The following is a 90229-nucleotide window of genomic DNA, read 5'->3' as shown; positions in this document are numbered from 1 at the left end:
AGGCAATCTGGAATGAATTTTGGCTACGTTACTGTGAACGGAGTGAACAGTAACGATTATCGGATTCCAAGGATATCTTTTACTGCCTTTGGCATATCCGGCGCATCTACCACCCGGTTATGAAGCACTGGTGCTGTGCGGATCGTCTCAACTGCCTGTGGAAGTTTCACTCCGGAAAGCGCACTCAGTTCATCAGCCAGTGCAAAATCATCCTTACCGTCTGTATCTGCTCCAAGTGCTTCCATTACACTTCTTGTAAATTTATATGGGCTTGCTGTGGATGCAATGACAGTTGGTGTGGTATCATTGGTATCTTTTACATATTTGTCATAAACACCTGCTGCAACTGCAGTATGGGTATCTATCACATAATGACTGTCTTTGAAGATTTCTGCGATTGTTTTTGCTGTTTCGTCTTCTGTACAGTAATTGCCATAGAAGTCTGCAAGCTGTGCCTTCATGTCTTCTGTGATGGTATACTCGCCGCCAGCAGTAAGAGACTGCATCAGCTCTGCACATTTTTTTGCATCACCGCCTGCGATACGGTAGATCAGACGTTCCAGATTGCTGGAGATCAGAATATCCATGGATGGTGAGGTTGTAAGGATAAAGTCACGCTTTCTGTCATAAGTTCCTGTGCGGAAGAAATCATACAGAACCTTGTTATCATTGGAGGCACAGATAAGTTTGTGAACCGGAAGTCCCATCTGTTTTGCATAATAAGCAGCCAGGATATTTCCAAAGTTTCCGGTAGGTACTACCACATTGATCTCCTGACCGTCTTTGATCTTGCCCTGACGTACAAGTGATGCATATGCATATACATAATAAACGATCTGCGGTACCAGACGTCCGATATTGATAGAGTTCGCAGATGAGAACTGATATCCTGCAGCATCAAGTTCTGCTTCCAGTTCCTTATCATTGAACATTTTCTTTACGGCAGTCTGTGCATCGTCAAAGTTTCCGGTAATTCCCACAACATATGTATTGTTGCCTTTCTGAGTTACCATCTGTTTCTCCTGGATAGGACTTACACCATGTTTCGGATAGAAAACGATGATCTTGGTTCCCGGAACATCTGCAAATCCGGCCATTGCCGCTTTACCTGTATCTCCGGAAGTAGCGGTAAGAATAACAATCTCATTCTTTACCTGATTCTTCTTAGCAGCTGTAGTCATAAGATGTGGAAGAATTGATAATGCCATATCCTTAAACGCAATGGTCGCACCATGATACAGCTCAAGGAAATAAGCTCCGTCTGCTTCATGAAGCGGTGCAATCTCTTTTGTATCAAATTTTTCATCATAGGCATTGTTGATGCAGTTCTTTAATTCTTCTTCTGTAAAATCAGTAAGGAAACATTTCATTACTTCATATGCTGTCTCCTGATAGCTCATCTTTGCCAGCTCATCCATTGGGACATCCAGCTTCGGAATCTCTGTCGGCACAAATAAGCCGCCATCCTCAGAAAGCCCCTTTAAAATAGCCATAGAAGCTGTTACGGTTTCTTCTTTTCCTCTTGTGCTTTTGTATAATACCTGCATGATATTTCCTGCCTTTCCAAAGTTATTCGTAACTGTTCAGTATATTGGCAGTAATAATAAACCGCTGAACAGTTACAGTTATTCATTTCGCCAATTGAGCACATTATAGCATATACTTTAGCAAAATACTATCCTAAATTATTTCTCTTTTTTCTGTCTTTTTATGATTGATTACTATAAATCAAAAATATGGACATATTCTTTTGTTCCCGAAGAATATGTCCATATTTTGAGCAGTATTACCGCACTCCTGTTAAATGAGTTATATGAAGAGTATCGTTTATTACGATCCTGTGGAACTTTCTGCTGAATCCGGATAGGTATAAAATTCATGTACGCCGTATTTAAACAGCCTTTTCAGATCTTTCTCAAACCAGGAGACATTCTGGCTTTCAGCTTCAGATTTCTGGATAAAAAACAGTGCTCCTTCTGAATAATCCACACCTTCAAGAGCCTGTCTGACGGCTTCTCTTGTCTCATCTGTAACAGTTACTTCATTGATACGTCCGTCATAAGTCGGTGAAAACTGCGGAACACCATTGGTATTCTGCCATACCACTTCTGTGACTGTATCGGGAAATTCCTTATTCTTTATACGGTTCATGATCACATTGGCAACCAGAATGCGTCCCTTGACATCCTCAGTACCTGCTTCAGCCTCTACAATATGAAGCAATGTATCATAGTCCTCATCCGACATCATCCGGGCGCTCTCTGCAAGAGCCACTGTCCTTGCATCCAACTCATTGATGCTGCTCTCCATAGAAGAGCTGACATCGAATTCTGCCATATTATCTTCAATAACTTTAATTCTCTGACCGACCATTACCTGTTCACAGGAAGTTCCGATACGTGTGACTGATTTTTTGGGAGAAGCTGTATCATTCATTCCGGATACTACTCCTGCAATTCCTGTTGGCAGTACATCTGTTTCGTCAGTATCAGAGGAAAAAGTTTTCTCCCTATTTTCAGAAGCTGCATATACTTTGTTTTTTCCATTAAAATCTGCTATTCTGCCGCCTGCTGCAAACGCAATCGCCGTACAGGTACACACTGTAACCAGTATCAGACTCCGCGCCGGATTGCCGGACTGTTTTGACTCTTTTTTCTGAACTTTCATACTTATCATTCCTTGAGTTTTTTTAATTACAGGTTTTTATGGCTGTAACATTTCTGTAACTTATAAGAAAATTATATTTAATATAATTGATTTTGTCAAGCTTTTTTCATATTTTTGTAACATTTTAGCTTGCAAAAAAGAAAAAAGGAAGGTTCCATCAATGAAATCTCCCTTTAATATATGCTTCATTTTTCTCAATTATTACATTTATTTTTTTCGCCGCAGATCAGGAACATAGGGGTTGGATTATAAAACTCATCTTTCTTTGTATAAATTCTGCTGCTGATACCCAGATCAATGGAGAATCTGTTGATACCCAGTTTTCCCAGTGTCTCCAGATCCCAGGCAGGGCGTACATAGGAACTGATAGGAAGCTGGCGTTTAATTTCCTCGCATTCCTGCATCATGGCATCGCCTACTGTAAAATGAGCATGATTGGCAGGCAGATCAGCAGTATCTGAGAAATCATCTGCACCATAATTGGCATCTGCGTTGATCAGGATTCCTCCCGTTTTCAGCACACGAATCCATTCTTTATATGCTCTTGCTGCATCCGGAAGTGTCCAGGTAAGATTTCTGGACACGATCACATCAAAGGTACCATCAGGAAAATCCGGATTTTCCGCATCCATTACTTCAAACGTACAGGAGGCGTTCTCTTCTTTTGCCAGTTCCCTGGAATGAATGATCATATCCGGTGTCAGATCGATTCCTGTAACTTCATGTCCCAGTTTTGCTAAAAGAATGGAAAAGAAGCCTGCACCGCATCCCACATCCAGGATCCTTAATTTTCCATTAGGAAGAAAAGTTCCGATCTCTTTCAGCCATTTATCAGCCATATCACTGTGAAGCTCAGCTCTTCTCTGTTCCATAAAACTGTCGCTTCTTTTCGCCCAGTAATTTGTGATCTTTTCCTTGCGTTCATCCTTTCTTCTGCTGAAACTGCCATATGCGATCATCGGACCATCCTTAATAACCTGAAGACTTCCCGCCTGATATAGAACCACTCCATTTAAATCGGATAAACTTGTCTCCAGAATATTTCCCTCATAATCCTTAACACAGCCAAGATACTCTCCAACCTTAATGATATCTCCCGGTTTTTTGGCAGGATACCACAGCCCGGATACACTGGCAGACTGATAACGCACATCTTCAATTTCCATGGGATAATAATTACTGTAACTTCTCATGCCATCGTAAACACCCAGCGCACACAGAATATTACGCACATCTTTTCTTGTAGAATGAACCTCCTCCGGACTCCAGCCTCCCATCTGGCCACGTTCGATCAGAACACTGGGAATGCCACATGCGGCAGCATAATTGTAAGAACCACCGGATGCCACATTAGACTTTACCATATAGGGAACATCTGCCTGCTCTGCCATCTTCCTTGACATCTGAATCACATCTTCATCTGCACATCCGGCATAGTAAATATAAGGCGTAAGCTGCTCATAATCATCCCCGCTGTGAAGATCAATATAATAATCTGCTGCACTGTGAAGCTTCTGAACCACCTCATACGCCAGACGGTCCATCCTGGTTCCCTGCGGATTCCCCGGAAATACACGATTCAGATTCTTCTCATCCTCCGGGCAGACACTGCCACTCCTCTCCTCAAATTCCTTCCTGCACACAATCTTGACCAAAATCACTCTTCCATGGATCTTCTCCGGTTTCAGCTTATCCGCAAGCTCAACAGCAGCCTGGATTCCCACATATTCTCCTCCGTGGACCGCAGCAGTGATCAGAACTGTCTTTCCGGGATGAGAACCGCAGATTACTGTATAAGGAAGCGAAAACTCACCTCCGCCCAGTCTCAGAAATCCACTCTTTTTCATACCCGGAGCAGCACACAGCATGGCATCCTCCAAATCTCTTTTCCTGTCATATCCGCTATCAGAATCACCCATTCCATCATTCTCGGACCAGACGTTTTTCTCTTCCTTCACAGCGCTGATCATAAACATCGGCGTAGAATGATAATTCAGCTTCTCTTCCTGACTCCACACCCGCTGCCAGATTCCGGTATCCACTGCCACAGATTCAAACCCGTTCTCCTTCAGAAACTTCCTGTCCCAGGACGGTCTGTTAATAGAAGAAAGAGGCATCTGCAGTGCAATCTTCTCCATTCTGTCAATATCCGTACAGAGGTAATGATCATCCAGATGCTCACTCTCCACACTCTTTCGGTCTTCCTCATAAGACAGGCGTTTCTCCTCATCATAAAGATAACCGTACCAGTTTGCATCGAAATTAAGAAGCTTTCCGCCCGGTTTCAGTACACGACACCACTCTTCATAAGCTCTCTTAGGATCCTTCAGATTCCATGTCAGATTCCTGCTGATCACAACATCAAACACATCATCCTCAAATTCCAGATTCTGAGCATCCATCTTATAAAAAGAAATCCGCTCACAAAGATTACCGGCATTCCTCTTCGCGGTATCCAACATCTCCTGCGTATAATCAACAGCAGTCACCTTATATCCCGCCTCAGCCAGAATAACAGGAAAAAATCCAGGTCCTGTTCCGATATCCAAAATCTTAATCTCATCCTTCGCTTTCTCCGGGAACTGCCCTTTCAACACCTCAAGCCATGCCCCCTTCTGCATCCCATTCAATTCCTTATGATTAACTTCAGAATACCCCTCAGCCCGGGTAGTCCAGTAACTCTCAATCTCCGATAATAAATCCTTCACCTTATGCCAACCTCCATGCACGCAATTTATAATCATATATAGCCAAAATTATATCAAATCCCTCTCCTTTCCAACAAGCCCTCCCGGGGGATATATTTCACATCTCAATTCATTTTTGCATAAACAAAGTCCTTCTTAAAACTTTTTCACACTCCGCCTTGTATTTATATCTTAACCAAAACCAGCGAAGCAGGCGTATAGTTGTACCGGATGCATTTGCAGGCATCTTAGAGATTCTTAGTCCTCGGAAATCTGCGTTATGAGACGAAAAGTCCCTTGTCTGAGCGACAGCGAGTAATTCCGGACTTTTCGTCTCATGCTTTTAGCGGATTTTCGAGGGCTTAGAATCTCTTAGATGCCGAAACCGTATCCGGTACAACTATACGCCTGCTTCGCGTCCCCTTTTTAAACCAAAAACAAAGCTGCCATACCCCCAAAAAGAGGATATGACAGCTATATATTTTTACTCAGATAGCTCCAAGAATCTTCCGGGCATTATCAATCCTTTCCTGCGTCGGAGGATTAACCCCCTCCAGTGGATAAGAAAGCCCCAGATTCTCCCATTTAAACTTACCAAGCGTATGATAAGGGAGCACCTCCACTCTCTCCACATTGGAAAGAGTATGGATAAAATCAGCTAACCGGTGCAGATATTCATCCTTATCACTTCCGCCCGGCACAAGCACATGACGGATCCATACAGGTTTTTTCATATCAGAAAGTTCCCGCGCCATCGCAAGAATATTCTTATTGGAATGACCGGTAAGCTTAATATGCTCCTGCTCGTCAATCTGCTTGATATCAAGCATTACAAGATCTGTATACTTCATAAGCTCCAGCAACCCGGAATGCCATGGTTCCTGATCAGTGAAGGGATTTCCACTGGTATCAAGATTCGTATGCACACCCTCTGCCTTTGCCTTCTTAAAAAATTCTGTAAGAAAATCCATCTGAAGCAATGGCTCACCACCGCTTACAGTGATACCGCCTTTGCTGCCCCAGTAGCCCTTATAACGTAAAGCTTTCTTAAGAAGCTCATCTGCCGTATAAAGCTCTCCCTGCTTCATCTTCCAGGTATCCGGATTATGACAGAACTGACATCTCATGGCACAGCCGCTTAAAAAAATCACATATCTTACTCCGGGTCCGTCAACGGACCCGAAGCTTTCTAAAGAATGAACATAGCCTTTTATCTGTTTATTATCCATTATATCATCATCCATTAATTACATTCTGTCGTGGCAGGTTCTGGCAATAACGTCTAACTGCTGCTCTCTTGTAAGGTCGATGAACTTAACAGCATATCCGGATACACGGATTGTGAAGTTTGCATACTCTTCTTTTTCCGGATGTTCCATAGCGTCGATCAGTTTCTCTTTACCAAATACGTTTACATTGAGGTGATGAGCACCCTGATCAAAGTATCCGTCAAGTACATGTACCAGATTCTCTGAACGCTCGTCATCGCTGTGTCCCAGAGCATCAGGATTGATTGTCTGAGTATTGGAGATACCGTCAAGAGCATCTTCATAGTCAAGCTTGGCAACAGAGTTCAGGGAAGCAAGAAGGCCGTTCTGCTCTGCACCGTAAGATGGGTTTGCACCAGGAGCAAGAGGTTCACCTGCTTTTCTTCCATCCGGAAGAGATCCTGTAGCCTTACCATAAACAACGTTGGAAGTAATAGTAAGGATAGATGTGGTTGGCTTGGAATCACGGTAAGTATGAATGTGTTTCAGTTTCTCAAGGAATGTAGACAGAAGAGTTGTTGCGATCTCGTCTGCTCTGTCATCATCATTACCATAACGTGGGAAGTCACCCTCAACCTGGAAATCTGTTGTAATGCCGTCTTCATCGCGGATAGCTTTAACTTTTGCATATTTGATAGCGGACAGGGAGTCTACTACATGAGAGAATCCTGCGATACCTGTTGCGAAAGAACGCTCAACCTTTGTATCGATCAGAGCCATCTCTGCAGCTTCATAGTAGTATTTATCATGCATGTAGTGGATCATGTTCAGTGTTCCGACATACAGATGAGCCAGCCAGTCCATCATCTGGTCATATTTTGCGATTACTTCATCATAGTCAAGATATTCAGAAGTGATCGGCTGATAGCTTGGTCCTACCTGCTGTTTTGTCTTCTCATCAACACCGCCGTTGATCGCGTAAAGAAGGCATTTTGCAAGGTTTGCACGAGCACCGAAGAACTGCATCTCTTTACCTGTCTCTGTAGCAGATACACAGCAGCAGATGCTGTAGTCATCGCCCCATACCGGACGCATAACATCATCATTCTCATACTGAACAGAACTTGTTGTAACAGAAATATTTGCAGCATATTTCTTGAAGTTCTCAGGCAGTCTTGAAGAATAAAGTACTGTAAGGTTTGGTTCCGGAGCCGGTCCCATATCTTCCAGTGTGTGCAGGAAACGATAGTCGTTCTTTGTTACCATGGAACGTCCGTCCTGTCCCATACCTGCTACTTCCAGAGTTGCCCATACCGGGTCACCGGAGAATAACTGGTTGTAAGAAGGGATACGTGCAAATTTAACCATACGGAATTTCATTACCATGTGGTCAACAAGCTCCTGAGCTTCTTTCTCTGTAAGAGTTCCGTTCTGAAGATCTCTTTCAATATAAATATCAAGGAATGTGGAAATACGTCCGACACTCATTGCAGCACCGTTCTGGGTTTTGATGGCTGCAAGATATCCGAAGTACAGCCACTGGAAAGCTTCTCTTGCATCTTTGGCCGGTTTGGAGATATCATATCCATAAGATTCAGCCATAACTTTCATGCCTTTCAGAGCACGGATCTGATCAGCGATCTCTTCACGAAGCTGGAAGTCATAACGTCTCATACCCTGACGGTCGCATGCTGCGAAGTCTTTCTGTTTTCCTTCGATCAGAGCGTCGATTCCGTACAGAGCCACACGTCTGTAATCGCCAACGATACGTCCACGTCCGTAAGTATCCGGAAGACCTGTAAGGATCTTGTTGTGACGTGCTACTTTCATCTCAGGTGTGTAGATATCAAATACACCCTGGTTGTGAGTTTTAAATTCATAGTTGTGGAAAACATCTTTAATCTTGTCACTTACTTTATATCCGTAAGTTTCACAAGCCTGCTCTGCCATTTTGATACCGCCGTATGGCATGAAAGCACGTTTCAGAGGTTTATCTGTCTGAAGACCAACAACTTTTTCAAGGTCTTTTGTTTCTTCATCAATATATCCGGGACCATATGCTGTCAGAGATGTAACTACCTCTGTCTCCATATCAAGAACTCCGCCTTTGGCACGTTCTTCTTTCTGAAGTGCCTGGAGCTTGCCCCACAGTTTGTTTGTAGCTTCTGTAGGTCCTTCCAGGAAAGAAGCATCACCGTCATATGGTGTATAGTTCATTCCAATAAAGTTACGTACATCGATTTTTTCTTTCCAACGGTTGCCCTTAAAGCCATTCCACTGTTCGAAATTTTTCATTCTTTTACCTCTTTCTCTAAAATATTTCCGCGCATCTCTCACTGGCCTGGAGTGAGATAATAAAATGTAAATTGTACTTATTTAGGACACTTTTCTGCCCATGCAGTCAGTATACGTAAACATGAGTGTTATGTCAATTAATTTCCTTTATGATTTTAATTAAATACAATTCTGATAGCTTTTCATCGGAGTTTGCTTCTTTATTGTACTTTATCGTGTACATTAAGACTTTCTTGTATTTTTATAAATACAAAAAAATACCGGTCAGGAAGTCCTCTGGACAATCTGACCGGTATCTGATTTTTGATATTTTATGTAAACTATATTATTCCCTGCCAAGCGGATATTAGTCTGACCTGCAGAAGTCAAAAAACAGCAGGAAAAAATCGGGCGTGTCGGAACAATCTAACGGTTATTGATCGCTGTTACAAGTGCATCAATAGATGCGCGAATGATATCCGCGTCTACGCCTGCACCCCAGGCAAGGGTTCCATCCGGCTTTTTGATACCGACATAAGCAATAGCTTTGGAACTTGAACTGCGCTCCAGCGCATGCTCCTGATATGTTTCCAGGGAATATTTCAGCTCATATGCCTTCTTCAATGCATTGCTGACTGCATCAAGACGTCCGTTACCGGATGCCTCTGTAGTGATTGTCTTTCCGCGGAAAGTAGAGGTAACTTTTGTTACAATACCACCATCTTTCTGCTGGAAATGTACTTCATTGATACTGTACGGTTCTGTGATATTCTCAAAGGTCTGTTTAAACAGATTGAAAATTTCGTCAGGATGAAGCTCTTTATGTTTGTGGTCTGAAACAGCTTTTGTGGCATATCCCATTGCCTCACGCATTTTCGGAGGAAGGTTAAGACCGAATTTGGTCTCAAGGATATATCCCACGCCACCTTTACCAGACTGGCTGTTGATGCGGATAACATCTGCGTCATAATTTCTTCCCACATCTGTCGGATCGATCGGAAGATACGGAACATTCCAGTGATCCGGATCCTTGTCATCTCTCCAGTGCATACCCTTGGCAATTGCATCCTGATGAGAGCCGGAAAATGCGGCAAATACAAGTGCACCACTGTACGGACTTCTTTCGCCTACTTTCATTCCGGTACATTCTTCATATATTTCACAGATATGCGGCATATCAGAGAAGTCAAGTTTTGGATTTACACCCTGGGAATACATATTCATGCCAAGTGTAACAATATCTACATTTCCGGTACGCTCACCGTTTCCGAACAGAGTACCCTCGATTCTGTCTGCACCTGCAAGTAATCCCATTTCAGAATCTGCAACACCGCATCCTCTGTCATTGTGCGGATGGAGAGATACGATTACATTCTCGCGGTATTTCAGATTTTCACACATATATTCTACCTGGCTTGCATATACATGCGGCATGGAATGCTGTACAGTTACAGGCAGATTGATGATGCATTTGTTATCTGCTGTAGGCTGCCATACATCAAGAACTGCATTGCATACTTCCAGAGCGTATTCCGGTTCTGTGCCTGTAAAGCTTTCAGGGCTGTACTCAAACTGGAAATTTCCTTCTGTTTCATCAGCCAGTTTCTTTAATAATGCGGCACCATCCACTGCAATCTTTAAGATTTCTTCTTTGGATTTCTTAAATACCTGTTCTCTCTGAGCTACAGAGGTGGAATTGTACACATGTACAATTGCCTTCGGTGCGCCTTTGACAGCTTCAAAAGTTTTGCGGATGATATGCTCTCTGGCCTGAGTCAGAACCTGAATAGTTACATCCTGTGGGATCAGATTCTGCTCGATCAGGGTACGCAGAAATTCATATTCTGTTTCAGAAGCAGCCGGGAAACCTACTTCAATTTCTTTAAAACCGATTTTTACAAGAAGTTTAAAGAATTCAATTTTCTGTTCCAGACTCATCGGAATCACCAGTGCCTGATTACCGTCACGAAGGTCTACAGAACACCAGACAGGTGCTTTGTCCACATATTCTTTTTCTGCCCATTTCATGCATTTAACAGGCGGCATAAAATACTGTCTCTGATATTTGCTTGGATTCATCATTTTTTCTTCCTCCGTTATGTAAATATTATGTTTGGACTGTGGGGATTGACTGTAAAAAGACATAAAAAAATCTTCCATCTCCACAGACTTATCTGCAAGAGACGAAAGATATTATCATCTTACGCGGTACCACTCTTATTTATGAACAATGTCATACACTCATGGGATACGGAATCTCCGGATATCCGGTATTCTTATATCCTCTCCATATAACGGTGGAAACCGTCTGCACCTACTCTTGTATAATTTCAGGCAGCTGCTCAAAGGCGAGTTCCACAATTTCCTTCCACTGCTTCTCAGCAAACAGCAGTTCTCTGTGCTCCGGTCCGGGTGTACTATTCCTTATCATTGCATTTTACTTATAACTTTATTTGGCTTTTTTGAAATGAACATACGTCTGAATCATTCATTGTAAATATACTACAAACAATTTAACCATATGTCAGTCGGGGCAACAGGATTTGAACCTGCGACCTCACGGCCCCCAGCCGTGCGCGCTACCAAGCTACGCCATACCCCGTAACGCAAGTTAGTATAACAAATTATTTCTGTGATTTCAACTGTTTTTTGAAAAATTTACAAAAATTATACAAATTTAGCAGGAAGAAATTTCATGTACTTTTTTATGTTATAAAATTTCTTCCTGTTTCTCCTATGTACAAGCCTTACAATCATCTGTTACAGTTACGCTGGCATGATGGCCTTTTCCAAATTGTCTACACGCATATCCAGTTCAAAAACTTTCTCTCGAGTTTCCTTATTCTCCTTTCTATAGCGAAGCTCATCCATACGTGCATCAAATAGGGCAGATATTTTTCTGCCAATTTCATTTTCCAGTTTAAGTTCTATAGTTTTTACGCTTCCCCTGAGTTGCACAATATCTGATTTCATGTTCGTGATATCTGCCTTCATGTTTGTGATATCTGCCTTCATGTTCGTGATATCCGTCTTCATGTTCGCAATATCTGTCTTCATGTTTGTGATATCTGTCTTCATGTTTGTGATATCTGCCTTCATGTTCGTGATATCCGTCTTCATGTTCGTGATATCCGTCTTCATGTTCGTGATATCCGTCTTCATGTTTGCAATATCTGTCTTCATATCTGCGATATCGTTCTTTACATCGGACATATCATTTTGAAAACCGGCAATGCTTCCCTGTATAGAAAAAAGGATATTTCTCAATTCCGCATCTTCCACATTCTTCCCTCCTTTCGTTATAGTACGTCTCGTTCTCTTTTGTATAGAACCAATTGTACCATTGAAAGAAGAAAAAGTCTACAGCGAAATTATTATAATATTTTTATAAGACATCTTCGGCAAATTATAACTTATGTATAAACAGCCCACTCCGAAGCTTTGGCTCAAACCAGGTGGATTTTGGAGGCATTAATTTGTTCTCGTCTGCAATCTTCATCAGGTCTTCCATAGATGTCGGGTACATGACAAAGGCTACACCGCCGGTTCTGTCCGCAATCTCTGCCAGCTCTGCTGCCTTATGGCTTCCGCCCACAAAGGAGATTCTCTGGTCTGTGCGCGGATCTTCGATTCCCAGGACTGGTCTGAGGACTTTTTCCTGAAGAATGGATACATCCAGCTGTCCGACCACGTCCTTCTTCTCATAGATATCCGGCCATGCTTTCAGGTGATACCACTGTCCGTCCACATACATTCCCATACAATGCTTCTCTACAGGCTTGCATGGAAATCCCGGCATCAGCATCAGTTCAAAGTTGAACTTCAGGGCGCCCAGAAATGCCTTTACAGTCAGGCCGTTCAAATCTTTTACAATCCTGTTATAAGGAAGAATGCAGAGCTGGTCATAGGGAAATACAACAGACAGGAAATAATTAAACTCTTCCTTCCCTGTATATCCCGGATTCTGTTCTCTTCTCTTTAAACCTACTTTTACAGCGGAAGCTGCGCGGTGATGTCCATCTGCGATGTACAGAGAATCAATCCCTGCAAATTCCTTATTTATTTCAGAAATGACCTCATCTTCATCAATCACCCATACTCTGTGTGTGATCTGATCCTCTTCTGTAAAATCATATGCTGCTTCATGATGATCTTTCCAGTTATTCATCAGTGTAAGCAGAGAATCCGGATATCTGCATGCCAGAAAAATAGGACCGGTATTTGCATTACAGGAATCTACATGGTGGATTCTGTCCTGCTCCTTATCTTCTCTGGTAAGCTCATGTTTCTTCACTACACCATTCATATAATCATCAATGGAACTGCATCCTACGATACCGGTCTGTGTCTTTCCTTTTCTTACAAGTTCATATATATAGTAACAGGCCTTCTGATCCTGAACAAGAATTCCCTTTTCTTCCATATTGTCAAGATTTTCTTTTGCTTTTTCATAAACCCGATCATCATACAGATCTGTCTCAGGTTCCAGATCCATTTCCGGTCTGTCAATATGAAGAAAGGACAGGGGATTCTCATCTCCGATTGATTTTGCTTCTTCCCGGTTTACCACATCATATGGAAGTGCTGCCACATCAGCAGCCTTTTCCGGTGTAGGTCGAAGTGCCCGGAATGCATGAAATACTGCCATAATATTTTCTCCTCTTCTGTATCTTTTGTATTGCTCTTTTATACCCACTTTACTGTCTATCCTGTAAAAATAAAACGAACATTACTCATTATTTTATCATATCCAAATCCTTATATCAATGTACAAATTATAAAACCTAATTTTTTTTTGAAAAACCTAAAAATTTTTGTATTTTTCTATTGCAATTTTTAAAATATATGGTATGATAGAATCACAAGTTAAGGAAACCAAATGATAATTTTTAAGGGAGGTCATTTTATGACAGAAGGATTAAAATGGACTGTAAACGAGGTTCCGAAATCAGATGATAAGCACCTGGAACTGATGTCCGAAGAAAATGTAAAGAAAGCAAATGAGTTCCACAGAAGTTTCCCACAGTACAGTGTGACGCCTCTTCAGAACCTTTCATCCCTTGCGAAATATTTAGGAGTAAAAAATATTTTCTGTAAGGATGAATCCTATCGCTTTGGCTTAAATGCTTTCAAAGTACTTGGAGGTTCTTATGCAATGGGCCGCTATATCGCAAAAGAACTTGGACGTGATATCAGCGAGCTGCCATACAATGTTCTCTCTTCTGATAAATTAAGAGAAGAATTCGGACAGGCTACATTCTTTACTGCAACAGACGGTAATCATGGACGTGGAGTTGCATGGGCAGCTAACCGCCTTGGACAGAAAGCAGTTGTAAGAATGCCTAAGGGAACAACAAAGACTCGTTTCGATAACATTGCCAAAGAAGGTGCTACTGTTACGATCGAAGAAGTAAACTATGATGACTGCGTAAGAATGGCTGCAGCAGAAGCTGCCAAAACAGAACATGGTATCATCATTCAGGATACCGCATGGGACGGATATGAAGAAATTCCATCCTGGATCATGCAGGGATACGGAACACTGGTTCTTGAGGCTGACCAGCAGTTAAAAGAAATGGGTGTTGAACGTCCGACACATGTATTTGTTCAGGCCGGTGTTGGTTCTTTAGCAGGTGCCGTAGTCGGTTATTTCGCTCATAAATATAAAGATAACCCGCCGGTTATGGCTGTCTGTGAAGCAAGTGCTGCTGACTGCCTGTACCGCTCCGCTGTTGCAAAGACAGGAAATCTGGTAAATGTTACAGGTGATCTTCAGACAATTATGGCCGGTCTTGCATGTGGTGAGGGAAATACGATCGGATGGGATATCCTGAAAAATCACGTAGATGTATTTGCATCCTGTCCTGACTGGATGAGCGCAAAGGCAACACGTATTTACGCTAATCCACTGGGAGATGATCCACACGTTGTCTCCGGTGAATCCGGTTCCGTTCCGCTTGGTTTCTGCTTCACTGCTCTTCACGATGAAGATGCAAAAGACTTAAAAGAAGCGCTGAAACTGGATGAGAATTCCGTAGTACTTGTTATTTCCACAGAAGGTGACACTGATCCTGTTCGCTATCGCGAGATCGTATGGGACGGATTATACGGAACAGACGAATCTTTAAGTAAATGATGTTTTTGGTGAACACAGACAGGTAAGTGGTATGGTTATCTCGAAAATGATATACCAGTAACTAATAATATGATATCAGATTAGGGGCAAAATACCTTTTGACCCTAACATCATAATATTTTATACATATTGGGAGGGTAAAAAAATGGATTACGCAAAAATTAACGAAGCTGCAATGGGTTATAAGGATGATATGACTAAGTTCCTTCGCGATCTGGTTCGCATTCCTGGCGAAAGCTGCGGAGAAAAAGGACATATCATGAGAATCAAAGAGGAAATGGAAAAAGTCGGATTCGACAAAGTTCAGATCGATCCGATGGGCAATATCCTCGGCTACATGGGAACAGGTAAAACTCTCATTGGTTTTGACGCTCATATTGATACAGTCGGTATCGGTAATATCAAGAACTGGGAATTTGATCCATACGAAGGTTTCGAATCTGATGAAGAAATCGGCGGACGTGGAACATCTGACCAGATGGGCGGTATTGTTTCTGCAGTATACGGTGCTAAGATCATGAAAGACCTTGGTCTTTTAAACGATAAATATCAGGTACTTGTGACAGGTACTGTACAGGAAGAAGACTGTGACGGTCTCTGCTGGCAGTACATCATCCATGAAGATGGTGTTCGTCCTGAATTCGTTGTTTCCACAGAACCAACAGACGGCGGTATCTACAGAGGACAGCGTGGACGTATGGAAATCCGTGTAGATGTAAAGGGTGTTTCCTGCCATGGTTCCGCTCCGGAACGTGGTGACAATGCAATCTACAAAATGGCTGATATTCTCCAGGATATCCGCGCATTAAACGAAAATGATGCTGCTGATACCACAGAGATCAAAGGTCTTGTAAAAATGCTTGATGAGAAATACAACCCTGAATGGGAAGAAGCACGTTTCCTTGGACGTGGTACTGTTACTACTTCCGAAATCTTCTTCACATCCCCAAGCCGCTGTGCAGTAGCTGACTCCTGCTCTGTATCTCTTGACCGTCGTATGACAGCAGGCGAAACATGGGAAAGCTGCCTGGATGAGATCCGTGCTCTTCCGGCTGTACAGAAATATGGCGACGACGTAACAGTATCCATGTATGAATACAACCGTCCGTCCTATACAGACCTTGTATATCCGATCGAGTGCTACTTCCCGACATGGGTAATCCCGAAAGATCACAAAGTAACACAGGCTCTGGAAGAAGCATATAAAGGACTGTACGGCGAAGAGCGTCTCGGAAATACTGAGACAGAAGGCATGAGAAAAGCTCGTCCGCTTACAGACAAATGGACATTCTCTACTAACGGTGTAACAATCATGGGACGTAACAGCATTCCTTGTATCGGATTCGGACCTGGTGCAGAAGCACAGGCTCATGCTCCGAACGAAAAAACATGGAAGATCGACCTTGTAAGATGCGCTGCTGTATACGCTGCTCTTCCAACTGCATACTGCAAATAATAAATAAATTTTCAAATTTTTTTAGGCGACGGATTTCCTATCATCCTAAAGGCTTAATATGTGTCCGGACAGAATCCCTGCTGTAACAGGCAGGGACACAAGATAAACAGATACAGCCGGATAACCGGTGTTCTGACAAACGCAGAGATTCAATTATTTCATATCAGGAAAGGATAAGCTATCAAAGCATAGCAGGTATTGATTTTATGAAAACATTACAGGATTACATTGATAAATTAAACAGCTTAAACTTCAAAGAAATGTACAACAACGATTTCTTCTGGACATGGGACAAAACAGATGATGAACTGGAAGCTGTTTTCACAGTTGCTGATGCTCTCCGTTTCATGAGAGAGAACAATATCTCCACAAAAGTATTCGAGAGTGGTCTTGGAATCTCTATCTTCCGCGATAACTCCACACGTACACGTTTCTCTTTTGCTTCCGCATGTAACCTTCTTGGTCTGGAAGTACAGGATCTTGATGAAAAGAAATCTCAGATCGCTCATGGTGAAACTGTTCGCGAAACAGCAAACATGGTATCTTTCATGGCTGATGTGATCGGTATCCGTGATGATATGTACATCGGAAAAGGACATGCTTACCAGAAAGAATTCATGGAAGCTGTTACAGAAGGAAACAAAGACGGTATCCTTGAGCAGAGACCTACTCTTGTAAACCTTCAGTGCGACGTTGACCATCCGACACAGTGTATGGCAGATATGCTCCACATCATCCATGAATTCGGCGGTGTTGAGAATCTGAAAGGCAAAAAGATCGCTATGACATGGGCTTACTCTCCATCCTATGGTAAACCACTCTCCGTTCCGCAGGGCGTTATCGGTCTGATGACACGTTTCGGCATGGACGTTGTTCTTGCTCATCCGGAAGGATATGATGTAATGCCGGAAGTTGAAGAGATCGCCAAAAAGAATGCTGAGAAAAATGGCGGATCCTTCACAAAGACAAACGATATGGCTGAAGCTTTCAAAGATGCTGATATCGTATATCCAAAGAGCTGGGCTCCATTTGCAGCTATGGAAAAACGTACAGACCTTTATGCAGAAGGCGACTTCGACGGAATCGATAAATTAGAGAAAGAACTTCTTGCACAGAATGCACAGCACAAAGACTGGGCCTGCACAGAAGAACTTATGAAAACAACAAAAGACGGAAAAGCTCTTTACCTGCACTGCCTGCCGGCTGATATTACAGGTGTAAGCTGCGAAACAGGTGAGGTTGACGCTTCTGTATTCGATCGTTACAGAATCCCGTTATACAAAGAAGCAAGCTTCAAACCATACATCATCGCTGCTATGATCATGCTTTCCAAATTTGAAAATCCACAGGATATCCTGAAGAAACTTGAAGTCAAAGCAGCTCCAAGAATCCTGAAATAATCAGGCGCAGATTAACAGTTGGATTGCAGTAATATTCCAGCTGCTTTCAAACAGATATTTAATTTTGAAAGCAGTTTCAGAATTTAAATATATTGAAAAATAGTACTCATCATATTGTATAGCAGGCGGGGCTGTCGCAGAAAGCACACAATCTTTATTGCGGCGGCCCTCTTTGCCTTTAAAATCAGGAGGTTTTTACAAATGTTTACAAGAAAAAGAATCGTTATTGCGCTCGGTGGGAACGCTCTGGGAAATACTCTCCCGGAACAGATGGTAGCTGTAAAAACTACTGCAAAAGCATTATGTGATCTGATCGAAGAAGGTCATCAGGTTGTTGTTGTACATGGAAACGGGCCACAGGTTGGCATGATCAACAATGCCATGTCTGCTCTCTCCAGAGAAGATGAGAATCAGCCAAACACTCCTCTCTCTGTCTGTGTTGCCATGAGTCAGGCTTACATCGGATATGATCTGCAGAATGCTTTGAGAGAGGAACTTCGAATCAGAGGATTTGTCCGCACACCTGTCGTCACTGTTGTCACTCAGGTTCGTGTAGATCCCAATGATCCTGCTTTTGAAAATCCATCCAAGCCGATCGGCAAATTCCTGACAAAAGAGGAAGCAGACCATCAGGCCAAGGCATATGGACATATCATGAAAGAAGACGCAGGGCGTGGTTATCGTCGTGTAGTTGCATCTCCAAAGCCTGTTGAAATCGTTGAACAGGATGCGATCAACAGTCTTGTGGATGCAAATAAAATCGTTATCTGCTGCGGTGGCGGCGGAATTCCCGTTGTTCTTAACGGACATCATCTCAAAGGTGCATCAGCAGTTATTGATAAGGATTATGCAAGCTGTCTCCTGGCTAAAGAGCTGGATGCAGATATGCTTATCATTCTTACAGCAGTGGAGAAGGTTGCTGTAAACTTCGGCAAGGAAAACGAAGAATGGCTGGATGACATTACTGTAGATGACGCTAAGAAATATATTAATGAGGGACAGTTTGCCCCAGGTTCCATGCTCCCGAAAGTTCAGGCTGCCGTTGATTTTGCAAGCTCCAAAGAAGGAAGAACTGCCATGATCACTTTACTTCAGAAAGCCAAAGACGGTATCCAGGGAAAAACCGGAACCAAAATCCATCTTTAATCTGTTCAGCAGATATCTTATTATATATCAGCTGTTTAATACTGATATATATAACTGCCACATATTCAGGATATCTGCCATATAGCAAAATAATTGCGCAAAAAAAGTTCCGGTGACCTCGCCCGGAACTTTTTTTGTGATGAGTGGACCAGAGTGTCTGGAAAATCATTCCTGCAATCTGCACGCCCCACTTTTCGGTATATTTTGACATACATCTTGCGGAAAGCATTTTTCAGACACACTTTAGTACATCGTTTTCGAAATAACTATACCACTCACTTGTCTGCGAATCCGATTGCACAGGTCTAAAAGCCTCAGCGTAGCCCGCTACGCCTGCGTTTTTATACCAGCACACTCGAATCCGCATCCTACGCGATTGGTATAGTTATTTACGAAACGATGTACTAGTGGACTGCTATAGATTCATAATAATCAATATCTTCCAGTTCCCTGCCTGCTTCTATCTCATAAATCTGCGTATCATCCAGATGTTTCATGATCACTTTTTTACCGCCTTTATCCCCTTCCAGAGAAAGCAGCTCATTGTAATATTTCCTGTCAAAAATACATGGATTTCCCATTTTCCCCTGACAGGAAACACAGGCGATTCCTTTGGAAGTGTTTAAAAACACATGGATCAGTTCACAGATTGTCTCACTGGTAAGCCAGGGCTGATCAGACACAGTAAAAAGCACTGCATCTGCATCCAGGCTGGCATTCAGACCGATTTTTACAGAGGAAGAAATTCCATCTTCCGGATGGGGATTATACAAAACCTGTATTTCCTTTGTTTTCACTGCTTCTGCAATGGCGTCATATTGAGTAATAACAATAATATTACAGATTATTTTTGCTGTAATATTATTTCTGTACAGGTTATTTAACTGAACAATATCTGAATTATTATCCTCTGTAATATCTGAATATTCCGAATAGATATTTTCTATTTTCTTCTTTGTATCATCCAGTTGTTCCAGCACATGTCGATACATAGGTATTCCGTCTATTTCATATAACAGTTTATTTGCCCCAAAACGGCGGCTGTTTCCAGCCGCCAGCATGATCATTGCAATTTTCAAAATAATTTATTCCTCCAAAAGGCTTCCGTAAGCCGCTACTGTATTCTTCCTTTCCAGTTCCTCAACAATGTGCTCTGCAGGTTCTTTCTCTCTGAGTATATCTGACTTGTTCAGATACACTCTGTATACTCTTTCTTCCACATCCTTAAAAAGTCCACAGATAGAAGTCGCAATCTTTACAATATCTTCTTCAGTGATCGGAGCTTCCAGACTTTTCCTGAGAAATTCCGAGGTACGTTCCATACGGTAAGCACTCTGACTGATTGGCTGCCCCAGACAGTCCAGCCCGATCACACTGATCACAATGTCCGCACATCTGGGGATTACAGGCTCCCATTTCTCCGGGACTTTTACCGGATGATGCTTTGCTCCGTCCGCTTCCACAAGCATTACATCGCACAATTCTCTCAGTTCTTCCAGTTTTTCTTCTGTCAGAGACGCATATTTACCGGTGTCCTCCTCATATTCCGCAGCAATCACATATCTTTCTTTGTCCAGAAGTTCTTTTACCCTGACTGCATCTCCGCCCCTGGCAAACGGAAGTTCAGATTCTCCTGCCATATGGGTGGTCGTGGTAATGATCACTCTCTTTCCCTTATCGATCAGTTCATCTGTAAGACGGTAGATCAGGCTGGTTTTGCCGCCGCCGCCAACTACAGCGATCACAGGGTATTTTTCATAATCAATCTGCAGCAGTTCCAGAAAATCGACCTGGTGCTTCATATGGCATCACTCCTTCTGAAAGCAGGATTTCCAATACACTGCCGGCAATACAGCGGGCTTTGTCGGAAATCGTGAAACAGTTTTTCTTTTGTTCTTTGCGCGGATCAATATCTGCAATTTTCATCCCCTTCGGCACTGTAAATCCATCTCTGATCATGCCACGCAAAACTCCTGTAAGAGAAGCCCTGACAGGTGTATCTCCGATCCAGGCAAGGACCTGATCCTTCTCCACGATATCTGCAATCTTTGAGATACAATGGATTTCCCCTGCAGCAGGAGCATGGAGCACGCGCTCTTTTCCAAATCCTCCAATGATACCCGGAACTCCTGTGTTTGGCATAGCAGCGCCTTTTGTGATGATTCTGGCAAGATTGTGGCCTCTCATAGTCTCCACTACATAATCCACATCCTCACCTGCCACAAATCCCGGTCCAAGACCAACGGTTAGATCTGCCATCTCTCTGGTGGTTCCAAGATTCTTTTTTGCAAGAATTGCATCTATCAGTGCTGCAGGTCTGTATTTCTTAAGGACAGTTCCTTCTGTGTCTGCCATAAGAGGAATCTCCCCGGCTTTCCAGACTGCCTCGCATTCCTCTACACTGTCAACTTTTCTGCAGAGAACTCCTTCCACAGAAGACTGCCCGTCGTAAACAGCCTCGCAAAAAGAAACCATTCGCCTGATCGCAGTGGGTTTCTCACATTCCAGTACCAGAAGACGGTAGCCGCATCGGTATAATCTGTGGATCGTACCGCTGGCCAGATCACCGCCACCTCTTATTATTACAACATTTTCCGGTTTATTGTCAGATTTTGGGACATTTGTGTATCTGTTTGTCATCTTACTGTCTTTCCTCTTCTTGTCTCATTTTCATCCATTACTTTTTCCACCGCATTTACAATGTTCTCATAACCTGTGCAGCGGCAGAGATTTCCTGCCATATGTTTCCGAATAGCATCTCTTGATAATTTCTCTCCACGTTCCAGTAAAACAGTGGCAGACATGATAAATCCGGGAGTGCAGAAACCGCACTGTATGGCACCTTCTTCGATAAATGCCTCCTGAATCCTGGTAAGTTCTCCGTTTTTCTCCAGACCTTCCAGTGTACGGATATTTTTACCCTCCGCCCAGACTGCCAGATAAATACAGGAGTCAATAGTCTCTCCGTCTATGATTACTGTACAGGCACCACATTCTCCTACTTCACAGCCCTTTTTTACAGAAGTTAGTCCAAGCCGGTTGCGAAGCATATCAAGCAGTGACTCCCTTACATCTACATATTCTTCAACTTCTCTTCCGTTTACTGTACATCGTACAAGCTGCATCTGCTTTTTCATATGCGGTCACCTCCTGCAAGTTCTACGGTACGTCTCAATGCCCGTGCCGCAATTTCTCCGCCAATCTGAAGACGAAATGCCCTGGATGCTCTCCAGGAATCTCTCGGATTGATTTCCTCCCGGATCAGCTGTGCTGTCTTTTCATACAGGCTTTCTTCTATCTTCATGCCCTTCAAAGCCTCTTCTGCCTTTGTGCAGCGGTACGGAACCGGAGCTGCAACTCCAAAGGTAATGCGCACATCTTCTATCACTCCTGCCTGTTGATCTACCTTGCTCACCACACTACAGCTGATCGTTGCGATATCCATGGCATTTCGCATGGAATACTTAATATAATGACCATGATACCCTTCATATTCTTTTGCAGGAATGATCACATAGGCCAGGATCTCTCCCTGCCGCAGATCCACCCTGCCGGGTCCAAGATAGAAATCTTTTACAGGTACAAGACGGCCTTCCTTTCCATCTTCCAGCCTCAGCAGTGCGTTCAGGGAAAATACGGTCGGTGCACTGTCCGCACTGACTGCTCCGTTGCAGATGTTTCCACCGATAGTACCAATATTTCGTACCTGTGGTCCTCCTACCTGATCTACAGCCTCGCCAAGAACCGGAATATATTTCCTGATAATTGCATCATTTGTTATATGTGAGAAGACAGTTCCGGCACCAATATAAATATCTCCGTTATCCGCCATTTTTACACCCTGGATTTCTTTGATCCCATGGATACTCACCAGAGAAGTTCCGGCAAATTTTCCCTCCCGGATTTTGATCAGCACATCACTTCCTCCGGAAATGATCCTGGCATCCGGATGTTCATTCAGTAATCTCACAGCATCTTTTACACTTTCAGCCTGATAATAGTTCTCAATATCGTACATAAAATCCCCTCCCCTCTAAATAAGTCCGGCCCTTATAAAGCCATCGATCAGTCTCTGTGGTGTCAGAGGATTTTCATTAAAGGCTACACCTGTTGCATGAAGTACTGCATTACGGATTGCCGGTGCACCCGGAATTGCCGGCGGTTCACCCAGTGCTTTGTTTCCGAAAGGTCCAATCGGATCATCAAGTTCCACAAAATCTGCCTTGATATCAGGAGTATCCATCATTGTCATCAGTTTATAGTCCAGCAGGGTTCCGTTCAGTGGTCTTCCTGTTTTCTCATCCAGAATGAGCTGCTCTGACAGACCGTATCCCATTCCCATAGACATACCGCCCTGTACCTGCATTTCAGCCAGTTTCGGATTAATAAGCTTACCGCTGTCATGCACATTAATGATATGAAGGATTTTGATCTTGCCAAGCTTTATATCAACTTCCACTTCAGCAAAGCAGCATCCTGTGGCAATCGTATTTTTCTTTACCTGCTCGGAAACCTCTGCTGTAATAACAGAAGAATTGCCAAGACTGTAATAACTCTCCAATGCAAGATTTCCAAGAGATATTGCCGGATCCTTTCCTGCCATGATCCATCCATGATCAAGCCTCAGTTTCCTTGTCTCTTCAGGCAGCAGCTCTTTTGCATAAGCCAGAATCTTTTCCTTCAGAAGATTTGCGCAGTCTTTAACAACTGTTCCTGTTACAAACGACTGTCTGGATGCATAGGCACCGGTATCAAATGGCGTTACATCAGTATCCTGGACTGTCTGGATATGAATATCACTGATATCCATATTTAAAACCTCAGCCGTCATCTGGGAAAATACCGTATCAGCACCCTGACCGATTTCAGTAGCTCCCAGCATCAGGCCAACACTTCCATCCTGATTCAGAGTCATTCTTGCACCTGCAATTTCCAGTGAGATCGGCCATACACCCGTCTTATAGGAGAAAAGTGACATTCCGACGCCTCTGCGGATATTACCTGTCTGGTTTGTATATTCTTTTCGTTTTTCTTCCCAGTGGATATAATCTGCACCTTTTTCCAGACATTCAAAAATCCCGTTGGTGTTTGCTGCGATCGGCTTCAGGTAAGCATCCTCATAATATCCTTTGATAAGATTTTTCTTTCTGAACTCCAGAGGATCCATCCCGATCTCTTTTGCAATATCATCCATAAAGCACTCAATTGCAAAACATACCTGCGGGATCCCGTATCCACGCATCGCTCCGCCTACCGGTGTATTCGTATAGACAGTATATGCTTCTCCTTTGATATTCGGACATGCATACTGCAGCCTCCAGGCAGTCAGGCCATTGGCTGCTATGGCGTGTCCATGGGAGGCATATGCTCCCTGATTGGAAATAGCCAGCATATCCTTTGCCAGAAGATGCCCCTCACTGTCAACACCTGCCGTCAGATCATACTCAATAGAATGACGGGTTCTGGTGTTGCAGAAAGTTTCCTCTCTGGTTATATCGAGTTTGACCGGTCTGCCGCCAACCTGCGTGGTAAGAAACGCATTTAACGGTTCATACAGCACATCCTGCTTATTTCCGAATCCTCCACCTATGTATGGCTTAATGACTCTGATCTTTCCCCATGGGATTCCAAGAGCCTGCCCGATCACACGCCGGACAATATGCGGAATCTGAGTGGAAGTCACAACTATGATCCTGCCATTTTCCATGTATGCACAGGAAATCGGATTCTCAATGTGGCAGTGCTGCACGATCGGGGTTTTATAACTGCGTTTTATAACTGTTTCGGATTCCTTCAGCCCTTCTTCCACATTTCCGATAAAGTAATTGGAACGGACAAGTACATTATCCTTTTTGTCGAGATGGATTGGCGGTTTGCTTCCATACATGGATTTACGCGGATGGATTTCTACCGGATATTCTTCATATTCAACTTCGATCAGGCGCAATGCCCTCTGGGCTGTGATTTCATCTTCTGCCACTACAGCAGCAATATCATCTCCGTAATAACGGACTCTTCCGGTAAGGATATTGCGGTCTGCAACATCCTGATGTGCCAGCTCCACAGACCAGGGATGTCCCGGCGTAGGATAACAATGATTCGGTACGTCTTTAAAAGTAACCACTTTTACTACGCCGTCCAGAGCCTCTGCTTTACTGGTATCGATTGATTTTACGATACCGTTTCCGATCTTTGCGTGATAGATTTTTGCCACCAGACAGTTGGCAGGAACCAGGTCATCAGTAAATTTTGCACGTCCTGTAACTTTGTCATAGGCATCTACTCTTGGAACACTCTTTCCAATCATGTTTTCACCTTCTCTGTATTTATTTTTGGTTATTATATAGAAGGAGCCGGACACACCCCAAGGTATCTGTCTGTTCCCCTCAGGACTTATGTCCGGCTCCGAACCATGCTACTTTCCTTCACCTTTTTTCTGACATCAGGCGAATTTACTTTTTATTTGCATAATTGTTATCTGTTTTCTGATTTAAGTATAGCATATTTGGATATGAAATTGCAATCTTTTATTCAATTTTTACGTATTATTTTCCTATTAACGAAGTTGTTTGATTGGGTTACTGTTCACTGAGAATATCCTTTGCAATGTATTACTAAGAACAAAGTGAACAGTAACCTGATTTACTTAACGTATTTCTGTCAATATTCCATGCAGGTCATGGATAACGTGTCTTGGGCATTTCACTGCGCACATACCACAGCTCAGACATATGGATTCCTCGATCACAGCACAGCTGTCTTTTACTTTTATCGCACCGGCTGTACAGGTCTTCTCGCAGATTCCGCAGCCGATACAGCTGACGTCACACTGTTTCTTTGCTTCTGCACCTTTTTTCTTATTGGAACATTTTACCACAATGTAATTTGCACACTCATGGACATGGATCACTTTCTGTGGGCAGACTTTTGCGCAGGCACCACAGCCAATGCATTTCTCCTCATCTACTTCCGCCACACCATACTCATTGATGGAAATGGCTTCGAATTTACATTTATCTATACAGGCTTTACATCCGATACATCCATCTGCACAGCCGGCCTCACCTTCGGCTGATCTGCACCCCCCATTACATGCAACTACAGCCGCGCGATATGGAAATTTCTTCTTTACTGCCATATTCAGCACTTCCTTTCATATGGTGTTCCGGTCAGAGGAAGACTATACTGTCTTTCACCATTCCATCTGAAATATGCATCTGCAATTGCAGGTGCAGTTGGGATAGAGGTGATCTCACCGATTCCAATGGCACCACAGGCTACATTCAGTCCCGGTTTGTCAACAACGATGGCATCGATTTTCGGAATCTCATGAGAGCGGAACAGACCAAGCGATCCATACTTGTCAATTGGTTTACAGTTCTCATCGATCGGATAACGCTCTCTCAGTGCAAATCCTATGGACATCACTACGCCGCCCTCGATCTGGCCTTCACAGGACAGTGGATTGACTGCTTTGCCCACATCATGAGCAGCAACCATTTCCTCAATCTTACCTGTTTTCTTATCCAGGATACACATCTGCGTCGCATAGCCGTAGGCTACATGGGAAACAGGATTCGGCACATTTGCGCCAAGAGGATCTGTCTTTGCAAGATATTCCCCATAATAAATTTTACCGATCACATCATCAATGGTCTTACCTGCATTGCGGTCCTCCATAACCTTATCGCAGGCTCTGCGGCAGGCTTCCCCTGTTACCAGAGTCTGTCTGGAACCGGAAGTTGTACCTGAATCCGGTGCGAACCAGGTATTACTTCTCTCATATACAATATCTTCATGCTTCAGATCTGTATTGGTGACTACCATCTGTGTCAGGACTGTACCAAGTCCCTGGCCGATACAGGAAGCACCGGAATAGATGTGCAGCTTTTTATCTTTCTCAAATACGAGTTTCACGCGGCCTGTATCCGGGATACCGACACCGACACCGGCATTCTTCATGGCGCAGCCGATTCCCACCGGTTTTCCTTCTTCCAGAGCAGCGTCATACTTCTTCTTTACAGCTTCCAGTGTCTCCACAAGACCTGTGGAATTATCTACGATCTGACCATTCGGAAGCGTCTCACCGGGACGGATCGCATTGCGGTAACGGATTTCCCATGGAGTGATACCTACTTTGTCTGCCATCATATTCAGTAGGGTTTCTGTTGCAAAACAGGTCTGGGTTACACCAAAACCGCGAAACGCTCCGGCAGGCGGATTGTTGGTATAATAAGCAGTTCCTTCAATCTCGAAATTCTCATAATGATAGGGACCTGCCGCATGAGTACATGCACGTTCCAGCACAGGACCGCCAAGTGAGGCAAATGCACCTGTATCTGATGCTACTTTCGCTTTTACCCCCATGATATTGCCGTTCTCATCGCAGCCCATGGTCATATCCATATAAAACGGATGACGCTTCGGATGAACCAGCAGGGATTCTGCTCTGGTCAGTTTCATCTTCACCGGTTTCTTAGTAGCATAAGTGAGCAGCGCAGCCAGATGCTGTACTGTCATATCTTCCTTTCCGCCGAATCCGCCGCCTACAAGTGCATTCTGTACCTTTACTCTGTCCGTTCCAAGTAACAGGGAACACTCATGTAATGTCTGGTGTGCAGACTGATCTGTGGAATATACTAAAATATCTCCGTCCTCATCATACAAAGCCACTGCGCACTCAGGCTCAAGAAATGCATGTTCAGTCCATGGGGTTTCAAAATGATGACTGATCACATATTTGGAATTACGGATTGCTTCATCTGCATTTCCTCTGCTGATATGTTTATGTGCACAGATATTATTTTCTTCTTCATCAAATACCTTCGGTGCATCCTCTGCCGCTGCTTCCTCAATTGTACGAATATGAGGCAGCACTTCATATTTTACTTTGATCAGTTTCTTAGCTTTCTCAGCTGTTTCTCTGTCTTTTGCAGCAATAACGGCAATGGCATCTCCGAGATAATGTGTCAGACCCCCTACAGGTATCAGTGAATACTGATCATGTTTCAGATGTCCGATCTTATTCTCTCCCGGAATGTCCTCTGCTGTTAATACCGCTTCTACCCCGGAAAGTGCCTTTGCTGCTGCTGTATCGATCTCAAGTACACGTGCACGTGGATATTTACTTCTGAGTGCCACCCCATACAGCATTCCGTCAAAGTAAAAATCATCCGGATATTTGCCGGTTCCCAGTACTTTCTCCTCCACATCCACTCTGGATACTCTATGTCCTATATTCCAGTCCGGATCCAGATCATCCGGGATCACACCCGTCTTTAAAACTTTCGCAGCCAGCCTTACTGCATCCATAATTTTTACATAGCCCGTGCAGCGGCAATAGTTATTGCGCAGTGCATATTTAATCTCATCATCTGTGGGCTCTTTGTTCACGTCCAGAAGAGCCTTTGTACACATTACCATACCCGGAATACAGAATCCACACTGAACAGCACCTGCTTTTCCATAAGCGTAGGTATAGACTTCCCTCTCCCATTCAGTCAGTCCTTCTACTGTGATCACTGTCCTGCCATCCAGTAAATCTGTGTCCGGCACACATGCCTTGCATGTTTTTCCGTCAATTATAACTGTACAGGCTCCGCAGGCTCCTTCACTGCAGCCGTCCTTCACTGAAGTCAGATGAAGTTCATCCCTCAAAAAGCGCAGTAGTTTCTGATTTCCGGTCGGTTCGACCTTTTGTCCATTGACTGTAAATACTGCCATATCGGACTCTCCTTTCTTTTTCGCACGTCTGCCAATTAGGGCAGTCAGCCAGAGTTTACCTCTTTCTGTTTTTTATCTGCCTGTGATACCGCATGAATTTATTATAAAAGTAACATGCGGCCGCGATTCAGCCTGATATGCAACGCTGTCCACAGCCTTTTTCTGCTGTGGACAGAGTTAAATATTTCTTTATAAGTTATCTGATATTACAAATTTAAAATTATTTTACAGCTCTTTATTCCTGTTTTCAGACACGCTCTAGTACAGCGTTTCGTAAATAACTATACCAATCGCGTAGGATGCGGATTCGAGTGTGCTGGTATAAAAACGCAGGCGTAGCGGGCTACGCTGAGGCTTTTAGACCTGTGCAATCGGATTCGCAGACAAGTGAGTGGTATAGTTATTTCGAAAACGATGTACTAGGATCATCATTTCATGATCAGATAGCTGTAATCATCGATTACTGCACAGATCAGTCTGCGAAGACCTTCGTACAACTTATCATTTGCATCATCTGCCTTGCAGTCGGAAATCTGACCAAGGAGACGAACCTTGCACTCTTTTGTCTCCGGATTGATCACTGCAAATCCATCATTTGTGCTGTCTGCCATATCTGCCTCAGAAGCAAATAATGTGAATTTATCCTTGTACGGTGCACTTGCATATGGACAGAAGCTCTTGCAGTTGCCGCATTCGTTACACATATAATCTACATGGATCACCTGATTCATTGCCATTCCCGGAACTTTGATGGAGATGTTTGCTCTGTTTGGACATACATCTACACAATTCTCACAGACTTTATTACAGGTCAGACAGCGCTCACTTTCGTTCGCAGCATCCTTGCTTTCTTTGAGTATTGCTTTTTTGGAGTAACAGTCTTTTTCTGTTCTCGGTACAGGCTGTCCTTTTACAATATCATGTCCAAGGATTGCTTTTGCAGCAACCTGTGCGTCGCGGATCGCTTCTACGATCGTAGCAGCTCCCCTTGCACCGTCACCGACAACGTAAACGCCTTCTGCACTTGTCTCCATTGTCTTATCATTGATGCGGGCTTTTCCACGCTCATTGACCGCAATACCATTTGCTTCATAGAACTCAGTCGGAACTTTCTCGCCAACTGCAACAATCACTGTATCAGCCAAAACTTCTTCTGTTTCGCCCGTTTCTGTTACACCTGCACGTCCGGAAGCATCCATGCTGCCAAGTTCCATCTTCTTACAGAGCAGTTTGCCGTTTTCCAGAGATACAGGAGAAAGAAGTTCTTTGAACTCTACGCCCTCTTCCAGTACTTCCAGTAACTCATCTTCTGCTGCTGGCATATAGCGTTTGGTTCTTCTGTATACCAGGTAAACATGTTCTACACCTTCTGTACGTTTCGCAGCTCTTGCAGTATCCATGGCAGTGTTACCGCCACCGATCACAACTACGTTTTTACCCAGCGCAACCTTACCGTCAGTTGCTTTGAAATCTCTTAAGAATTTCAGAGCGTTGATGGTTTCACCCTTTTCAAGCTTCAGAGTACCCGGTTTATTTGCACCTGTTGCAACGATCACTGCGTCATAACCCTGTGCTTTTAATTCCTGTACAGATTTCACTTCTGTACCTGTTTTGATCTCCACACCCATCTTCTGGATGAAGGAAACATCTTTATCGATTGCATCATCAGAGATACGGAATCCCGGGATCACATAACGGATCACGCCGCCGGCTTTCTCTTCTTTCTCAAATACTGTTACAGAAGCACCTGCTCTTGCAAGGAAGTATGCAGAAGCAATACCTGCAGGACCTGCACCTACAACAGCTACTTTCTTACCGTCTGCTGTGCCTGCTTTGATCTCACCGATCACTGTATCATATCCGTTTTGTGCTGCGATGAGCTTAGTGTTGCGGATATTTACAGGTTCTTCATAGAAGTTACGTGTACATTTGTACATACAGTTGTGCGCACAGAGAGTACCTGTGATAAATGGAAGTGCATTTTTCTCAAGGATAACTCTTAATGCCTGTACATAATCGCCTTCTCCTGCCAGCTTCACATAGGTTGTGATATCTTGGTGAATTGGACATCCTTCTTCGCATGGAGCAAAGAAACAGTCAAGGAGCGGAACCTCTGAATCTGTTTTTCTCTTAGGAAGCGGTTTGATGCTCTTTACATGGTGAGCATCTTTTTTCGCATCCTCGGCCAACTGCTCAAGTGCAGCTACATCAATACCTTTCCATTCTTTCACACCGTTAGCCATTACTTTCTCTGCCATCTGGGTAAATCTCTGATATCCGCCCGGCTTCAGAAGTGTAGTTGCCACTGTTACAGGCCATACACCACATCCGACGATACGGTCGATATTATAGTAATCAGCACCGCCTGAATAAGCGATACGGAGTTTTCCGTCAAATTCCCGGGAAAGTCTGGCTGCAAGAGAAATGGATAATGGGAAAAGAGATTTTCCGGACATATACATTTCTTCGCTTGGAAGTTCATTTCTTGTAACATCTACAGGGAATGTATTGGTGATCTTCACACCAAACGCAAGGTTCAGTTCATCTGCAAGTGCCTGCAGTCTCTTAAACATCGGGATCGCATCTTCGTACTGTAAGTCATCTTTGAAATGGAAATCACCGAATACCATATAATCATATCCCATGTCATCCATAGTCTTTCTGGCAAATTCATATCCCAGGAGAGTCGGGTTACATTTGATAAATGTGTTCAGATGTTTCTCTTTAAACAGATGATTTGCAATGCTCTCAATCTCGTTTGGAGGACATCCATGGAGAGTAGAGATTGTTGCGGAATTACAGATATCAGACGGAATCGCCTCAATATCCTCTTTTGTAACTTTTTCAAATTTATCTACATTGTCCAATAACCACTGTTTACATTCTTTAAAGATTTCAGTATCTTTTGCTTCCATCATACTGTCAATGAAAGTATTAACCTTTGGCTCTTTGATTCCTGCAAGATCATATCCAACGGAAATATTGAACTGGAATCCGTCCTGTGCACCCAGATTAAATTCTTTGGCGATCACATGCAGGATAAACCATGCTTTAATATATTCTCCCATTGCCTGAGGAACATAAAGCTCTGTAGACCATTCACAGTTATATCCTTCATCATCTGCAAGGATACATGGTCTGTTGATACAGGCTGCAAGCTCTGCACCGTCCATCTTCTGAACTGTTTTCAGCTCAAAGAAACGTGCGCCTGCATAGTAAGAAGCAACAATGTTCTGTGTTAACTGTGTATGCGGTCCTGCAGCAGGTCCGATCGGTGTTTCCAGATTTCTCTCAAATATATTCAGCTTCCTGTCAGTTTCCGCTGCATAAGCTCTGTGCTGTCCGAAAACTGTTCCTTTTGTTTTCTTTTCTTCTAATACCCAGTTCATTAACTGTTCAAAGGGCATACAGGTCATGACTTCACTCATAATCCGATCCTCCATTATTTCATACGGTATGGCTTCTCTCCATCCGTTCTATATTTTATTTACATTTATTTTTGCCAGGCAGAAAACTTATCTTTTTTACAATTCTTTACAGATTAACCATTAATATCATCTGCAAGTTCTTTTGCAGCCTGACGGCAGTCTGCCATAACTTTTGCCTCGTCGCATACAAGGACTTCGCGGTCTTTCATCAGGACTTTACCGTTACATACAGTAGTCTGGACCATGCTTCCGTTTACACCGAACATCAGATGTCCGTTAATGTTGCTTTCATTCATTGGTGTCAGCGGATCATAATCGATCACGATCACGTCTGCTGCCGCACCCTCTTTCAGGACACCGAGCTGTTTCTTAAAGTATCTGTTTGCAATCTTTGCATTTCCTTCAAAAAGCATCTGTGGAACTTCTCCCCAGGCTGCGTTCGGGTCGCAGAGGCTGTGTTTGTGTAAAACATTTGCAACCTTCCAGGATTCCATCATATCATGAGTATATCCGTCTGTACCAAGACCTGTGAGGATTCCCTTCTGTACCATTCTCATGGTTGGAGGACATCCGCATGCATTACCCATGTTAGATTCCGGGTTATGTACAACCATGGTATCTGTATCTTTGATCAGATCCATCTCATGTTCATTCACATAGATACAGTGACCGAGCAAAGTCTTCGGTCCAAGGATGTTCCAGTCATGAAGACGGTCAACAATACGTTTGCCATGCTCTTTCAGACACTGATGGAGATCGTAAATGCCTTCTGCTACATGGATGTGATATCCAACACCTTCCGGTTTTAGTTCATTGCAGAGAGCCATTGTCTCATCAGAGATTGTAAAGGATGCATGCATACCCATCATTCCGGCGATCATATCACTGTCGTCTGCAAGTGCATGCTTGATAAAATTCACGTTCTCCATTACAGATTCTCTGGATTTCTCCATTCCGTCACGGTCAGAAATCTCATAGCAGAGGCAGGTACGCACACCTAAATCCTTCGCAGCTTCCTCGATCGCATTGAGGGAACCTGTAATATGGCCAAAACTTGCATGATGGTCAAACACTGTGGTTACACCGTTCTTGATAGAATCAATGTATGTAGCATATGCAGAAAGCTTTGTCTGCTCCAGTGTCAGATGACGGTCAACTGTCCACCATAAGCCATCCAGAATATCCAGAAATCCCTGAGGATTATATCCGTTAATGCTTAAGCCTCTTGCGAAGGAGCTGTAGATATGCTCATGGGCATTAATAAATGCCGGCATGATAACCCCACCCTTCGCATCAACAAATTCAGCATCCGGATAAACTTTCTTTACCTCTTCAGTTACCCCCACCATTACTATGGTGTTACCATCCATTGCTACAGCACCATTCTCCAGGAATGGGTTGGATGCGTCCTGTGTGATCATTCTTCCATTACCAATTACCAGCATATAGTTCCTCCTTTCACTTGTTAAAAACTACCAATTCGCTACTGCTTTTTACCTTTTGTTTAGGAATTATGTACTAATACTGTAACATATTTCTCCGGATAATGCAAGTAGAATTTACAAAAACTTTTTGGTTTTTCAAATTTTTTTTAGGTTTTATACTATCTCCGGTGAACAGATAAAAAAAGAACGGGGCAGTCATTGATGACAATGAACAACCTCGTTCTTTTTTGATTTTCCTGTTTTCTGATGAAGCTGATTTTATGACAAATTTTCAGGTTTGTCAACAATTTTTGTAAGATAGGAGAGTTATCCTTCCATAATCGCAGAATTAACCCTGAGCTGTTTTCGTCCATTCTTCCATAGATTCTCATCCAGCTCCACCTCATAGCCGCCGCCATTTCTCACATGCCACTCATAAAATGGTTTCTGTATATCTGCATACTCTTCCATGATATTCATGATCGTACCGCCATGGATGACAAGTGCCGCCTCTGCCACATGGCTGCGGATACATCCGGACACAACCCTGTCAAATCCTCTCAGGTTTCTGCTTTTAAACCCTTCCCTGCTTTCTCCTCCCGGAAAAGGCAGAGTACCGTTGCTGTCAATCCATTCCTGATAGTGCGGATTACCTTCCAGCTCTTTATAGTTCTTATTTTCAAACTCTCCGAAATCGCATTCTGCCAGTTCTTCAATAATATGTACCGGCTCTCCCGGAAAAAGAATCTCTGCTGTCTGCACGCATCGTTTCAGAGGACTTACATAAACCGCCTGAACCTTTGGATAATCCATCTTATGCAGAAACTCTGTTCCCTCCTGACATAACGGCTCATCCGTTGTGCCGATATATCTGGAAAGTTTATTCCCTTCTGTTTTTCCATGTCTGATCAGCCATAACTTAATCATCTTTGATCACCGTTCCGATCCCGCAGATCACGCGCGTCACCTTATGGCTGTATGCTGCCAGCTTCGTACATACACGCCCTACAGCCTCTCTGTATTTTCTGTCAAAAGCATCCACAGGTACAACCCCGTACCCTACTTCCTGAGAGACAAGGACAATATCTGGATTCTTACAGATGATTTTTTCCGCAAGATCTGACACATCCTTTCCATTCTCCAGTTCACTACGGATATACTGCTGAAAACCAGTTACACCCTGAGCATTCATCAGTTCCTCCTCTGTGACAGAACCGCCGTCACTCCACCTTAACTGTGGATACTGTTTCCTGGCATATTCAGTCTTTCCCTGATATGCACCGCCGATTATCATTTCCATACTCTTCTCCTCAAAAATTAGAAACCACCGCCAGGATCAATGCCATCCCAACTTCACAGATACAAAGAAAAAATCCCGAAATATCCCCGGTTGTCCCGCCAAAGTACTTCATCGCAATATGATGATAATACCAGAAAATCAGCAAAGCTCCCACAAAAGCCAGACTTCCCCATACAGGCCGGATCAAGATCATTCCCGCAGCCAGAAGCACCAGATAGACGATCAGCACATTTCTCGAGAGCACATCTGAAGAATTTCTGGAAAACTCAGCAACTGTACCGTCTGCCTTTGCTTTCGGAAAGGTAATAACTCCGATCCCTGACAGACATCTGGAAACCATAAAGCCAAGGCTCAGAATTCCGATCACCCTCATATTCTCTGCACCGTTAAACAACTGACTGTAAGCGCCGTACCAGGCAATGAAATATACCGCCGCAGTAATAACGGCAAAAGCACCTGCATGGGAATCCTTAAGAATCTCCAGCCTTCTGCTTCTCTCCTGCCAGGAACTCAGGGCATCCGAAGTATCCAAAAGACCATCCACATGGATCCCGCCTGTCACAAATACAGGTACCAGCACCAGCACTGCTGTCACGAATCCCGGCTGATACCCAAACCGAAGTCCCAGATACGCCACCAGCATAGTCAGCCCGCCGATCACAGTTCCGATAAACGGAAAAAAGCAGAACATATACTTCATATTTTCCTTTGTCCAGTCAGCGCGGGGCATGGGAATCTTAGAAAACATGGCAAATGCCACCTTAAAATTATTCCATAAAGATTTCATTGATCAATTCCTCTTTTTCATAGTATGTCAATCCTGTCAAATGTATTATTTGCAAAGATTGCTGCAGGTATCTGTGGATTTGTGAAAGACTGGTATCCCATATACAACTTCCACCACTTCATCAGCTCTCTGCGCAGCAGCCTGATTGATTTTTCCCAGATATTCCAGATAAGAATCCATATCTCCATCAAACACAACCGCATCTGAAAAAATCTCATTTGTAACGATTACCACATGAGCAGCCTGTCCCAGCAGATTCTCAATCCCTTTTGTAACTTCCGAAACTGTCCGGTCATGGGCTCCCTGCTCTTCAAACATTTCATTTGCCACCAGATTCGACATACATTCCAGAAGCACCACACATCCGGCAGGCAGTTTCACATTTTTGAGCCCTGTATAGCACTCAACTGTCTCGAAACATTTTCCTGCACGCATCTTTTGGTGTCTCTCGATCCTTTTATGGCTCTCTTCATCAAAAGGGTGCATGGTCGCTATGTAAATCCTCTGTGCATCCCCGAAAGAAAGCACCCTGTCTTCCGCAAAAGCAGATTTTCCGCTCCCGCTCCCCCCTGTCACAAGCGTCAGCATTATTTCAACTCCTCATACTGTTCCACATGGATATCATCAAAAGTACTCATAGAATGATAAACCGCTGCTGCCAGATCAAGGATCGGGAATAAAGCTACTGCTCCGGTTCCCTCGCCCAGACACATATCCGCATGAATGATTGCCTCCTTCCCCATATTCTCAAGGATCAGATGGGCAGCAGGCTCATTTGATACATGGGATGCAAGAATATAATCCCTCGCAGCCGGGCAGATACGCATGGCGATCAGCGCAGAAACACAGGAAATAAATCCGTCCATGACTACAGGAATACCATAAACCGCACCTCCCAGAAAGACACCTGCCATTCCAGCGATATCAAGACCGCCTACCTTTGCCAGAACATCAATGGCATCCTCAGGATCTGGTTCATTTAATGCAATGGCTTTTTTGATCGCATTGATCTTGCGCACAAGTCCCTCGCTGGTCAGACCTGCGCCGCGCCCTGTCATCTCTTCCACCGGTTGTTTCAGCAACACAGAAGCAACTGCACTGCTGGTAGTTGTATTTCCGATTCCCATTTCCCCTGTTGCCAGAATCCGGTAGCCCTTATCATTCAGTTCCCTTACCATGTCAATGCCTGCTTCAAGCCCCTTTACAGCCTGTTCTCTTGTCATGGCAGGACCCTTGGTCATATTCTGTGTACCATAGGCAATTTTATGGTCTGTGCGGACTTTTGTATCCGTCACCATCCCCATATCCACCGGAAAAATCTCCGCATGGTTCTGCTTACACATCACACCGACAGATGTGTCATATTTCAGAAAATTCTCGGCAACGATGGCAGTAACTTCCTGTCCGGTCTGTGTCACACCCTCTTCTACCACACCATTATCCGCGCACATGGCGATTAGACCTCTCCTGGAAAGATCCACCTCTGCGTTTCCTGTAATTCCCGCGATCTGGATCAAAAGAGTCTCCAGTTTTCCAAGAGAATGCAGTGGTTTCGCAATACTGTCCCATCTTTTCTGTGCAATTTCCATGGCATTGTGATCTAATGGCTTAATCTTTGCAATAGCTTCTTCCAGAGTCATGAGTTTTCCCTCTCTTTTCCTTCATTATTTTGATTTCCCTGTTGTAAACACAAAAAATTTACTGAATACATAATTCAGTATCAACACAATAAACTGTGTCAGGAATTTCCCGATCATATCATTAAGCCCCATCACTGACACAAGCAGCCATACACCGCCAACCTCTATCACCATAGTGACCAGTCTGGCACTGACAAATTTGCAGAATGGCTGAACATGATCCTTCAATGTCTCGCATTTATCCTGAAAAACATACTTCGAATTTACCACATAGGCAAACAGGATCGCCAGGATGATCGAAATAATATTGGCGATATTCAGCTCCACCTTCAGATTTCTGAGAATGAAAAAGCTGACCAGATTTACCATAGTGGTACATCCGCCAAAGAAAATATAGCGGATAACGGAACTTTCATACATTTTTCTGATCCATTGCTTCATACAAATATATCCTCTCAGTCCTGTATATTTCCATTCTTAATTACTTTTGAAATAATATATCTCGGTCTGCGCTTTACTTCTTCATAAATCTTGGAAATATAATATCCAATAATTCCAAGACTGATCATCATGGCGCTTCCCACCAGAAGCAGCACCATCAGCAGGGTGGTATAACCTTCCACTGCAGAACCTGTAAAATACTGCACAAGCGAATAGACCATAAGTACCAGCGAACAGATAAAACATATCGCTCCTGTGATTGTAACAAACTGCAGCGGAAAAGTAGTAAATGCCACGATATTTGTGAACGCATATTTCACCAAAGACCACGGAGACCACTTGGAAACGCCGGCCTCTCTCTCCTGCACCTCAAATTCCACACTGGTAGTCTTATATCCCACCCAGGAAGAGGTAGCCCGAAAGAACATATTCCTCTCAGGCATAGACAGAATACTGTCCACAGCCTTCCTGTCCATCATCTTAAAATCCGAGGCATCCTTCATATTCACCTTAGTTGCCTTAGACATGATATCATAGAAAAATCCTGCACATTCTTTATGTAAAAAGCCCTCTTTTCCTCTGTCTGCCTTCACACCCTCGATCACTTCATAGCCTTCCTGCCACAGCCTGTACATCTCAATAAGTGTCTGCGGCGGATGCTGCAGGTCACAGTCCATGACAGCCACCACATTTCCACAGGCCTGCGCAAGCCCTGCGAAAATCGCTGCTTCCTTTCCGAAATTTCTGGAAAAAAGAACGCCTGTCACATTCGCATCCCTCTCTCCTGCCTTCTGAATCTCTTCCCATGTCCGGTCGCCGGAACCATCGTTTACAACCACCAGCTCATAGGGAATCTTCGCTTTTGTAAGAACTTCCGCCAGCACCCGACAGGTTTTCCCAACCATCAGCTCCTCATTATATGCCGGAAGTACCACTGATAATTTACTCATGATGTCATTCCTCATTTTGTTTCATTCATTTACAACAGACTAGTTTCTCATTCACTGTCTGTTACTCCTGTAAATATTTTCTATAATGTCAGGGGCAAAAGGTTATTTTACTCCTAAGCACTTTACAGCTCCCGCAATTCTTATTTCTACTTTATTATACACAAATTTACAGAAATGTCCATTCCAACAATCTGCATGCTCCAGTGTGTCAAACACTTCACAGGATAGTAGCACGTATATTACTGTTCTCTTCGTTCTCAGTAATGAGACTCAAATTCATTCCAGACTTTCCTGAAGCAATGGAATTTGGATTACTTTTTCTTCCTGAACACCAGCATTACATATATAACCAGCCCCAGAACAGAAAGAAGCATTCCTGCTTTCAGGTAAGGCGTACAATATGTCAGGCGTATCTCATGTGAACCAGGCTCCAGTTCCAGAGCCATAAACATGGTATTCGCCTTCTGAAGCTTCGTTTCTTTCCCGTCCACATAAGCCGTAAATCCCTTACTGTACGGAACAGACAACACAAGAGCTTTTTTTTCGGAAACACTGATATCCCCTGTAATCTCATTCGTTCCCATTTTTACATTCTCGAGAGCTTCTTCACCCAGCTTCACAGTTTTTTCCTCAATCCCCTGCACCGGCTGGCTCACAACTCTTAATTTATCATAGGTATAAACACCTGTATTGGCAAAGGTGATCGTCATAGTACGAACCCCTGATCTGGAATATCCCGTATTGCAGAGAAAATCATGCCGTCCACTGTAGGCATTATACTTATCCGTAAAAATCTTTATGGTCTTGGTCACATCATTGGAGCTGACTGTCATAGCCGCTTCCTTTGATTCCTTCCAGTATCGCCACCGGCTGTCCTCATCAAGAACCTTATTTTTGTCATACTCAGACATCTTCTTCCACTGACTGTTACCAATCAGTTCTCTCGGTGAAAGACTGTCATAATCCAGATTATCTGCGATCAGGTAATTCTCACTGTCCGTAAGACCATGGAACACAAGCTTCAGCTGCGCCCCTTCCTTCGTCACCCTGATTGCTCCCTTAGACAGAGCACAACCATCCCCTGTCTCCATACGATACTGGATATTCTCATTATCAGCATCAACAGATGCCTCAGGCAGTGTACTCTCCTCAAGCACCACACCGTCCATCAAAGCCTGCTGTTTTTTTACCACATCCATTTTCTCATATTCCGATTCAGGAATATAACTGTCATAAGTATAACCCAGAGGCAGTGCATTCTCATTCTCATAAGCCCTGCACTCACTTTTTCCCTTTCCTGCAGAGCCCTTCTCTTTATTATATCCATAGGAAAGATAGCGGAAATTATCACCACTTATCACAAAATATTTCACAGAAGCCAGCCTGTCCAGAATCGTCCTTCCGTCCAGGTTCTCATAATGCTGCTCCCATGGCGTATTCAGATACATTTCACTGAAAAAATCACTGATACTGCTGTTTGCAAGACTGAAATAATAAGCAGTACTGTTCGTACCCATATACATAGAAGTATTATCATAGGGCAATGCCCCATACTGGTCATAACGATAGACACCTGAATCCCCGGCAGCAAGAACCGCCTTATCCGTATTCGACTCCAGCTTATCCAGCGACTCCTCTTCGGCTGCAAACTCCGACAGATAATCCTTCTCATAAGAATACTGATAAGAAACATTCAACATAATGCTCACCACAAGCAAAGCACTGAGAAGCCCGCACATATACTTCCCCTGCAGAAAAATATTTCCAAAAGAAGTAACCGTAAACACAGCCAATACCAGAACCAGCACACCGGCCATATTTCTCTGCGTCCTTGCAGCCTTCGCAAACAGAGCCAGCACACAATAGGCCACGACCATAACAAAAATCTTCTTTTTCTCCCCGACAGTCAGAGTAAACAGCTCAGGATACGCCTTCACAAAAATATACGCGATCATCATCCCATAAGCCCAGATCCACCTGTTGGACACATAAGAGAAACCATTGAGCACATGCCCTGCAAAAGGCACCAGCAAGAACAGATTCAACAACCCAAATCCCAATTTCAAATCCAGGTACTTCTTCTTCCTGGAAAAAAGCACAAACACACCCGCCATAGCAACAGCAGAATACCCGGCAACCCCCCACTGGATCATATTCTCCCCGATCAGATCACCCAGATACTTCTCATAATAAATTTTATCATATAAAAGAGGCACATAATTCTCAGCCTGAAACCTGTCCGTACCAAAAATCGTCATGATCACCGGAAGAAAAATAACCGCCGCGATCATCAAAGCCACCGCATAATAGCCGATAAACTTCACCAGCCATCCCAGAACATCCTTCACACTTCTCTCACTGAAAATTCCAAAATATCGGAAAGCCGCATAAATAAACATAAAAATACAGATCATATAAAAGAAATAGAAATTCGACATAGCCGAAACCGCAGTCGCCCAGATAAACAGCCATGGCTTCTCCCTCTTATAAATCTTATCAATCCCCATCAGAACCAGCGGCAGATAAATCATAGGATTGGAAAAATACGGATGCTTCATAGCCGCATAAATCGTCCATCCCGCAAAAATATAGATCAACGTTCCCATAAACGTCGCCTGCTTCGGATTCTTATGATAAAAACAAAAAACACTAAAAGAAATCCCCGCCAGATAAATCCTCAGAAAAATCAGAACCTCATACAAAACCTCCGTCTTATCCGCCGGCACAAACACAGACAACAAAGTCAGCGGATCCCCGATCACATAATAATGCAAAGTTGTAAGAATATCCGAACCATACCCGATATTCATATCCCACATAGGCAATTCCAGCTTATGCTCTACAAAAATCGTATGCAGAACCTCCCTCAGATACCGCCCATAATACGCCAGAGAATTCAAATGCTGCGGAATCCCGTCATGACTCCACACCAAAGACTTTCCATTCCCCGCAAACTGATAATAAATAAACCCCGCAATAACCCCAAAAACCAGCGTATATAATATATAGAAATCCCTCTTACTATCCTTACTCGCAAATCTCCTCATAACAACTCCTATATCTATATCAATCCTCTAAAACACCATGATGATTATAATCAAATATCTCCTCCTTGTCAAACACATCCCCATCCCTTTATATCCCAACTTCTCCTCTCCCTTTGCATGTACCCTCACTCCTCCCTTCCGTCAGACATTAAGTCTTAGTCAACAATCAGCCGGGGAATGACAGAACATCTGAAGCGAATCTCGAGGGTTCATGTAATTTCTTAGTATTTGGAAAGCCGCGTTATTCAGAAATTGCTCACTGTCTGAGCAAAGCGAGTTTGAGCAATTTCTGAATGCCCTTAGCGGCTTTTCAAATACTTAGAAATTACATGGTTCCGAGACTGAGCCTCAGATGTTCTGTCATTCCCCGGCGTCCCCCTGTTCCAACACATAAAAAGAGCCGCGATACAAAAGTACCGCGGCCCATATATCGTCTGGACACTATAAATAGCTCTATCTATTTATTTTATATTATTGTTTATCAATCGTTCAAAAACCGAAAAGATTATTCAGCGCTATGAAGAGCGATCAGCTTCTGCAGATATTCAAATCTAGCCTTAGCCTCAGCCTCATTCTTAGCAAACAGTCTTGCAGCCTTCTCAGGATTCTGACGTTTCAGAGAGTTGTAACGAACCTCACCGTCAAGGAATGCCTGATAATCTTCCATGCTCGGAGCCTTGGAATCAAGAGAGAACTTGTTTCCTTCAGCTGCAGGATTGAATCTGAAGTTATGCCAGTATCCAACCTTAACTGCTAATTCTTCCTCTGTCTGAGCTTTTGCCATACCTTTCTTAATACCATGGTTGATACATGGAGCATAAGCGATGATCAGAGATGGTCCCGGATAAGCCTCAGCCTCTGCAATAGCTTTTACAGTCTGGTTGAAGTCAGCACCCATGGAAATCTGAGCAACGTATACATAGCCATAGCTCATAGCGATGGAAGCCATATCTTTCTTCTTAGTCTCTTTACCGCCTGCAGCGAACTGAGCGATAGCACCTGTAGGTGTAGACTTGGAAGACTGTCCACCTGTGTTAGAATAAACTTCTGTATCGAATACCATAACGTTGATATCACGTCCACTAGCAAGAACATGGTCAACACCACCGAATCCGATATCATAAGCCCATCCGTCACCACCGAAGATCCACTGGGATTTCTTAGCCAGGAAATCTTTCTGAGCAAGGATTTCTTTTGCTTTGTCACATCCGCAAGCTTCAAGAGCAGCAACAAGTTTGTCTGTAGCAGCGCCGTTTGTAGCACCTACAGCAAATGTATCCAGCCATTCCTGACCAGCTGCCTTAACGTCTTCGTTTGTTCCGTTAGCAACAACGTCTTCAACTTTTGCTTTTAAGCCATCGCGGATAGCTCTCTGAGCAAGAAGCATACCATAACCAAACTCAGCGTTATCTTCGAACAGAGAGTTGGACCATGCAGGACCCTGTCCCTTAGCGTTTACTGTGTATGGTGTAGATGGTGAGGAGTTACCCCAGATAGAAGAACATCCTGTTGCGTTTGCGATGTACATTCTGTCACCGAACAGCTGAGTGATCAGTTTAGCGTATGGTGTTTCACCACATCCTGCACAAGCTCCAGAGAACTCAAGCAGAGGCTGTTTGAACTGGCTGCCTTTAACAGTTGCTTCTTTAAATTTAGCGATAACATCTTCTTTAACCGGCAGTTTCACTGTGTAGTCAAAGTATTTCTGCTCGTCTGCGCTTGCTTCAAGGTTTTCCATAGCAAGTGCTTTCGCACCCTTCTTACCTGGACAAACGTTTACACAAGAACCACATCCTGTACAGTCAAGTGCGGATACGGACATTGTGAATTTATATTCTTTCATACCTGTAAGGTCTAATGTCTTCATGCCTTCAGGAGCATTAGCTGCTTCTTCAGCTGTCAGAGCTACAGGACGGATAACTGCGTGTGGGCAGACATAAGCACATCTGTTACACTGGATACAGTTTTCTGGATTCCATACAGGAACGTTAACTGCGATACCACGTTTCTCATATGCAGCTGCACCTGATGGTGTAGTACCGTCTACATAATCCTTGAATGCAGATACAGGTAAGGAGTTACCTTCCTGAGCATTTACTTTAGCCTGGATATTGTTAACGAAATCAACAACGTCCTGACGTCCTTCTGTTGCATGAGTCATATGAAGGCCTTCGTCCTCAGCATCTTTCCAGCTTTCCGGAACCTGGATCTCAACAACCTGTTTAGCACCGGCGTCAATAGCTGCCCAGTTCTTCTGTACCACATCATCACCCTTACGTCCGTATGTTGCCTTAGCAGCAGCTTTCATAAGGTCGATTGCCTGATCTTCAGGAATGATTCCTGTAAGTTTGAAGAATGCAGACTGAAGGATTGTGTTGATACGTGTTGGTCCCATGCCAGTTTCAATACCGATCTTAACACCGTCGATTGTGTAGAATTTGATATTGTGGTTAGCGATGAAAGCTTTTACCTGTCCTGGTAAATGTTTCTCAAGACCTTCCATATCCCATGCACAGTTAAGGAGGAATGTACCACCGTCAACAAGTTCCTGAACCATGTTGTATTTGTTTACGTAGGATGGATTATGACATGCTACGAAGTTTGCTTTGTGGATCAGGTATGTGGATTTGATCGGTTTCTTACCGAAACGTAAGTGGGACATTGTAACACCACCGGACTTCTTGGAGTCATAATCAAAGTAAGCCTGTGCGTACATGTCTGTGTTGTCACCGATGATCTTGATGGAGTTCTTGTTGGCACCTACTGTACCATCAGCTCCCAGACCCCAGAATTTACAGTTTGTTGTTCCTTCAGGAGTTGTTACGATCGGAGCACCTGTCTCAAGGGAAAGGTTAGTAACATCATCAACGATACCGATTGTGAATTTCTCTTTAGCAGTGTTCTCATAAACAGCTACGATCTGTGCAGGTGTAGTATCTTTGGAACCTAAACCATAACGTCCGGAGAATACTTTTACGCCGCCGAATTTGCTGTCTTTTAATGCTGCTACAACGTCAAGGTACAGTGGCTCGCCAAGTGCACCCGGCTCTTTAGTTCTGTCAAGAACTGTGATCTGTTTTACAGAATCCGGAATTGCATCGATGAGTGCCTGTGCACAGAATGGTCTGTAAAGACGAACTTTAACAACACCGACTTTCTTTCCTGCTGCTGCAAGATAATCGATTGTTTCTTCGATTGTATCGTTTACAGATCCCATAGCAACGATTACATGTTCTGCATCAGCAGCTCCGTAGTAGTTGAATAATTTGTAATCTGTACCGATCTTAGCGTTAACTTTATCCATGTATTCCTGTACTACTGCCGGAAGAGCATCGTAGTATGGGTTACATGCTTCTCTTGCCTGGAAGAAGATATCAGGGTTCTGAGCAGAACCTCTCTGACATGGGTGATTCGGATTCAGGGCATGGTTACGGAATGCAGCGATTGCATCCATATCTGCCATATCCTTCAGATCTTCATAATCCCATGTCTCGATCTTCTGGATCTCGTGAGATGTACGGAATCCGTCGAAGAAGTTGATGAACGGAACTTTACCTTTGATTGCTGAAAGGTGAGCAACAGGTGTTAAGTCCATAACTTCCTGTACAGAAGATTCGCAGAGCATTGCGCATCCGGTCTGACGACAGGCCATAACGTCGGAGTGATCACCGAAGATTGAAAGTGCGTGGGAAGCAAGTGCACGTGCAGATACGTTGAATACTGCAGGTAACTGCTCACCGGCAATTTTGTAAAGGTTCGGGATCATAAGTAACAGACCCTGAGATGCTGTATATGTTGTTGTTAAAGCACCTGCTGCCAGAGATCCGTGTACAGCACCTGCTGCACCAGCCTCAGACTGCATTTCAGTTACCTGAACTTCCTGTCCGAAAATGTTCTTTCTTCCCTGGGTTGCCCATTCATCTGTTGCTTCCGCCATAACAGATGAAGGAGTGATCGGGTAAATAGCGGCTACATCTGAGTATGCATATGAAGCATGAGCAGCTGCATGGTTACCATCCATGGTTTTCATCTTTCTTGCCATAGTTTGTTTTTCCTCCTTAAAGGTTGATGAAAAAATTAATTATTTATTTCAAGGCATAAGTAAAATATACCTCAAATTTCATTGTAGATTATAACATAATCTTCTGCCTGTGTCCAATTTGTTTTGACATATTTTGTATCTTCTGAGGTACAAAGCAGAGATTTTCTGTTATTTCAGTAGCAAATATGTGCATTTTTCGAGTTGCATATAACTAACATTATGCAGATATGCCAAATTTCGGACAAATCAGGCAGATAAAAGTAAAAAAAGGAGGCTCTACGCCTCCTCCATGATCTGCTGTATTGTTTTTCTCTTAAGGAGACTTATCAGTTCATCCTGTACAGATAACAATTCTCTATGTACCAGACATGGCAATCCATCCTGTCCGTCTCTGACACAGTTATATTTCGGATCCAGACATTCGATGATAAACATATCCGGATCAATCGCCGAATAAACCTCATATAAAGTCAGCTCATCCAGTCCCCTGTTCAGAGAATAACCACCATGTACGCCTCTGTATCCCTTCACGATCTCTGCCTTCTGAAGTTTCTTCAGGATCTTATAGGCAAAAGGAGCTGTGATTGCTTCTTTCTCACAGATATCGGATACGCTCAGTCTGCTCTCTCCCCAAAGCGCACGTACCACTCGAACTGCATAATCGCACTCTCTTGTAATAAACATAGTCTTTGCAACCTCTCTAAAATTAATTATCCTTTACTGTCCACATCGCTGTTTTGCATAAAACAATGGAAACAGTAATCGTTATTTCTGTCATATCAATGCCTCATATTTCTGTCCGTCAAGAGGCTATATTATTCTATATTATAACAGTGCTTCTTTTTTTTGTAAATAAAAGAACCCAAAAAAGCAAAAAACAGTTGCAAATTTCCCAATTTACGGTACAATGATAAACGGTTGTAACTTATATAATAGGAAATAATGTAACTGTTTCCTGCGAAAGATACGTTTTCCATAAACAATCTGCCGGACAGTTACTGCAAAACAATAATTTCACGAAAAAGAGGTATGATATGATTTCAGCAAACAATATTACATTGCGCGTAGGTAAAAAGGCCCTCTTCGAAGATGTAAATATCAAATTTACTGAGGGCAACTGCTACGGTCTCATCGGTGCAAACGGTGCCGGTAAGTCCACATTCCTTAAAATCCTTTCCGGACAGTTAGAGCCTACCAACGGTGACGTTGTTATCACTCCGGGCCAGCGTCTTTCTTTCCTGCAGCAGGATCACTTCAAATATGATGCATATACAGTTCTGGATACTGTTATCATGGGTAACAAGAGACTGTATGAGATCATGAAAGAAAAAGATGCTATCTATGCAAAAGCGGACTTCACTGATGAAGACGGTATCCGTGCCAGTGAACTGGAAGGTGAATTTGCAGAGATGAACGGATGGGAAGCAGAATCTGATGCTGCTACTCTTCTGAATGGTCTTGGAATTGAAACCGATCTCCACTATTCCCAGATGGCTGACCTTACAGGAAGCCAGAAGGTCAAAGTTCTTCTGGCGCAGGCACTGTTTGGTAATCCGGACATTCTTCTTCTGGATGAGCCTACCAACCACCTTGACCTGCCCGCTATTGAATGGCTCGAAGAATTCCTGATCAACTTTGACAACACTGTCATCGTTGTATCCCATGACCGTTACTTCTTAAATAAAGTATGTACTCATACAGCAGACATCGACTATGGCAAGATTCAGCTCTATGCCGGAAACTACGACTTCTGGTTTGAGTCCAGCCAGCTCCTCATCAAACAGATGAAGGAAGCCAACAAGAAAAAAGAAGAGAAGATCAAAGAACTTCAGGAATTTATTTCCCGATTCAGTGCCAACGCTTCCAAGTCCAAACAGGCAACTTCCCGTAAACGTGCCCTGGAAAAGATCCAGCTTGACGATATGCGTCCGTCCAGCCGTAAATACCCATACATCGACTTCCGTCCAAACCGCGAGATCGGTAACGAAGTCCTTATGGTGGAGAACCTTTCCAAGACCATCGACGGTGTAAAAGTTCTGGATAACATTTCTTTCACACTCGGACATGATGACAAGGTAGCTTTCGTCGGTGCCAACGAACAGGCAATCACTACTCTGTTCAAGATCTTAGTTGGTGAAATGGAACCGGATGAAGGAAATTATAAATGGGGTGTTACCACTTCCCAGGCATATTTCCCTAAGGACAACACTGCAGAGTTCGATAATGACCTTACTATTACAGACTGGCTGACACAGTATTCCGAGATCAAGGATGCTACTTATGTTCGTGGATTCCTCGGACGTATGCTCTTCCCCGGTGAAGACGGCATCAAACGTGTACGCGTTCTTTCCGGTGGTGAGAAAGTCCGCTGTCTTCTTTCCAAGATGATGATCTCCGGTGCAAATATCCTGATCCTGGATGAGCCAACCAACCACCTCGATATGGAGAGCATCACAGCACTGAACAACGGTCTGATCAAATTCCCGGGTGTTATCCTTTTCACCTCACATGACCATCAGTTCGTACAGACAACAGCCAACCGTATCATGGAAATCCTTCCAAACGGAACCATGATCGACAAGATCACTACTTACGATGAATATCTGGCAAGTGATGAGATGGCTAAGAAACGTCACGTATTCGAGATCAACGAAGAGGACGCTTCCGATAACTAAAGAATAAAATACAGGGTACGGCTTAGCCGTACCCTGTTATTTTATTCTGTCTTCATGATAATATCCGCCAGCTTTCCGCCTGTCACCTTAAGCAGATCAGCAAGGGGAACCTTCAGTGTCAGTCCGATACGGCCGCCACTCACATAAATCTCTTCAAATTCTCCTGCAGATGCATCAAACACAACAGGATAAGGTTTCTTCATTCCCAGCGGGCTGCAGCCGCCTCTCACATATCCGGTAATCTTTGTGATATCCTTCACATGGATCATGTCCACTGTCTTCTCACCGACAGCCTTTGCAGCCGCCTTACGGTCAACTTCCTTTTCAATCGGAACTACAAAAACGAAATAGCCGCCGCTCTTTCCTTCCATTACCAGAGTCTTAAAAGACTGGTCATAGGGTGCTCCAATCTTATCCGCACTGTGGACCCCGTCAATAAATTCATCACATTCATATGAGAACGCCTCATATTTAACCTTCTGTCTGTCCAGCATTCTCATTGCATTTGTCTTAGCTTCTTTTGCCATTTTTTCTCGCCTGTCCTTTCTGTCCTCTGGCATATATTGATTCCTCCATGTCTCTGTCCTGAGACTGCTCAAAACTCTGGTCTTGTCTCAGGTCCTGATTTCGCCTGTAAATCTGCTCAGTGCTTTCTTCATCAACCGTTTCTTCATCCTCTTCATCAGAAACCGGTTTGTTGATAGCAAACTGAATCAACATACCCAGAACTGCAAATCCCACACTCATTCCCAGTCCATAGGGAATATCTGCCAGATTTCCAAGCTGTGCAAGGGAAACCCCTGCCATAATACCACCGATCAAACTTGTAGCCACGATCAGCACTTCCCTGCAGTATTTCACCGCCATGGAACCAAGAGCTACGCCGATCAGAATACATGCAAAAAATACTGCGGAGCTGGTAGGATGCAGGAAATAAATACTGGCCGCCCAGCCGATACCTGCTGCCAGGATAAACACACCTGCCTTATAGATCAGAAATGCAATCACTGCGAACACAACTCCTGCCGCCAGTGCTGCGATCAGCATTGTTGATTTCTCCTGTATTCCCATTGTATGTACAACCACCAGCGCAAGACCGCCGCCTACCAGAAAACCTCCCAGCATCATCCAGAAACGCAGAAGCCTGTATCCCAGAATACAGTTCAGCACTCCAAACACAAGGATCACTGCAAATATTACCATCATAAAACGATTCACCAGATCTGAATCCATAAAACTCCCGGCAATACTCAACGCATTTCCAAATATATCTGTCATATTAACCATAATTTTCAGTCACTCCTTTTAGTTATATATTTATAGCGTTCCTTATCATCAACTGACACATTTCTCTTAGAACCGCCGCACATCCTTGCGGGGCATTTATTTCAGTCGGAGATCAGACTACCACTGAGATAAGTTTATAATCAACTCACTGATAGAAGCGGGAGTCTTCTCAACTGAACTAAACCCGTCAGAACATGAAGTATAAGGTCTTCATATTGTCGATCACACCGTAATGATAGGAAATCTGTGACAGCCCATGGACTTCCATATAATATTTTGCGATATCCTGGATATGATTACTGTCGATCAGATCCATATATGCCTCATCATAAGCCCCCTGGCTGCCAAACTTAAAGCGTACCACCGCAGCATCACTGTCAATGCGCAGTCTGCACAGGTCATATACACTGCTCCAGTCATAGGTATCAAAACAGGCGCCGTTTCTCACATAGAAATTCATGTCAGTCGCTGTACACGCAGGAACAGGAAACTCATCAGAGGCCGTATAATTCTCCTCGTACTCCTGTGGGAACGGACACAGATAATCATAGATCGTTGTCTTATGCTCTGCCAGCAGCGTGGCATCACCCTCCAGAAAGTCCGGCTGGTCCCCATTGGTGGCATCCACATAATAATACTGTCCGTTCAGCTCTACAATATTCCAGGCATGTCCCTGGGTACTGTTTGCAGCATCACCCTCCACATAAATACAGGGGATATCCAGACGCTCCAGCAGATACTGCACTGCTCCCGCATAGCCCGCACATACCGCCTGTTTCTTCCAGAAAGCTCCTGCTATACTCTGGTCATCATCAGAGATCACATATTCTGTATTGTCTATGACATAAGTATAAACAGTCATTACCTTCGTGTAATCATCAGCACCATCCGGAATCTGCGATAACACCTCCTGATACGCATTCTCCATAGCCTGCGTGATCTCCTGTCTCTGCTCCTCTGTATAAGTATATCCCGGAGAAAACTGACAGTAATCTCTGCCCGAATAAGTCGTCTTATAAACTTTCTCCCGGTTATGTACCCAGAACAGCTCCGGATGATCCTTCAGCACTGCATGATACACTCTGTCTATCTCATTATCTCCTGAGAGAGACAGATAAAATTTATCCTCAAAGCTTCTGATTCCTTCCAGGATCTCGCGGTAGCCTCTCTGTTCATTCTCATTAAGAAGGCCGAAATAATACTCCCGATGTCCTTCATCCGTCTGCGCTACCTCCTGCTTTTTAAGAGTCCTTACTTCCCCCGGTTCCTGCAAAGCTCTTCCACCGATGATCAGTCCACCGGCCAAAAGCACCACCACAGGCACCATAAGAATCAGACGCAGCCCGGAAAATCTCTTTTTGCTCATTCAATAATCCTTCTTGGTTATTATTCTATAAGTCTGATATTACATTACTATTTCATTCTGTTTTGTCACATTTAGAATTGTTATTCGTTACTGTTCACGCCGTTCACAGTAACTTAGCCAAAATTCATTCCGAATTGCCTGCGGCAATGGAATTTTGGCTTGTATGTCTCGGGATTTTGGCATATTCATGCCAAAACGCCTCGCGGGATAGTGGTGTGTGAACAGTAACTGTTATTCTAATGTATCTTATTATAGCCCAGAACACTTCTCCTTGTAAACCGATAAAAGTAAGTTAACACTATTTAATAATGAAAATTGTCCTTCTTACAAGATAAACATTGCATATTTCCAGTTAAAGAGATACACTAAAAAGTAAGTATAACTGCTCTGTATCCCATCAGGCAACAGGATATCGGACAGACATATACAAGTAACATATTGAGGGAGTATTGTAATAAATGAGCATCAAAATACCTATAGAAACTTCTGCCAGACATCTGCATATCTCGCAGGAAGATTTTGAAAAATTATTCGGAGAAGGAAGCAAACCACATTTTATCAAAGAATTAAGCCAGCCCGGACAATATCTGTGCCAGGAACGAGTGACTGTCAAAGGACCGAAAGGTACCTTCGAAAATATGGCACTTCTTGGTCCTTTCCGCAGCGACACGCAGGTAGAAATGTCCCTTACAGACACCAGAAAACTGGGGATTCCAAGCGTAATACGCCAATCCGGTGATATCGAAGGAACTCCCGGCTGTATTTTATCCGGTCCATGCGGTGATATCGAAATCCCCAAAGGGGTCATCGTAGCCAAACGCCACATCCACATGACTCCGGATGAAGCACTTGCCCTGCATATCAAAGACAATGACGAAGTCTTCGTCCTGACCAAAAGCTACGGACGCGCACTTATCTACGCAGATGTAGTAGTCAGAGTCCACAGAAATTATCACCTGGCAATGCACGTAGACACTGATGAAGCCAACGCATTCAACAGCGATACAGAACCTTACGGCGTGATCGTCAGGTTCTTTGACAGTAACTTCAACACAGATAAGTGGATAGAAGACGAACTGTCAGGGATACGCAGATAAAATCCAACTTACCCGGCTAAAATAGCAGACGAATATAAAAAGGTTCCACAGTAACATTCAATTGATGATACTGCGGAACCAATTTTAATGCGTTTCAGCCAGCCATTCTTTAATCGTTTTTTCCGTTTCACCAAGGGTTCTTGCTATTCTTTCTACAGGTTCTCCTTCCTGCGCAAGCGAAATGGCTATGCTTTTTGCCTTTTTTAATTCACCTTGCTTTTCACCTCACTTTTCGCCAATCTTTTCATAAGTTGCCTGAAGTTTCTGTTCTTCTTCCTCTTTGTCATACTCAAATATACTCATGGCAATAATCTCCGCATTTCAAAAGCCCCGGACCGGGGTAGCTGTACTGTACCAGTCTGAGGCTTTCAGAATTTGGGGTTATAAAGTTTTTACCTCAATCCAGATCAAAGAGCTGTCGTTGACAGATGTTTATCTGTGCAATGGATTGCGCTTCTTTTTCCGTGCAGTAGTAAATGTACTTGCATGAAATTTTCGCATACAGGGTAACCTTTCCCTTGTAACCTGCACTTGTTTTTAAATAACTCTCATAGTTTTGTAGTTCATTCAAGGTAAAGTCATATACGTTTTCACTGTTAACATATACATATCCATCTTCATATTCTGCCTGCTTTTCACTAGCTTTATATACCGGAAGATGTATTTCTTTTACCTTTGTGTTTTCTCCTCCAATTCCTTCAATTTTTGTACCGTCATCAGACTCTATGTACAATTGAAGTTTCAGGTCTTTTGTGTTTGTTCCGGCAAAGGAAGTACCAACCAGGTTGGAATCTGTCACTTCAAATGGAACTCAAGTGGTTTGTTTTTAATAAGCTCCTGGGATTCATTGAAGTTAACATTGTCAAGAGTGTAATAAACAGTCTTTTCCTGTGCAGCATTTCTGTCTGACTGCTTTACAAACATCAATTCCGGATTAACTGCCTGTGCATTATATGCGGCTATGATAGTATTGACAAATAACTTTTTCTCCATAAGATTACCATTATTAGTAACAGGTTTATAGATTATAATTTTTTCTTCTTCATACTTCCCATTCCTTTGTCAGATATGTGATTTTAGTGTAGCAAACGACAGATGGGATGTCAACCTGAGAAGATGAAGAAGCCATAGACTGGTGATTTCCAGTCTGTGGCCTGATTAGATTTATCAAACGGATATTCTCAAAATGCTTTAAAATCTTTAATAGTTTTCAAAGGCTTCTACAATTTTCTGCATATCGTCCGTGTTAAAGCGTTCATCACAGCTGACAGACATGATATGGGAATAAATATATTGAGCTCCTGGATAGTCTTCAACCTTTACAAAAGGTGGTACAGGCCAGTATACTTTAGGCGGAATGTGCCTGTCTGCCAGATGCTTGATAAGGGCGTCCCGGTTTTCCACAAAGAAAGGGAAAAACATAGGACAGATATCATCTGAAAGATAAGGAAATACCGGGCGGATATCGGAGCGTTCCGGCAGGTGTTCCAGAAGGTAACGGTAATTTTCCTGGCGTTTACGGATCGCATCCCGGAATGGATAATGAAGAATCGTTTTAAGGGAAGCTTCATCCCCTTCCTGGATATCGAAAATTTCACGAAGCATAAATTCCGCTTTCCAGAAAACATCATTGCCTTCTTTATTATAGTCCTCATTTCCTGTATGCTCGTAGGTCTCTCGGGATTGAAGAGCCTGATTTCTAAGGGAAAACTGTTTTTTATTGATAGGAATAGGTTTTACGCCAAAAGTGCCCTTTCGCTTGATGGCAAGACCACCGGAGGCAACACCCATCCATTTTCGGAGACTGACGACAATATAGTCAGCATCCGGACAGGCCGACAATGGAGAAAATGCTGTATGGGTAGTATCCACTATTACAGAAACGCCACTGGCTTTACATTTTTTGACAAAGTTCTCATCATAGGTAGGATAACCATAGTATCCACAGACAAGGAGAACACTGATCTGCGGGATCATCTCTTCCTCAAACACAGGGGAAAGATTTTTGTCAAAATCATAATAATGAATTTCATATCCTGCTTTTACAAAGCAGCCCAGAACTGTTTCGCAGTCATAGGAAGGCAGATATGCCACACGCTTTTGATCTGTTAATATCAGATCCCTCAGACAGTAATAAATGGCACAACGGCCGGACATTAGATGAGCGGTGTCCCCGGGATCAGGGCAGGTATGCTCCACATAGTTGTTTGGCTCAGAGCCAACAGGTTGATAGGGGAAAAAGCCTCCAATTTCCATAGTAAAAACCTCCTTTAATTAAATTTATATATTATATTTAATATTTCAAAATATTTAACAAAAATGAAAGTAATGACTTTACAAAACCATTATAACATGAATATTATAAAATATAAAGTAAAGTATATACTTTACTTAAAGATATTTTACAGGGAATGAAAAAGAGGCTGCTTATTGCTATTTTGGGGTAAAAAGAGTATACTTTGAAATACTAAACATCAGGAGTACAAAATTATGAACACACACTCATCCGGATATTACAGCATAGACAAAGACTATAATATCCTAAGCTATAACGGCACTGCCAAACAGCTGTACCCCAATCTCCAGCCGGGAGTGAAATGCTATAAGGCACTTATGGGACTTGATTCCCCATGCCCGCCCTGCCCTGTAGCACTGGGGATACAGTGTGAAATTTAAATGGTCAGGTGGAAAAGAAAGTGGCGGAAAGAAACATCCTTTTAATATGAATGAAAATTTGATGGGACCACTTAATGATTCAAAATTATTGGAAAGCACATTGAATAACAACAATAATTTTGAACTTGATTCTAACGCTACAAACTCAACAATGGTTCCTGCGATTTCAACATTAATAAAAAATGATAGTCTGCTAAAAAACGGTACCTGGGCATATCTGGGCAGTGGAAAGAATGAGAATAGACGTTATCTTTTCTGGACTTCTGTAAACATTAGTAACTTTCCGACAGGGACAAAAATTCCTGTCATTATCTGCAGAGCAGATAATGAATACTATGTTTCCGAGTCAACAACTGCCGAGCGAACCGGAGATAAAATAACAACACTATACAAGGTAATTGCAGATCATCAGTATAATGCTGAGAGTTATCAAAAAATTGCTGATAAGGGTACGAAATATGATAGTTTACAAGCTGCTTATGATGCATACGTAGAGAAAATTACAGAAGATAGTAATTATTCACAATTCAAAGATACATTGTCGAAAAATTAAATCCCATAAGACAAATACACCAGTTTATGAGAAAAAAATCTCTCGTAGACTGGTGTATTTTTGCTTTTAATAGAATCATCCTATTCAATCTCAACAACAAGTCGATGCAGTCCAGGTCTCCAGCGCATCCCTATCAGGCGTATACCTTAAATTGCAAATAATATAACCATGATCAACTAATTATATAATCTGGCTTGACTTCATATAACAAAAGTGCTATTCCAGTCATCTATTATTCTGATTTGGATTGGCTTCATTTAATATAAGCGCTGTTGCGGTCAACTATAAATATGATTCGATTTGACTTTATTATATATAAGTGCTATTGCGGTCAACCTGAAACTTGTTTCGACTTGACTTCATTTAATACAAGCGCAATTCCAGTCAACCTAAAACTCATTTCAACTTGACCATATACTGCATAAGCGCAATCCCAGTCAACCTGAAACCTGCTTCAACTTGACCGAAAATAATAAAATTGCGCTCGCGGTCAAATCATACATTACTATTTACTTGGAAATTACTATAATCTAAAAGAAACTGTCGGATCATACCGCATCCTTATACACTCTCTGGATATGCATTGCCAGATATCCTGTCTCTGTTTCATCCAGCTTATGTCCAATACATTCTTCCAGGTTTTTACAGATGTCAGTGGCAACCTTATAGGCCTGGGGATACTGATCCAGCATATATTCATTCATGTCCAGATTCAGCTTCTCTCCTGTAGATGCACGCGCTACCATATACTTCATATGGTTCATCAGGCGATTATAGGACAGTGACAGTACATCGATTGGCTTACCTGTTGCTTTCTCGAGCATATCTATACACTCTCTCACTGCTCTCGCAGTCTGCATGGCAACAGATACCTTCTCATCACCAATTGCAGAATGAATATGCAATGCCACATATCCAACCTCATGATCATCAATCTCTATCTGAAGTCTTTCTCTCAGAATTGTTTTCAGTGTTTCCGCAACTTTAAATTCACTGTAGAAAAGAACCTTGATATCCTCTGTCAGCGGATTGCTGATCTGCTCATTTCTGCGGATTCTTGCGACTGCAAAAGAAATATGGTCAACAAGTGGAAAAAGAATCCCTCTGTCTATGGAATCTCCAAACACTTTCTGTGACTCTGTCAGAATTGCATCTGCAATCTCCAGATACTCCGGCTCTATTCCCTTTACCAGTTCCTTCGCAGATCCACGCTCTGTCTCCTGTTCCAGACGATATGTAGTGCATCCCTCCGGCTTATCAAAACGCTGGCTGACCTTTTTTCCAAAGCCAACACCCTTGCCAAGAATCACATACTCCTTATTTTCATCCATATCAATGGCTATAACACCATTATTATTTAATACCTTGCTAACTCTGTACATCTCTGTCGTAATCCCCTCTATAAAAATTTATTGCCATTATAATAATTTTCCCTTTGGTCATAAAACATGTTTAAAAATGCTTTACGCAAAATAATACTACAAAATGGGACGCACATCTTGCGAAAAGCATTTTTCAGACACGCTCTAGTAAATAATGCATTTAAGACAGTTCAGCAGAATACGAAAGACAAGGAAAATATCTGCAGGCGTGCTGACGCACAACAAAGATATCTGACGCAGGATTTCACACTCTGATGGACTGGATTAAGATGCATTATTTACCAGGACTGCTATAGTTTACCATATTTTGAATAAGAATCCTATCTGTCACACAAATTTGTTACATTTTTGATTCCCAGATCCCTCCTGCAAAAAAGTCATCCTTTTCAATTCACGTGCGTAAAAAAACAGTCAGATAATCAAGATGTCATCTCTTTTGATCATCCAACTGTTTTTTGATAACAATATTATTCCAGCGTCTCCACCGCAAACAACGGTTCACCGGCCTTGATCTCACCGTTTGCCAGAAGTCTGATCCTCTGGTTGTCTTCCGGTTCAGTATCGAGGATCGGGGAAGTGATGGACGGAGCATTGGCTGTTAAGAACTCCAAATCCAGTTTCATCATCGGATCACCTTTTTTCACTTTCTGGCCCTCTGTTACCAGGATTTCGAAGCCTTTTCCTTCCAGTTTTACAGTGTCGATTCCCATATGAAGAAGCATAGGGATACCGGAATCTGTCTGGAAACCTATAGCATGTTTTGTATCAAAAATAAACTCAACTTCACCGTCTGCAGGTGCATATACAGTACCTTCTGTTGGTGTCACCACTGCACCGTCACCTATCATTTTTCCTGCAAATCCCTCATCCGGTGCAGTAGAAAGATCTGCTGCGATTCCGTCTACAGGGCTGTAAATGATTGCTGTTTTTCTGATCTTTTCTTCTTTTACAGGTGCCAAGGACTGTGCTGTACCTGCATTTTTGTCCTCAACCTCTGCACTGTTCTGTCCATCTGCATTTTCTGCTGCAATATTTTCCTGTGCCTGTATATTATCAGGTGTCTCATCTGCGAATTCGTTGGGAGCAGTCTCCAGATATTCTTCCAGCTTCGCCTTGATAACAGTTACATGAGGTCCATAGATAACCTGTACGCCCTGTCCTTTTTTTACGATTCCTCTGGAATCTGTCTGTTTCAGAAGTTCATCACGAACTCTCTCAGGTTCTGCAACTGTGATACGAAGTCTGGTCGCACAACAGTCAACATCTACAATATTTTTCTTTCCTCCAAGACCTCTGGTGATCAGTTCACTTACCGGATCACCGGAGGTTGCTACAGCTGCTCCGGCTGTCTTTCCGGCTTCTTTTCTTGCATTTACATCAGCTTTTGTATAAAGCTTTGTCTCTGTATCATCATCTTCACGTCCCGGAGTCTTGAAATTAAATTTCCTGATCATAAATGTAAAGATCACATAATACAGGATAAAGTAAATAATACCAACCGGAATGATCCTCAGCCAGCTTGTTTTTGCATTTCCCTGCAGGATACCAAAGAGGAACAGGTCAAGGAAACCGCCTGAAAAAGTAAGTCCTACTGCAATATTCAGCATATGTGCGATCATATAAGCCGCACCTGCCAGGATCACCTGAACTACGAACAATGCCGGAGCTACAAACAGGAATGAGAATTCCAGCGGTTCAGTGATACCAGTAAACATACATGCCAACGCTGCGGAAAGAAGAAGTCCGCCTGCCGCTTTTTTCTTCTCAGGTTTTGCACAGCGATACATAGCCAACGCTGCTCCCGGAAGACCAAAGATCATAAAGATAAACTCACCAGAGAAATATCTGGTTGCATCCGCACTGAAATGTGCTATATTTGCAGAATCAGCAAGCTGTGCAAAGAAGATATTCTGTCCGCCCTGCACCATTTGTCCTGCAACTTCCATAGTTCCACCCACTGCTGTCTGCCAGAATGGCATATAAAATACATGATGCAGCCCAAAGGGGATCAGTGCTCGTTTAATAATACCAAAAATCAGAGTTCCCAGATATCCACTGCCTGTTACCAGACCGCCCAGAGCATAAATACCGTTCTGAACTACCGGCCATACAAAATACATCAGGATTCCCACAAACATATATACGATCGTAGAAATAATCGGTATAAATCTTGAGCCGCCAAAGAATGACAGCGCATTCGGAAGCACAATTTTGTGGAAACGGTTATGAAGTGCCGCAACACCAAGACCTACGATAATACCGCCGAATACACCCATCTGCAGAGACTGGATCCCGCATACAGAAGTAATGGTTCCCTCCAGTACATCTGCTGCTATCTGACCGTCTGCTGTGATTTCATTGTTAATAAGAAGCATGGCACTGACAGCCACATTCATAACGAAATATGCAATCAGCGCAGAAAGAGCAGCAACCTCTTTCTCTTTCTTTGCCATACCAATGGCAACACCAACCGCAAAGATCAGCGGCAGATTGTCAAATACAGCACTTCCAACCTTGTTCATAATAATCAGAAGAGAATTAAGTAATGTTCCACTTCCCAGGATCTTCTGCAATCCATAGGTAGCGATAGTTGTTTCATTTGTGAAGGAACTGCCGATACCAAGCAACAAACCTGCAACAGGGAGAATTGCGATCGGAAGCATAAAGGATCTTCCCACACGCTGCAAAACTCCAAAAATCTTGTCTTTCATGTTCTTTTGTCTCCTTTTCCTTATTCGTGCGAATAAACCGTCTTGTTTCCGGGAGATTAAAACCTTCTGACATATGATTATTCCGCGTTTTACCACATAAAATACATCAAAAAAAGGCACTAACCCCCATAAACATTAAAAAATAACATTTATGACCGGTTAATGCCTGCCTGTCCAGTAACACACCAAATCTGTGCTATACTATAAAGGATTATTTATTCCCTGTCAAGATACTCAGGAAAATTTTTTACAAAATATTTTTGCATTTCATGAATCGATCTCTGTAATGACCATTTATTATTTTCAAAGCCGCAACATTCTCTGCATCCTTCTGATCTGATAGAAATTTATTGATTTCCCACTGCCGCAGGCTACACGTTCAACTTGATCACTCTGTCTTCCCATTTTAATCCATTCAGATCTACAGAAATGTACACCCATTCATCGCTGAGTTTAGGCTCTTTTCAGGGGGATTTTATCTGTTTCTCTCTTCCAGATATTCCAGACATTCATTCACATCTTTAATACCAAGTTCCTTGCGTACTTTATCCTGAATTTCCACCAGACATTCCAAAAGAAGAGGATTAAACATTCCGCATTCTCCATTTAGGATCATCTCTATTGCCTTTTCATGAGAATATGCTTTCTTATATACCCGGTCACTTACCAGGGCATCATACACATCTGCCAGTGATACCACCTGTGCAGATATGGGGATTTCTTCTCCCTTCAAACCATCCGGATATCCTTTTCCATCATAACGTTCATGATGCCAACGGCATATTTCATAGGCATATTTCATCATCTCTTCATCATGATACATTTCCAGACTGTCAAGCATCCGGGCACCTATGATCGTGTGCTGTTTCATGGCTTCAAATTCTTCCTTTGTAAGCTTTCCGGGTTTATTCAGAATTTTTTCATCAATTCCAATCTTACCGATATCATGAAGTGCTGAAGCTGTAGCGATCATATACTGCTGAGACCAAGAAAGATCGTAATTCTCTGATTTTCGCATCAATTTCTCCAGCAAAAGCTGAGTCAGAATATTGATGTGCAGCACATGAAGCCCGCTTTCACCATTTCGGAACTCTACAATCTGACTGAGAATCCCGGTCATCATACGGTTGTTTTTCTCTTTTTCATAAATCTGATCTGTTACCAAATGGATCAGACGCCTTTGCTTGGCATAGAGCTTGATCATATTGATAACCCGCTGATATACCACCTTAGCATCAAATGGTCTGCTTATATAATCCGAAGCCCCCAGTTCGTAGGCACGGCGGATATAACTCTCTGATCCTTCACTGGAAATCATGATCACCGGTATATCCTCGATCCATTTATCTCTGTTCATATAGGCGAGTACTTCAAATCCATCCATTTTTGGCATAATAATATCCAACAGAACCAATGAGATTTCAGGTCCATACTGCTCCAGTATCTTCAGAGCCTCTTCCCCGTCACAGGCCTCCAGTATCCGGTATTCTTTTCCCAGAATTTCCTTAAGTATCTCTCGGTTCATTTCAGAATCATCAACAACCAGAAGCTGGAGCCGGTTCCTTTTTTCCATCTCATCTGTATTTTTCTTCTGATCCCACCGAGTCACTACTATATTTTTATGTCCCTTGGCCATATACATAAGTCTGTCTGCTTTGGTGATCGCTTCCTCCAATCTGCCATGGGTAAACATAGCTCCACCAATGCTCACTGAAAGCTTCAGACGATTAAAACCCGGAATATGCGTCGCATGGATCTTCTTCTGGATCATACGGAGCTTCTGTGAAAAGACTTCCTTCTCAATTCCGGGCAGGATCAGCAGAAATTCATCTCCTCCATAGCGCACCAGAATATCCGTACGACGGATATAATGCCGAATTACATTCACTACGGTTATCAGTACCAGGTCTCCTCCATCATGACCATAAGTGTCATTGAACAATTTGAAATCATCCAGATCGATAACTGCAATTCCGGCATTCAAAGACATATTTTTGACTTTTTCCTCAAAATATCTGCGATTATACGCCCCTGTCAGCACATCCTTATACAGCTTTTCGCTATATACAGTCAGCTTTTCCGTCAGTTTTTCATATCCTTCCTCATCAGTCAGCGTGTTCTCGTCCAGCTTTTTCAGCATTTCCATTACATAAGGCTCACTGTCAATCTCCAGATACCTTGCAAATACCTGATACATATCAGAATCAAGAAATTCAATTTTGGATGTCTGTTTCTTTTCCTCCAGTGCTTTAAGGGAAATGCAATTCTCACATCTTTTATCTTTATTCCAGAAAGCATAACACTGGCAAGGATTTTCTCTTCCTGCAAGCTTACTTTCCATTCCGGCAGCCTGCAGATCACTCCCTTTCAGGAGACGGACTACATCAAAAATCTCCCGAAGCACCTCCATTTTATTCTCTGCTTCCTGCATCGTCATTTGTTTCCACTCAATCATTATTCCCAGCCTCTCACGAACAACAGCTTTTTTCTGCAATATAAACTTGTATTATTATACCACTTACTCATCATGCAGTACAACAATAATATTTTTTCCTAATTTCCTAATTTCTTAATTTCATAAAAGGAGCGCCTCAAAAACAGTCCTTGAGGCGTGCTCCCAACCGGTTCTGACTCCAACTGCCTTATAAACATGCTTCAGCTTGACCTTATATAATAAAAGTGCAATCGCAGTCAACTATATTTGGAATTATGATTGACTTAAAATAATAGAAATACAATTGCAAGTCATCTATAAACAGGATTAAACTTAACCGTACATAACAAAAACGCGATTAAAGTCAATTATAATCATAATTATTCATGACTAAAAAGCCACAGACTGAGCGGATTCCAGTCTGTGACCTGATTAGATTTTTATACTTTCTTTAGAGGACTTTTAAAACATATTTTGTTTCTTTATTTTCCCGACAGGGGTGCGACCCCGCCAGACCTGTTCAGTATTAATACCAGTCCCGGCAGAGGGTTCTCCCCTAACTGCCTCTATCAGTTAACTCATGCCAGGTTTTACTATTCCAATTTGTTCTAAAACATGTTATACTCAAAAAGCTGTCGAACCTCCAGCAGAAAAGAGGTGGACTCCATGGAAGAAATTCTCACCACATTTCTTGTCTCTGTTATAGCAGGCGTAGTTAGCTACTACATATGCAAATGGCTGGACAGCAGACGATAGACAGCAACAGTCTAAACGGAATAGCTCACCGTAATCGAGCAAGAAAGCCCCCAGAGCTGGCACTCTGAGGGCTTTTGTTTTGCTTCAAGGAATCTCACCACATTCCTTAGCTACTGTTAGTATATGCGCAATGTGCCAAAAAGTCAACTCAAAAATAGTGGGTGAAAAAGCCGCAGGCTGGATGGGTGCCAGTCTGTGGCTATCTTAAGATAATCTTATTTACCCTCCGTAGTTTTACATTGCAAAATCTTCTCCAGTTCAGCTACTCTTTTAAGTGCTTCTGTTGTCTCTTTTGGGGCCTTTATTTTTTCTTTTTCAGCAAAATCCGCTCTCTGACGTTCCCTTTCTGTATTTTTGCGTTCAGCTTCCTGACCTTTTTCATACATGATCGTATCTCTCTCAAATCCCTTCATATAGATTAATGACACCGTTACTGAAAACTTATAAAAAATTATAAACTTTTATGTTCCATTCCTACTTCAACGAATATGCTTTTGATGATATAAATATCCATCTACTCACAGGTTTTTGTACTCTCCAGGGGTTTCCATATTTTCGAATATTTTTTTCGTTTTTGAATCATATTCCGCAGACAAATAAGCAAATTCGTCAGTTTTTACTTAATCGTTTAAGTTAACAGATAAAAAAGTTTACACACGAAAAAAGAAGGGAAAGCCAGACTTTTTTGTATGACTTTCTCTTCTTTTATACATTTTATTTTGCCTTAAATACAGCGACTTTCTCTTTTGACAGATCAATCTTATCCGGAAGGATGGAAGTCTTCTCAGTGGATCCTGATGTTGTGAATCCTGTTGAGTCGGAAGTATTTGACTTCATCGCATCCTGCAGAGTATTGCTTACTGTCACATTTGCAGAAAAGATATCTGTTCCTGTGGAAACTGCTGCATCACCTGTTGTTGTGCTTACCGTACTGCTGCTCTGCATTTCCTGAACCTGTTCCTGTGTCGGGTAGAAGGATGGCTGGCGGATGTAACGGAAGCTTGCACTGTATGCTTCGCCTACTGTTACTCCATTCTTACCGGAGGAGCAGTGTACTGCGATCCAGTCACCTGCGTCTGTTTTACCGCAGAGAATACCTACATGATTATCGCTTCCTGCTTCCGGTCCTTTCTGGAACACCAGATCTCCGGGCTGTGCATCTGCCTCAGTTACCACGTTTGCTTTCTCCCACTGATCGGAAGTTCCGTCGCCTACAGCTTCCTGCATTGCTTTATCCTGATATCCGTTGATCACTGCCCAGGTGACAAAACCACTGCAGTCCAGTCCGTATGCGCGGATGGTTCCGGTGCTCTTGCTTCCCTCAGCTGATACCTTCTCGCTGGTTCCCCAGCCTGGATCTTCACCGATCACTGTGGATTTGCCGCCCCAGAAGTAACCGACTTTACCAACCAGTGAATAGGCTGCGGAGATAACATTTACTCTTTCCTCGGAAACATCATCTCCTACGCTCTCGCGGACAAAACCGTTGGCAGCTGTTACTACCGCGCAGAGGAGTTTGCAGTCTGTCTCCACATATTTCTTAAGGATCGTACGATCCTTTTTTGCGATTTTATTTTTCTTAATATAGTAGTTGATTTTACGATTAGCGTATGTAACGTGAGTGATATCCTGCTTGTCCCTTACGATCGGGTTCAGCTCTGCAAAGATTTTCGCAAGGTCTTTCTTGCAGGAAGAATCCAGGGTAAATTCTGTTTTTCCGTCCTGGCTCTGCTGATATACATAGACTGCAAGGATATCCTGCCAGTTTCTTACCAGAAGACTGTCTGCAGATGTGGTGGTCTTGCTGCCGTTTACATCGCTGGCATCTGCTACTTTGTTCTTCTCTTTATATTCCTTCTCGATCTCATCCATAACAGAAGCGAAATCATCTGAGAAGGTCAAATTGTAGTTATTCTTCAGGCTGTCCAGATAGAAATCCTTACCTGCGTGGATATTGGACGCATAATATACCGGAGTTCCGGTCTGTGCAGCACTGGTATTACTCGTAAATGGATTATTCGTATTCGCATTGTTCTTCTGCGCTTCCAGCTGAGCAATAGTCGCTTCTGCCTGAACCAGCAGATTATAATTAGAAACCTGTGCCTTCTCTGTATCAGACAGGGCATTATATGCAGTGCGGATGCTCTGAACAGTGGCTTTCTTCTCCAGCGTGATGGTCTGTGCGTTCAACTCTTTGATTCTGTCGATCACATCCTGGGCTGCCTTCGTAATCTGTGAAGACGGTGTTGGTGTAGGATTCGCAGGTGTCGGAGTCGGATCTGTTGGTGTCGGAGTCGGATCTGCCGGTGCAGGTGTTGGCTCTGCCGGTGTTGGTGTCGGATCTACCGGTGCAGGTGTCGGGTCTGCCGGTGTCGGATCTACCGGCGCAGGTGTTGGCTCTGCCGGAGTCGGATCTGCCGGCGCCGGATCCTCTGATCCTGAATCAAAATCACCGGAATCGCTGAAATCAGAACCGTTTGCTGTATACGTAGCAGTATCCTCTGCTGCAAGTACGGACGCAGGACCGGATAATACCATTCCTGACATCAATGTCAGACATAAGAATCTGGTAAGATACTTGTTTTTCATATATCTAAATTGCTCCCTTCTTACTGTGAGCATGTCCTTACCCCCTGTTTATAAGGGCATACTGTCTAAATTACTTTTCACATTATTATGTTATTTCATAAGTGAATTATCCCGAAATATTAACCTGTTTTATTCTAGCATAATCATTTTTTGAAATCAACAACTCAGGGCAGGTAAATTCCAGATTTGACCAAAATTCATTTTTTTGTCACATTTTAACCGAATCAAGTAAGTCCCCCTGCAGAAGTTGCGAAAAGCAACAAGCAGTGAGGAAGATATGTTTCAGAATACAGGAAGGCTGTGCGGATATGATTTCCACACAGCCTTCCTGTATTCTTAGCGTATCTCTGTCAGGCTGCCTGAATGGCTCCTGCAAAGTTCTTATTACCAATGCAGATCTGTATCAGTCCCTGCACTACCTGAAAACACATATTCAGGATAAAGCGGATATCCTCTTCCACGCTGCGGAGCTTGTTGAGGTATTTCTCATGAGTAGCTTCGATATAATCGATCAGGGTGGAGAAATCAGCGAAGCGGATGGCCGGTTCCAGATATGCATATGCTTCTCCCTGCTGTATACATTCTTTCAGTCTGTTCTTAAGTACTTTCTCATAATGATTATGCTGGCTGAAGCTTCCTGTATATGTTTTGTTATGAGGAAAGGTAAAATAATCCGCCATATAGTGGATCACTTCGCCGAACCGCCGCCAGTAAACTCTCTGGTTACTCTCATCCGGTCTGATATCTGCCAGTTCTTTCATCCGGTTCTTGACATCTTCAAATGTTCCGTAGAACTCGTGCCTTCTGGTGATAAAGGACGGTTTGATATCCGGCAGAATGCTACCAAGACAGAAAGCCTTTCTGTGAGACTGCAGGCTTGCTGTGGTCTGCATCTGATCCGCAAGGTATCTTGCTAATAAAATATGTGATTTTTTACGCAATTTTCTTCCTCTTCTTTCTTTTGAGAACCTATCATTCTTATATATGGGAACGAATAATAATCAACTTAACCAACATAGAATACTATAGCAGATTTATACCTGTTATTCAAATAAAATTTTTGTAAACTTTTTCACATTTTCAGGTCAGACAACTGTTTCAGTAATTCCAGGTCACTGTCCTTTACTTTCAGGTTTGTCTCTATCTTCTCTCCCTCAGGAGTGGTGATCGCAATTTCAATGATGCTTCCTTCTTTAAGCCCTTTGCGTGAAACTGCCTGACAGAATGCCGGGAACTTGGGATGATTGCTCTTAAAGGTGTTCCATGCGCCTGTGATCTTCATGATATTTCCTATATTGTTTCCTATGTTCATATGATTGTTGTGTCCTTTCTTATCTCAACTGAATATTCCCGATTCTGAGAACTGATGCATATAATAACATACTTCAACGGATTTGGCTATACCAAAAGCCCCCCAGGATTAACTCCCGAGGGCTTTCATGCTGCTCATATTATTCTACATTCTCAAACATCTCTGCTAATGTCATGGAGATTTTCGGAAAATCTTTCAGTGTCACCACTGTATCTGCATTATAATGTTCTTCTTCTGGATCATCCTGCAAGATATAGCTATACTTCAAATCATATTTACCATCCTCAAGATAATAAATCTGTACTGCTCTTTCTTTCGGTGAGATGATCCAATACTCTTCTACACCTGCTGCCTGGTAAATTTCTTTCTTCACAGTCATATCTCTTAATGCTGTTGCAGGGCTAAGAGTTTCCACAATAAATCTGGGTGTACCAGTATAGGAACCACCTTTCAAATGCTTACGGTCACATATAATCATCACATCTGGTATCACATAATCATTATTCTCCTGTGCATGATATTTATAATCCAGATTCTCCATGAATGCTAAACACAGTGTTCTCTGTAAACCAGTTGATATGATTCGATAAATATTACCATCTACAAGCCCATGCTGATAATTTGGTGATGGTGATATATCATAGATTACACCATTAATCTTCTCTTCTTTTCTATATTCCTCTTCAAGTAATGGCATATTATCACCTCCAAGTGAGTTTGGTTATATGTACATTATAATATAGGTTATGTCTGTTCAGCAACCTGTTTTTGATTCTGACAAAACGAATATAGATATCCGGTTACTGTTCAGGTTTGACACCATTTTGACACCATTTTTCACAAAGATGCGTAAAAATACGGTAAGATAGTGAAATTGAACTTCTCGCAAACCCTTTAGATCTCGCTGAAATCCGGTGTTCCATACAGGTCGAACGGAGTTGACTGGTAGACATAGTAATTCAGCCAGTTTGTATACAGGTTGTTCGCATGTGCTCTCCACATAAGGAGCGGTCTGTTTTCCGGGTTGTTGTCTTTGTAATAATTCTCCGGGATTTCGATGGGCAGGTTTTTGCTGACATCACGTTTGTACTCACCGTCAAGAGTCACACGATCATATTCCGGATGTCCCATTACAAAGATCTTGCGGCCACCGTCTGCCATTGCAAGGAAAAGCCCTGCTTCATCGGATTCAGCAAGCACTGTCAGCTCTTTACAGTTATGGATATCCTCGATGGGAACTTCCGTATGTCTGGAATGAGGTGCAAGGAACATATCGTCGAATCCGCGTACCAGCGGAATCTTACGGTTCATCACTTTATGCCAGAAAAGACCGAACATCTTCTTATCAAGTTTGCGTTTTTTCAGTCCATAGTGGTGGTAAAGTCCTGCCTGTGCAGCCCAGCACAGATAAATGGTGGAGGTAACATGGGTGTTTGTCCAGTCCATGATCTTTACCAGTTCCTTCCAGTAGTCTACCTCTTCGAATTCCATCTGCTCTACAGGAGCACCTGTGATGATCATTCCATCATATTTGTTATTTTTCAGTTCCGGAAATGTCTGATAAAATTTATTCAAATGACTCACAGATGTATTCTTCGCTTCATGGCTCTGTACTGCCATAAAGGTGACATCTACCTGCAGCGGTGTGTTGGAAAGGGAACGCAGAAGCTGAAGCTCTGTCTCCTCTTTCAGAGGCATCAGGTTCAGAATGAGGATCTGAATGGGGCGGATATCCTGATGGGATGCACGTGACTCATCCATCACGAAAATATTTTCTTTTTCCAGAATCTCTTTTACGGGCAGATCGCTCTGTATTTTAATTGGCATTATCTTATCTCCTGTTCTTATTATTTTATTGTTGTGCCATCTTCAGGAAATCTTCTTCAGAAAGGATCGGAATTCCCAGTTCTTTGGCTTTTTTATTCTTTGAAGAATTGGAAGTTGTGTCATTATTGATCAGGTAGTTCGTCTTCGAGGTTACTGATCCGGTCACCTTGCCTCCCAGAGACTCAATAAATTCCTTTGCCTGTGCTCTGTTTGCAAAGTGCTCCACACTTCCTGTGATAACGAAATTCATGTTCCGGAAAATCTGCTCACCTGTCTTTTCTTCTTTCTTAACAGTCAGATGGCTCATCAGATGATCCAGTTTTCTGTTATTATCCTCGTTTGAAAAATAATCAGTCAGACTTCCGGCAATTACCGGTCCGATGGTATCAATAGAGCTGATCTCCTCTTTATCTGCATGGCGGATCTTCTCCAGATCATCATCAAAATGCCTGCAGATCACTTTTGCATTGGCAAGACCGATATTGGCGATTCCAAGGCTGTAGATCACCTTCGCAAGAGTAGTCTCCTTAGCTTTATCAAGGCTGGTCATCAGGTTCTCAAAGGATTTCTCCCCGAATCCGTCCATCTCCACGATCTCATCACGATGCTTTCCAATCTCAAAAATATCTCCGAAATCATGAATAAAGCCTCTTGCAATGAATTTCTCCAGTGTTGCTTCTGACAGTCCGTCAATGTTCATGGCATCCCTGCTTGCAAAAAGTGCAAAGGATTTGATCTTCTTTGCGGCACAGTCAGGATTTGTACAGTAAAGTGCCTCCACATCATTTACCTTCTGTATCTGTGTTCCATGGCCACATGCAGGGCAAGTATCCGGAATTTTCAGTTTACTGCTGCGTGTGAGGTTTTCTGCAATCTGCGGAATGATCATATTTGCTTTATATACAGTGATCGTATCCCCGATACCAAGCTGCAATTCTTTTAGAATGCTCACATTGTGTACGCTGGCGCGGCTCACAGTAGTTCCCTCCAGCTCAACCGGTTCAAAAACAGCCACCGGATTGATCAGCCCTGTTCTTGACGGGCTCCATTCGATCTCCAGAAGATGGGTTTCTCTGATCTCATCTGCCCATTTGAATGCAAAAGCATTTCTGGGAAATTTCGCTGTTCTTCCAAGGGAATCTCCGTATGCAATATCATCATAAAGAGCAACCAATCCGTCCGACGGAAAATCATTCTCAGTGATCGCAGTTGAAAAATATTCCATGGCTTCATCCAGCGTTGAAGCTGTGACTTTCCTGTATTCCACTACATCAAATCCCTGTTCTTTCAGCCATTCAAACTGCCGGGCTCTTGAATTATGGAAATCAACCCCGTCGGCGCTTACCAGCGTAAATGCGTAGAAACGCACATTCCTGCGGGCTGTGATCTCATTGTTTAACTGGCGGACAGAACCGCTGCATAAGTTTCTCGGATTCTTGTATTTCGCATCAACGTCTTCTATGGATTCATTGATCCGTTCAAAGTCCGAATAGGTAATGATCGCTTCCCCACGCAACACCAGTCTTCCCTGATACGGGATTTTAAGAGGAACGTTCTTAAATACTCTGGCATTATTGGTGACAACCTCTCCTGTCACACCGTTTCCACGTGTAACTGCTTTGGCAAGTCCTCCATTCTCGTAGGTAAGAACAATCGTCAGTCCGTCCAGCTTCCATGACAGAAGCGTTTTGTGTTCCCCGATAAATTCCCTCAGAACTTCTCTGTCCTTAGTCTTGTCCAGAGACAGCATGGGGGATTCGTGTTCTTCTTTTGGAAGCTGGTCAACTGCCTCGTACCCTACGCTTACGGTTGGGCTGTTTGCCAGAACAGTGCCTGTCTCTTTCTCCAGAGCCTGAAGCTCGTCGTACATCTGATCGTACTCTCTGTTGCTTATGATCTCTGTATCCTGCTGGTAATACGCCTTTGCTGCCCTGTCCAGCTTTTGCACCAGCTCTTTCATTCGCATGATCGCTGCTGTTTCCATTCTGTTCTCCTGTTCTGATCACTGTTTCACTTGTGGAAGATTCCAGTAAATGGTTCAGTTCTTCCCACTCCTGTGCTGTGATCTCTCTGTATTCGCCTTCTCTGATCCCGTCCAGAGTCAGATTCATGATCCTGATCCTTTTCAGCTTCTGTACCTCATATCCCAGATACCGGCACATTCTGCGGATCTGCCGGTTCAGTCCCTGTGTCAGAATGATCCGAAAGCTGCATTCTCCTGTCTGCACCACTCTGCATGGTCTGGTCACCGTATCAAGAACAGGGACTCCCTTGCTCATCCTTCGGACAAATTCCCTGTCCACCGGCTTATTCACTGTCACAAAATATTCTTTCTCATGATAGTTTCCGGCGCGCATGATCTTATTGACCAGATCTCCTTCATTTGTCAGAAGGAGAAGGCCCTGTGATTCTTTATCCAGTCTGCCCACAGGATAAACACGCAGAGGATAATCCAGATAATCTGTTACCGTCGTCTCATCAAACTGCTGCTTTGTACTGCACACGATCCCTCTGGGTTTGTTAAAAAGAAGCAGTACTTTTTTTTCATTTTTATGGACAGGTATATTGTCTGCACAGACCTCATCTTCCAGGCTGACTTTCTGACCGCTTTCTGCTTTTTTTCCGTTTACCGTAATCCTTCCCTCTTCGATCATCCGGTCGGCTTCCCGTCTGGAGCATATGCCTGCCTCGCTTAAATATTTGTTTATTCTGATTTTTTCGTCCATTGCTCTATTATATAATTTTTTGTACATCTTATCAACGGTGAAATTTTGATGGAATTTTTCTGGAATTTTTTTCAAAAGGGCAGGAATGGGGAATCGCCTTGTATTTTGTCAGATTTTATTGTATGATATCGAATGACAGGATATCTTTTTTGTCACTGATTTTATCAAAAAGGAGGCTTTCATGTCAGAGCATTTACCACGTACAAACCGGTGGCTGATCGCACTTTCTGTTATTCTGTGTCTGATACTTGGAGGAATTTTCACCCGTTCTTCCGCTGTGACTTCACAGGCAGATGCCATCAGCGATGCCGGAGCTTTCGTGTCAGAAGATCAGGATTCTGCGGAGTTTACTTCTGAGGAAACATTGACTGATAGCAATGATAATTTTACGGATTCTTCTTCCGGGAAACTGTTTGGACGCACTTCTTCAGATTCATCTGAAGCTTCTCCGGGCGGTCCTGCATTAAGCACTGATATCTCGCCTGAGGCATCAGAGGGCAGCTGGGCTTCCAGTGGAAGTAACTGGATGTTTTTGGTAGATGATAAGCCATACACAGGATGGTTCACAGATACAGACGGGAAACAGTACTATATGGATGAGACCGGTATTATGCAGATAGGCTGGACAGATATCGGAAAGAAGCGGTATTATTTTGATATGGATGGTATTCTGCAGACAGGGACTGTGATAATAGATAAGAAAACTTATGAACTGGATACAGATGGTTCTCTGAAAGGTTATACGCCAAAGAAAAAATCTTCAAAGAAGAAATCTTCAGATAAGTCAGCTACCTCTGACAAGTCCGGTACATCTACGGCAAAGAAGTCGGTTGCCCTTACTTTTGATGATGGTCCCAGCTCTTTTACAGGCCGTCTTCTGGACTGTCTGGAAGAAAATAATGCAAAGGCAACTTTCTTTATGGTGGGTACTGAGATTGCCAGTTTTCCGGACGAAGTAAAACGCATGAAGAAACTGGGCTGTGAACTTGGAAACCACACTTATGACCATAAGGATCTGGCGACTCTTTCTTCGGATGAGATCAGTTCAGAAATTGCAAGAGTGGATGAACAGCTTGTAAATCTTACAGGTGAGGGAGCTTCGGTGGTCCGCCCGCCATATGGATCTGTTAATGATACGGTAAAATCAACTGTGGGAACCCCGATGATTCTGTGGTCCATTGACACTCTGGACTGGAAAACGCAGGATGTGGAATCTACGGTTGAGGAAGTCATGAATAATGTAAAAGATGGTTCCATTATTCTGATGCACGATATCTTCAGCACCTCTGTAGATGCAGCCGAGATTCTAATCCCGCAGCTTATCGAAGAAGGCTATCAGCTTGTAACAGTGCACGAACTGGCTTCCCTGCATCAGACAGAATTATCGACAGGAGTTACATACGGTGAATTTAATCGAATCAAGTAAGTCCCTTGCGGAAGTTGCGAAAAGTAATAAGAACAGCAAAATCTCCAGCAGAAGCTGACAAGAACAATGTCAGAAAAACGGAACGTAAAAATACAGGCAGTTACCACAAGGATAACCGCCTGTATTTTTTACGTTCCATATTCAATTTTATTCAAGTAAATCTCCTCTGATGTATCCGGTCTGACCGTCGTAGTCGATCTGAACCCATTCACCATCAGTACCTGTCTTCTGAACCTGATCACCTGCTGAGATCACGCCAAGGATATCAGCATCTGTGCTGGCTTCTGCGCGTACATTACATTCCTCCGAAGCAGTAAGCATCGTGCCATCTTCTGCCTCTGTTGACACACCTGCTTCCTCCCCAAGACCATTCAGGAATTCTTCAAGAGACGGATCAGATTGCTGTGCCTGATCCAGTTCATTCTGCACCTTCTTTATAAGAGCTGAAACATCACTGTCTGATAACTGTTTTTCCATATATGCGGAAATCTCAGAATCCTGTAAAGCTCCGTTATTGATCACCCAGTTTCCTTCGCTGTTCTTATATACATAGAACTGAGTCAGTGCAGGGGCCTTGGTCTCAACGCCCTGACAGATATACGAGAAACAGGCGTAAACCACGTAAGAATCATCTGTCATACCTTTCTTCGTGTACACATCGCCTACTTCATACCCTTCGATATAATCTTTCAAATTTGTGACTTTTGACTCATCAGACGGTGTGAAATCATCTTCCAGAGTCTTCAGCGTTGCAATATCTTTTTCCCCCAGAGCCTGATAATAGCTCGTGATCAATGCAGTAACGTCTGCATCTGCTGTTTCCATGGGATTGGCGTCTTCTTTCTTCTCGTCAGACTCCCCTTCACTTATCGGAGAAGAAGGAACATTTCCCTGGTCTTCGGATGTGGTTTTCTGTTCATCTCCGGAATTCCCCTTATTACTTCCGGAACAGGCTCGAATGCCGCAAAACAGGACAACCACAATTATCAGAATAGCTCCACCCAGCATAAAATACCGGAGATTATCTGATAACCATTCTCTAAAATCATCCAAGTTCTTGTCCTCCTTATGAGTTACCGTTTGCTCCGTTCACTGCCGCCATACGATTTCTGACAGTTCCCGATTCTGATAACTCCTGTGATACAACGCACCGGAACTGTACATACGTCCCAGGCAGCACGCCTGAAGGGAATCGAACCCCCGCACATGGTACCGGAAACCACTGCTCTATCCACTGAGCTACAGGCGCGTATCTTGAAAATCTGATTTTCAAAGGATTTATATAATTTATTTAATACAAGGTCTATATTATCATAATTACCGAAAAAAGTAAAGTTTTTTATTTTGTTACAAAAGATGCATTATTTTGTTACAAGTCAAAAATTATGGGCAGTCATGCATTGTGCTGACTGCCCGGTTTTATTTACATTTTCAGATCGTCGAATTTTAATCGGATGATCACCAGGGTGATCGCCATAAGAATGATTCCTGCCGGAAGTGCGATCCATGCTGTCTGTACAAATCCTGCGATAATATAAGTCAGGAAAGATACTGCTGCTGCAACCATTGCATAGGGAAGCTGTGTGCTGACATGATTTACATGTTCACACTGTGCACCTGCTGATGCCATGATGGTTGTATCGGAAATCGGTGAACAGTGATCTCCACATACAGCACCTGCCATACATGCAGAAATAGAGATGATCATCAGTTCATGATTTGTTCCTGAGAATACATTAACAACAATCGGGATCAGGATACCAAAGGTTCCCCATGAAGTACCTGTCGCAAATGCGATAACAGCCCCGATCACAAAGATAATTGCAGGAAGGAAATTCATCAGCCCGCCTGCAGAGCTTTTAACAATTGCAGATACAAATACAGATGCACCAAGGCTGTCTGTCATGACCTTCAATGTCCAAGCAAAAGTAAGGATCAGGATCGCAGGTACCATTGCCTTGAATCCGTCCGGAATACACGCCATACAGTCTCTGAAATTCATAACACGACGTATCAGATATAAAACAATCGTGATAACCAGTCCGAAGAAGCTTCCAAGCACCAGTCCCACAGATGCATCACTCTGTGAAAATGCAGTTACAAAATCAGTTCCGCTAAAGAAACCACCTGTATAGATCATACCGATTACGCAGCATATTACAAGGCTTACGATTGGGATCAGAAGATCGATCACCTTGCCACGCGGATTACTTTTCTCATCTTCAGCCGCGTTTGCATAAGGACGTGCAGGTGTTGTGTAGATATCACCTTTTAAAGCATTTGTCTCATGAACACCCATTGTTCCGAATTCTACTTTCATAAGAACCATTGCCACCATCATGAAGATCGTAAGCAGTGCGTAGAAGTTATAGGGAATTGCATGTACAAACAGGGTAATTCCATCCTCTCCTTCTACAAATCCGCTGACTGCCGCAGCCCATGAAGAAATCGGTGCAATGATACATACCGGTGCTGCTGTGGCATCGATCAGGTACGCCAGCTTTGCGCGGGACACATTGTGCTTATCTGTCACAGGACGCATAACGCTTCCTACTGTCAGACAGTTAAAATAATCGTCAATAAAGATCAGTACACCAAGAATGATGGTTGAGAGTTCCGCACCAACTCTGCTTTTAATCCTCTTACTGGCCCAGCGTCCGAATGCTGCGGAACCGCCTGCCCTGTTCATCAGACATACCATGGTTCCCAGAATAACAAGGAAGATCAGGATACCCATATTATAAGAATCTGTCAGAACGCTGATCATTCCGCCTTCAAAAATATGAAGGATTGTTCCTTCGAAATTAAAATTAGAGTAGAACAGTGCACCAACCAGTATTCCTACAAACAGTGAACTGTATACTTCTTTGGTAATCAGTGCCAGTGCAATGGCAACAAGCGGCGGAACCAACGACCAGAATGTGCCGTAAAATTTCGCAGATGCAGCCACCTCTTCCTCTGCTGCAAGTACAGTCAGCGGACTTGCCAGTATCAGCAGCATCAGTGCTGAAAGGCAGAGCGAAAGTCTTTTTATGTTACTTTTCATTTCTTTTCTCCTTCTCTTGTAAGATATATGATATTTCGATCATAGCACGCCTCTTAATTAATGCATTTGAAACAGCTTGACAGAATTTCACGCTCTGATGAGCCGGATCAATATGCATTATTTACGAGGATTGCTATAATCAAATCTGTAAATGTAGCAGGATTCCGTCTGTGCGATCAGTTCACAACCACACTCTGTCAGAAAATCATGGTCAACCAGCCCGATCTGTGTTACTACGAAATCTGTCTTTGATTTCTTCAACGCAGCCTGAAACCCTTCTTTATCTTCATAGATATGATAATCGATCACATCCAGCAATGCTTTCTGTCTTTTATAGAAACTGCTGTTCTCATCATAGTTTCCCGCCACTGTACTGCCTGATCTGTAGATACTTGCATTTCTGCTTATTACAGTGGCGATCCCCGCATCATACTGTCGCACAATGCTGTTAAGACTGCCGTCAAAAACAACCCTTGGAAAATCATTCTCCTGGTTCTGGTGGATCACGTCGCAGACTGCACGCAGATCATTGGGCACCTTATAAATATTCTCTGCCATTGCAAAATTGGTCACTACCCCGTCCAGCGGATTTCCCAGGATCACAAAACCTGTCAGCACAGCTGCAGCCATAAGAACTTTTATCCAGGTCTTTCTAAAAGCGGTCACAAGTCTGACTCCATAGTAGGCAACCGCCGGGATCACAGGAAGAATCCAGATAAACCGGTAATATTCATTCTCAAACTTCGCCTTTGCGATAAGATATTTTACAACCAGCGGATTATATACTGTCAGCAACAGAAATACTGTATAGCCGATAAATATCCCGGACTTTCTTTTTCTCCACAGGACCAGTGTGCAGATCAGTCCTACAGCAAACAGAAGAGGATACCAGCAGGAACCCCAGTACAGCTTCATACATGCATCAACAAAGCGCAGTCCCAGTTCCTGAATTGTTACACCTGCCATTTTTTTCTCCTTTCTGTATTATGATGCAGCCAGCGTCAGCAGACCGATTCTGCATGCAAAAAATACAGCTGCATATAATGCCGACGGAAGCATACACACTGCACAATATACCAGCCCTGAAAATCTCTTATTCATAACTGCTGCCGGAGCCATTCCCGCTGCGATCACGATAGGAAAGATGATAGCAGAACCGGAAAATGTCAGCGCACTGACCGCTGTGACAAACAATATGATCCAGACATTCCTGCTGTTTTTCTCCTGCAGATACCAGACGGCACACATAAGAACTGCAGGGATGGCAATGTTGGCAAGGATGGCTTTTCCCTCGTAGCTTCTGGTAAAGAAAAAAGTTCCGGAGGAATAAATCGTACCGCAAAACAGCTGTAAAACACAGACAAAGAAAAGCATCAGATCTGCTTTCTTCCTGTTTCCGTCAAACAGTCTCTTACCGATCTGATAAATGATCAGATTGGCAGTCACTACATTCATACATGACATTACCTGCTTTGCCTGCACAATGGGATGGATTCCCAGAAGTCTGCACCACACTGCATTATGCATCGGATATGCAGAAAAAACATATCTGGCCTGAAATGCCTTCTGGATCGCTCCGTTAAAGGGATTATATCTGCCAAGAGTATCTGTGTATACAGAAGTACTCACTGTACCTACATAATACGCCGCATCTACTGTTGTATCCTCGTAAAAGATCACAATCAGACACTGCAGCAATACTACGGCACCTGCAAGGATAATCATCACAGAGTGATTTTTCCATATTTCAGAAATGCTTCCAAAAATCCCACTACATGTTTCCGTTTGTCCGGCACGTATTCTCCGTTGTTTTTTTATTGTGCAGATCACAGCTGCGCAGATAACCAGAGCCATGATTCCTGCCCATATATAAGCCGCAGCTGTCAGGGATACCCATTTCAGTGTCATCGGTACGATCACCAGTTCAAACACTGCAAAGTAAACCAGATATCCCAGTATGAAAGTCAGGGAACAATCCCCTTTTACTTTCAATATCCGGACCAGAACAATGCCTGCTGCATAAAAAACTATAAACTCCAGGGCAAAACCTGCACAGGCAAGGCATAATTCTCTCATTCTTCCACCTTTGTCCCTGACCGGATGGATTCGCGGTTTTTCAAAATCTCCATGGCAATCTTCTCAGGAGTCATCGGAAGCTCTGTCAGACGCACACCTGTTGCATTATAAATTGCCTCAGCCAGTGCCGGACATGGAGTATCAATTACAAGCTCACCAATGGATTTGGCACCAAAAGGACCGCTCTTTTCGTAACTGCACTCGAAATCCACGCGGATATTTCCGATATCCTGTCTGGTTGGGATCTTATACTGCATAAAAGAGTTGTTGCGGATCTTACCTTTATCTGTATATTGTACATCTTCCCAGAGAGCCATACCAATTCCCTGTGCAATACCGCCCTCCGTCTGTACACGTGCAAGATTCGGATTGATCGGTGTACCGCAGTCAACAACCGCCACATAATCCAGAACATCCACACTGCCTGTCTCTGTATCCACCTCTACTTCTGCCATACCTACCATAAACGGCGGCGGCGAGATCGGTGAAGAATGCTGTTTCACAACCTGAAGCTCGATATTGTTAAAGAAAGTGCTCTTTAATGCAATATCTTCCAATGAAACTTTCTTCTGGGCATTTTCAGAACTGATGGCATCCATATCAACACTATAGCCCTCTTCTGCATCTGTCATATGACCTGCTGCATTTCCGTCTGCCCCATCGCTTATCTCAAGTGTCTCATCATAGAATACACAGGATCCGTCAAAATCAACTTTTCCCTCATCTACTTCCATCATCTCTGCGCCAAGCTTACAGATTTTTTTCTTCAGCTCCTCACAGGCCTTCATAACCGCTACACCGGTGGTATAGGTTGTAGCGGAAGCATAGGAACCGGAATCATAAGGAGAAATATCCGTATCCACACTGAATACTACTATGTTATCCATAGGCGTATTTAGACAGTCAGCCGCAATCTGCGCCATAACGGTATCACAGCCTGTTCCCATATCCGTACATCCAAGTGCCAGTGTATAAGAACCATCTTCATTCAGCTTAATATCTGCGCCGCCTACGTCAACTCCTGCAATAGAGGATCCCTGCATAGCCATGGCAACACCGACTCCGCGGACCTTTCCATTTCCCATATCCCTGCATGGATATTTGGAATCCCAGTCCATCATCTCTTTGGCGCGCGCCATACAGCGGTCCATGGAACAGCTCTGTGCATAAGGAACATCCGGATATCCCGGAAGAGGACCGCCCTCTACAGGCATATTCATTTCTTTTACCTTAACAGGATCCATTCCCATCTTATGTGCCAGCTCATTTACTGCAGATTCCACTGCAAAAATACCCTGGGTTGCACCATAACCACGATAGGCACCTGCAGCCTGCACATTTGTATAGACAACATCAAAAGCAAACCTGTAGGCTTCTGTATGTCTGTAAAGAGCGATTGATTTATGACCGCTGAGTCCTACTGTTGTAGAACTGTGTTCTCCGTATGCCCCAGTGTTGGACAAAGTATAAAGATCAATTGCCTTGATGATACCATTTTCATCTGCACCTGCGCGTACTGTGATCTCCATCTCATGGCGCGGTGAAGAGCAGATCATGGACTCATATCTGGAGAAGATCATCTTGGACGGGCGGCCTGTTTTCCAGGTCACGATCGCCGGATAGATCTCACTGACAGAGGTCTGCTTTGCACCAAAGCCGCCACCGATCCTTGGCTTGATCACACGTACTTTGGAAGCAGGAATGTCCAGTGCCCTTCCAACGATCCTTCGCACATGGAATGGGATCTGTGTTGAGGACAGAACGATCAGTCTGCCGAAATGATCCATATAGCAGGCTGTGCGGAAAGTCTCCATCATAGTCTGCTGGTTTGCTCTTGTATGATAAGTGCGCTCTACAGTATATTTACACTTTGCCAGAACTTCATCTACATTTCCATGTTCTTCCACTGCAGATGCACATAAGTTTCTTTTGTTGTCTCCGCCAAGAGGAATTTTCAGCTTCCAGTCATCCTCCGGATGGACCAGGATCGGATTATCTTTTGCCTTGTGGATATCCAGAACCGGTGTCTCCACGCGGTAATCTACGCGGATTCTCTTCAATGCTTTATCTACCGCCTCTTCTGTCTCACCCGCAACAATGGCAACTGCATCTCCCACAAAACGTACATGACGGTCAAGGATCAATCTGTCATCCGGACTCATCTCCGGTGCAGTCTGGCCGGCAAGGGTAAAACGTTTCTGAGGCACATTTTTATAGGTAAGGATACATGCAATTCCGGCCACCTTCTCGGCAGTACCTGTTTTAATATCTTCCACCCAGGCGTTGGCGTGGGGACTTCTCAGTATCTTCACGATCAGGCAGTCCCTTGGTGCCAGATCATCTGTATAGACAGGCTTTCCGGTTACCAGTGACATTGCATCTGTTTTACGTACAGGTTGATTTACATATTTCATCTTTATGCTTCCTCCTGTGCTTTCTTATATTTCAGGAACTTCAGGATACTCCTTGTCTGGGAAACAAAACCGGAACATCTGCACAGATTTCCCGCAAGATATTCTTTGATCTGCTCCTCTGTGGGATCTTTGATCTCGTTGAGCATCGCAAATACATTCATGATAAATCCCGGATTGCAGAAACCGCACTGTTCCGCACCTTCATTCGCCAGAAAGCTTCCAAACTCCTGCGCTTCTCTCTGCATTCCTTCCAATGTAACGATTTTCTTTCCCTCAATGCGTGCTGCAAGTGTACTGCAGGAAAGCACCGGACGACCGTCCATAAGAACTGTGCAAAGACCACAGTTCGCAGTTTCGCAGCCTCTTTTCACGCTGAAACAGCCCTGTTCTCTTAAGAAATCGATTAGCAGTGTATCCGGAGAGATCTCTGCGTGGCGGTTCACTCCGTTAAGCCAGAAATTAATATTCATTTTTCATCCCTCCTACTGCTTCCCAGGCTCTTCTTGTCAATACTTTTACAAGAAGGGTTCTGTATTCCTTTGATCCTCGCATATTGCCTGCAGTAGGAACGTTCTCTGCCGCATATTCTGCAAAGGCTTCGATCGCCTCTTCCTTCTGCTTTTTTGTCATGTTCCGGAAATTCTTCAGGATCTGCTTCTTATCTTCCACGATCATGGCACGTGCAGGTCTGGCACCTATCACAGTCCTTGCCTCATTTCCGATCACAGAAGCTGCACAGGTCAGCACCGGGAAATCTGTTTTTATGTTTCTCTGACTTAAGTAACAGGTAAGAAGTGGCTCTTTTCGCACGATGATATTTACAAGGATGTCATTGTCCTTCTTCATATTTACAAATTCAGTCAGTGGAATACGGCCTGCATCATATAATTCTACCCATGTATCCATTCCCAGGAACATGGTCAGAACATCTGAGAAACCATATCTTCCATAAATGCTTCCTCCCACAGTGGCACAGTTTCTGAACTGTACGCCTACAATGTGGCAAAGGCTTTCTTTCATAGCTCCATGTGTGTAGGTATTCAGAGCTTCATTTGTCTCCAGGTCATGAAGCGGAGTCATACATCCGATGACAAATTCGTCATCATTCTCCGAAATCGCATCCAGCCCCAGACCGGAAAGATCAATCGCTGTGGATATTGCTCTGTTGCCCATTTTCATCCAGACCATTCCCCCAAGAATACGGGCTGTTTTCTTCTGGTTCAGTTCATAAGCTTCCGCCAGACTGTTTACCTTTACATAGCTTTTGATTTTCAGCATTATGTATCGTATCCCTTTCTTACATACTTTTCATATCTCTTGTAATATTTTGACTCGGATCTGTCGTCAGACAGCCAATTTAATATAATACCATAGCTTAAAGAAAAAATCTATAAATATCCTCTATTTCATAAATAAATTTTTGTTACTGTTCACTCCGTTCTCAGTAACGTAGCCAAAATTCATTCCAGATTGCCTGCGGCAATGGAATTTTGGCTTGTATGTCTCGGCAGTAATCCTGGTCAGGCGGACAATATCATCCGCTTTGCTGCTTGCTGTAAATATTACTCTAATTCTAGCATATGACAGCCAAAAGTGTCTATTGATAAAACTATCCAAAAAAACACTTTTCAAAATATTATCGGATTAACTGTATCATTTGTTTCATTGCGAATCGTTTTTGTGCACTGTACCCAAATATTTTCGTAATATATTTGGCTTTTTATATATTTTACTGGATTTTTTCAAGTATCAATGTTATAATGTTCACAAATAAAAGACTTATCACTGTTAATTGCAGATAACAGGTACAATTTGCTAATATCCGCCTGAATCTATATCGTTCAATAACAGAGATGTCATAAAGGAGGGTTTGATTATGAGTAAACGCGTGATTACAATAAACAGGATGCTCGGCAGTAATGGCCGCCTGATCGGTAAAGCTCTGGCAGAAGAGCTTGGATTTGCTTTTTATGACAAAGAGCTGATCGATATTGCAGCTCAGAAAGAGAATATTCCTTTTGATCTGCTTGCCAAGGTTGATGAGAAACGTGGCAGCCAGTGGCGTTTTCCCATTGACCATGAACTTCAGATGGACAGCGATTTTCACTTTGTTCCCATGAATGATGTGCTCTTTGATCTTCAGCGAAAGATTATTCTGGATGCTGCTGAGAAAGAAGATTGTGTGATCGTTGGCCGATGCGCCAATCACATCCTCGACAATAAATGCCTGAGCGTATTTATCCATGCACCATTTGAGTATCGTGTACAGACTGTCATCGAGCGTACGGGACGGGAAGAAAAAAGTGCACAGAAGCTGGTTAAGAAAGTGGATAAAGAACGGCGTACTTATTATGAGTACTTTACAGATAAGAAATGGAAAGATATTTCCCAGTATCATCTGGCATTTGACAGCAGTAAATTTGAGCAGGATAAAATTATACAGATGATAAAGATGGCATTGTAAAATCAAACAGGGTTCCAGATTCAAAAGTCTTATCATGCAGGCACGAACGACTTTTTGAACCTAGTACATCGTTTCGTAAATAACTATACCAATCGCGTAGGATGCGGATTCGAGTGTGCTGGTATAAAAACGCAGGCGTAGCGGGCTACGCTGAGGCTTTTAGACCTGTGCAATCGGATTCGCAGACAAGTGAGTGGTATAGTTATTTCGAAAACGATGTACTAGGACCCTGATATCATATTATTTATTTTCTCCCAGAATATACTGCTTCAGGAAATCATAAATCTGATTCTCTGTTGGAGGACATCCCTTTACGTTATATTCAAATTTACAGGTGCATGCACCTACACCCAGTTTTCCTGTTTTTCCGCGGTATCCCTGGCCGATGCAGATTTTCGTGTCCAGTTTCTCGAAAAGGCCGTCATTTTTAAGCATTTCCAGAGCCGGGATGAGATAACCATAGCAGGCACTGCAGGATTCTACTTCTTCTACTGCATCCTGAAGTTCTACCACTTTTCTTGATTTCGGAAGTTCTTTGCGGGCATTTTCCTCACAGTATATGATGCGGGAATTTTTCAGATCAGTACTTCCAACCCCAAGCTTCTCTGCCAGTTCAATATACGGTACATCTTTCGTTGTATAATGCATGATCTGACATACATAAGAATCGATCAGTACCGGATCCGTCCCCGCCCAGATACGGTTCATCACTACCGGATTTCCGCCATCCTCGAAATCCAGATCCCCGCAAATGTTATCAACCACGACAAAATCCTGATGGAGCCCCGCATTCAGATGTGCAATCGGTTCATGCAGTCCCATCGCATGAAAATGACGCTTCTCTGTATTGGGGATCAATCCTTTCATATTTTTCAATGCACATGTGATCTTTGTCTGACAATGGCCTTTCAATACCGGAACATTGATCAGAAAATCAATATTTGCCGCACGTTCACAGACATTCAGTTTCATCCCCCTGCAATCTCTTTCAATCCCCTTGTCTTTCTGCATATCCCAAAAAGGCACCTGATATTTTTCCGTTAGTTCACGATATCCGCACACTTCGTATGCTTCTGTAGTCTTATCTCCCACCCAGGAGCCTTCCAGAATGGCAATATTTCCATATCCGTTTTCCTGCAGATACTCAATAATTCCCGCCACAATTTCCGGATGTGTGGTAGCTCCCCATGAAGCCTCGGAAGGTGATACAAGATTAGGCTTGATACCAATCTGCATCTTTTTATCTGAAATTACAGACGCCAGGCCGCACTGTGCCAGCAGTTCCTTTGTCATTTCTTTGTAATTGGTTCCGCTCTTTATATAGATTTCATTTTTGTTCATTACAAGATTATCCTTTACACTTTACATTCGAATATTTTTCTGCTGATTTTTGCATATCTTTTTTTGTATTTTCCCCCGGAAGTTTTTTTCTGAACCGGTCAGCTTTTCTGAGGTGAAAATGTTCTCCGCATCAGCCTGCATGCCACTGTACTTGTGAGCAGTGCCACCAGAAATCCTGCCAGAACATCCCCCGGATAATGTACGCCCAGATAGAGTCTGGAAAAAGCAATCATTCCGGCCAGAACAACAGGCAAAATTCCCCATTTCCCGGGCAGCATCCGCAGACAGACCAGTGCAACGGCAAAGGAAGCGCAGGTATGGCCGGATGGAAATGAATAGTCTTTCGGTCTGGTGATCAGCGGAATGATCTGTGTATAAGTATCAAAAGGTCTTGGACGGGCTACTGCATTTTTTATCAGCAGATTTGTGATCAGAAACCCTGACAGCAGCGAGAGTGCCGCTGTCACTCCTGTTTTGCGTGTTTTCCCGAAACAGATCAGAAGCACACATAATACGATCCAGAACCATCCTCCGTTTCCGAGGAAGGTGACTGCTCTCCAGAACGGAGTCAGGGCATCCACCCTTAAATGTTCCTGGATCCACAGTAAAATATTCATATCTAATTGCTGTAATGTCGCCATAAACTTCTCCCATTATATTTTTTATCAGTCACAGTATGTATTCCTCTCAAAATACATACGAATTATATCAGTCCGACTTCTTTTGTGCAAGGTATTATAAGCAAAGTTGATTTGTTTAAGGACTCAAAAGTCAAAATAACGTAGAAATCAGTCAAAATACCGATAGCGTTTTTCTGCCGGAAGGATTATGCTGAAAGCAGACTAATAAAACTGCCTGATCGGGCAAATACTTATTACGGGGGTAAATATGATAAACACATTATCGTCCGGTAAGGATAATTTTTACCGGCAGATGCTTAAACTGACGATTCCGATCATTATCCAGAATCTGCTCAGTGCAGCGGTTAACTCCGCAGATGTAATTATGCTTAATTATGTGGGACAGTCTGCGATTTCTGCGGTGTCTCTGGCTGCCAATTACTCCAATATCCTGTTTATGGTATATTATGGACTTGGTACAGGTGCATCTCTTCTGTGTGCGCAGTATTTCGGAAAAAATAATATGCAGGCTATTCATGCGATCGAGGGAATTGCCCTCCGCTTTTCCATCATAATCTCGGGAATCGTAACACTGATCGCATTTACTGCTCCTCAGCTTATGATGAAGATTTTTACTTCTGATCAGGAACTGATCTCTATCGGTTCTTCTTATCTTAGGATTATGGGAATTACATATCTCTGCTGGGGAATTACAGAGATTTATCTGGCGATTTTGCGCAGTATCGGACGTGTAACGATCAGTATGGCATTGAATATGCTGGCTTTTATATTGAATATTATCCTGAATGCCACTTTTATCTTCGGGCTTTTCGGCGCACCGAAGCTGGGGGCTACAGGTGTTGCCATTGCAACTGCTGCTTCCAGACTGATCGAACTGGCAGCATGCGTGATCGTTTCTTTCCTGAGCAGAGATGTTAAATTGAACCTGACCTTTATGTTTATCCGCAGTAAGGTGCTGTTTGGTGACTTCGTCCGGCTGTCACTTCCCGCTCTTGGAAATGACGTTTCCTGGAGTGTTGCTTTCTCCATGTACTCTGTGATCCTGGGACATCTCGGAACAGATGCCGTTGCAGCCAACTCTCTGGTTACGGTTGTCCGCAATATCGGTTCTGTGTTCTGCTTTGCAATTGCCAGTGCGGGAACGATTCTTCTTGGAAATGTAATGGGAAAAGGGGATCTGGAGAAATCGAAGGTGTATGCTTCCAGAATGCTGAAGATGACCATTATAGCCGGTGCCATTGGCGGTGTGATCGTATTTGCCATTACGCCTCTGGTCCTGAGATTTGCATCCTTAAGTGACGGGGCAATGCATTATTTGAAGTACATGCTGCTTATCAATACCTATTATATTATGGGTTCTGCGGTAAACACAGCCCTGATCGCCGGGGTATTCCGCGCAGGTGGTGATACGAAGTTCGGACTGATCTGCGATACCATTGATATGTGGGTATATGCGGTACCTCTGGGATTTTTTGCGGCCTTTGTCCTGAAGCTTCCGGTATTGTGGGTTTACTTCCTGCTCTGTACAGATGAGTTTGTGAAATGGCCATGGGTATTCCATCATTACCGCCAGGGGAAATGGGCACAGAATATTACAAGGGAGGATCTGTTTGAGCAGAAAGCTTCCTGAGATATCATCCATATCCGCCGCAGTATGGTTCTATCATAAATAAGCAAAACAGCAGGTCTGTTCATTCTATGAACAATCCTGCTGTTTTTATGTCTGCAGATTTTCTTTCCGGATCCCTGCAGACATCTATTTTCGGTTTATAAAAAATGCTTACAGATTATAATGTATTCAGGTCGATTCTGTAATCGTCAGAGCCCTGTCCGTCTACTGTGTAGTAAGCGGCTTTCTGCTCAACATTTACATAAACGCTGATTTCTTTTCCTTCGATGCCTTTGTCTTTGATGTCTTTTTTGATTGCTTCCTCGATGGAGCTCATTGTAACTGCAAAACCAGGTAATTCGATAGTTGTTTCTGCGAATTTTTTGATGTCGATATTTTTAGCCACTTCTTTTACTGCTTTCTTTACAGTTTCTTTTGCTTCTTCTACAACCGGAGCCTTCGCAATATCAGCTGCAGCGTCTTTTGCTTCTTCAATTACTTCTGAAGCCTTTACAGTTGTTTTCTCAACTGTCTCTTTGACTGCTTCTGTAGCCTTTGTTGTTGCTTCTTTAATAGTTTCCTTTGCTCTTGAAGTTGTTCTTTTTCTCATAATAATCTCCTATTCCAACTGATTGGTCTAGAGCGTGTCGCTCTAACAGTTTCCTGTGTAACCGTACCACAAATTCCAGACAATGTCAAATTTTTATCAAATTTTGTCCTACTCGACATTTTTTAAGGCTTCATCCATAGGAACCTTCTTCACTCTCCGAAATTCCAGCAAAGCAACGATTCCGTATGTAATGATTCCTGCTGCAAACATCTGCACATAGATCATCGGGTCGATCCAGAGCGTGATCCATCCGGAAATACTGGACAGCATCATCTCCCGGAACAGAACTTTCATGATTACTGTTTCCAGCGGCAGACTCAAAAGCAGACAGAACACCACCACCAAAGACGTGGACATAATATATAGCTTGCTGATCTCACCATTTGTATAGCCCAGGATTTTTACCATTGAAATAGACTGGGCATTTTTTTCGATAATGATCTTGGAAAGAAGATAGATCAGTACCATATAGATCATAATGGCAAATCCGTTTACCATACCCATCATACTTCCCATGGATACATCCAGCTGTCTGGAGATCTTTGTCAGTGCATCAAGGTCAACTACAGATCCTATATACTGGCTCTTGATATCTGTAAGCTCTGTATCCGAGAAATACCCACTGTAATAATCCTCTCCCAGATCAAAAATATCATTCAGTTCACTGCGGGGCATAAACACACACAAGGCAGCCGTATAATCATAAACTCCTGCTATTTTAAACGAATATTTCTCTTTTTCGTATTTTTCTTTCAGAGTGATGGTATCCCCCACATGAAGCAGGAATTTATCCGCATATGCGCTCGAAATATAAACTGCTGCGCTTTCTTTTTCTGCATTTGCCGTATTCTTGTTATCTGCTTTTTCTTTATTCCCTGCTTCATCTTTTTTATCTTTTGTATTATTAAAATCTATCGTTACATACCTGCTGTCCGGTTCGATCCCGTAAAGCAGTACTTCTTCACTCTTATATTTTCCTGGCAGTGTATTCAGGGAATAAGCAGAAAATTCCTCTGCATCTTCATTGTCTGTTCTGGAATCCATATAAAACTCCAGCAGAGAGATCAGACCGTCAAATTTATTTCCACTTACTGCGCTGACCGGAACCTGAAGCATATACTGGTATTTTGCCAGCATATTGTTCTGGATTTCCACCTGGTAATGGGACAGTGCCGAAGGAAGCAGCAATCCGAACATCAGCAGCAGATTTGCAAACAGGATCCCGATAAACAGAACCATATAATTACTCATATTCTGAAAAATCACCCGAAGCCGGAATCTGGAAAAGATTTTCATCTTCGGACTCAGATAAATTGCCCTCTTCTGCTTTCTTCCCGACAGATCCCTGCGCAGGAATTTTAACGGTGACAGCTTCAGCTTATGTCTGAGCACTCCGTAATTTACCACCAGCATAATAACTACCGGAACCAGAGTTGTAAGCCCAAATGCCTCCCCATTCCATACGGTCACATAAGTCGGAAGACTATAGCTTCCATAATACATATCTGCACATACATCCTTTAATACAGTGTATCCAAGGATATTTCCGATCAGTGCACCCACAAAAGTAACCAGCACCGGAAGTGTCATATAGTGAAGAATCAGTTCATGTCTGGTATATCCGGACGCACGTAAGGTACCGATAACGCCGGCTTCTTTCCGTATCGTATTGCTGATGGTAATTCCGAATACAAAGGCCATGATCACCATAATAATATAAAGAAGCATGATCATCATGGCCTTGTCTCCACCCATATCATCCCCTGTAAAAGTAATGGCCTGATTCAGATACCGGGGTACAAAAGCCTCCAGTGTGACAATCTTTCCCATATACTCCATCAGATCCTCGGAAACTTCTTTCTCTTCCTTTTCTGTCTTCGGTTTTTCGTCATAGATCCAGGAATAATTGTACTGCAGTTTTTCCTGATCCAAAGAATCAAACTCCTCCTCAGTCACAACAGAAACCCCAAATTTCACAGCATCAAACATAGAATCGTTGTTATTCTGAAACAGGCAGCTGTAGTCGGAAAGTGCCACCAGGCCGGTAATCTTCCAGGTTCTTTTTCCGCTCCGGAGCGTATCTCCCACAGATAGATTGTTGTTGTCTGCATACATTCTGTCAATGGCAATCTCTCCTGTCCCGGCAGGCAGCTCTCCCTTCATCAGGCAGATCTTGTCCACCTGCTGCCTGTTTTTAAAAAAACGCATGGTGCTTCCATTATCCAGAGGTTCCTCCACATAATAATTATCATACAGCTTCACACCCAGCGCCTCTATTTCTTCTCTCTGGGTTTTGTGGACTTGCTCTGCTGTGCGAAAGTTTCCGTCTTCTATGTTGTACTTCTCAAAACCTTCATTGTAAGCAATAAGCATACTGTTATCTGCAACCAGAAAGCCTGACACAAATCCAATGGATGCAACCATCAAGATAAATACAACCAGATACTTGCCCAGTTCTCCCTTCAGTTCTCTGGGCAGACGTTTGCGTAAAGGATTTTTCATCATATGCCTCCTTACCAGTCAAGCTCTGCTGCCGGGATCTTATGCTCATTGAGGTAATTTTTGCGGATCATCCCATCGCGAAGCTTCACCACCCGGTCAGCCATATCTTTGATGGCATCGTTATGCGTTACCATGACGATGGTGTTGCCGTATTTCTGGTTTACCGTCTCGATCAGCTTCAGGATTTCCTTGGAGGTATTATAATCCAGGGCTCCTGTAGGCTCATCGCAAAGAAGAATATCCGGATTCTTTACAATGGCTCTGCCAATGGCAGTCCTTTGCTGCTGACCGCCGGAAAGCTGATTGGGAAGCTTTCTCTGGTGCTCATAGATTCCCAGCGTATGGAGCAGTTCATCTACATCCAGAGGCTTATCACTGAGATAGGCTCCCACCTCTATATTCTCCCGCACTGTAAGATTGGGGATCAGATTATACATCTGAAAAATATATCCCAGATGCTTACGCCTGTACAAAGACAGATTCTTCTCCGACATATCTGCCAGACGCTCCCCGTCTATGACCAGATTTCCCTCGTCTGCACTGTCAATCCCACCGATAATATTCAGAAGCGTAGACTTACCGGAACCAGACGGCCCCAGAAGCACACAAAACTCTCCTCTCTCAATGTCAAGATCCAGCCCTTTAAGCACATCCACCCGGCTGTCCCCTGCACCAAAAGACTTCTGAATTCCCTGTATCTGCAGAAACATTTTTTCATTCCTCCCTCATATCCACTTCCTGTGGAGCAAATTTCTTTAATTCTTTAATATAATAACACTGCTGTTTTACAATATTGTTATACTTCGCTAACTTCAGGTTAGTATAAACTTACTCCATTGTCAACTGATTTTCGTAGTTTTGTAAAATTTTATGGATATGTTCGTTACTGTTCACTCCGCAATGGTATTTAGATAATCTATACCCTTAGTTAGTCTTAAGGGTCTAACAAAAAG

General features: G+C 43.1%; 68 protein-coding genes, 2 tRNA genes, 2 pseudogenes and 1 other annotated feature. Of the genes and pseudogenes, 12 read left to right on the top strand and 60 right to left on the bottom strand.

Annotated elements, in window-relative coordinates:
• Positions 1 to 56 precede the first annotated feature (56 nt).
• The 9 genes from thrC to LI074_RS06490 all read right to left on the bottom strand — a co-directional run bounded on the left by thrC (position 57) and on the right by LI074_RS06490 (position 13484).
• The gene (gene thrC / locus LI074_RS06530; protein ID WP_022381416.1) at positions 57 to 1547 is read right to left on the bottom strand and encodes a threonine synthase; all 1491 of its coding nucleotides are present in this window, start codon (positions 1545 to 1547) and stop codon (positions 57 to 59) included.
• Positions 1548 to 1830: 283 nt separating this feature from the next.
• Positions 1831 to 2667, bottom strand: a complete 837-nt coding sequence (locus tag LI074_RS06525) for a cell wall hydrolase (protein ID WP_243868788.1) — start codon at positions 2665 to 2667, stop codon at positions 1831 to 1833.
• 194 nt (positions 2668 to 2861) lie between these two features.
• Entirely contained in the window at positions 2862 to 5375 is a 2514-nt protein-coding gene (locus LI074_RS06520) for a methyltransferase domain-containing protein (protein WP_173697975.1), read from the bottom strand.
• A gap of 467 nt (positions 5376 to 5842) precedes the next feature.
• On the bottom strand, positions 5843 to 6583 hold the full coding sequence (gene pflA / locus LI074_RS06515; protein WP_173697976.1) for a pyruvate formate-lyase-activating protein: 741 nt from the start codon (positions 6581 to 6583) through the stop codon (positions 5843 to 5845).
• 18 nt (positions 6584 to 6601) lie between these two features.
• Positions 6602 to 8857 carry a formate C-acetyltransferase gene (gene pflB, locus LI074_RS06510; protein ID WP_055057724.1) on the bottom strand — a complete coding sequence of 752 codons (2256 nt, stop codon included), beginning with the start codon at positions 8855 to 8857 and terminating at the stop codon, positions 6602 to 6604.
• Between the two features lie 405 nt (positions 8858 to 9262).
• The gene (locus LI074_RS06505) at positions 9263 to 10918 is read right to left on the bottom strand and encodes a 2-isopropylmalate synthase (protein WP_020993933.1); all 1656 of its coding nucleotides are present in this window, start codon (positions 10916 to 10918) and stop codon (positions 9263 to 9265) included.
• A gap of 94 nt (positions 10919 to 11012) precedes the next feature.
• Positions 11013 to 11276: a binding site (T-box leader), on the bottom strand.
• An 88-nt stretch (positions 11277 to 11364) separates the two neighbouring features.
• Positions 11365 to 11438 (bottom strand) — tRNA-Pro (locus LI074_RS06500).
• Positions 11439 to 11602: 164 nt separating this feature from the next.
• Entirely contained in the window at positions 11603 to 12118 is a 516-nt protein-coding gene (locus tag LI074_RS06495; protein ID WP_173697977.1) for a DUF6674 family protein, read from the bottom strand.
• Between the two features lie 124 nt (positions 12119 to 12242).
• Positions 12243 to 13484: a DUF1015 domain-containing protein gene (locus tag LI074_RS06490; protein WP_062807711.1), complete on the bottom strand. Its 1242-nt coding sequence runs from the start codon at positions 13482 to 13484 to the stop codon at positions 12243 to 12245.
• A 258-nt stretch (positions 13485 to 13742) separates the two neighbouring features.
• Here LI074_RS06490 and dpaL point away from each other — a divergent pair, with 258 nt between their 5' ends.
• The 4 genes from dpaL (at position 13743) to arcC (ending at position 18974) form a co-directional block, all read left to right on the top strand.
• Positions 13743 to 14972 (top strand): diaminopropionate ammonia-lyase, encoded by a 1230-nt coding sequence (dpaL, locus tag LI074_RS06485; RefSeq protein ID WP_173697978.1) that lies wholly within the window; start codon positions 13743 to 13745, stop codon positions 14970 to 14972.
• A 145-nt stretch (positions 14973 to 15117) separates the two neighbouring features.
• The gene (locus LI074_RS06480) at positions 15118 to 16428 is read left to right on the top strand and encodes a YgeY family selenium metabolism-linked hydrolase (RefSeq protein WP_173697979.1); all 1311 of its coding nucleotides are present in this window, start codon (positions 15118 to 15120) and stop codon (positions 16426 to 16428) included.
• Between the two features lie 206 nt (positions 16429 to 16634).
• Complete coding sequence (gene ygeW / locus LI074_RS06475) at positions 16635 to 17828, top strand: knotted carbamoyltransferase YgeW (protein WP_008703264.1); 1194 nt, start codon at positions 16635 to 16637, stop codon at positions 17826 to 17828.
• A 201-nt stretch (positions 17829 to 18029) separates the two neighbouring features.
• Entirely contained in the window at positions 18030 to 18974 is a 945-nt protein-coding gene (gene arcC, locus LI074_RS06470) for a carbamate kinase (protein WP_008703267.1), read from the top strand.
• On the opposite strand, the gene LI074_RS18130 is transcribed toward arcC, so the two are convergent.
• The 21 genes from LI074_RS18130 to LI074_RS06370 all read right to left on the bottom strand — a co-directional run bounded on the left by LI074_RS18130 (position 18910) and on the right by LI074_RS06370 (position 46440).
• Positions 18910 to 19185, bottom strand: coding sequence for a DUF6783 domain-containing protein (locus LI074_RS18130; protein WP_416387320.1), 276 nt, complete (start codon positions 19183 to 19185; stop codon positions 18910 to 18912). The genes arcC and LI074_RS18130 overlap by 65 nt on opposite strands.
• 193 nt (positions 19186 to 19378) lie before the next feature.
• On the bottom strand, positions 19379 to 20053 hold the full coding sequence (locus LI074_RS06465) for a nucleotidyltransferase family protein (RefSeq protein ID WP_173697980.1): 675 nt from the start codon (positions 20051 to 20053) through the stop codon (positions 19379 to 19381).
• A 6-nt stretch (positions 20054 to 20059) separates the two neighbouring features.
• On the bottom strand, positions 20060 to 20776 hold the full coding sequence (yqeC, locus tag LI074_RS06460) for a selenium cofactor biosynthesis protein YqeC (RefSeq protein WP_062807712.1): 717 nt from the start codon (positions 20774 to 20776) through the stop codon (positions 20060 to 20062).
• Positions 20736 to 21614: a selenium-dependent molybdenum cofactor biosynthesis protein YqeB gene (gene yqeB / locus LI074_RS06455; RefSeq protein WP_022381428.1), complete on the bottom strand. Its 879-nt coding sequence runs from the start codon at positions 21612 to 21614 to the stop codon at positions 20736 to 20738. Before yqeB ends, yqeC begins: the two co-directional genes overlap by 41 nt.
• Positions 21611 to 22111: a xanthine dehydrogenase subunit XdhC gene (gene xdhC, locus LI074_RS06450; RefSeq protein ID WP_008703273.1), complete on the bottom strand. Its 501-nt coding sequence runs from the start codon at positions 22109 to 22111 to the stop codon at positions 21611 to 21613. The genes yqeB and xdhC overlap by 4 nt, the downstream gene beginning before the upstream one ends.
• The gene (xdhB, locus tag LI074_RS06445; RefSeq protein WP_118633299.1) at positions 22108 to 22992 is read right to left on the bottom strand and encodes a xanthine dehydrogenase subunit XdhB; all 885 of its coding nucleotides are present in this window, start codon (positions 22990 to 22992) and stop codon (positions 22108 to 22110) included. Before xdhB ends, xdhC begins: the two co-directional genes overlap by 4 nt.
• Before the next feature lie 15 nt (positions 22993 to 23007).
• Positions 23008 to 25281, bottom strand: coding sequence for a xanthine dehydrogenase subunit XdhA (gene xdhA, locus LI074_RS06440; RefSeq protein ID WP_055052750.1), 2274 nt, complete (start codon positions 25279 to 25281; stop codon positions 23008 to 23010).
• Positions 25282 to 25620: 339 nt separating this feature from the next.
• Complete coding sequence (locus tag LI074_RS06435; RefSeq protein WP_173680889.1) at positions 25621 to 26112, bottom strand: 4Fe-4S binding protein; 492 nt, start codon at positions 26110 to 26112, stop codon at positions 25621 to 25623.
• Between the two features lie 2 nt (positions 26113 to 26114).
• Positions 26115 to 28697, bottom strand: coding sequence for a selenium-dependent xanthine dehydrogenase (gene xdh, locus LI074_RS06430; protein ID WP_195277841.1), 2583 nt, complete (start codon positions 28695 to 28697; stop codon positions 26115 to 26117).
• 428 nt (positions 28698 to 29125) lie between these two features.
• Positions 29126 to 32125 carry a putative selenate reductase subunit YgfK gene (ygfK, locus tag LI074_RS06425; protein ID WP_173697982.1) on the bottom strand — a complete coding sequence of 1000 codons (3000 nt, stop codon included), beginning with the start codon at positions 32123 to 32125 and terminating at the stop codon, positions 29126 to 29128.
• Positions 32126 to 32238: 113 nt separating this feature from the next.
• On the bottom strand, positions 32239 to 33570 hold the full coding sequence (ssnA, locus tag LI074_RS06420; RefSeq protein ID WP_008703281.1) for a putative aminohydrolase SsnA: 1332 nt from the start codon (positions 33568 to 33570) through the stop codon (positions 32239 to 32241).
• A gap of 306 nt (positions 33571 to 33876) precedes the next feature.
• On the bottom strand, positions 33877 to 34476 hold the full coding sequence (locus tag LI074_RS06415; protein ID WP_022381051.1) for a histidine phosphatase family protein: 600 nt from the start codon (positions 34474 to 34476) through the stop codon (positions 33877 to 33879).
• A complete protein-coding gene (locus tag LI074_RS06410; RefSeq protein ID WP_022381052.1) occupies positions 34469 to 34849 on the bottom strand; it encodes a bifunctional adenosylcobinamide kinase/adenosylcobinamide-phosphate guanylyltransferase in 381 nt (126 codons plus the stop codon). The genes LI074_RS06415 and LI074_RS06410 overlap by 8 nt, the downstream gene beginning before the upstream one ends.
• Before the next feature lie 10 nt (positions 34850 to 34859).
• Positions 34860 to 35636, bottom strand: coding sequence for an adenosylcobinamide-GDP ribazoletransferase (locus LI074_RS06405; RefSeq protein WP_173697983.1), 777 nt, complete (start codon positions 35634 to 35636; stop codon positions 34860 to 34862).
• Positions 35637 to 35681: 45 nt separating this feature from the next.
• Positions 35682 to 36224, bottom strand: a complete 543-nt coding sequence (locus LI074_RS06400) for a bifunctional adenosylcobinamide kinase/adenosylcobinamide-phosphate guanylyltransferase (protein WP_173697984.1) — start codon at positions 36222 to 36224, stop codon at positions 35682 to 35684.
• Positions 36224 to 37276, bottom strand: coding sequence for a nicotinate-nucleotide--dimethylbenzimidazole phosphoribosyltransferase (gene cobT / locus LI074_RS06395; protein WP_022381054.1), 1053 nt, complete (start codon positions 37274 to 37276; stop codon positions 36224 to 36226). Before cobT ends, LI074_RS06400 begins: the two co-directional genes overlap by 1 nt.
• Before the next feature lie 24 nt (positions 37277 to 37300).
• Positions 37301 to 37717 (bottom strand): GtrA family protein, encoded by a 417-nt coding sequence (locus LI074_RS06390; RefSeq protein WP_144137158.1) that lies wholly within the window; start codon positions 37715 to 37717, stop codon positions 37301 to 37303.
• Positions 37718 to 37731: 14 nt separating this feature from the next.
• On the bottom strand, positions 37732 to 38667 hold the full coding sequence (locus tag LI074_RS06385) for a glycosyltransferase family 2 protein (protein ID WP_144137159.1): 936 nt from the start codon (positions 38665 to 38667) through the stop codon (positions 37732 to 37734).
• A 311-nt stretch (positions 38668 to 38978) separates the two neighbouring features.
• On the bottom strand, positions 38979 to 41714 hold the full coding sequence (locus tag LI074_RS06380) for a YfhO family protein (RefSeq protein WP_173697985.1): 2736 nt from the start codon (positions 41712 to 41714) through the stop codon (positions 38979 to 38981).
• Between the two features lie 505 nt (positions 41715 to 42219).
• Positions 42220 to 45756, bottom strand: a complete 3537-nt coding sequence (nifJ, locus tag LI074_RS06375; protein ID WP_144137161.1) for a pyruvate:ferredoxin (flavodoxin) oxidoreductase — start codon at positions 45754 to 45756, stop codon at positions 42220 to 42222.
• A gap of 276 nt (positions 45757 to 46032) precedes the next feature.
• Entirely contained in the window at positions 46033 to 46440 is a 408-nt protein-coding gene (locus tag LI074_RS06370; protein WP_008703296.1) for an RrF2 family transcriptional regulator, read from the bottom strand.
• Positions 46441 to 46790: 350 nt separating this feature from the next.
• Here LI074_RS06370 and LI074_RS06365 point away from each other — a divergent pair, with 350 nt between their 5' ends.
• The gene (locus LI074_RS06365; protein ID WP_008703297.1) at positions 46791 to 48431 is read left to right on the top strand and encodes an ABC-F family ATP-binding cassette domain-containing protein; all 1641 of its coding nucleotides are present in this window, start codon (positions 46791 to 46793) and stop codon (positions 48429 to 48431) included.
• Positions 48432 to 48472: 41 nt separating this feature from the next.
• Here the strand turns inward: LI074_RS06365 and ybaK are convergent, their stop codons facing one another.
• From ybaK to LI074_RS06350, 3 genes are all read right to left on the bottom strand, one after another.
• Positions 48473 to 48958 carry a Cys-tRNA(Pro) deacylase gene (gene ybaK, locus LI074_RS06360; RefSeq protein WP_144137191.1) on the bottom strand — a complete coding sequence of 162 codons (486 nt, stop codon included), beginning with the start codon at positions 48956 to 48958 and terminating at the stop codon, positions 48473 to 48475.
• The gene (locus LI074_RS06355) at positions 48942 to 49718 is read right to left on the bottom strand and encodes a TM7S3/TM198-like domain-containing protein (RefSeq protein ID WP_062807722.1); all 777 of its coding nucleotides are present in this window, start codon (positions 49716 to 49718) and stop codon (positions 48942 to 48944) included. The genes ybaK and LI074_RS06355 overlap by 17 nt, the downstream gene beginning before the upstream one ends.
• Positions 49719 to 49905: 187 nt before the next feature.
• Positions 49906 to 51084 (bottom strand): transglutaminase domain-containing protein, encoded by a 1179-nt coding sequence (locus LI074_RS06350; protein WP_144137163.1) that lies wholly within the window; start codon positions 51082 to 51084, stop codon positions 49906 to 49908.
• 458 nt (positions 51085 to 51542) lie between these two features.
• Between LI074_RS06350 and LI074_RS06345 the strand changes: the two genes are divergently transcribed.
• Positions 51543 to 52181, top strand: a complete 639-nt coding sequence (locus LI074_RS06345) for a PduL/EutD family phosphate acyltransferase (protein WP_008703305.1) — start codon at positions 51543 to 51545, stop codon at positions 52179 to 52181.
• A 397-nt stretch (positions 52182 to 52578) separates the two neighbouring features.
• On the opposite strand, the gene LI074_RS06340 is transcribed toward LI074_RS06345, so the two are convergent.
• The 3 genes from LI074_RS06340 to LI074_RS06330 form a co-directional block, all read right to left on the bottom strand.
• Entirely contained in the window at positions 52579 to 52980 is a 402-nt protein-coding gene (locus LI074_RS06340) for a hypothetical protein (protein WP_144137164.1), read from the bottom strand.
• The gene (locus tag LI074_RS06335) at positions 52977 to 53174 is read right to left on the bottom strand and encodes a hypothetical protein (RefSeq protein ID WP_008703313.1); all 198 of its coding nucleotides are present in this window, start codon (positions 53172 to 53174) and stop codon (positions 52977 to 52979) included. The genes LI074_RS06340 and LI074_RS06335 overlap by 4 nt, the downstream gene beginning before the upstream one ends.
• A gap of 207 nt (positions 53175 to 53381) precedes the next feature.
• A complete protein-coding gene (locus tag LI074_RS06330) occupies positions 53382 to 54437 on the bottom strand; it encodes a hypothetical protein (RefSeq protein ID WP_173697986.1) in 1056 nt (351 codons plus the stop codon).
• A 234-nt stretch (positions 54438 to 54671) separates the two neighbouring features.
• Here LI074_RS06330 and LI074_RS06325 point away from each other — a divergent pair, with 234 nt between their 5' ends.
• Together LI074_RS06325 and LI074_RS06320 are read left to right on the top strand one after the other, a co-directional pair.
• On the top strand, positions 54672 to 54857 hold the full coding sequence (locus LI074_RS06325) for a hypothetical protein (RefSeq protein ID WP_144137166.1): 186 nt from the start codon (positions 54672 to 54674) through the stop codon (positions 54855 to 54857).
• A complete protein-coding gene (locus LI074_RS06320) occupies positions 54847 to 55410 on the top strand; it encodes a hypothetical protein (protein ID WP_144137167.1) in 564 nt (187 codons plus the stop codon). Before LI074_RS06325 ends, LI074_RS06320 begins: the two co-directional genes overlap by 11 nt.
• Positions 55411 to 55958: 548 nt before the next feature.
• On the opposite strand, the gene LI074_RS06315 is transcribed toward LI074_RS06320, so the two are convergent.
• The gene (locus LI074_RS06315; protein ID WP_173697987.1) at positions 55959 to 56792 is read right to left on the bottom strand and encodes a PRD domain-containing protein; all 834 of its coding nucleotides are present in this window, start codon (positions 56790 to 56792) and stop codon (positions 55959 to 55961) included.
• 92 nt (positions 56793 to 56884) lie between these two features.
• Between LI074_RS06315 and LI074_RS18125 the strand changes: the two are divergent.
• A pseudogene (locus LI074_RS18125) lies at positions 56885 to 56947 on the top strand (DUF6783 domain-containing protein); the annotation flags it as partial.
• A 312-nt stretch (positions 56948 to 57259) separates the two neighbouring features.
• Here the strand turns inward: LI074_RS18125 and LI074_RS06310 are convergent.
• The 10 genes and pseudogenes from LI074_RS06310 to LI074_RS06265 all read right to left on the bottom strand — a co-directional run.
• Positions 57260 to 59503 (bottom strand): PTS transporter subunit IIABC, encoded by a 2244-nt coding sequence (locus LI074_RS06310; protein WP_173697988.1) that lies wholly within the window; start codon positions 59501 to 59503, stop codon positions 57260 to 57262.
• 475 nt (positions 59504 to 59978) lie between these two features.
• Positions 59979 to 61958: a diguanylate cyclase gene (locus LI074_RS06305; protein WP_144137169.1), complete on the bottom strand. Its 1980-nt coding sequence runs from the start codon at positions 61956 to 61958 to the stop codon at positions 59979 to 59981.
• 950 nt (positions 61959 to 62908) lie between these two features.
• Entirely contained in the window at positions 62909 to 63106 is a 198-nt protein-coding gene (locus LI074_RS06300; RefSeq protein WP_022381032.1) for a hypothetical protein, read from the bottom strand.
• A 301-nt stretch (positions 63107 to 63407) separates the two neighbouring features.
• Positions 63408 to 65282 carry a C40 family peptidase gene (locus LI074_RS06295; RefSeq protein WP_227218464.1) on the bottom strand — a complete coding sequence of 625 codons (1875 nt, stop codon included), beginning with the start codon at positions 65280 to 65282 and terminating at the stop codon, positions 63408 to 63410.
• Between the two features lie 350 nt (positions 65283 to 65632).
• Positions 65633 to 66223, bottom strand: coding sequence for a zinc dependent phospholipase C family protein (locus LI074_RS06290; protein WP_022381034.1), 591 nt, complete (start codon positions 66221 to 66223; stop codon positions 65633 to 65635).
• 131 nt (positions 66224 to 66354) lie between these two features.
• Positions 66355 to 66594 (bottom strand): hypothetical protein, encoded by a 240-nt coding sequence (locus tag LI074_RS06285; RefSeq protein ID WP_008703324.1) that lies wholly within the window; start codon positions 66592 to 66594, stop codon positions 66355 to 66357.
• Positions 66595 to 66733: 139 nt separating this feature from the next.
• Positions 66734 to 67291, bottom strand: coding sequence for a Uma2 family endonuclease (locus tag LI074_RS06280; protein ID WP_144137171.1), 558 nt, complete (start codon positions 67289 to 67291; stop codon positions 66734 to 66736).
• Between the two features lie 197 nt (positions 67292 to 67488).
• The gene (gene metA, locus LI074_RS06275) at positions 67489 to 68421 is read right to left on the bottom strand and encodes a homoserine O-acetyltransferase MetA (protein WP_119245628.1); all 933 of its coding nucleotides are present in this window, start codon (positions 68419 to 68421) and stop codon (positions 67489 to 67491) included.
• A 25-nt stretch (positions 68422 to 68446) separates the two neighbouring features.
• On the bottom strand, positions 68447 to 70405 hold the full coding sequence (ligA, locus tag LI074_RS06270; protein ID WP_173697989.1) for an NAD-dependent DNA ligase LigA: 1959 nt from the start codon (positions 70403 to 70405) through the stop codon (positions 68447 to 68449).
• A gap of 88 nt (positions 70406 to 70493) precedes the next feature.
• A pseudogene (locus tag LI074_RS06265) lies at positions 70494 to 71147 on the bottom strand (pseudouridine synthase); the annotation flags it as partial.
• A gap of 181 nt (positions 71148 to 71328) precedes the next feature.
• Between LI074_RS06265 and LI074_RS06260 the strand changes: the two are divergent.
• A complete protein-coding gene (locus tag LI074_RS06260) occupies positions 71329 to 72573 on the top strand; it encodes a polysaccharide deacetylase family protein (protein ID WP_173697990.1) in 1245 nt (414 codons plus the stop codon).
• A gap of 147 nt (positions 72574 to 72720) precedes the next feature.
• On the opposite strand, the gene LI074_RS06255 is transcribed toward LI074_RS06260, so the two are convergent.
• From LI074_RS06255 to LI074_RS06220, 8 genes are all read right to left on the bottom strand, one after another.
• Positions 72721 to 73626 carry an SH3 domain-containing protein gene (locus tag LI074_RS06255; protein ID WP_020993940.1) on the bottom strand — a complete coding sequence of 302 codons (906 nt, stop codon included), beginning with the start codon at positions 73624 to 73626 and terminating at the stop codon, positions 72721 to 72723.
• A 124-nt stretch (positions 73627 to 73750) separates the two neighbouring features.
• Positions 73751 to 73822: transfer RNA gene (locus LI074_RS06250), tRNA-Arg, on the bottom strand.
• Between the two features lie 174 nt (positions 73823 to 73996).
• Positions 73997 to 75574 carry a Na+/H+ antiporter NhaC family protein gene (locus LI074_RS06245; RefSeq protein ID WP_420314067.1) on the bottom strand — a complete coding sequence of 526 codons (1578 nt, stop codon included), beginning with the start codon at positions 75572 to 75574 and terminating at the stop codon, positions 73997 to 73999.
• Between the two features lie 162 nt (positions 75575 to 75736).
• Positions 75737 to 76585 (bottom strand): hypothetical protein, encoded by an 849-nt coding sequence (locus LI074_RS06240; protein ID WP_118574558.1) that lies wholly within the window; start codon positions 76583 to 76585, stop codon positions 75737 to 75739.
• An 18-nt stretch (positions 76586 to 76603) separates the two neighbouring features.
• Positions 76604 to 77695 carry a DUF6077 domain-containing protein gene (locus tag LI074_RS06235; RefSeq protein WP_173697992.1) on the bottom strand — a complete coding sequence of 364 codons (1092 nt, stop codon included), beginning with the start codon at positions 77693 to 77695 and terminating at the stop codon, positions 76604 to 76606.
• The gene (locus LI074_RS06230) at positions 77692 to 80109 is read right to left on the bottom strand and encodes a xanthine dehydrogenase family protein molybdopterin-binding subunit (RefSeq protein ID WP_173697993.1); all 2418 of its coding nucleotides are present in this window, start codon (positions 80107 to 80109) and stop codon (positions 77692 to 77694) included. Before LI074_RS06230 ends, LI074_RS06235 begins: the two co-directional genes overlap by 4 nt.
• A 2-nt stretch (positions 80110 to 80111) precedes the next feature.
• Positions 80112 to 80579, bottom strand: a complete 468-nt coding sequence (locus tag LI074_RS06225; protein WP_026648500.1) for a (2Fe-2S)-binding protein — start codon at positions 80577 to 80579, stop codon at positions 80112 to 80114.
• A complete protein-coding gene (locus tag LI074_RS06220; RefSeq protein ID WP_008703340.1) occupies positions 80569 to 81387 on the bottom strand; it encodes an FAD binding domain-containing protein in 819 nt (272 codons plus the stop codon). The genes LI074_RS06225 and LI074_RS06220 overlap by 11 nt, the downstream gene beginning before the upstream one ends.
• Positions 81388 to 81985: 598 nt before the next feature.
• Here LI074_RS06220 and LI074_RS06215 point away from each other — a divergent pair.
• Entirely contained in the window at positions 81986 to 82573 is a 588-nt protein-coding gene (locus LI074_RS06215) for a cytidylate kinase-like family protein (RefSeq protein WP_020993942.1), read from the top strand.
• A gap of 240 nt (positions 82574 to 82813) precedes the next feature.
• On the opposite strand, the gene LI074_RS06210 is transcribed toward LI074_RS06215, so the two are convergent.
• Together LI074_RS06210 and LI074_RS06205 are read right to left on the bottom strand one after the other, a co-directional pair.
• The gene (locus LI074_RS06210) at positions 82814 to 83914 is read right to left on the bottom strand and encodes a DUF362 domain-containing protein (RefSeq protein ID WP_055059487.1); all 1101 of its coding nucleotides are present in this window, start codon (positions 83912 to 83914) and stop codon (positions 82814 to 82816) included.
• 98 nt (positions 83915 to 84012) lie between these two features.
• Positions 84013 to 84555 carry a phosphatase PAP2 family protein gene (locus LI074_RS06205; protein ID WP_008703344.1) on the bottom strand — a complete coding sequence of 181 codons (543 nt, stop codon included), beginning with the start codon at positions 84553 to 84555 and terminating at the stop codon, positions 84013 to 84015.
• Positions 84556 to 84802: 247 nt separating this feature from the next.
• On the opposite strand from LI074_RS06205, the gene LI074_RS06200 reads away from it, so the two are divergent.
• Positions 84803 to 86185 (top strand): MATE family efflux transporter, encoded by a 1383-nt coding sequence (locus LI074_RS06200; RefSeq protein WP_173697994.1) that lies wholly within the window; start codon positions 84803 to 84805, stop codon positions 86183 to 86185.
• 157 nt (positions 86186 to 86342) lie between these two features.
• On the opposite strand, the gene LI074_RS06195 is transcribed toward LI074_RS06200, so the two are convergent.
• The 3 genes from LI074_RS06195 to LI074_RS06185 form a co-directional block, all read right to left on the bottom strand.
• Entirely contained in the window at positions 86343 to 86774 is a 432-nt protein-coding gene (locus LI074_RS06195; RefSeq protein ID WP_008703348.1) for a DUF6465 family protein, read from the bottom strand.
• Positions 86775 to 86882: 108 nt separating this feature from the next.
• On the bottom strand, positions 86883 to 89276 hold the full coding sequence (locus LI074_RS06190; RefSeq protein WP_173697995.1) for an ABC transporter permease: 2394 nt from the start codon (positions 89274 to 89276) through the stop codon (positions 86883 to 86885).
• Between the two features lie 11 nt (positions 89277 to 89287).
• On the bottom strand, positions 89288 to 89986 hold the full coding sequence (locus tag LI074_RS06185) for an ABC transporter ATP-binding protein (RefSeq protein ID WP_008703350.1): 699 nt from the start codon (positions 89984 to 89986) through the stop codon (positions 89288 to 89290).
• Positions 89987 to 90229: the final 243 nt, after the last annotated feature.

This window comes from Blautia sp. MSK18_10, assembly GCF_020553185.1.
Classification (GTDB): domain Bacteria; phylum Bacillota; class Clostridia; order Lachnospirales; family Lachnospiraceae; genus Blautia_A; species Blautia_A wexlerae.
Note: the sequence above shows the minus strand (reverse complement) of the source record. Positions and strands in the feature narration are given on the sequence as shown.

What these genes read in the sequence shown, in the direction of transcription:
- xdhA (WP_055052750.1), bottom strand. Translation starts at nt 25,281, where the DNA reads ATGATTGGAAAGAGTGTTCCAAGAGTAGATGCCTATGACAAAGTTACA.
- yqeB (WP_022381428.1), bottom strand. Translation starts at nt 21,614, where the DNA reads ATGACAAACAGATACACAAATGTCCCAAAATCTGACAATAAACCGGAA.
- LI074_RS06305 (WP_144137169.1), bottom strand. Translation starts at nt 61,958, where the DNA reads ATGATTGAGTGGAAACAAATGACGATGCAGGAAGCAGAGAATAAAATG.
- dpaL (WP_173697978.1), top strand. Translation starts at nt 13,743, where the DNA reads ATGACAGAAGGATTAAAATGGACTGTAAACGAGGTTCCGAAATCAGAT.
- nifJ (WP_144137161.1), bottom strand. Translation starts at nt 45,756, where the DNA reads ATGGCAAGAAAGATGAAAACCATGGATGGTAACCATGCAGCTGCTCAT.
- LI074_RS06385 (WP_144137159.1), bottom strand. Translation starts at nt 38,667, where the DNA reads ATGAGTAAATTATCAGTGGTACTTCCGGCATATAATGAGGAGCTGATG.
- xdh (WP_195277841.1), bottom strand. Translation starts at nt 28,697, where the DNA reads ATGGCAGTATTTACAGTCAATGGACAAAAGGTCGAACCGACCGGAAAT.
- arcC (WP_008703267.1), top strand. Translation starts at nt 18,030, where the DNA reads ATGTTTACAAGAAAAAGAATCGTTATTGCGCTCGGTGGGAACGCTCTG.
- LI074_RS06350 (WP_144137163.1), bottom strand. Translation starts at nt 51,084, where the DNA reads ATGAGCAAAAAGAGATTTTCCGGGCTGCGTCTGATTCTTATGGTGCCT.
- xdhC (WP_008703273.1), bottom strand. Translation starts at nt 22,111, where the DNA reads ATGAAAAAGCAGATGCAGCTTGTACGATGTACAGTAAACGGAAGAGAA.
- LI074_RS06205 (WP_008703344.1), bottom strand. Translation starts at nt 84,555, where the DNA reads ATGGCGACATTACAGCAATTAGATATGAATATTTTACTGTGGATCCAG.
- LI074_RS06480 (WP_173697979.1), top strand. Translation starts at nt 15,118, where the DNA reads ATGGATTACGCAAAAATTAACGAAGCTGCAATGGGTTATAAGGATGAT.
- LI074_RS06505 (WP_020993933.1), bottom strand. Translation starts at nt 10,918, where the DNA reads ATGATGAATCCAAGCAAATATCAGAGACAGTATTTTATGCCGCCTGTT.
- LI074_RS06435 (WP_173680889.1), bottom strand. Translation starts at nt 26,112, where the DNA reads ATGGCAGTAAAGAAGAAATTTCCATATCGCGCGGCTGTAGTTGCATGT.
- LI074_RS06245 (WP_420314067.1), bottom strand. Translation starts at nt 75,574, where the DNA reads ATGCTGCTGATACTGGCAAGTCCGCTGACTGTACTTGCAGCAGAGGAA.
- LI074_RS06295 (WP_227218464.1), bottom strand. Translation starts at nt 65,282, where the DNA reads ATGAAAAACAAGTATCTTACCAGATTCTTATGTCTGACATTGATGTCA.
- LI074_RS06225 (WP_026648500.1), bottom strand. Translation starts at nt 80,579, where the DNA reads ATGAATATTAATTTCTGGCTTAACGGAGTGAACCGCCACGCAGAGATC.
- LI074_RS06380 (WP_173697985.1), bottom strand. Translation starts at nt 41,714, where the DNA reads ATGAGGAGATTTGCGAGTAAGGATAGTAAGAGGGATTTCTATATATTA.
- LI074_RS06200 (WP_173697994.1), top strand. Translation starts at nt 84,803, where the DNA reads ATGATAAACACATTATCGTCCGGTAAGGATAATTTTTACCGGCAGATG.
- LI074_RS06330 (WP_173697986.1), bottom strand. Translation starts at nt 54,437, where the DNA reads ATGGAAATTGGAGGCTTTTTCCCCTATCAACCTGTTGGCTCTGAGCCA.
- LI074_RS06300 (WP_022381032.1), bottom strand. Translation starts at nt 63,106, where the DNA reads ATGAAGGGATTTGAGAGAGATACGATCATGTATGAAAAAGGTCAGGAA.
- LI074_RS06490 (WP_062807711.1), bottom strand. Translation starts at nt 13,484, where the DNA reads ATGGCAGTATTTCATGCATTCCGGGCACTTCGACCTACACCGGAAAAG.
- LI074_RS06365 (WP_008703297.1), top strand. Translation starts at nt 46,791, where the DNA reads ATGATTTCAGCAAACAATATTACATTGCGCGTAGGTAAAAAGGCCCTC.
- ygeW (WP_008703264.1), top strand. Translation starts at nt 16,635, where the DNA reads ATGAAAACATTACAGGATTACATTGATAAATTAAACAGCTTAAACTTC.
- xdhB (WP_118633299.1), bottom strand. Translation starts at nt 22,992, where the DNA reads ATGTACGATATTGAGAACTATTATCAGGCTGAAAGTGTAAAAGATGCT.
- LI074_RS06405 (WP_173697983.1), bottom strand. Translation starts at nt 35,636, where the DNA reads ATGAAATCTTTATGGAATAATTTTAAGGTGGCATTTGCCATGTTTTCT.
- LI074_RS06190 (WP_173697995.1), bottom strand. Translation starts at nt 89,276, where the DNA reads ATGAAAAATCCTTTACGCAAACGTCTGCCCAGAGAACTGAAGGGAGAA.
- LI074_RS06415 (WP_022381051.1), bottom strand. Translation starts at nt 34,476, where the DNA reads ATGATTAAGTTATGGCTGATCAGACATGGAAAAACAGAAGGGAATAAA.
- ssnA (WP_008703281.1), bottom strand. Translation starts at nt 33,570, where the DNA reads ATGCTGGTAATTGGTAATGGAAGAATGATCACACAGGACGCATCCAAC.
- LI074_RS06370 (WP_008703296.1), bottom strand. Translation starts at nt 46,440, where the DNA reads ATGTTTATTACAAGAGAGTGCGATTATGCAGTTCGAGTGGTACGTGCG.
- LI074_RS18130 (WP_416387320.1), bottom strand. Translation starts at nt 19,185, where the DNA reads ATGTCAAAATATACCGAAAAGTGGGGCGTGCAGATTGCAGGAATGATT.
- LI074_RS06345 (WP_008703305.1), top strand. Translation starts at nt 51,543, where the DNA reads ATGAGCATCAAAATACCTATAGAAACTTCTGCCAGACATCTGCATATC.
- LI074_RS06410 (WP_022381052.1), bottom strand. Translation starts at nt 34,849, where the DNA reads ATGGAAATGATAATCGGCGGTGCATATCAGGGAAAGACTGAATATGCC.
- LI074_RS06390 (WP_144137158.1), bottom strand. Translation starts at nt 37,717, where the DNA reads ATGAAGCAATGGATCAGAAAAATGTATGAAAGTTCCGTTATCCGCTAT.
- LI074_RS06285 (WP_008703324.1), bottom strand. Translation starts at nt 66,594, where the DNA reads ATGAACATAGGAAACAATATAGGAAATATCATGAAGATCACAGGCGCA.
- LI074_RS06310 (WP_173697988.1), bottom strand. Translation starts at nt 59,503, where the DNA reads ATGAAAGACAAGATTTTTGGAGTTTTGCAGCGTGTGGGAAGATCCTTT.
- LI074_RS06315 (WP_173697987.1), bottom strand. Translation starts at nt 56,792, where the DNA reads ATGTACAGAGTTAGCAAGGTATTAAATAATAATGGTGTTATAGCCATT.
- LI074_RS06220 (WP_008703340.1), bottom strand. Translation starts at nt 81,387, where the DNA reads ATGCTGAAAATCAAAAGCTATGTAAAGGTAAACAGTCTGGCGGAAGCT.
- LI074_RS06525 (WP_243868788.1), bottom strand. Translation starts at nt 2,667, where the DNA reads ATGAAAGTTCAGAAAAAAGAGTCAAAACAGTCCGGCAATCCGGCGCGG.
- LI074_RS06325 (WP_144137166.1), top strand. Translation starts at nt 54,672, where the DNA reads ATGAACACACACTCATCCGGATATTACAGCATAGACAAAGACTATAAT.
- cobT (WP_022381054.1), bottom strand. Translation starts at nt 37,276, where the DNA reads ATGACTCTGGAAGAAGCTATTGCAAAGATTAAGCCATTAGATCACAAT.
- LI074_RS06355 (WP_062807722.1), bottom strand. Translation starts at nt 49,718, where the DNA reads ATGGTTAATATGACAGATATATTTGGAAATGCGTTGAGTATTGCCGGG.
- metA (WP_119245628.1), bottom strand. Translation starts at nt 68,421, where the DNA reads ATGCCAATTAAAATACAGAGCGATCTGCCCGTAAAAGAGATTCTGGAA.
- LI074_RS06240 (WP_118574558.1), bottom strand. Translation starts at nt 76,585, where the DNA reads ATGGCAGGTGTAACAATTCAGGAACTGGGACTGCGCTTTGTTGATGCA.
- LI074_RS06280 (WP_144137171.1), bottom strand. Translation starts at nt 67,291, where the DNA reads ATGCCATTACTTGAAGAGGAATATAGAAAAGAAGAGAAGATTAATGGT.
- LI074_RS06230 (WP_173697993.1), bottom strand. Translation starts at nt 80,109, where the DNA reads ATGAAATATGTAAATCAACCTGTACGTAAAACAGATGCAATGTCACTG.
- LI074_RS06185 (WP_008703350.1), bottom strand. Translation starts at nt 89,986, where the DNA reads ATGTTTCTGCAGATACAGGGAATTCAGAAGTCTTTTGGTGCAGGGGAC.
- LI074_RS06195 (WP_008703348.1), bottom strand. Translation starts at nt 86,774, where the DNA reads ATGAGAAAAAGAACAACTTCAAGAGCAAAGGAAACTATTAAAGAAGCA.
- ygfK (WP_173697982.1), bottom strand. Translation starts at nt 32,125, where the DNA reads ATGAGTGAAGTCATGACCTGTATGCCCTTTGAACAGTTAATGAACTGG.
- ligA (WP_173697989.1), bottom strand. Translation starts at nt 70,405, where the DNA reads ATGGAAACAGCAGCGATCATGCGAATGAAAGAGCTGGTGCAAAAGCTG.
- LI074_RS06215 (WP_020993942.1), top strand. Translation starts at nt 81,986, where the DNA reads ATGAGTAAACGCGTGATTACAATAAACAGGATGCTCGGCAGTAATGGC.
- pflA (WP_173697976.1), bottom strand. Translation starts at nt 6,583, where the DNA reads ATGGATAATAAACAGATAAAAGGCTATGTTCATTCTTTAGAAAGCTTC.
- LI074_RS06235 (WP_173697992.1), bottom strand. Translation starts at nt 77,695, where the DNA reads ATGAGAGAATTATGCCTTGCCTGTGCAGGTTTTGCCCTGGAGTTTATA.
- LI074_RS06400 (WP_173697984.1), bottom strand. Translation starts at nt 36,224, where the DNA reads ATGCTGACGCTTGTGACAGGGGGGAGCGGGAGCGGAAAATCTGCTTTT.
- pflB (WP_055057724.1), bottom strand. Translation starts at nt 8,857, where the DNA reads ATGAAAAATTTCGAACAGTGGAATGGCTTTAAGGGCAACCGTTGGAAA.
- LI074_RS06260 (WP_173697990.1), top strand. Translation starts at nt 71,329, where the DNA reads ATGTCAGAGCATTTACCACGTACAAACCGGTGGCTGATCGCACTTTCT.
- thrC (WP_022381416.1), bottom strand. Translation starts at nt 1,547, where the DNA reads ATGCAGGTATTATACAAAAGCACAAGAGGAAAAGAAGAAACCGTAACA.
- LI074_RS06210 (WP_055059487.1), bottom strand. Translation starts at nt 83,914, where the DNA reads ATGAACAAAAATGAAATCTATATAAAGAGCGGAACCAATTACAAAGAA.
- yqeC (WP_062807712.1), bottom strand. Translation starts at nt 20,776, where the DNA reads ATGAAGCACCAGGTCGATTTTCTGGAACTGCTGCAGATTGATTATGAA.
- LI074_RS06335 (WP_008703313.1), bottom strand. Translation starts at nt 53,174, where the DNA reads ATGGAGAAAAAGTTATTTGTCAATACTATCATAGCCGCATATAATGCA.
- ybaK (WP_144137191.1), bottom strand. Translation starts at nt 48,958, where the DNA reads ATGGCAAAAGAAGCTAAGACAAATGCAATGAGAATGCTGGACAGACAG.